This window comes from Bradyrhizobium betae (genome assembly GCF_008932115.1).
GTDB classification, from domain to species: domain Bacteria; phylum Pseudomonadota; class Alphaproteobacteria; order Rhizobiales; family Xanthobacteraceae; genus Bradyrhizobium; species Bradyrhizobium betae.
Window position 1 is genome coordinate 392112 of the sequence record NZ_CP044543.1, and the last position, 110630, is coordinate 502741.

A 110630-nucleotide genomic window follows, 5' to 3' on the forward strand; every position below is an offset into this window, starting at 1 on the left:
CGATCCAGAGCGCGGGCAAATCCCTGCTGTCCGCATTCGCCGCCAGCTCGGCGTCGAACCAGTCGAGCGCCCAGTTGAAGGGGACCGGATCTGGCCAGCGGAAATCCCTAACCGCTGTCTCGTAGTCCGTGCGATGTTGCAGAAGAAACGCGCGAGCGTCCTGAAATGTGGTCATCCGGCTTCACCAAATTCACTGCCGTCATCCTGAGGAGCCGCGAAGCGGCGTCTCGAAGGATGGCCACAGGCACCGTTTTTTCATCCTTCGAGGCTCGCTCGGCTCGCACCTCAGGATGACGACGATCGAGCCAGCCCCCTAACGTGCTCGATAATTCCGGAAAAATCCACCCCACCCTGGCCCGCCTTGTCGAAGGCCTGGTAAATCTCCTGCGCATGCTGGCCGAGCGGCGTCGCCGCGCCCGCAGCCTTCGCGGCGTCCTGCGCCAGGGTCAGATCCTTCACCATCAGCGCCGAGGCGAAGCCCGGCTTGTAGTCGTTGTTGGCGGGCGAGGTCGGGACCGGACCCGGCACCGGACAATAGGTCGTCAGCGACCAGCACTGGCCGGACGATGTCGAGGCGACGTCGAACAGCGCCTGATGCGAGAGCCCGAGCTTTTCGCCCAGCGCAAAGGCCTCACTCACCGCGATCATGGAAATGCCGAGGATCATGTTGTTGCAGATCTTGGCCGCCTGCCCTGCGCCGGCACCGCCGCAATGCACGATCTTCTTGCCCATCTTCTCCAGCACGGGCTTGGCCGCAGCAAATGCGCCCTCCTCTCCGCCGCACATGAAGGTGAGCGTCGCACCCTTGGCGCCGCCGGTGCCGCCGGAAACTGGCGCATCGACCGAGAGCACGCCGTTCTTGGCCGCAAGCGCGTGCGCCTGACGCGCGCTTTCGACGTCGATGGTCGAGCTATCGATGATCAACGCGCCCTTGGTCATGACAGGGACGACCTCGTTCCAGACACCGAGCACGTGCTTGCCGGCCGGCAGCATGGTGACGACGACATCGGCGCCCTTGACCGCGCCCGCCGCGCTGTCGGCGATGGCGGCACCGTCAGCCTTGGCTTGCGCGCGCGAGGCCTCGACGAGGTCGAACGCCACCACCTTGTGTCCGGCCTTGACCAGATTGGCCGCCATCGGGCCGCCCATGTTGCCGAGACCGATGAATGCGATCGTGGCCATCTCGATATCCTCCGCTGTGACGTTTCGTTGATTAGTTGAACTTCAGCTCGTCGGCGCCGATCTCGGCGAGATATGACGCAAGCATGTCCGGTGTCACGTCCTCGATCCGCGGCGGCGACCAGGTCGGGTTGCGGTCCTTGTCGATCACGGCGGCACGCACGCCTTCGCGGAAATCGTCGCTGCGGAAGACTTCCAGCGCGGCGCGATATTCGCGCACGAGACATTCTTCCAGCGTTGAAGTCTTGCGAGCGAGGCGCAGCAGCTTCAGCGTCACCACCATGCCGCGCGGTGACTTCTCACCAAGTGTCTTTAACGTCGCCAATGCGAACTCGGAGCCGTCGCGCGTCAGCGCGGCAAAGATGTCCTCCATGCGGTCGAAGCCGAACAGCGCATCGATCATCGCCTGCTTTGCCGCGACCGGACCGGCCGCATCGCCCGTCGCGAAGCTGTTGATGAGCTTGCTGACTTCGGCCGGGCTCGCTGCTGGGCCAACCCGCGTCAGTGCCTCGCGCAGCTCCGGCCATTTGGCCGCGGGCACCACGGCATCGGCGAACTTCGCGTGGATCGCATCGGGGCCGTTCATGGTCTGGCCGGTGAGGCCGAAATAGGTGCCGATCTCGCCGGGCGAACGCGACAGCAGCCAGGTGCCGCCGACGTCCGGGAAGAAGCCGAGGCCGACCTCGGGCATCGCAAGTTTCGTCCGGTCGGTGACGATACGATGGCTGGCATGGCCGGAAAGACCAACGCCGCCGCCCATCACGAGGCCGTCCATGAACGCGACATACGGTTTCGGATACTTCGCGATCCGCGCATTCATGATGTATTCCTGGCGCCAGAATCGCGCGCCGAGGTCGCCGCCTTCGCGCGAGCTCTCCCAGAGCCCGCGGATGTCACCGCCGGCGCAGAGGCCGCGCTCGCCGGCGCCTTCCAGGATGATCACAGCCACCTCAGGATCAGCCTCGAAGCGATCGAGCGCCGCGTCGATGCCCTCAGACATCTCCAGCGTCATGGCGTTGATCGCCTTGGGCCGGTTGAGGCGGATCACGCCCGCTGCGCCTTCGCGGCGAACGATGAGGTCGCCCTCTTCCACTGCGTTCATCGCGCGCCCTCGATCAGCTTGCGCGCCACGATGAGCCGCATGATTTCATTGGTGCCTTCGAGAATCTGGTGCACGCGCAGATCGCGCACGATCTTCTCGATGCCGTATTCGCTGAGGTAGCCGTAGCCGCCGTGAAGCTGCAGCGCCTGGTTGGCGACCTCGAAGCCGGCATCGGTGCCGAACCGCTTGGCCATCGCGCACAGCATGGTCGCATCGGGATCCTTGCGGTCGAGCGCAGCGGCGGCGCGCCACAGGAAGGTGCGCGCGGCCTCGAGCTCGATCGCCATGTCGGCGAGGCGGAACTGCAGCGCCTGGAATTCGTCGAGGCGTTTTCCAAACGCCTTGCGCTCCTTCATGTAGGCGCGCGCCTTGTCGAGCGCGGTCTGGGCGCCGCCGAGCGAGCACGCCGTGATGTTGAGGCGGCCGCCGTCGAGGCCGGCCATCGCGATCTTGAAGCCGGCGCCCTCCTCGCTCAACCGGTTGGCAACAGGCACGCGGGCGTTCTCGAACATCACCGCGCGGGTCGGTTGCGCGTTCCAGCCCATCTTGCGCTCGTTGGCGCCGAAGGAGACGCCCGGCGTCTTGCCGTCGATGACGAGGGTCGAGATACCGCCGGGGCCATCGCCGCCGGTGCGAACCATTGCGACCAGCAGATCGGTGCCGCCGGCCCCCGAGATGAACTGCTTCTGGCCGTTCAGCACATAATGGTCGCCGTCGCGCACCGCGCGGGTGCGCAAGCTCGCCGCATCCGAGCCGGCGCCCGGCTCGGTCAGGCAATAGCTCGCGATCAGCTCCATCGAGCAGAGCTTCGGCAGCCATGTGTGGCGCTGGGCGTCGTTGCCGTAGGCATCGATCATCCAGGACGCCATGTTGTGGATGGAAATGAACGCCGAGGTGGTCGGGCAGCCCGTCGCCAGCGCCTCGAAGATCAGCGCCGCGTCGAATCGCGTCATGGCGGAGCCACCGACATCCTCGCGGATGTAGATGCCGCCCATGCCGAGGGTTGCCGCCTCGCGCATCACGTCGACGGGAAAATGCTTCTCCTCGTCCCAGCGCAGCGCGTGCGGCGCGATCTTTTCCGCCGCAAACGCCAACGCCATGTAGCGAACCGCGACCTGATCCTCGTTCAGAGCGAACTGCATGCTGCCGCCTACCCTTTCACTCCATCGTCATTGCGGGCGCAGCGAAGCAATCCAGCATCCCTCCGCGGAGACGGTCTGGATTGCTTCGTCGCAAGAGCTCCTCGCAATGACGGCGGAAGGATCACTTCATCAGCGGGATCGAGAACTCCGCACCTTCCTTGACGCCGGACGGCCAGCGCGAGGTCACCGTCTTGGTCTTGGTGTAGAAGCGGACCGAGTCCGGGCCGTGCTGGTTGAGATCGCCGAAGCCGGACTTCTTCCAGCCGCCGAAGGTGTAATAGGCGATCGGAACCGGGATCGGCACGTTGATGCCGACCATGCCGACATTGACCTTGGCCGCGAAGTCGCGCGCGGCGTCGCCGTCGCGGGTGAAGATGGCGACGCCGTTGCCGTAATCATGCTCGGACGGCAGCGCCAGCGCTTCCTTGTAGTCGTGCGCGCGCACGACCGAGAGCACCGGGCCGAAGATCTCTTCCTTGTAGATCCGCATGTCCTTGGTGACGTTGTCGAACAGCGAACCGCCGAGATAGAAGCCGTTCTCGTAGCCCTGCATCTTGAAGCCGCGGCCGTCGACGGCGAGCGTTGCGCCTTCCTTGATGCCGATGTCGATGTAGCCCTTGACCTTCTCGACCGCCTCGCGCGTCACCAGCGGACCGAAATCGGCTGACGGATCGATCGAGGTGCCGATCTTCAGAGACTCGACGCGCGGGATCAGCTTTTCCATGAGACGGTCGGCGGTGGACTTGCCGACAGGGACGGCAACCGAGACCGCCATGCAGCGTTCGCCGGCCGAGCCGTAGCCGGCACCGATCAGCGCGTCGACAGCCTGGTCCATGTCCGCGTCCGGCATGATGATGGCGTGATTCTTCGCGCCGCCAAAGCACTGGCAGCGCTTGCCGGTCTGGGCGGCACGCTCGTAGATGTACTGCGCGATCGGCGTGGAGCCGACGAAGCCGACGGCCTTGATATCGGGATCGTCGAGGATGGCGTCGACCGCCTCCTTGTCGCCATTGACGACGTTGAGGATGCCGGCCGGCAGGCCCGCTTCGATCATCAGTTGGGCGAGCATCATCGGCACGCCGGGATCGCGCTCCGACGGCTTCAGGATGAAGGCATTGCCGCAGGCGATCGCGGGCGCGAACTTCCACATCGGGATCATCGCCGGGAAATTGAACGGCGTGATGCCGGCAACGACGCCGAGCGCCTGGCGCATGGAATAGATGTCGATGCCGGGGCCGGCGCCTTCGGTGTACTCGCCCTTCATCAGATGCGGAATGCCGCAGGCAAATTCCGCGACCTCGAGGCCGCGCTGGATGTCGCCCTTGGCATCCGGCACGGTCTTGCCGTGCTCGCGCGCCAGCATCTCGGCGAGCTTGTCGTAGTCGCGCTGCACCAGCTCGACGAATTTCATCATCACGCGGGCGCGGCGCTGCGGGTTGGTCGCAGCCCATGCCGGCTGCGCGGCGCGGGCGTTCTCGACAGCGGCGCGGACTTCGGCCTTGGACGCCAGCGCCACCTTGGCCTGGACGTCACCGGTCATCGGCTCGAAAACGTCGGCGGTGCGGCCCGAGGTGCCCTTGACCTCCTTGCCACCGATGAAATGTCCGACTGCGCGCATGGAATGAACTCCTTAGGTCCCGGTCTGATCGCTTTGACAAATCCTATCGACCTGCATTTTATAGGATTCAAGTCTGAGATAATGCACCATAGATGTGCGGAAATGCTGGATCAAGGTCAACTCGACTGGGACGACTTCCGCTTCGTGCTGGCCATCGTGCGGGGTGGCTCGGTTTCGGCTGCGGCCAAGCAGCTCGGCGTCGACCATGCCACGGTGATCCGCCGCGTCGACCGGCTGGAAAAGCACCTCTCGGCCAAGCTGTTTGACCGGCGCAAGACCGGCTATCTGCTCACCGAGGCTGGCCAGCGCGTCGCCGACAGCGCGGAAGCCATGGAATCAACCATCGTCGCCAACCAGGAGCAGGTCGGCGGCTCCGTCGCGCGGTTGACCGGCACGGTGCGGATCGGCGCGCCCGACGGATTCGGTACGGCCTTCCTGGCGCCGCGGCTGGCCCCGTTCGCGGACCGCTACCCCGACCTCGATTTGCAACTTGTAGCTACCGCCCGCCTGTTCAGCCTCTCCAAGCGCGAGGCCGACATCGCCATCAGCCTCACCATGCCGAAGGAAGGCCGCATCGTCGGCCGCAAGCTGCTCGACTACCGCCTCGGGCTTTACGCGGCGCCCGCCTATCTCGACCGCTTCCCTAAAATCACCTCCCGCGAAATGCTGCCGCAGCACCGCTTCGTCGGCTACATCGAGGAGCTGCTGTTCACGCCGGAACTCGACTATCTGCCGCAGGTGTCGCCGCGGATTTCCGCGCGTTTCCGCAGCGCCAATCTGATCGCGCAGCTCAATGCCACGCTCTCGGGCTTCGGCATCGCCGTGCTGCCGCACTTCATGGCGAGCGACTATCCGCAACTCGTGGCGGTGCTGCCGGAGGAGATCTCGATCACCCGCACGTTCTGGATGCTGATGCACGCCGACAGCAAGGATCTGGCGCGGATCCGGGCGGTGGCGGATTACATCGGCGAGATCGTGGAACGGGACCGGGCGTTGTTCGGGGGGCGGTGAAGCCTAACCCTGCTTCGGCTTCTTCGCCGCCGCCGCCTTCGGCTCGCGCTTCGCACCCTCGAGCGCGCTGTCCTTGCCGGCCTTCAGCACCTCGTCCGACAGCTCGCTCGAGCCGGCAATCCGCGCCAGCAGCATGGTGCCGGCCATGGTCGCCAGCGTCGCGATCGCCTGCTTGCGGGCGGCCTTGCGCGGCAGGTTCGGAATGAAGTCGGTCATCATCTCGACCATCTCGTCGAGCTTGCCGGCAAAGGCCTTGCGGGTCTTCGGGCTCTCGCGGGCGATCTCCGCGCCCAGCGCGGGAATCGAGCAGCCATGGCCGGGATTGTCGCGGTGGAGGGTCGACAGATAGGTCTCGACGATCTGGGTCAGTTGCTTCTCGGGCGCGACCTGATCGGACTGCTTGCGCCAGTGCTCCATCGAGCGGTCCATGGCGTAGGCAAAGGCCTCGATCACCAGCGCCTCGCGCGAGTCGAAATGCGCGTAGAAGCCGCCATGGGTCAGGCCCGCCTCCTTCATCAGGTCGGCGACGCCGATGCCGTGGGCGCCCTTCTCCCGCAGCCGCACCGAGGCCTTCTTCACGATGCGGTCGTGGGTTTCCTGCTTGTGTTCCCGGGAATAGCGCATGCACGTCTCATTGAATGTCGGAGATCATTTCATAACACAGGAACGGCCCGGCGTGTGCATTAATTCATATCAAGTTGTTGCGCCGATCATGGAAAAGGTTGTAGTTGCATGGACTGCGAGCGCGCCCTTGCCGTCGCGCACGAAGCCCTCGGTGTAGCTGGTCTGGCGGCCCAGCTTCATCACTTTACCTTCGGCCGAGATCAGCCCCGACCGGACCGACAGCGGTCGCAGGAAGGTCATTTTCAGGTCGAGCGTCACGGACGACTGCCCGGCCTCCAGCCGAGTCGAAATCGCGCAGCCCATGGCGGTATCGATCAGCGCCGCCGCGGTCGCGCCGTGCAACAGACCGATGGTATTTTCGAGGTCCTCGCGTGGCTCCAGCTCCATCACGATCCGGCCCGGCTCGACCACGGCCATTGTAAAGCCGATCAGCCTGGCGAAGGGCGGCGGTGGCAAACGGCCGTCGCGAATGCCCAGCATCGCGTCCATGCCTGACAGGCCCATGGCCACTTTGGCGACCGGCGCGGGAACCTGCCAGTCCACCATGCGCTCGCGCCGCTGCGCCGGCGAAAACAGCTCGAGTTGATCGTCACTGGTCATGGCGGCCTCTTTGTATGATATCTGTCATACTATGCCACGGATTTCGCACTGGCAACTCCGTCCCCTGTCCGCTTGACAAGACCGGCGTTTCGGCCCGGAAGTGATCCGGACCGGTGCGCCTTGCGCCTGTCCACGAAACTTTCGAGACCCACGATGGAAATGCTCAATCAGCACTGCGGCGTGACGCGCGACGCGCGCGGCGTCGTTCATGTCGCGATCTGCAACGCCGGCTCGCTCAACATCCTAGGCTCGCCCGTGACCGACGCGGTCCGCCAGGGCCTGCAGCAGCTCAGCTCAGACCGCAGCATCCGCGTCGTGGTGCTGCGCGGCCAGAGCGAGAAGAGCATGATCGGCGGCGCCGACATCAAGGAGATGGCGAATCTCGACCAGACATCGGCCGAAGCTTTCATCAGCCGCCTGCGCGATCTCTGCGAAGCCGTGCGGCAATTCCCGGCCCCCGTGATCGCACGAATGCCCGGCTGGTGCCTCGGCGGCGGGCTGGAGGTCGCGGCGGCCTGCGACTTCCGGATTGCGGCGCACGATGCGCATTTCGGCATGCCCGAGGTGCGCGTCGGCATCCCCTCGGTGATCCACGCCGCGCTGTTGCCGCGCCTGATCGGCTGGGCCCGCGCGCGCTGGCTGGTGATGACGGCGGAGAACATCGACGCACCGACGGCGCTGGCCTGGGGCCTGGTCGACAAGGTCGCGCCGGAGGGCGGACTGGACGCGGAGGTCGAGCACCTCATCAACGCGCTGCTCGAATGCGGCCCCGAAGCACTGCGCTCGCAGAAGGCGCTGCTGCGGCAATGGGAGGAACTGCCGCTGACGGAGTCGGTGAACCTCAGCGTCAAGGTGTTCGGCGAATCGTTCCTGACCGACGAGCCGACCCGGCTGATGCAGGCGTTTGTGAACCGGAAGCGGTAGGCACAGGCTTCGGTGCCCCGGACGCAGCGCAGCGCCGTTTTGGCGGTGCGCTGCCGAGCCGGTGCCCATGCATCAACGAGGTCGGCGCGGCTCTGGGTCCCGGCTCTGCGTCCCGACGTTGCACGTCGCGACGCGTCCGGGACACGGATGAAGAAACAGCGCCGCAACAAACCTCACCCCCGTATCACGACATTTTCTCATCCCTGCCACAGTTGCATTTTTTGCGCCGCATCATATGATGACCATAATCTTACCCGCCATCGCAGGGAGTTTCGTCATGGCCGAAGCCGCCGATCCCGTCGTCATCGTCTCCGCCGCCCGCACCCCGCTCGGCCGCTTCATGGGCGAATTGTCGCCATTCGCCGCGCACAAACTCGGCTCGCATGTGATCGCGGCCGCGCTGGAGCGCGCAACACTCGCGCCCGAGAAGGTCGACGAGGTCTTCATGGGCTGCGTCCTTCCTGCCGGCCAGGGACAGGCGCCGGCGCGGCAGGCCGCGCGGGCCGCGGGACTTCCCGATGCCACCGGCGCCACCACCGTCAACAAGGTCTGCGGCTCCGGCATGAAGGCGACCATGCTGGCGCACGACATCATCCGCGCGGGCTCGGCCGAGATCGTCGTCTCCGGCGGCATGGAGAGCATGAGCAACGCGCCGTATCTGCTGGCGAAAGCGCGCGGCGGCTACCGCGTCGGCCATGACCGCATCATCGACCACATGATGATGGACGGCCTCGAAGACGCCTACGAGACCGGCCGTTCCATGGGCGATTTCGGCGAGGCGACCGCGGAGGCCTATCAGTTCACCCGCAAGGACCAGGACGCCTATGCGATGGAGACGCTCGGCCGGGCGCGCAAGGCGGTCGAGGGCGGTGCGTTCAAGGCCGAGATCGCGCCGATCACGCTGACCGAGAAGGCCGGCCCGCGCGAGATCGCCAATGACGAGCATCCGCTGAAGGTCGACCCCGCCAAGATCCCCGGCCTGAAGCCGGCCTTCCGCGCCAACGGCACCATCACGCCGGCCGCCTCTTCCGCCAACGCCGACGGCGCCGCGGCGCTGGTGCTGACGAAGCGTTCGCTCGCCGATCGAGAGGGTCTGCCGGCGCTGGCCGTGATCAAGGGCCACGCCACTCACAGCCAGGAGCCGCAATGGTTCACCACCGCGCCGATCCCGGCGATCCGCAAGCTGCTCGACAAGGTCGGCTGGAGCGCGGGTGACGTCGACCTGTTCGAGATCAACGAGGCCTTCGCCGTGGTGGCGATGGCGGCGCAGCGCGATCTCGGCATTCCCCGCGACAAGCTGAACATCAACGGCGGCGCCTGCGCGCTCGGCCACCCCATCGGCGCCACCGGCGCGCGATTGATCGTGACGCTGCTGCACGCACTCGAGGCCAACAACCTCAAGCGCGGCGTCGCGGCGCTCTGCATCGGCGGCGGCGAAGCCACGGCGATCGCGGTGGAGCGTCTCACGCACTGACGCGCATGCGTCCGAAAATGAGGGAACTCTGTCATTTCCGACAGACAGCGCCCGTGCCATTCTGGAAACTCGCGCAGGTGTTTCGAAACCTGCCCATCAAACGTTGAGGCCCAATGATCTCGAACTGGCTCGCGGCAGCGCTTTCCCGCCGCAACATCCACTACGGCTGGGTGATGGTCGGCGTGACCTTCCTCACCGCGCTGATCAGCGCGGGCACGGTCGGCGCGCCCGGCGTGTTCATCGTTCCCCTGCAGAAGGAGTTCGGCTGGAGCACGGCGCAAATTTCCTCCGCGCTCTCGATCCGCTTCATCCTGTTCGGGCTGATGGCGCCGTTCGCGGCCGCCCTGCTCAACCGCTACGGCCTGCGCAATGTCACGCTGACGGCGCAGCTCATCGTGGTCTCGGCGCTGGTCCTCTCGCTCGGCATGACCGAGGTCTGGCAGCTCGTCGCGCTGTGGGGCGTGGTGATCGGCATCGGCACCGGCATGACCGCGCTGGTGCTGGGCGCGACCATCGCGACGCGCTGGTTCGCGGCGCGGCGCGGCCTCGTCGTCGGTATCCTGACCGCGAGCGTCGCCACCGGACAGCTCGTGTTCCTGCCGCTGCTCGCGAGCCTCACCGAACGCTACGGCTGGCGGTTGGCGCTCGGCTTCGTCTGCATCGCGCTCGGCGTGTCCGCCCTCGCAGTCCTGCTCGCGATGCGCGACCGGCCGAGCGATGTGGGACTGCGTCCGTTCGGTGACGAAGGCACCGAGCCCCTGCCCACCCCGCCGGTCAACCACGGCTCGATCACGGGCGTGGCGCTCGGCACGCTGCGCGATGCCTCGAAGTCGCGCGCGTTCTGGATCCTGTTCGCCACCTTCTTCGTCTGCGGCGCGTCCACCAACGGCCTCGTCCAGGTACATTTGATCCCGATGTGCCTGGATTTCGGCATCCCGCAGGTGCAGGCCGCGAGCCTGCTCGCCGCGATGGGCATCTTCGACTTCTTCGGCACCATCATGTCGGGCTGGCTGTCGGACCGCTACGACAATCGCTATCTGTTGTTCTGGTACTACGGCCTGCGCGGGCTCTCGCTGCTATTCCTGCCCTTCAGCGATTTCTCGTTCTACGGCCTGTCGCTGTTCGCGATGTTCTACGGGCTCGACTGGATCGCGACGGTGCCGCCGACGGTGCGCCTCACCGCGCAGAAGTTCGGACCCGAGCGCGCCAATCTGGTGTTCGGCTGGATTTTCGCCGGCCATCAGCTCGGCGCGGGCACCGCCGCTTTCGGCGCCGGTTTCTCGCGGACGGTCTATCAGAGCTATCTGCCCGCCTTCTTCATCGCCGGCGCGCTCTGCGTGTTCGCCGCTCTGATCGTGCTGGCGCTGGCGCGGCAACCGAAGCCGCAACCAGCGCCGGCTTAGTACCTGACGGTGGCGGTGACGCAAAAGACTGCGGCGTCACCGATGCGCGAAAGGCCGGCCGGATCGTTGGGACCTTGATGATCGAAGCCCGTCGGGTGGCCGCCGCTATCGCAGCGCCACGCCGGGCAGGTTCGGGACGATCACTTCGGCTCCTTGTTCAACTCGATCGCGACCTCCGACATCCAGGAGCCCGGGGCTTCCATCAGGAAGGACTGATGACCGGCCTTGGTCTGGATCGTCACCAGCGCAGCCACGGTGTTTCCCTCAATTCGCGCCTCGATCAGGCCATCTTTGTTCGTGCCGTAGACCTTGCCACCCTGCCGGTATTCGCTCTCGAACCAATTGCCGGAAAGCTCCGTCCCGCTCTGCTCGATGTTCGCGGACAGAACCATCTTGTAGGCATCGCTCGCGCAGCGCAGGTCGAGCGTCAACGAGCGTCCGGGCCTGGTGACGTTGTAGGCCACCTTGCAGCGAACTTTTTCGCGCGGGCTGTCCGAAGGCTTCATGGTGCCGGTGCCAGACCATGCGCCGGCCAAACCGTCGAACACCGGCTCTGCGCGCAACGGGCCGATGCCGACGAGCGCAAAGCATGCAGCACCGATGCTCACGCGCACCACGGAACATTTCAAAAGCATTCCACCAATCCTGATCCGTAAAATCCGAGCACGTCCTATGCCCGAACAACCGCGGGATATTGACGAAGATGTTTGGGAATGTTGCTGGGATTGCCTGAACATTGCCGGGATCGATGCCTGGATGGCGCGTCAATCGGTGATGAAGCCGATATCGCCGCGACGGGCTCCGGTCGATCCCGTTCGGCCATAAAGCCGATTGACGTTGCCGATGAGATTGGCTTGCGGATCGCTCGGGGCGACGAAGCCGTCATCCGGCCGCGATAGCTCTCTCGGGCTCACGGCACGAACGAGGTACGGCGTAACGAGAACGACGAGCTCGGTCTGGTTATTGACGAAGTCCTGACTCCGGAAGAGCGCGCCCAGCAGCGGTACCTGCATGAGGCCGGGCAAGCCATTCACAGCTCGCTTTGTCTGGTCCCGAATCAGGCCGGCGATGGCCATGGACCCGCCCGAGGGGATTTCGAGCGTGCTCTCGGCCCGGCGCGTCTTGATCGACGGAATGGTCAGAGAGTTGGTCGTGCTGTCGCTCACCGCCTGAGACAAGGTGATCGAATTCTCGTTCGAGAGATCCGACACCTCGGTCATCAAATGCAGGCTGATGCGACCTTCCGCCAGCACGACCGGCGTGAAGTTCAACGACATTCCGAACTTCTTGTAGCTGATCTGCGTCGTGCACACATGGGTCGTCGGGTCGCAGGAATACCCCGCGGGAACGGGAAACTCACCGCCTGAGATGAAAGTGGCGGCCTCTCCCGATATCGCCGTCAGCGTGGGTTCCGCCAACGTGCGTACGACGCCCGCCTTCTCCATCGCCCTCAGCGTGGCCGTCTTTCCGCCGGCCGACAGGGTCACGCTGTTGCCGTCGACAAGGTTCTTGCCGTAGGCCGTGAAGGGGTTTGAATTGCTCAGGCTGACGACCGACGTGCCCGAGGAGAGACTGGTGCTGAGATCGACACCGAGCTGCTTCACGATCTCGCGTGAAATCTCGGCGACCGTCACCTTCAACATCACCTGGTCGCGTCCCCGAACCGTGATCGAGTTGACAACTTTGTCGGCCGCGCCGGTGAGACGCGCGGCAATATCGTTGGCCTGCTGGGCTTCGATGGGCGTCGCGACGGAGCCGCTCAGGATGACCCCATCGCCGACGCCGTCAATCTGGACATTGGCCGCGGGAAGCGCCTGCTTCAGTGCGGCACGAACTCCGTTGAGGTCACGCTTGACGGCGATGTCGTAGGCGACGATCGACTGGCCGGCGGTATCGAAGAACACCACGTTGGTTTGCCCGACCGCCGCGCCGATGATGTAGGCGCGCTGCGCCGATCGAAGCACAACGTTGGCGATCTTGGGGTCGGCGACCAGCACGTCCTTCGCATCGCGCGGAAGATCGACCACGAACGACTTGCCTATGCCGAGTGACGCAAACCTCGTATCGGACTGGCTGACCGCGTCTCCCTGTCGCGGGGTTCGCAGGTCCCCAGCTCCCGAGGACGACGATGGTCCGGCGCAAACAGCAGCCAGAACGAGCAGCGCTGAAAGCCGGCGCCTGCGGGCACGCGGGGATGGCCCGATGCCACGATAGATAAGACTGATCCTCAACGTCTTGTCCCTCAGATGACGCCGAGGGTCCCTCGCAGGCTGCGAGAAGCCACATGGCAGTCAACGCGGCTTGAACGTTGCAGGCCAGACGTTCGGGCGCCGCCAGCGCGAGTGAAACAAAATTGAGGGCGGCGACACACACCGGACAAAGATGCCTAAATCCGGCCGAAATGATCGATGCGCGCGGGGCAACCGACTCAACGGCGGAGGTGCTGCCCGACCGGAAGGACGACCTCGGAGCACAGCGTCAAACGCGTGCTCGTTGCTCAGAATGGTGTTGCGATGGATCAATGCTGCCCGGCGACGGGGCAAACGCGAGCTACGGCCTGATCGTCATGTTCTCTGGCGGACCCGGCTTGCGCAGCGGCTCGGCGAGTCTTGCAAACTCGCACAGCAGCGACCGCGTCTTCCTGGGATCGATGATCTCCTCGACCCAGAACTTCTCGGCCGAGCGGAACGGCGAGCGCAGCTTGTTGAGGCGGTCCTCGATCTCCTTCAGCTTGGCCGGCTTGTCCTCGGCCGCGTCGATGTCGGCGCGGTAGGCGGCTTCGATGCCGCCTTCGAGCGGAAGCGAGCCCCAATAGGCCGACGGCCAGGCGTAGCGGATCGAGAAGCGGTCGGCCGGCTGATGCACCACGCCGGCAACGCCGAAGGCGTTGCGCAGGATCACGGTGCACCACGGCACCGTGGTCTGGTTGACCGCGGTCATGGCGCGGACGCCGTGGCGGATCGTGCCAGCCTTCTCGGCATCGAGGCCGATCATGAAGCCGGGGCAATCCATGAGATAGACGATCGGCAAATGGAAGGTCTCGGCGAAGTCGACCCAGCGTATCGCCTTCTGACAGGCATCCGCGGTCCAGGAGCCGCCATAGTGAAAACTGTCGCTGGCAAGCACCATCACCGCCCTGCCCTCGAGTCGCGCCAGACCCACGACAAGCGGCTTGCCGAAGTTCTTTGCGACTTCGAAGAACGAGCCCTTGTCCACGACCTGCTCGATGATCGGCCGGATCTTGTAGACCTGCTTGCGGTTGCGCGGCACCGCGCTCATCAGCGCCTCTTCGCTGCGCTCGGGATTGTCGGCGCAGGGCAAAGTCGGCGGCAGCTCGTAGACCGATGATGGCAGGTAAGAGAGGAAACGCCGCGCGCAAGCGAACGCCTCTTCTTCCGTGTCGACGGCATGATCGACCGCGCCGGCCCGGGTCTGGATGTCGGCGCCGCCCAGTTCCTCCTTCGTGAGGTCCTGCCCCAGCGCCTTCACCACCGGCGGCCCCGCGACGAACATCGCGGACTTCCTTGTCATGATAGAATAGTGGCTTGCCGCGAGGCGCGCGGCACCAAGGCCCGCGACCGAGCCGAGGCCAAGCGCTACCACGGGCACGCGCGACAGGTTTTCCGTCGTGAAGCGATACCAGCGCGTGCCGCCGATGCCGCCCGGCAAATTCGCAGCGCCCTTGGTCTCGATGGTCTTGACCGAGCCGCCGCCGCCGGAGCCTTCGATGATCCGGATGATGGGCAGGCGGAAATCGTGCGCCATCTCCTCCGCCATCAGCGGCTTGGCCGAGATCGACGCATCCGCCGAGCCGCCACGCACGGTGAAGTCGTCGCCGACCACAACCACCGTGCGGCCGTCGATGCGCCCGCGGCCGAACACGCAGTTCGCCGGCGTGAGTTTCTGCAGCTCGCCGCTGGAATCGTATTCACCGGTGCCGGAGACGGCACCGATCTCGTGAAAGCTGCCTCTGTCGGTCAGCTTGTCGATACGCTCCCGAACAGTCAGTCGGCCCTGGTCATGCTGACGCTTGACCTTGTCAACGCCGCCCATCTCCCGCGCGAAGGCTTCGCGCCGGGCGAGCTCGTCGAGTTCCGGCTTCCAGTTCATTCACTCCCTCCGAATTGATCGGCTTGTTATTGTTATGCACGGCCATTGCGACCGGTTTGCGCGGGATACGCGCATTGAAGGCGTCGCCTTCGGCGCCTTCCATCAGGCTGCCCAGCGAGCGTGCGAGGCCAAGCATCGGCGGGGCGACCTCGTCATGCAGGCGCTGCTCGTCGTACATCGCCGAGAGCAGACCGATCGTGATCACGACGAAGGTCTGGTACTGCGGCGACCAGATCGGCACCGCCAGACCGTTGATGTGGGGGCTCCACAGGCCGCAGGCCACGACATAGCCGCGCTCGCGCAGCGACTGCCGGTTGGCCTCGATACGCGGCTTGAGGATTTTTGCAGCCTCGGGAGCTTCCCGCTCGATGTCGGCGATGAAGGCGTCCCCGACCTCGGGCGCCAGTGCCGCAGTGTAGGCCGCGCCCGCGGCGGTCGATGCCATCGAGATGCGGCTGCCGGTGGCCTCGTGCAGGCCGAGCGCCGTCGCCGAGCGCGCGAACTGGAGATAGACCAGATGGAAACGATCGGGGACGACGAAGCCGACCGTGCCGGGCAGCTGCTCGGCCACTTCCTGGAGCCGCTGCCGGATCATGCTGCGCAGCTGCGCGCCCTTCATCATCGAGGCGCTCATCGCTACCGCGCTCGGGCCAATGCGATATTTCTGATCGCGCGGCAGATAGACGAGCTGTCCCATCCGCGTCAGCGTGTGCGTGAGCCGCGACACCGTCGAGCGCGGCAGACCGCACCGATTTGAAATCTCGAGATTGCCGAGTCGAGCCTCGTGGCCCTCGAAGCATCGCAACACGTCGAACGCGCGCGACACCACCTGGATGACATCCCCCTCGCCGGCGTCGCCAGCGAGTGCACCTTGTCTACTCAACCGCTCCGAACGTCGTCCCATGTTCCCTACCAATTGTTCCGCTGTGCGGAATTAAATTCCACTTGCAGACGACGCTACCTCAGGCATTTTGCAACGACAACAAAAAGGCGATCGCATGCCAGAAATTAAGATCATCACGGAGGTCGCGGGTCGCATCTGCGCAACTCTCGTGCAAGTTGGAGGAACTGTTGCGGATGGCGATGAAATTGTAGTCGTCGAAGCGATGAAGATGGAGATCCCTGTGCCGTCGCCCGCGAGCGGCACGATCACATCGCTTCTCGTCAAGCTCGACGACGTCGTTGCCGAAGGACAGGCGATCGCGATGATCGCGAATTGACTGCATTCTCCATCGCTTCCGCGACAATCTGTCTGCTTCATTGCTGCGTTCGCGGTACGTCGTTGCCATCGCTCGAGCGCGGTGACATGATCGCCTCCAAATAAAAAACCGTTTCAAACAAAGAACGAAAATCTTCGCGGCAAAAGCGGAGATCGTGGAGGGAAACATGCTTCGCGGGCTTATCATGCTTGCGCCTGCCTTGATTGCAGGCGCTTCTTTTGTGTCTACACGCTATGCATTCGCCGATGACATCAAGCTGCCGGCGACATTGACGTTCACCGCCTATGACACCGGCACCGCCGGCTTCAACATCGCGGTCGGCGTCGGCAAGATGATGAAGGACAAATACAGCACCGACGTTCGCGTGCTCCCCGCAGGCAACGACGTCGCCCGTCTCGCGCCGCTGCGCGCCAAGCGCGCCGCGGCATCGGCGATGGGATCGGGCACCTATTTCGCGCAGGAAGGCGTGTTCGAATTCGGCTCCAGGGAATGGGGTCCGCAGCCGCTCCAGATTCTGCTCTCGTCCGTCGACTGCAATTGCGGCACGCTCGGCGTTGCCGCGGATGCCGGCGTGAAGGAGCTGAAGGACCTGAAAGGCAAGCGCGTTGGCTTCGTCGTCGGCTCGCCCGCGCTGAACCAGAATTCGCTGGCGGTGCTCGCCTTCGCGGGGCTGACGCAGAAGGACGTCAAGGTCGTCGAATTCGCCAGCTACGGCGCGATGTGGAAAGGCCTGATCAACAACGACACCGATGCGGCCTTCGGCACCACCATCACCGGCCCGGCCAAGGAAGCCGAGACCTCGCCGCGCGGACTGGTCTGGCCGCCGCTCCCCGCCAAGGACAAGGAAGGCTGGGCGCGGATGCAGAAGGTCGGCTCGTTCTTCTTCCCGCAGACGGCCACCTGCGGCGCCGGCATCTCGCCGGAGAAGCCGATTGAGCTCGGCAACTATCCCTACCCGATCTTCGTCGCCTATGCTTCGCAGCCGGCCGACCAGGTCTATGCGATGACCAAGGCGATGATCGTCAACTACGACGCCTACAAGGACTCCGCACCCGGCGCCGGTGGCCTTGGCGCCGACCGGCAGACCAAGAACTGGGTGGTGCCGGTGCATCCCGGCGCGGTGAAGGCTTTGAAGGAAGCCGGTCAATGGAGCGACGCGCAGGAGGCGCATAACAACAAGCTGTTCAAGCGCCAAGACGTGCTCGGCGCGGCGTGGACCGATTACGGCAAATCCAATCCGCCGGCGGATGACAAGGCGTTCCTCGAAGGCTGGATGAAGGCGCGCGCCGCGGCGCTTGCCAAGGCCGACATGCCGAACGGGTTCGAGGACTAGTCCACAGCGGTTCATAGCCCACGCGCGGGGTCGATCATGTCGTCTGCTTCAATCTCCACCGGCCCGCAGGACGAGGCCAAGCGGGTCGTGTTCGACGATCCGCATGGCGCCGCCGGCAACATGCAGGAAGCCGAGGTCACGCGCGTCCGCACGCTTCGCGGTGCATGGCGCTGGACGCTGGTGGCTGCGACCGCGGCGACGATCCTGCTCTGCATCAACCAGCAATTCTCGCTGCGCTTCTTCATCGGCTATACCCAGCTCAACACCGAATATTTCTATCTGCTGATCGCGCTGATGCTGCCGTTCACGTTCCTCATCTTTCCGGGCACGGAGCGCGCGCCACTCGACCGCATTCCCTGGTACGACCTTGTCTTCTTCGTCGTGACGTTTGCTGCCGCCCTGCTTCTGATGTCGAACGTGCGCAAGGCGGCGGAGGCCGGCTGGGAGTTCGGCGGGGCGCCGAACTCCGTGGTCGCGGCAGGCCTCGTGATGTGGGCGATGCTGATGGAGGCGCTGCGCCGCACCGGCGGCTGGAGCCTGCTGCTCAGCGTCTTCCCCTTTACCGTCTATCCGCTGTTTGCGGAGGCCGGCTGGCTCGGGCCGTTCCGCGGTACGCAGTCGACGCTGGAGCAGGCCACCGCCTACCACGTGCTGTCAGGCGAGAGCCTGCTCGGCATTCCGATCCAGGCCTTTGCCGACACCGTGATCGGCTTCCTGGTGTTCGGCACCGCGCTGATGATGACGGGCGCCGGCAAGTTCTTCATCAACCTCGCCTTCGCGATGTGCGGCACGTTCCGCGGCGGCGCGGCGAAAGTCTGCATCTTCGCCAGCGGCCTGCTCGGCATGATGTCGGGCTCGATCATCTCCAACGTGCTCACCGCCGGGACCATGACCATTCCGGTGATGAAGAAAAGCGGCTTTCGCGCATCCTATGCCGGGGCAATTGAGGCCTGCGCCTCAACAGGCGCGGTGCTGGCGCCCCCGGTGATGGGCGCCACCGCCTTCGTGATCGCCCAGTTCCTCAATGTCAGCTATGCCGACGTCGCGATCGCCGCGATCATTCCGGCGGCGCTCTACTATATCGGCCTGTTCATGCAGGTCGATTCCTATGCTGCGCGCCACGGACTGAAGGGAATTCCACGCGCGGAGCTGCCGCGGATCATGGATACGATCAAGGACGGCTGGTATTACGTGTTCGTCATCGCGCTGCTGGTCGTGATGCTGCTCTACTTCAAGCGCGAGAGCCATGCGCCGTTCTACGCCACCGCGCTGCTGCTCGTGCTCAACCAGCTGTTCTCCAAGGACACGCGCTGGACGCTGGCGACGATAGGCAAATTCCTCGAAGTCAACGGGCGCACATTCGTCGAGCTGGTCGGCATCCTCGCCGGCTGCGGCCTGCTGATCGGCGCCTTCTCGATGACCGGCGTTGTGTCGAGCCTTGCCAACGACCTGCTGCACATCGCGGGCGACAATCCTTTCCTGCTGCTCGGCATGTGCGCCCTCACAAGCCTCATTCTCGGCCTGGGGCTGACGACGACCGCCTGCTACATCTTCCTCGCCATCCTGGTCGCGCCCGCGCTGGAGAAACTCGGGCTCAACAAGATGGCGGTGCACATGTTCATCTTCTATTGGGGCATGCTGTCGTCGATCACGCCGCCGGTCGCGATCGCCTCCTTCGCGGCCGCCGGCATCGCCGGCTCGCCCGCGATGAAGACCGGCTGGGAATCGATGTGGGTCGGCAGCATCATCTACTTCATCCCGTTCTTCTTCGTGCTCAATCCGGCGCTGGTGCTGCAAGGACCGAGCCCCTATCTCGCCGGCCTCGGCCTGATGGCGCTCGCCGCGTTCGGGACGCTGTTCATCTGCGGCGGCATCCAGGGCTATCAGCCGTTCGTCGGCGACCTCCGCGGCGCTGGCCTGATGGAGTGGCCCCTGCGCGTGCTGCTGGTGATCGGCGGCTTCGTGGTGGCAACCCCGGGCGGCGGGATCATGCCGCTGTCGCAGATGCAGGTGACGCTGCTCGGCCTCGGCATCCTCATGCCCACGGTCCTGGTCGCGCTCCTCCTGGTCAGGCGGCAAAACCCGATTCCGGACGGGTTGCGCGTGCCCTGATTGCGTTGCACAAGGGAGGCGATGACATCGCCGCCCGCCTCCGCCTGGACCCGCTCGAAGCCGCCATTGCTGCGGTTTCTCGACACCTGCCTCAACGAATTCTCGGCCGAAACCTCGGGCCACGTCGCCGACTACATTCCCGAACTGAGCAAGGCCGACCCTGCCTATTTTGGCATCAGCCTCGCCACGCTCGACGGCCATGTCTACGAGGTCGGCGACTCCAGGGTGCCCTTCACCATCCAGTCGATGTCGAAACCGTTCGTGTTCGCGCTGGCGCTGGATCTCCTCGGCGCCGGCCGGGTCGAGAGCGCGATCGGCGTCGAGCCCTCGGGCGATCCGTTCAACTCGATCCGGCTCAATGCCGACAACCATCCGTTCAACCCGATGGTCAATGCCGGCGCGATCGCCTGCACCGGGCTGATCTACGACAGCAAGGGCGCGGACGCCTTCGAGCAGATCCGCCTCGCGCTCAGCCGTTTTGCGGGGCGTGACCTCGCCGTTGACGAGGCCGTCTACGCGTCCGAAAGCCAGACCGGCGACCGCAACCGCGCCATCGGCTATCTCCTCAAGACCAATGCGGTGATCTCGGACAACGTCGTCGGCGTTCTCGACGTCTATTTCCGGCAATGCGCGGTCCTGGTCACCGCGCGCGACATCGCCGTGATGGCAGCGACCCTCGCCAACCGCGGCATCAATCCGGTCACCGGCGAGCAGGTGCTGAGCGCTTACGCGATCTCACGCACGCTGTCGGTGATGACGTCATCAGGCATGTACGACTATGCCGGCGAATGGATCTACCGGATCGGCATCCCCGCCAAGAGCGGCGTCGGCGGCGGCATCCTCGCCGCGCTGCCCGCCCGCCTCGGCCTCGGCAGCTATTCGCCCAAGCTCGACAAGCACGGCAACAGCGTGCGCGGCATCAAGGTCTGCGAGGCGCTGTCCTCGCATTACGACCTGCACATGCTCAACCGCAGCGACGACGCGCGCAACGCCGTCATTGCCGACTACGACATCGGCAAGAGCCCGTCCCGCCGCGTCCGCCGTCCACAGGAGCGCGAGATCCTGGCCGCGCATGAGCAGGAGGTGCGGATCATCGAGCTGGTCGGGACGCTGTCGCTGTCGGCGGTCGACTACGTCTCCCGCCGGCTCGCTGGAAGGCCCCGGCCGCAATTCGTGATCTTCGATCTGCACCGCGTCACCTCGACCACGCGCGCCGGCGCGCGGCTCGTGGCCGAGGCGTTCGAGGAGCTCGCCGCACTGAACGTGACGGTGGTGCTGTCAGGCGTCAGGCGTGCCTCCAAGGAATGGGACACATTGCGGGAATGGACGGCGGAGCTGAAGAACGTCCGCGACTTCTATCTGCTCGACACCGCGATCGAATGGGCCGAAGACCAGATCGTCTACCGCTACGGCGGCTCGATCGACTTCCACGAGACCACCGAGCTGGCCGAGCAGCCGCTGCTCGAAGGCCTCAGCAAGGAAGAGCTGACCGACCTCGCCTCGATCTGCAGCATCCGGACCTATCAATCCGGCGCGAAGATCCTCACCACCGGCGATCCCGCCGATTCCCTGTTCTTCCTGCGCAGCGGCGCCGTGCATGTCACCCTGCCCGACGGCGTGCGGCTGGCGACGCTCACCGCCGGCATGGCGTTCGGTGAGATGGCGCTGATCGAGACCACCCGTTCCGCCGACGTGTTCGCGGACATGGCGGCGACCGCGTTCGAGGTCCCCCTGAAGGATTTCGAACGCTTCCGCAGGCAGCACCCGCGCGCCAGCGAGCGTGTCATGCGCAACCTGGCACTGCTCCTCGCCGACCGCCTGATCGTCGCCAACGCCAAGGTTGATATCCTGACGTCGACGTGAGTTTGGCGGGACACCGCTGCCTCCCCCGTCATTGCGAGTCCCGTCATCCTGAGGTGCGAGGCATGCGATGCGAACGCATTGCAAGCGGAGCCTCGAAGGACGACGGTGATAGACCGGCATTTTCCCGTCGCACTGACGGAGTGCGTGGAACGAGCCGGCGCTTCAGCCCACCACTTCCGTGACCGGCTGGAGGTCGATCTCGAACGTCTCCAGGAATTTCGAGGTCATGATGTAGAAGCCGACCGAGAGCTGCAGCTCGACCAGCGCGGCCGGCGTCAGCTTTGCCGCGATCGCCTTGAAGGTCGCATCCGTCGGCTTCCTCAGCTTGACGATCTCGTCGGTGAAGGCGAGCGCGGCGCGCTGCAATTCATTGAAGCAGGTTGCGGCCTGCCAGTTCTCGAGCGCCTCGTTCTGCTCGTCGCTGACGCCGACATTCTTGCCGATGCGCTTGTGCGCGACGATTTCGTACGGCGCCTCGCACAGAATGCCGGTGCGCGTGATCGCGAGCTCGCGCACGACCGGATCGAGTTCGCCCTTGTGGCGGATGGCGCCGCCGAGGCGGCAGTACTGCTCGAAATAACTCGGCGAATGCGACATCATCCGGAAGATGTTGGCATTGCGGTTCTTGTCGAGGATTTCGCGGGTGCGGTCGGATGCCTTGGTCGGATCGTTGTAGTTGATGCGGGCCATCAGTCACCTTGGGTCTTGGTCTTGTTGTCGTTTCTGGCAGTCCCCAAGAGTATGCTCGCACCGGCTCGAGAGCAACATCGTCGCGTGAGAGTGCCCGTCATGTAGAGGCTTTCGGCGGCGGGAATGGCTCCGGATCGGCAAAACGCTTGACGATGTTGGTCACCAGCAGAGCCGCGACGTTGTCGTAGCCGTCCACCGGCAACGCGCCGATGAAATTCATCGAGCCGACGGAGAACACCGCGCCGCCATTCGTCGTCTCGAAGAAGGTCAGGTCGGATCGGATGATGTCCTCGCGCGACGCCGGCCAGGTGTGGTCATAGCGCTCCTCGTTGACGGGCTGATAGGTCGGATCGGTCAGGACGGCACGACCGATGATGATCGCATGATGCGGCGTGCCGAGGCGCGTGTCCGCCCGGTCCAGCTCGTGGCCGGCGGCGCCACCGCCCATGAAGCCACGCTCGCCGAGCTTGGCGCCGGGTCTTGCCAGATCCTCGATACCCTCGCGCATAAAGGCGACGCGGGGATCCAGGACGCCATCGAGGAAAGTATAGGGGAAGCCCATATATTCCCCCTGCGTGCTGAAGCCAACGCCGACCAGCGCCTGCGGCGGGCGGCCGAGCCGTCGCCAGAGGCCGCCATAGGATCCGTCAAAGGCGTGATAGCTCTCTCCGGGCAGCGTTTCCCAGAGGCGGATGCCGCCCTCGGCGCGTCGTAATTCGAAAGCCCAGGTGCCAGTCGCATGCGGCACCACCTTCCAGTAGAAGCCGTTGCCGCCGAGATACATGAAGCGGCCGCCATTGCCGAGGGCAATGCGTATGCAGGAAGCCGTCGAGCGGGAGGCCGAACTCGCGATGCATGCGCGGCAGGCCGCACATCGAAGCAGCAACGATCGTCGAGCCATGGAAGCCGCGATCGCGGGCGATGATCTTGCGCTTGCCGGGCTTGCCATGGACCGCGTGATACACCCAGGCGAGCTTCACCATCGTCTCGGTGGCTTCCGAGCCTGACGTCGCGAAATAGGCCTGCGCATCCGGGATCCGCGATATCTCGACCAGCTTCTCGGCGAGGTCGATCGTGTTGTCGGGCGTCTTGTGATTGAAGCTGTGATAGAAGCCGAACTTGTCATAGGCCGCGGCGGCCGCCGCCTTGAGCCGCGTCTCGGAAAAGCCGAGCGAGGTGCACCACAGCCCCGCCATCGCTTCCAGATAGCGCTTGCCGCATGACGCTGCGGATTGGTCTGCGAGTGCAGATGGAACGCGATATCGCGCGCCTCGGCTGAATTGGGCTTGCTGTCGAACACGCGCGCAGCCTCCATCGACCCGCCGAATTCCCAACCCCGGTCGCGCAAAACTGGTCAGTCCAAATTGGTCTGACCAGCTTGGCTTTCGTGCGCCGGCTTGTCAAAGTCAAAGAAACAGCTGACGAGCACGAAGATGTTGCACGATCCCCCGTCCAAGCCCGAACGCAGCTTCGAGATCGTCGCCAGGCGCATTGCTGCGATGATCCAGGCGAGTTACCGGATCGGCCAGCGCCTGCCGGCCGAGCGCGATCTTGCGAAGACCTTTGGCGTATCGCGGCCGACGGTGCGCGAGGCCATACTGTCGCTGGCGATGGCCGGCATGCTGAAGGTGCGCAGCAACAGCGGCGTCTACGTGATCAGCCGTCAGGAAGCACCTGACGTGCATGTGCTCGAAGGCTTCGGGCCTTTCGAGAATCTGGAAGCGCGCCAGCTGATCGAGCCGCAGATCGCGGCGATCGCGGCACAGCGCGGCACCGAGGCCATTTTCGCGCAGCTTGCCGAAGCGCTCGCCATGATGCGCTGGGAACATGCGCAGGGACGCGAGGCCGACACGTCGGACCACCGCTTCCACATGGTGCTGGCCGAAGCGACGGGAAACGGCGCACTGGTATCGATCTGCGACTCGCTATGGCGCGCACAGACCGAGTCCGGCATCTGGCAGGAGATTCACAAACACATGCAGATGGAGGACTATCGTCCGATGTGGCGGAGGGATCACGAGGCCATCTTCGAAGCCGTCCAAGCGAGGAATCCGCGCAAGGCGAGTACTGCAATGACGCGTCATCTCAACAACATCAGGGATGCGCTGATGAAGGCGTCGAAAGCCAAATCGATGGCAATGACGAAGCCTGCGAACTCCCGCGGGAAAGTCCGATGATTTGTCGCGATTGAGGAAAGTGCTCGCAAACCCTTTGCTGCACAACCTCAAGAGCAACATCATCGAGTCAAAATGCCGCCGCAATGCTGATCGACCTTGGCACAGTCGATATTCGCTGCGTGGGGACAAATCGCGGTGAATACTCGCAAGGGGTGTTCCGAGTAAAAACAATTGGCCGCGGGGTGTGCGAGTAGCGCACAACGATGAGTCACGCCCAAGTCTAGGGAGAAAAAGGCATGAAGGAAGCCACCAAGGGGGCGGCCTCGGGATCGCTCGCGCATATGCTGGCGGTGACGGCGATGCTGGTCATCGCCAGCATCTTGTTCTACGGGCGTTAGGTAGAGTTGCGTTAGCAAGAGTTTTCGTCATTCCGGGGTGGCCCTCGCACAGGCCAGGCCCAGAACTCCCGTTCCAGGCTCGGTCCCTCGGACCGCCCCGAATGACGAATCCCGCTATTTCCGCTTCGTGAAGAACGGCACCAGCTTTCCGGCAAACGGCCTGAAGCTCGCATCGACCTCGTCGCCGATCGCGAGGTCATGTTCACCGTGCGCCATCATGCGAAACCCCTCGGCGCAATCGACCAGCAGGATGTTGTAGGGCACGTGCGCGCGCGTCTCGGGCGTGGCGGCGCGGCAGACCAGCGAGGTCGCATAGACCCTGCCCTTGCCGCCGGCGCGCGCCTCCCGCGGATCGGAGGCCCCGCACACCGCGCAGAACGCGCGGTTAAAATACTGCACATGGCCGCATGCGGTGCAGGTCTGAAAAGTGATGACCTCTCCGCCCTTGGTCCAGTCGGCGATTCGTTCGCTCATCGCACCCGCTCCAGGAACATGCTGACGTGGGACGACAGCACGCCGCCATCGCCGTGCAGCAGCGCGATCGAGGCGTCGCGCACCTGCCGATTTGCAGCCCGCCCCGTCATCTGCACATGCGCCTCGACCAGATGCGCCATCGCGCCGCCGACGCCGCAATGGCCGTAGCTGAGCAGGCCGCCATGGGTGTTGAGCGGCATGGCGCCGTCGCGGCTGAAATGGCCTGATCGCACGCGGGCCGCCGCCTCGCCGCGGCCGGCAAGGCCGAGGTCTTCAAGCAGCAACGCCAGAGTGATGGTAAAGCTGTCGTAGATCGCGGCGTAGCGCACGTCAGAAATCGCAAGGCCGGTGGCTTCCTTGGCGCGGGCAATCGAGATTTCTGCACCGAGCTCACTCAATGCCGGTGCCGCCGTGACATGCTGATGGGTATGCGCCTGCGCGCAGCCGCGGATGCGGACGCCGGCTTCCCCGGTCCGCTCGCGGCTGATCACGAACGCCGCGCCGCCATCGGACACCGGGCAGCAGTCGAGCAGCTTGAGCGGCATCGCCACCGGCTTCGAAGCCATGACGTCGGCAACCGTGATCGGATCGTGGAATTGCGCGCCGGGATGGGTGCAGGCGTGGCTGCGCATCAGCACCGCGAACTCGGCGAGGTCCGCTTCGGTGACGCCGTATTCGTGCATGTAGCGGGTGGCGACGAGGCCGTAATAGGCGGGAATGGTCGGACCGAGCGGCACCTCGTAGTCGGGATGGCCGACCTGCGCCAGCGCCTGGATCGAGGCGTCGCGGCTCTGCCCGGTGAGCCGATTCTCGCCGGCGACCACCAGCACGTTGCGCGCAACGCCCGCCTCGACGAGATGATGCGCGAGCATCGTCATCGCCAGCCCCGTCGCGCCGCCGACCTGCACGGCATGGGCGTAGGACGGGCGGATGCCGAAGTGCTCGGCAAACACGGTCGCCAGCATGATGTGCGGAGAGACCGTGGAGTAGCCGCAGAGGATTCCGTCGATGTCCGTACGCTTGAGCCCGGCATCGTCGAGCGCAAGTTGAGCGGCCTTGCTCATCAGATCGAGCGAGGACGAGCCCTCGTGCTTGCCATAGGGCGTGAGGCCGACGCCGGTGATGAAGCTCATGGCAGTCCCCTACGTCTCGTCCGGCGGCGAACGCGTCACGCCGTCGCGGACCATGGCCGCGATCTCATCCGCGGAGTAGCCGATCTCTCGCAAAATCTCGGCGCCGTGCTCGTTGAGCCGCGGCGCCAGCCGCACCGGCTCGGCCTCGGTCTCCGACCAGGTCGCCGTCACCTTCATGCTCCGGATCGGCCCCTCGGTCGGGTGGTTCACGACCGGGAAGAACTTCGTCGCCTCCAGATGCTCGTCGTGCAGCACGCCCTGCAAATCGTGCATCGGCATGACAGGCACGTCGGCCTCGGTCAGCAGGTCGATCCATTCCGCCGTGGTGCGCGTCTCGAAAATGCGCGCGAGCTCGGCGTAGACGACGTCGATGTTGGCGGCGCGGCCGGCGAAGGTCGCGAACATCGGATCGGCGCGCAGATCGTCGCGCCCCGTCGCCTTGAAGAAATTCTCCCACTGCTTGTCGTTATAGACGATGACGCTGAGATAGCCGTCCGAGGTCTTGTAGGGCCTGCGGTCGCGCGAGAGGTGGCGGGCATAGCCGCCCTTGTCGAGCGGCGGCTCATAGGTGAGGCCGCCCATGTGGTCGCCCATGACGAAGCCCGCCATGGTCTCGAACATCGGGATGTCGACGCGCTGGCCGCGGCCGGTGCGGTCGCGATGCACGAGGCTGGCGCAGATCGCGCCGACAGCGGTGAGGCCGACGATGCGGTCGACCAGCGCGTTCGGCACGTAGCGCGGCACGCCGTCGCCGGTCTGCGCCATCAGCGCGGGAAGCGCCGTGGCGCCCTGGATCAGATCGTCATAGGCGGGCTTTGCGGCATAAGGCCCGTCCTGGCCGAAGCCGAATACGCCGGCATAGACCAGGCGCGGATTGATTTTCGAGACGATGTCATAGCCGAGCTGAAGCCGCGCCATCGCCTGCGGGCGAACATTGTAGACGAGAACGTCGGCGTCCTTCAGCAGCCGCAGCACGGCATCGCGCCCCGGAGGCTTCTTCAGGTCGAGGCAGATCGAGCGCTTGCTGCGATTGGTGTTGAGGAACACCGGGCCCATGCCGGTGTGCCGCATCGGGCCGATCAGGCGGGTGACGTCGCCGTCGAGCGATTCGACCTTGATCACGTCGGCGCCGTAGTCGCCGAGCATCTGGGTCGCATAGGGCCCCATCAGCACGGTGGTCATGTCGACGACCTTGATGCCCTTCAGCGGCCCCATTCGTTTGCTCCCGATTGCGCAAGGCCAGATCAGCCCCGCGATTTCGGTCAGCTAACGGCAGCGACGCCGCGCGCGCAAGGGCGGCCGGGGTATGGCCGCATGCGCCGCGCGGCGATATCGGCCGGCTATTTCTTCTGGCGGGATTCGCGGATCTTGAGGAGCCGGTCGAGCTCCTCATTCTGCTGGTTGAGGCGGTCGGCAATGCGGGACTCGCTCTGCTCGCCCGAGGCAGCCGCAGCCTGCTCGATCAGCTGCCTGATATTGTCCTCGAGGATCGCAATGCGATCGTTGAGTGCGTCCATCGATAGCGAGTCTTCGTAGTCATTGCTCATGATGTATTCCCTGCAAATCAACCAAGAGCTTTAAGGGGCCCCGGCGGGCCCACCATGATCTAGCGCAAGAAAGAAGGTGGGCACGGAGCTTTCGCACCTTTGCCCACCCAACGGAAGCGACAAGACCTACTTCAGCGGCTCCAGCACGGAGACGTAGTTGGCGACCGCGGCGCCGCCCATGTTGAAGATGCCGCCGAGTTTTGGATTCTTGAGCTGCATCCCCTCGGGCGCCTGGCCTGCGAGCTGCATCGCTGTCATCACGTGCATGGACACGCCGGTGGCGCCGATCGGATGGCCCTTGGCCTTCAGGCCGCCGGACGGATTGACCGGCAGCTTGCCGTCCTTGAGCGTCCAGCCTTCCTTGATGGCGCGGGCGCCCTGCCCCTCGGCGTCAGGCCCATCGCTTCGTATTCGATCAGCTCGGCGACGGTGAAGCAGTCATGGGTCTCGACAAAGGAGAGATCGGAGAGCGTCACGCCCGCCTGCTCCAGCGCGCGCTGCCAGGCGACGGTGCAGCCCTCGAACTGGAGGATGTCGCGCTTGGACATCGGCAGGAAGTCCTGGGCATGAGCGGTGGCGCGGAAGCCGATCGACTTGCTCATGCTCTTGGCAGTCTCGGCATCGGCCAGGATCAGCGCCGCGGCGCCGTCGGAGACCAGCGAGCAGTCGGTGCGCTTCAGCGGGCCGGCAACGTAGGGGTTCTTCTCGCTCTCGGCGCGGCAGAAGTCGAAGCCGAAATCCTTGCGCATCTGGGCGAAGGGATTGGCGACGCCGTTCTTGTGGTTCTTGGCCGCGATCAGCGCCAACGCGTCGGACTGGTCGCCGTATTTCTGAAAATAGGAGCTGGCGATCTTGCCGAACACCCCGGCGAAGCCGCCGACGGTTTCACCGTCCTCCGGCAGATATGAGGCCTTGAGCAGGTTCTTGCCGATCTCCGGGCCTGGCGTGCGCGTCATCTGCTCGACGCCGACGACGAGGACGATCTTGGCCGCGCCGGCGGCGATCGCGCGCAGGCCCTGGTGCACGGCAGCAGAGCCCGTGGCGCAGGCGTTCTCGACGCGGGTCGCGGGCTTGAAACGCAGCTTCGGGTCGGCCTGGAGCACCAGCGACGCCGTGAAATCCTGCGGCGAGAAGCCGGCGTTAAAATGGCCGAGCACGATCTCGTCGACGTCGCCGGCCGAAATGCCGGCATCCGCCAGCGCCTCGTTGGCAACCTTCACCACGAGGCTTTCCACAGTCTCGGTGTCAAACTTGCCGAACGGCGTATGGGCCCATCCGACGATGCTGGCGGTCATGGTATCTCTCCCTGGGGACATCTGATCTAGGTCTTGGCTGAGCTAAGTCTTAGCGCAGGGTTGGCAAGACTTCACGCGGCTTTCAGGGCCTGGAGGCTGCGCTGGCAGATGGCAGTTATGCCGGCCCAGTTCCCGGCCTTGATCTCCGCCGCCGGGCACAGCCAGGAGCCGCCGACCGCGACCACGTTGGGCTCGGCGAGCCAGGTCGCCGCATTGGCCTCGCCGACGCCACCTGTGGGGCAGAACCGCACATTCGGGAACGGGCCGCCGAGGGCGCGCAGGCCCTTGATGCCGCCGGCCTGCTCGGCCGGGAAGAACTTTGCGACGTCGAAGCCGTAGGACAGCGCCATCATCAGCTCGGACGCGGTGGCAATGCCGGGCGCAAACGGCAAGGAGCTGTCGGTGGCGGCCTTCAGGAGATCGGGGGTCAGGCCCGGGCTGATGCCGAACGCGACGCCGAGTTTCTCGACGCGGGTAAAGTCGGCCGGATTGAGAATCGTGCCGATGCCGACGACCGCCTCGGGCACCTCGGCCATCATCGCCCGCGCCGCCTCGATCGCAACAGGGGTGCGCATGGTCACCTCCAGCGTGCGGATGCCGCCGGCGACCAGTGCACGCGCCAGCGGCACGGCGTCCTGGATACGCTCGATGGTGAGGACGGGAATGACGGTCGCGGCCTTGAACAGCGCGACGAGGTGGTTCTGCTGGGCGCTCGTGGTCATCTTGGCTTTCGTTTCACTTGGTCGCGAGTCACTTGGTCGCTTGACGCGTGGTCGGCGGCCGGTGCCGCTTCTTCGGCGGCATGGCATAGCCCGGAATGATGGCTCCAGCATAGCAGATCACCAGGCTGGCGAGGCGATGCCCGGCCTGGGCCGCCTCAACCGGATCGGAACCGGCCAGCCGCGCCGCGATATAGGCCGCCGCGAAGCTGTCGCCGGCGGCGGTGGTGTCGACCACCGGCTTGGTCATGGGCTCGGCGCGGACCTCGCTGGTCCCGCCGGGGAAACGCAACAGGCTGACAGGCTCGGCGAGCCGGAACACCAGCTCCGGGCTCGGGATCCGTGCCATCAGTTGCTCCTGGCTCTCGCCGGGATAGAGCGCGAGCAGATCCTCGGTCGAGGTCAGCACGATGTCGGCGGCCGCGAAGGCCGCGGCGAAGACCTCGCGGGCGACATCGCGATCGGGCCAGCCGCGCGCACGAAAATTGGTGTCGAACACGAAGCGGGTGCCGAGCAGCCGCGCCCGCGTGATCGCCGCGAACAGGCGATCGCGCCCGGCCGCGTCGTAGATCGAGAGCGTGATCGCGGAGAGATAGACGATGTCGTAGCTCATCAGCGAGTTGAGCAGCTCGTCCGTCTCCGGCAGGTTCATCAACTGCCGCGCCGCCGCGCTGTCGCGCCAGTGGAAGAACTGGCGCTCGCCGTTCGCATCGGTCTGGATCATGTAGAGGCCGGGCAGCTTGCCCGGCAACCGCACGACGCGCCTGGTGCCGATGCTCTCGGCGGTCCAGGCCGCGATCATCTCATCGCTCAAGGCGTCATCGCCGAGCGCGGTGAGATAGTCGACCTTGACCTCGAGCCGCGCCAGATACACCGCGGTGTTGAGGGTGTCCCCGCCGAAGCCGCGCGAGTACAGGCCACCGCCCTGCCCGGCATGCTGCCCGGAGGAATGCCCCCCATGAGCCTGCCGGAGCTCGACCATGCACTCGCCGATGCAAGCAACGCTCGCCATCGTCATATCCAAGCTGTTCATCGGTTGGATCAGGCGACGAAGTTGCCGCCGAGCTCGTCTTCGATGTGAATGCGGATGATGTCGTCGAAGGTCTTCTCTTCGGTGGTGAAGCCGAGCTCGCGCGCCCGCTTTGCCTCGAAATTGCGCGGCCAGCCGCCGACGATGCCGACGATGAACGGATCGGGCTGGTGCTTGATGCGCGCGGCGACCTTGTCGCCGGCGACACGCCTGAGCGCGGCGATCTGTTCGCCGACCGTGGCCGAGAAGCCCGGCATGGTCAGGTTGCGGCGCGGACCGACCTTGGCGAGGTCCATGGTGCCGGCATGGAGCAGGAAGCCGACCGCCGAGCGCGGCGTGGCGTGCCAGTGGCGGACGTCCTCGGACACCGGGAGGATCGCTTCCTTGCCGGCCAGCGGCTCGCGCAGAATGTTGGAGAAGAAGCCCGATGCCGCCTTGTTGGGCAGGCCGGGCCGGATGCAGATGGTCGGCAGGCGGATGCCGATGCCGTCGAGGAAGCCGCGGCGCGAATAGTCGGCGAGCAGGAGTTCGCCGATCGCCTTCTGGGTGCCGTAGCTGAGCAGCGGGGTGTGGAAGAACTCGTCGCCGATCGCGTCCGGGAACGGGGCACCGAACACCGCGATCGAGGACGTGAACACCACGCGCGGCTTGTAGCCGCCGCCGACGAGGCGGACGGCATCGAGCAGCATCCGCGTGCCGTCGAGATTGATACGGTAGCCCTTGTCGAAATCGAGCTCGGCCTCGCCCGAGACGATCGCGGCGAGATGGAAGATCACGTCCGGGCGGCCGGCGATCAGCTTTTCGGCTGCGCCCGGCACGGCGAAATCGCCCGACACGGTCTCGACTGGGAAACCGGCCTTTTCCGGCTGCTTGGGCTCGACAACGTCATGCATGGTCAGCTTGGTGATGTCGCTCTTGCCGAGCCGGCCGTCGCGCAACAGCCGTTCACACAATTTGCGGCCGACCATGCCGGCGGCGCCCAGAACCAGAATGTGCAAGAGCCTACTCCTTCTTGTTGTCGGAGCGCATCAGGCGAGAGGCGCTCTCATGGCGGCCCCGAGATCATTCCTTCACGGCGCCGGTCATCGCCGACACATAGTACTCCACGAAGAAGGAATAAAGGATAACTACGGGGACCGAGCCGGTCAGGGCCGCCGCCATCAGCGCGCCCCAATGGTAGACGTCGCCGTTGACGAGTTCGGTGATGGCGCCGACCGGTATGGTCTTGTTTTCCGACGAGGAGATGAAGGTCAGCGCGTAGATGAACTCGTTCCAGGACAACGTGAAGGCGAAGATGCCCGCCGAAATCACCCCCGGGAGCGACAACGGCAGCGTGATCTTCATCAGGATCTGGAGCCGCGTGGCCCCGTCGATCAGCGCGCACTCCTCCAGCTCATAGGGGATGGTGCGGAAATAGCCCATCAGCAGCCAGGTGCAGAACGGGATCAGGAAGGTCGGGTAGGTCAGGATCAGCGCCAGATTGCCGTCGAACAGGCCGAGCTGGAACACGATCGCCGCCAGCGGAATGAACAGGATCGAGGGCGGCACGAGATAGCCGAGGAAGATCGCAAGACCGACATAGCGCGAGCCCTTGTAGCGGAGACGCTCTATCGCGTAGGCGGCGCAGACGCTGGCAAACAGCGAGATGAAGGTGGAGGACACCGAGACGATCACCGTGTTCCACATCCACAGCGGATAGTCGGTGTCGAAGAACAGCTTCTTGATGTGCTCCAGCGTCGGATGGACGATCCAGAACGGATTGTACTTCTCGTAATCGTACATCTCCGCGTCCGGCTTGAACGTCGCGATCGCCATCCAGTAGAACGGGAACAGCAGGAAGAAGATGATCAGGCCGAGCGGCAGGTAGACGCGCAAGAACTTCCGCGGGAAGCTCTCGAGGTAGTCCATACCGACGCTTTGGTCGTCCGCGGTGCTCATGGTCAGTCCCTTCCGCCCTGCTGCCAGCGGGAGCGCTGAAGTCCGAAGAAGCTCAACAGAATTGCCGCGACCAGGAACGGGATCATCGCATTCGAGATCGCCGCGCCCTCGCCGAGATTGCCGCCGGTAATGGCGCGCTGGAACGACAGAGTGGCCATCAGATGCGTGGAATTGATCGGCCCGCCCCGCGTGATGGTGTAGATCAGCTGGAAGTCGGTGAAGGTCATCAGCACCGAGAACGTCATCACGACCGCGATGATCGGTGACAGCATCGGCAGCGTGATGTGGCGGAAGCGCTGCATGTTGGTGGCGCCGTCGAGATTGGCGGCCTCGTAGAGCGATGGCGAGATGGTCTGCAAGCCCGCCAGCAGCGTGATCGCCACGAATGGCACCCCGCGCCAGATATTGGCGGCGACGACCGACCAGCGCGCATTCCAGGGATCGCCGAGGAAGTCGATGTAGCGCGTGATCAGGCCGGCCTTGATCAGCACCCAGGAAATGATCGAGAACTGGCTGTCGTAAATCCACCAGAACGCGATCGCCGAGAGCACTGTCGGCACCACGAACGGCAGCAGAACGATGGCGCGGACCATCGACTTGAAAGGCAGCCGCTCGTTGAGCAGTAGCGCCAGGTAAAGCCCGATGGCGAATTTCACGGCGCTCGCGGCGACCGTATAGAAGATGGTGTTGAACACCGATAGCCAGAACACCGAGTCCTTCGACAGCGAGACGAAGTTCTGGAAGCCGATGTAGCGTCCGGCCCCGCCGATCTTGGTGTCGGTCATGCCGAGCCAGAAGCCCAGCGCCAGCGGGTAAGCCAGAAACAGGATGAGAATCGCGATAGCCGGCACCATGAACATCGCGCCGAGAAAATGCCTGCTCTCGAATGCTCTGCTCCACAGGCTGCTGCGCCTTGCAGGCGCGACAACGGGCTCGGCCATGACTGCCATGTCGGATTCCTCTCGACGAATAGTCACGGCGTCCGGCGAACCGGACGCCGTGCGGATTGGACCTGATCAGACCTGATAGTAGCGCTTGGCCCGCTCGGCGGCGCGCGCGGCCGCCTGCTTCGGCGTCGCCGAGCCGGAGGCTGCTTCCGCGAACATGTCGACGACGACGAAGTCGCCCATCACGGCAGCGGAGGCGTAACCGAGGTCGCCGGCAAAACCGTTGTCGCGGCTGCGCTTAAGGCAATCGCGGAACGGGGTGATCTTCGGATCCGACGTCCAGACCGGGTTTTCGTTGTAGGCGGGCAGCGGCGGCGAAACGTAGCCGTTCGAGGAAACCTCCCAGGCGTCGTAGTTCTCCTTGTCCATCATGAACTTGATGTATTCCTTGACCGCCTTCGGATACTTCGAGTGCTTGTAACCGTAGTAGACCAGCACGTTCTGCTGCTCGGTCGGCACACCGACAGGGCCAATCGGCATCGCCGCGTGGTTCATGTCCTTGGCGATCTCCTGCTGCTTCGGATCCGTGGAGTTCTTGCCGACGGTCCAGATCGAGATGCCGTTCAGGGTCAGGCTGAGCTCGCCGTTGAGGAATGCCTTGTTGTTGTTCGAGTCGTTCCACGACAGCACGCCGGGGATGAAGGTTTCGTACAGCTGCTTGACGTATTCGAGCGCGGCGATCGTCTCGGGCGAGTCGATCACGACCTCGTTCTTGTCGTTGACGACCTTGCCGCCGAACGCCCACAGCGCCCACTGGCACCAGCCATTGGCATCGCCGGTGGCGTGGCCCAGAGCGAAGCCGGCGGGCGTGTTGTTCTTCTTCAAGGCCTGGCAGAGCTTGAGGAAGCCGGCGGTGTCCTTGGGGAATTCCTCGAAGCCCGCGGCCTTCACGTGGCTGATGCGGTAGTTCAGGCAGCCGCCGGTCGCGCCCTGCGGGATGGCGATCCAGCTGTTGCCCTTCTTGCCGTAGCGTTCGGCGACCGGATACCAGCCGCCATACTGCTTGCCGAGATAGTCGGCGATGTCAGTCATGTCGATCAGCTTTTCCGGGAATTTGTGGGGATCATCGAGCGTGCCGATGATCAGGTCGGGACCGGCGCCGACATTGGCGGCGACCGCAGCCTTGGGACGGATGTCTTCCCAGCTCTCGGCTTCAAGCTTGACCTTGACGCCGGTCTTTTCGGAAAACTTCTTGGTCTGCTCGGCGAACTTGTCGAATTCCGCCTGGATGAACTGCTTCCAGCGCAGCACGCGGATGGAGGCGTTCGCCTCCGGCACATTGGTCCACTCGGCCGCGCGGACCGGGACGATACCCGGGCCGGCCAGCAACGCTGCGCCGCCCAGGCCGGCTTTAAGCACACTTCGCCTGTCGAAATTGCTCATCGTTCACTCCCTGAATTTTATATTTATATTTTGGTAGTTCTTCGTCAGTCCTTCGACGTCGCTACAGGCGTTTGCCCGTCGCATCGTCGAACAAATGCACCAGCGACGGATCGGGCTTCAGCTTGACCTTGTCACCCGGATTGAACTGGTGGCGCTCGCGGAACACCGCGACGACCTGCTCGCCACCGACCTTGGCGAACACCTGCGTCTCCGAGCCGGTCGGCTCGACCACGATGATCTCGGCATCGGCGCCGTCGTCGGCGATGGTGAAATGCTCGGGCCGCACACCATAGACGGCCGGACGACCGTCGGACGCGGCCGGCGCGTTCTTGAGCGGCAGCTTGACGCCGTTCGGCCCTTCGAAGGTCGCAACGCCATTCACGCGCACATGCCCCTTGAGGAAGTTCATGGCGGGCGAGCCGATGAAGCCGGCGACGAACTGGTTTTCCGGCTTGTCGTAGAGCTCGAGCGGCGTGCCCATCTGCTCGACGATGCCGTCATGCATGACGACGATCTTGTCGGCCATGGTCATGGCCTCGATCTGGTCGTGGGTGACGTAGACGGTCGTGGTCTTCAGCCGCTGATGCAGTTCCTTGATCTCGGTGCGCATGGCGACGCGCAGCTTGGCGTCGAGGTTCGACAAGGGCTCGTCGAACAGGAAGACCTGGGGATCGCGCACGATGGCGCGGCCCATGGCGACGCGCTGGCGCTGGCCGCCGGAAAGCTGGCGCGGATAGCGCTCGAGCAGCGGCCCCAGCGCGAGAATTTCGGCGGCGCGCTTGACTCGCTTGTTGATCTCGTCGGAGCCCGCATTCCGCAGCTTCAGCGAGAAGCCCATGTTCTCGGCCACGGTCATGTGCGGATAGAGCGCGTAGTTCTGGAACACCATCGCAATGTCCCGCTCCTTGGGCTGGACATTGTTGACGACGCGGTCGCCGATCGAGATCGTGCCGGAGGTGATGTTCTCGAGGCCTGCGAGCATGCGCAGAAGCGTCGACTTGCCGCAGCCGGAGGGACCAACCAGGACGACGAACTGGCCATCCTCGATCGGAATCGAGACGCCGTGCAGGACTTCAAAATTGCCGAACGATTTCCGCACGTCGCGGATTTGCACAGACGACATCTAGCTCCCTCCTCGAAAGTCCACGACGCTTCGAGCGCCGCGACCGTCTTGTTTTTTCAGACTTCACCGACCGAAGCCCGATCTTAGCGAGCGACATTGTCGGCAGTTTGTGCGGTTTTGGCAATTTGTCTTTGGTTAGTCGCTGCTGGTAGCGCTGTCAACGTTCCTTTGTTTGCGGGAGTGACTGTGTTAAGAGCAGCAAATGGGTCGAAAACGCACCAAGTCAGGCAAAATCCGGCTGGCGGAAGTCGCCGAGCTTGCCGGCGTCAGCCCGATCACGGCGTCGCGCTTCTTCCGTAATCCGGAGGCGCTGTCGGTCGCCAAGCGGACGCGGGTCGAGAGCGCCGCCAGGGAGCTCGGCTACGTGCCGAACCTCGCAGCGCGCGCGCTGGCCTCGCAACGCACCGAAGTGATCGGCGTCTTGATTCCGTCGCTGACCAACAACGTATTCTCGGACGTGCTGCGCGGCATCTATGACGCCTCCGAAGGCAGCCGGTACTCGATCCAGTTGTCCAACACACGCTATAGTATTCTCCAGGAAGAGAAGCTACTCCGCCTGTTTCTGGCGCAGAAGCCGGCCGGACTGATCGTCACCGGCATCGACCAGACCGAGGAATCGCGCGCGATGCTGGAGGCCGCCGACTGCCCGATCGTGCAGATCATGGAGGTCGGGCCGAATCCGGTCGACATGATGATCGGCTTTTCGCACTATGATGCAGCGCGCGCGGCGGTTGCGCACCTGTTCGCGCAAGGCCACCGCAAGATCGGCTTCGTCGGCGCGCGCATGGACCCGCGGGTGCAGCGGCGGCTGGACGGATATGTCTCGGCCATGAAGGAGGCAGGCCTGTTCGAACAGCGCCTCGTCGTCACCACGGCGACGCCGACCTCGGTGACGCTCGGCGGCACCCTCTTCGCCGATCTGCTCGGACGCGAGCCCGGCATCGATGCGGTGTTCTGCGCCAACGACGACCTCGCGCTCGGCGTCCTCTTCGAATGCCGGCGCCGCGAGATCGCGATCCCCGAACAGATCGCAATCGTCGGCTTCAACGACCTCGAATTCATGGCCTCCGCGGTCCCCACCCTCACCAGCGTGCGCACCAACCGCTACGAGATGGGCAACACCGCCGCGACCATGCTCATCGAGGCGATTGAAGGACGGCGCCCGGAGCGTCCGGTGCTCGATCTCGGCTTCAAGGTGATCGAACGGCAAAGCTCGGCATCGCGGCGTTCGGACAGCAAGCCAGCTGTATCCGGCGCAGGCACGGCGAACAAAATGATAGCGTTACCAAGTAGCCATGAGTAGTATCGCCCTCGTGAGGAAATGACCCGCAAACGGGCCTTTGAACCATCGACCGCGCCGTTGGGCATCGCACCAGCCGAAGCTGAGCCCCCGACGCCAGTGCGTTTGCATTGCAGGAGAAACCAATGACAAAAAACCCAACCAATGGGCATGCGCCCGCCAGCAACGGCGCTCGCCGCCACCTCCGCTCCCAGGAATGGTTCAACAACCCGCATAATCCGGGCATGACCGCGCTTTATATGGAGCGCTACCTGAATTACGGCCTCACCCGCGCCGAGCTGCAGTCCGGCAAGCCGATCATCGGCATTGCCCAGACCGGCAACGACCTCTCCCCGTGCAACCGCCACCATATCGAGCTGGCGCACCGCGTCCGCGAAGGCATCCGCGAGGCCGGCGGCATCGCGATGGAATTCCCGACCCATCCGATCCAGGAGACCGGCAAGCGCCCGACCGCGGCGCTCGACCGCAACCTCGCCTATCTCGGCCTGGTCGAGATCCTCTACGGCTATCCGCTCGACGGCGTGGTGCTGACCACCGGCTGCGACAAGACCACGCCCGCCTGCATGATGGCGGCCGCGACCGTGAACCTGCCCGCGATCGTGCTGTCGGGCGGCCCGATGCTGAACGGCTGGCATGCCGGCGAGCGCACCGGCTCCGGCACCATCGTCTGGAAGTCGCGCGAGCGGCTCGCCGCCGGCGAGATCGACTACGAGGAGTTCATGGAGATCGTGGCGTCCTCGGCGCCCTCGGTCGGCCATTGCAACACCATGGGCACGGCGTCGACCATGAACGGCCTCGCCGAAGCGCTCGGCTTCTCGCTGCCGGGCTGTGCCGCGATCCCCGCGCCCTATCGCGAGCGCGGCCAGATCGCATACGAGACGGGGAAACGCGCCGTCGAGATGGTCTGGGCAGACCTCAAGCCCTCGGACATCCTGACCCGCAAGGCGTTCGAGAACTGCATCGTCATCAACTCGGCGATCGGCGGCTCGACCAACGCGCCGATCCACATCAACGCGCTGGCCCGCCACATCGGCGTCGAGCTGTCGATCGAGGATTGGCAGAAGGTCGGCCACGACGTGCCGCTGCTGGTCAACATGCAGCCGGCCGGCTTCTATCTCGGCGAGGAATTCCACCGCGCAGGCGGCGTGCCGGCCGTGGTGCGCGAATTGATGAAGCACAAGCGCATCCACGAGGACGCGGTCACGGTGAATGGCCGCGGCATCGGCGAGAACTGCAAGGATGCGCCCAAGCCCGACAACGACGTGATCTGGGCCTATGACAAGCCGCTGGTGAAGGACGCCGGCTTCCTGGTGCTGAAGGGCAATCTGTTCGATTCCGCGATCATGAAGACCAGCGTGATCTCCAAGGAATTCCGCGACCGCTATCTCAGCAACCCGAAGGACCTGAATGCCTTCGAGGGCCGCGCCATCGTGTTCGAGGGACCGGAGGACTACCACGCGCGGATCGACGACGCCTCGCTCGACATCGACGAGAATTGCATGCTGTTCGTCCGCGGCACCGGACCGATCGGCTATCCCGGCGGCGCCGAGGTCGTGAACATGCAGCCGCCGGCGGCGCTGATCAAACGCGGCATCCTCGCGCTGCCCTGCATCGGTGACGGCCGCCAGTCCGGCACCTCGGGCTCGCCCTCGATCCTGAACGCCTCGCCGGAAGCGGCCGCCAATGGCGGGCTTGCGATCCTCAAGACCGGCGACAAGGTCCGCATCGACCTCAACAAGGGCAGCGCCAACATCCTGATCTCGGACGAGGAGCTGAAGAAGCGCCACGCCGAGCTGATGGCCAATGGCGGCTTCAAGCATCCGGCGAACCAGACGCCGTGGCAGGAGATCTATCGCAACACCGTCGGCCAGCAATCGACCGGCGCCTGCATGGAGCTCGCCACGCGCTACCAGAACGTCGCCGGCACGTTCGGTGTGGCGCGGGATAATCACTAGAACGACTGTCATTCCGGGGCGCGACGAAGTCGCGAGCCCGGGATCCATCATGCCATAGACCCCGTCGCGAAATAGATTCCGGGCTCGCGCCAAGAGGCGCGCCCCGGAATGGCGACAGACAATTCAAAGGAGAAAACAATGGCAGACCGCCTCAAGGGAAAACGCGCCGTCGTCACGGCAGCGGCAGCAGGCATCGGGCGCGCGTGCGCCATCGCATTCGCGCGTGAAGGCGCGACCGTGATCGCCACCGACATCAACGAAGCCGGCATCGCGGGCCTCACCAAGGACGGCATCGCCGAGGTCGCCAAGCTCGACGTCCGCAACACCGCCGACGTCAACGCCTTCGCCAAGCGCATCGGCAAGGTCGACATCCTGCTCAACGCGGCCGGCTTCGTGCATCACGGCACCATCCTGGAGTGCTCGGAGGAGGATTTCGACTTCTCGTTCGACCTCAACGTCAAGTCGATGCACCGGACCATCAGGGCGTTCCTGCCCGACATGCTGGCGGGCGGCGGCGGCAGCATCGTCAACATCTCGTCCTGCGCCGCGCTGCGGCCGCCGGCCAACCGCTACGTCTACAGCGCGTCGAAGGCCGCGGTGTCGCTGCTGACCCGCGCCGTCGCGCTCGACTTCATCACCAAGGGCATCCGCTGCAACTCGATCTGCCCCGGCACCGTCGAGACCCCCTCGATGCTCGATCGCGCCGCCGCGCAAGGGCCGCAGGGCAAGGACATGTTCATCTCCCGCCAGAAGATGGGCCGGCTCGGCACCGCCGAGGAGATCGCCTCCATGGCGGTCTATCTCGGCAGCGACGAGAGCGCCTTCACCACCGGCGTCGACCTCGTCGTCGACGGCGGCTACATGCTCTGACGCCAGAGGCCGCCAGCATGAACAAGATCGATCTCAACGGCCGCGTCGCCATCGTCACCGGCGGCGCCCAGGGCTTTGGCCGCGCCATCACCGAGCGCTTCGTCGCCTCCGGCGCCAGGGTCGCGATCTGGGACTTCGACTCGGCGCTCGCCGAGAAGACGGCCAAGGACGTCGGCGGCGACACCAAGGTCTTCAAGGTCGACGTCACCGACACCGCGGCCGTCGAGCAGGCCCGCGATGCCACGCTCAAGGCCTTCGGCAAGGTCGACATCCTCGTCAACAATGCCGGCATCGCCGGCGTCAACAAGCCGGTCTGGGAGACCGATCTGGAGGAATGGCGCAAGGTGCTGCGTATCAACCTCGACGGCCCCTTCATCGTCTGCAAGGCGATCGTGCCCGCGATGCTCGCGCAGAAATACGGGCGGATCGTGAACATCGCCTCGATCGCCGGCAAGGAAGGCAATCCCAACGCCGCGCACTACTCGGCCTCCAAGGCCGGCCTGATCGCGCTGACGAAGTCGCTCGGCAAGGAGCTTGCGGCACACGACATTCTCGTCAACGCCGTGACGCCGGCGGCGGCGAAGACCGCGATCTTCGACCAGATGACGCAGCAGCATATCGACTTCATGCTGTCGAAGATCCCGAAGGGCCGCTTCGTGCTGGTGGAAGAGCTAGCGGCGATGGTGGCGTGGCTCTCATCCCAGGATTGTGCCTTCTCCACCGGCGCGGTGTTTGATATCTCCGGGGGACGGGCGACCTACTGAAGACCTTGGCCGCCCGAGGAGGCGGACCATGCAGCCTGGACGTCGGGATATCGTTAAGCTCGCAGCCGGCGCGTGCGCATTGCCGCTGCTCTGGCACCGTGCGCTGGCGCAGCCCGCGCCCAACCCGCCGAGCATCCGCGCGCCCTCGCCGGCCGAGCGCAATGCGATGGGTCGGCTGGCGCAGGCCTTCATGGACAAATACGAGGTGCCGGCGCTCTCCGTCGCGATTGGCTATGCGGGTGCAATCGTCCATCAGGCCGCCTTCGGCATTGCCGATCGCGAGCAGAACGAAGCGGCGACGCCGCAGCATCTGTTTCGCATCGCCAGTGTCAGCAAGATGATCACCTCGGTGACGCTGTTCCGGCTGATCGAGGAGAATCGCGTCAAGCTCACCGACCGCGTGTTCGGCCCCGGCGCGCTGCTCGGTACCGATTATGGCGCGCCACCCTACTCGCCCGGCATCGAGCAGATCACGCTCGAAAATCTCCTGACGCATACCGGCGGCGGCTGGAGCAACGACAACCGCGATCCCATGTTCACGCACCCGCACATGGATCACGCGCAACTCATCACCTGGACGCTGGCCAACCGGCCGCTGGACCGTCCACCGGGGCAGCACTACGCCTATTCCAATTTCGGCTATTGCGTGCTGGGCCGCGTCATCGAAAAGCTCACCGGCCGACACTATGCCGAGCACGTCCGCACCGAGGTGCTCGGCCGTTGTGGCGTCACCGATATGACGATCGCGGCAACACCCGCGATCAGCGTCAGGCTGGCGAAGTGGTCTATTACAGCCGGGGCGAAGGCCCCTACGACATGAATGTCAGGCGAATGGATTCCCATGGCGGCTGGATCGCGACGCCGACCGACCTCGTACAGTTCCTGATGCATGTGGACGGCTATGCGCGTCCGGCGAACATCCTGCGGCCGCGTACCATCGAGACGATGACCACCGCGCCGAGCTACAGCCCGGACTACGCCAAGGGATTTTGCGTCAACAAGTCAGACAATTGGTGGCACAATGGCAGCCTGCCGGGCACCAGCACCATTGCGGTCCGAACCCATGGCGGCTTCTGCTGGGCCGCCTTCACCAACACCAGGCGCGAGAATACCAACATGGATAGCGATCTCGACCAGCTCAACTGGAACATGGCGCGCCAGGTCGGCGAATGGCGGGTGGCCTGAGCCATGACCCGGGAAGGTGGATGCCTCTGCGGCGCGGTGCGGTTCAAGGCGGAGGGCGAGCCGCTCAACGTCCGCATCTGCCATTGCCGCATGTGCCAGAAGGCGATGGGCTCGCCCTACTTCGCCCGAGCCCAGTTCGACCAGCGCGCCCTCACGGTCGAGGGCGAGACCGCGCGCTATGCCTCGTCCGAGGCCATCGACCGCGTGTTCTGCAAGCGCTGCGGCACCCGGCTGTTCTCGTGGCGCCGCAACGGCACGCTGGCGGGCGTGGCGCTCACAACGTTCGACGATCGCAACGCCTTTGCGCCGACCGAGCACATCTGGGTGTCGGAGAAGCTCGCGTGGCTGAAGCTCGACGACGGCCTGACGCAATATCAGGGTACGATCCCGGCATAGAGCGTGGCATTTCGGCACCGGCCACCCTATGTTGAGCTGAAGCGTTGCTGCACCGCCGGTTCGGCCGGGTCGTCTGCAAGGCCGCAGACACAACCGGGACGGACCAGCCGTGAACATCAATGTCTATGACCTCTCGGTGTGGGTGCTGCCGCTCGTGCTCGCGATCACCTTCCACGAGGCCGCGCACGCCTTCGTCGCGCACCGGCTCGGCGACAACACGGCCTGGCAGCTCGGCCGCGTCAGCTTCAACCCGCTCCGCCACATCGATCCGTTCGGCACCGTAATCCTGCCGGCGATGCTGCTGTTTGCGCATTCGCCGTTCCTGTTCGGCTACGCCAAGCCGGTGCCGGTGAATTATCGCAACCTCAACAACCCCAGGGTCGACATGGTCTGGGTGGCGCTGGCCGGGCCCGGCACCAACATACTGCTGGCGCTCGCAGCGGGTCTTGCAGCTCACGCCCTGCCCTGGATCCCCGCCGGTTCGGCGCAGTGGATAGAAGACAACCTCAAGAACGCGATCCTCATCAACGCGGTCCTGGCGGTTTTCAACATGATGCCGATACCGCCGCTCGACGGCGGGCGCGTCGCGGTCGGGCTGTTGCCCCGCCCGCTCGCCCTGCCGCTGGCGCGCCTCGAGCCGTTCGGGATGATGATCCTGATCGCCCTCCTGATCCTGCTGCCTTTGGCCGGCTCGCAGTTCGGTCTAAATCTTGATGTTATTTCAGCAATACTGCGAACGTTGACCGGTTATGTGATTCAGGCTGTTCTCTTTCTGACCGGCAATGCGTAGTTGAACAGCGACATCCGAACACACAAGCCGAAGGGCCAGAGGCCGACTTGGTCAAAGCTGCCGATATGCTGATCGCGCGACGCGCCGACACCCGTGCCCGCGCCGATTTCGCCACCTGGAAGATGATGGCCAAGCTCAACGGGTCGTCCGCTCTGCCTCCGGAGGCGCAGGAGTTCCTCGCGAGCTACAAGAACCTGCTGGCGCAGATGAGCGAGGGCGAGGCCGGTGAGGCCACCATTGGCGCGATCTACAAGGCCTACTATGCCGAGATGGGCGGTGCGGGAACCGCGCCCGACATCCAGACGCGCGCGGCCGAGCCAGCGGCGGACAATGTTACCGCTTTCCGGCGCCCCGCGCCCAAGCCGAAGAAAACGGCAGCCTCCTTCGTGTCGGCCACGTTCGGCGGGACCCAGAAACGGCCGCTCCCGGTGGCGCTGATCTTCGCCTGCCTGGTCGTGGTCTACGTCGCGATCCGGCTCTACTGGCGCTGAGTCGAGGGCCGCGCTGCGGCCTCGGCCTTGGCGCCCTTCTCGTTCTTCCTGAACAGCACCGGCAACACGAAGGTCAGCCCTTCGTCGGCAACGAGCGCCGGCGGGGTCGGGACGGGGTCGGAGCGCCTGACCATTCCGATGGCGGCCTCGTCGAACGCCGCATCGCCCGAGCCTTTTTCGATGGCAACCTCGACCACGTGGCCGAGCCGGTCGAGCGTCAGCCGAACCGAGAGCTCGGCCGCCTTGAACAGGCCCTTTGGATAGCGCTTGTGCCGGTCGAGATGCGCGACCAGGTCCTTTTCCCAGCCCTGGCGAATGCGCACCGAGCGGTCGCTCTTCTTCTCCGCATCGGAGGTCGGCATCGCCGTCGCTTCGGCGGCGGGCGAGGCCACCGAGGCGGCCGTGGGAACGACCGATTCCTTGGTCTCCTCCTCGACCGGCTTCTTGGTCTCGTTCAGCGTCACGGCCCGATCGGCCTCCTCGACCTCCATCGGGACGTCCTTGGGCAGGCTGCTCTCCTTGAGCTCGGCCTTCTGCTGGGTCAGCTCGGGCGAGGCCACCGACTCGTTCGAGTCAGGCCCAGGCGGCAATTCGCTGGGTTCGCCATTGGGCGACATTGACTCGAGTCCAACCTCGATGCCCTGCGGATCCGCGATGAAATCCGGTTCTTCGTTGCGCAGATAGGCCAGCGCCAGGGCGGCGCCGCCCAGATGCAGCGCGAGCGCTCCCACGGCGGCGAACAGCCACAGCTTGCGAGACGGTTTCAGTTCGTATTCGGACATCGGCGTCGGGCCTTCGTCACGGCTTCGGTGCTTCCGCCGGCGCGCCCTGCGGCGCTGCCCCCGGGACACCTTCCAGCGTCACCAGCTTGACCTTGGAATAGCCTCCCTTGTTCAGGAACTCCAGCACGGCCATCAGTTCGCCGTACGGCACGGCACGATCGGCGCGCAGGAAGATGTACTTGTCCCTGCTCATGTCCGGCGTGTTGTCGAGCGCACTGACGAGGTCGACGCGCTTGACGAAATTCTCCCCGATCGCCACCGAAAGATCCGGCTTGATGCTGACATAGGTCGGCTTGTCGGGCTTCTTCTGCGGCGTCGATGTCGACGTCGGCAGATCGATCGGCAGGTCGACCGTCGACAACGGAGCCGCGACCATGAAGATGATCAGCAGCACCAGCATGACGTCGATGAACGGCGTGACGTTGATGTCATGCGTTTCGTTGAAATCGTCGTCGTCATCGTTGTCCGTGATCGATACGGCCATGGCTCACTCCGCCGCGCGCGTATGCACGCTGCCGTGGCTGCGGTCGAGATCGCGCGACAGCAGCCGCGCCGCCGCGCCCGAGGCGCGGCTGACGAGCTCGAGATAGCCCTTCGTCACGCGCGAGAAGTGGTTGTAGATGATGACGGCGGGGATCGCGGCGACGAGGCCGATCGCGGTGGCGAGCAGCGCCTCGGCGATACCAGGCGCGACCACGGCGAGGTTGGTGGTCTGCGACTTCGAGATGCCGATGAAGCTGTTCATGATGCCCCAGACCGTGCCGAACAGGCCGACGAAGGGCGACGTGGAGCCGATGGTCGCCAGCACGCCCATGCCGATCCGGATGCGCCGACCCTCGGCGCGCACGATCTCGGAGAAGCTCGAGGCGGCGCGCTCCTTGATGCCGGCATCGCTGGAGATACCTGCCGACATCCGCGCCTCACGCAGCGCTGACGCGAGGAAGGCCGGCAACACCCCCTGCTTGGCGCCGAGCGCCATCTGCGCCTCCGCCAGCGAGCGCGCTTCCGAAACCTTCTTCAATGCCGAACGAAGCTTGGCGGAAGCAACCGACAGCTCGATCGATTTGGCGATGAGGACGGCCCATGTCGTCAGCGACGCGAAGGCGAGCCCGATCATCACCGCCTTCACGATGATGTCGGCCGACATGAACATCACCCAGGGCGACAATTCCTTCATGACCGGCGCGGCCGGCTTCAGCGAACGGCCGCCCGGCTCGCCCGGCGTCCCGTCCGCCGGTGCGGAGGCAGCGGAAGGCGTTCCAGGCGCCGTCGGGGCGGCAACCGCAGGTGCCGTGGTCGAAGGCGCAGCCGCCTGACCGGCCGCCGCCGGCGTCGATGACGGCGCTGCCGCGGACGGGGCTGGTTGCTGGGCAGAAACAGGGAATGCGAGCCAGGCGGCCGCCAGCATGACGGCTGCGGCAAGGCTTGCTCGGAAGGACATGATCTTCATACTTCGGCCCAGTGGCGAATGAGGTTGTGATAGATACCCGTCAATTTGACCGTTTCGGGATCGTCTCGCCCGAGCCGTTCCACCAGCGCCTGAATCGCGGTGTCGAGGTCAAAGATCATGCTCCGGGCTTGATCGTCCCGTATCATGCTCTGAAGCCAGAAGAAAGACGCAACCCGCGCCCCCCTCGTCACCGGCGTCACGAGATGCAGGCTGGTCGAGGGATAGAGCACGCAGTCGCCCGCTGGCAACTTGACTTCGTGCGAGCCGTAGGTGTCCTCGATCACAAGTTCGCCACCGTCGTATTCCTCCGGCTCGGCGAGGAACAGCGTGACCGAGAGGTCTGTGCGGATGCGAAGGCCGGTCAGGCGGTCGCCGCGGATCGCATTGTCGACATGCAGGCCGAAATGGTGGCCGCCGCTCGCAGCGTAGCGGTTGAACAGCGGCGGGAAGATCTGCAGCGGTATCGCTGCCGCGATGAAGCGCGGGTTCGACGTCAGCGCCGAGATGATGCGGTTGCCGAGCTTGCGCGCGACCTCGCCATCCGGCGGCAATTGCTCGTTGCGTTTGACCATGGCCGACTGCGCCCCCGCAGTCGAGCGGCCGTCTTCCCAATCGCTGGCGTCCATGATGCGGCGGAAATCCGCCACATCATCTTTGCTCAGAACGCCAGGCAGGCACGTCAACATGATCAGAACTTCGCCGACGTTACGATGTAGAACGCCCGTCCCGGCGCGACCGCCACGAACGGCGTCGCACTGCGATAGAGCGTGTCATAGTAGAGCTTGTTGGTGAGGTTCTGCGCGTAGAACTTCATGGTCCAGTTCTTGTCGATCTTCTTCTCGACGAACGCGTCGAAGCGCCAGTAGCTCGGGATCAGCGTGCCGGTGTTGGCGCCGAAGGTTCCGCCGTAGACCTTGGAGCGGAACACCGCCTGCCCGCCGACCTCCCAATCGCCGTCGAACTTGTACTTCGTGAGCAAGCTGAACGACTGATGCGCGACGTTGGCGAGCTGCAGGCCGACATTGCTGGCGATGTTGCTCTTGGTGACCTTCGAGTCCATCAGCACGATACCGCCGAAGATGCTCCAGCGATCGGTCAGCTTGCCACTGGCCTCGATATCGATACCCTGGATCCGGTAGGCCGCGCCCGAGGTCAGCGTCGTGCCGACGGTCTCGCGGGCGTTGTCCTTGGTGGTGTGGAACAATGCGCCGCTCACCAGCAGGTGACGGTCCAGCAGCTCCCATTTGGTGCCGACTTCCGCGGCCTTGTTCTGCTCGGGCCCCAGGATCGTCGTGCCGGTCGGCGGAGACGAGCCGTAATCCGTACCGGTCGCGTCAAGCTCGGAACCGAACGGATTGGTCGAGGTCGCATAGGCCGCATAGAGGCTGCCGATCGGAACAGGCTTGTAGACGATGCCGGCGTTGTAGTTGACGAAGGCCGAGTCGACGCTGCTCGACGCAGCCGCAATCGACGATTTCAGCTTGTAGCTGTCCCAGCGCACGCCGCCGTTGACGATGATGGTGTCTTCCCAATTCGCAGTGTCCATCGCGTAGACGGCGCCGCTGTCGACGTTGTAGCGGGTCGGATCGCCGGTCAGCACGGGGTTGAACGGGCCGGGAGTGTAGGTGTAGCCCGGCGAGTACATGTTCTGCAGCGTCAAGGCACCATTGCTGGTAAAGCCGCTTCCGTTCACTTCGGACGCAAGCCCGTTGTAGCGGCCGATTCCGATACGCTCGTTCGAGACCTCGAGCCCGGTCACCGCCGTGTGCTTGACCGGCCCCGTGTCGAACTTGAACGTGGCGTCTTCCTGGTTGGCGATCACGTCGACCCACTGGTTGCGGCTCTGCGCGCTCGCGGTAACGGTCCACTTCGTCGGATCAGGATTGGTCGTGATGGGCGACTGCGGCAGGGTGCCGATATATTCCAGCGTCGACTGCTCCATGCGAGTCCGGCTGGTCAGGGTGATGTTGTTGGTCGGCTTGTACTCGGCCGTGAGCGTGCCGAAATCCTGCCGCGCAGTCTGGAAGTCGCGATTGAGAAGGCCGTACCAGGTCCCGCGCGGAATGCCCGCTTCGGTGGCCGGCACGTTGCCCTGCTTGTAATAGGGCACGCCGAAGTCCGGGTAGCCGCTGAGGTCGGTGTGGACGTAGTTCGTGGTGATCTTGAAGTCTTTGGTTGGGGCGTATTTGGTCGAGATGAAAGTGCCCCAGCGATTGTCGGTCACGAAGTTGCGGCCGGCAACGTTGGCGTCCTGGAACAGGCCGCCGGCACGCACCGAGAAGGTGGGGTCGATGACCTGGTTGACGTCGATCGTGACGCGCTTGGTCATGTCGGTGCCGAACGTCGTCTCGGCGTTCTGGAAGTTGCGATCGGTCGCCTGCTTGGTGACGATGTTGATGGCGCCGCCCGCGGTGCCGCGGCCGGCATAGGACGAGGCCGGGCCACGCAGGATCTCGAGCTGCTCGGTGAAGAAGTTCTCGCGGATGGACACCGCGGGATCGCGGATGCCGTCGATGAAGACGTCGTTGCGCGCGTCGAATCCGCGGATGAAGAAGCGGTCGCCGAACGCGTTGCCGCCTTCGCCCGAGCCGAGAGTCACGCCGGCGGTCGAACGACCGACTTCCCTCAGCGAGGTGGCATTCTTGTCCTCGAGCACTTCCTTGCTGAGCACGGTGATGGACTTCGGCGTGTTCAGCAGAGGCTCGGGAAACTTGCCCGAGGCCTGGACGCGGTCGACCTTGTAGGGCGCGGCCGGATCCGCATAGGGATTGCGGTCTGCGGCTCCGACGGCACCCGGCGTGACGGCTGCGGCCTGCTGAGCCTGCTGGCGCTGTGCGGCGCGGCGCAGCGCATTGCGCGCGCGAACCTGATCCGCGGTCGGCTTCGAGGCTGCCGGGCGCGGACGCTCAACGGGAGCATCGACCGTCACCGGCGGCAGGTTCGATTGCTGCGCCTGTGCGCCGGTCGACACCGACGCCACCGCGATCAAGCTCGCGACCGCCGACACCGTTTTGCCGGAACCTGCCGACGACTTTTCATCCATCAAGTCGAACGCTGCGACCGAACGCAACGACCTCGGTGCCAACACCTGCCCCATTTCAACACGCCCCATATTCCAGTTCGTTCGTTCACTTCGACGAACGATGAAGCTGTTGGTATCGGCGGCAAAATAGCGGGTCAATGCGAGCAAGCCGCGAGAACCCTTGAATAAGTCCAGATCAAAACGATTCTAAACTTCAGTTTGAAACGGTTCTAAATCGAGATTGGAGTCGTTCTAAATCGAACGCGAAAAACGCAGCGAAAACCGGCGTCGTGCGCGCGACGTCAATCGCTGCTCGGCGGCTTCATCAGCGAGAACAATTCGTCGACGGTCTTCTGCGCAACCGCGCGCACGCGATCGGAATTGTCCATGCCGGCGATGTTGACGCCGCCGACGACCGCTTTGATCTCGTCGCGGAAGTCGGTGAGGAAGCGCAAGGGATCGCGCTGCTCGTTGGCGACGCGCGCGATCAGACCCGTGATCAGAATCTGACACGCGATCAGCTTGCCGTTCAGCTCGTCCATCCTGCGCTCCCGTTGTGGCGGGCCGATATGACCGATGCAGATTTTCCTGACAACCGAAACGCCGCGTTGGCGGTTTAGAACCGTTCTCACGCCAGCCGTCGCGTTCACCGCCGGAGCAGGCTTTGCCGACGACGCGATATGCCCCCGCCCACACCGGTTCCGAGCATTGCACGAGCTTTGCTCGCTGATCGTTCGTCACGGGAAAATGCAGCACTGCACACTGCTTCGCCAAAGGGCTGCCTAGGCAGTGCAAAGCTTTCGAATTGTTTAGGATTCTCAGCCGATAGTGCTGTTTACACTCGAACTTGGCGTGTATTATAGAAGCGCGCTGGAACCTTATGATTGGCCCATAATTCGTAACTTTGGGCATGCGAGCCGATATGAAGACATCACGGCCGATCCTCTGGATTCTGATCATCGCGGCCGTGGCCTCCGCGGGCTACTATGGTTGGCAGAAATACGGCTCGCCCGAGAGCGGAAAAGCCCAGACCGCCCAGAAAGGGCCGCCGCGCCCGTCCGCCGTCCCCGTCAGCGTTTCACCGGTCCAGAAGGTCGATTTCCCGGTCTACCTGACCGGCCTCGGCACGGTTGCCGGCTTCAACACCGTACAAGTCCGGACTCGCGTCGACGGGCAGATCGACAAGATCGCCTTCACCGAAGGCCAGATCGCCAAAGAAGGCGAGCTTCTGGCCTCGATCGATCCCCGCCCCTATCAAGCCACGCTCGACCAGGCCAAGGCCAAGAAGTCGCAGGACGAAGCGAATCTGGCCAACGCCAATCTCGAGCTGCAGCGCGCCATGAAGCTCGGCGAATTCGCCACCGCGCAGCGGGTCGATACCCAGCGCTCCACCGTCGCCCAGCTCACCGCGCAGATCGCCGCCGACGAAGCTGCCATCTCCAACGCCCAGACCCAGCTCGACTACACCCAGATCAAGGCGCCGATCACCGGCGTCGCCGGCCTGCGTCTGGTCGACGTCGGCAACATCGTCAACGCATCGACACAGACCGGCATCGTCACGATCTCGCAGGTCGAACCGATCTCGGTGATCTTCACAGCGCCGGAAGACCAGCTGCCCTACATCAGCGAGGGCCAGAAGGCCGGCGTGCTGAGGGTGATCGCCTTCACGACCGACGGGAAAAAGACGCTGGCCGAAGGCAAGCTTGCGGTCATCAACAACCAGGTCGACACGACCAGCGGGACTATTCGGCTCAAGGCGGTGTTCGACAACAAGGACCACGCGCTGTGGCCCGGTCAGTCGGTTTCGACGCGCCTTCTGGTGCGCACCCTGAAGGACGCGACCGTGGTCCCGGACGATGCGGTTCAGCATTCGACCAACGGCCTCTACGCCTACACGGTCAATCAGGACAACAAGGCTGAAGTGCACAAGATCAAGGTCAGCTACGCCATCGACGGTCGTTCGGTCGTCGATGAAGGGCTGACCCCGGGGCAGCAGGTGATCACCGGCGGCCAGTTCAAGGTGCAGCCCGGGAGCCTCGTCTCGACGGCCGTGGCGAGCTCGGATCCAAGCCAGAACAAGGTACGACAGGAATGAACGCGGGCGGGATTTCGGCACCTTTCATCCGTTATCCCATCGGCACCTCGCTGCTGATGGCCGGCATTCTCTTCGTCGGTCTCGTCGCCTATCCCCTGCTGCCGGTCGCGCCGCTGCCGCAGGTGGACTTCCCGACCATCCAGATCACCGCCAATCTGCCGGGCGGCAGCCCCGAGACGATGGCCTCGTCGGTGGCGCAGCCGCTGGAGCGGCAATTCGCCCAGATCCCCGGCATCGCCCAGATGACGTCGACGAGCTATCTGGGTACCGCGTCGATCACCATCCAGTTCGACCTCAACCGCAGCATCGACGGCGCCGCGAACGACGTGCAGGGCGCCATCAACGCCGCCAGCGGCCAGCTGCCGAAGAACCTGCCCTCGCCGCCGACCTACCGCAAGGTCAACCCGGCCGACGCGCCGATCCTGCTGCTGTCGGCAACCTCGGAGACGATGCCGCTGACCAGCGTCAGCGACGCGGTCGACGCCCAGCTCGCCCAGCAGATCAGCCAGCTCTCCGGCGTCGCGCAGGTCTTCATCGGCGGCCAGCAGAAACCCTCGATCCGCATTCAGATCGACCCGGCCAAGCTCGTCGCCAAGGGCCTGTCGCTCGAGGACGTGCGCAGCCAGATCGCGATCACCACGGTCGACAGCCCGAAGGGTAACATCGACGGGCCGAAGCGCGCCTACACGATCTACGCCAACGACCAGCTGACCCAGTCCAAGGACTGGAACGACGTCATCATCGCCTATCGCAACGGCGGTCCGTTGCGGATTCGCGACATCGGCCAGGCGGTCAGCGGCCCCGAGGACGCCAAGCAGGCGGCCTGGGCCAACGGCAAGCGCGGCGTGTTCCTGGTCGTGTTCAAGCAGCCGGGCGCCAACGTCATCGAGACCGTCGACCGGATCAAGGCGACGCTGCCCCGCCTCGTCGCCGCGATCCCGCCCGCGATCAAGATCGAGGTGATCAGCGACCGCACCACGACCATCCGCGCCGCGGTCGAGGACGTCCAGTTCACGCTGCTGCTGACCATCGCCCTCGTGGTCATGGTGATCTTCATCTTCCTGCGCAGCTTCTGGGCGACGGTGATTCCCACCATCACGGTGCCATTGGCGCTGCTCGGCGCGTGCGCCCTGATGTGGGTCTGGGGCTATTCGCTCGACAATCTGTCGCTGATGGCGCTCACGATCGCGGTCGGCTTCGTCGTCGACGACGCCATCGTGATGCTGGAAAACATCACGCGCTACATCGAGGAAGGCGAAACGCCGATGGCCGCGGCCTTCCGGGGCTCGAAGGAAATCGGCTTCACCATCGTCTCGATCAGCATCTCGCTGGTCGCGGTGCTGATCCCGTTGCTGCTGATGGGCGGCATCATCGGCCGGCTGTTCCGCGAATTCGCCGTGGTGCTGGCGATGACGATCTTCGTCTCGATGTTCGTGTCGCTGACGCTGACGCCGATGATGGCCTCGCGCTTCCTGCGCTCGCATGGCGAAGTGACCCACGGCAAGTTCTACCAGTGGAGCGAACGCGGCTTCGACGCGATGCTGCGCGGCTACGAATGGGGCCTGGACCATGCGCTGGCCTGGCGCCGCACCACGCTTGTCATCTTCTTCGCGACCCTGGCCCTGTCGGTCTATCTGTTCGTGCTGATCCCGAAGGGCTTCTTCCCGCAGCAGGACGTCGGCCTGATCACCGCGACCTCGGAAGCCTCGCAGGACATCTCGTTCGCCGAGATGCAGCGCCGCCAGGTCGAGCTCGGCAAGATCGTGCTCGCCGATCCCGACGTCGCGTCGGTGGCGATGAACATCGGCGGCAGCGGCCGTGCCGGCAACAACGGCAACATGTTCATCACGCTGAAGCCGCGTGACCACCGCGATGCGTCCGCGCAGCAGATCATCGCGCGGCTGCGTCCACAGCTCGAGAAGGTATCCGGTGCCCGCCTCTACATGCAGGCGGCGCAGGACGTCCGGCTCGGCGGCCGGCCGACGCGTACGCAATTCGAGTTCACCCTGCAGGACGCCGATCTCACCGAGCTCAACGACTGGGCGCCGAAGATCCTCGCCAAGATGGCGACGCTGCCGCAACTGCGCGACGTCGCCACCGACCAGCAGACCCAGGGCACCACGGTCCAGCTCAAGATCAACCGCGACACCGCGGCGCGCTACGGCATCCAGCCGCAGCTGATCGACGACACGCTCTACGACGCCTTCGGACAGCGCCAGGTCACGCAGTATTTCACCCAGCTCAACACCTACAAGGTGATCCTGGAAATCCTGCCGGAGATGCAGGGCAATCTCGAGAGCCTGAACAAGCTCTATCTGCGCTCGCCGCTGACCGGCGACCAGGTGCCGCTGTCGACGTTCGCGACCTGGAGCACCGATCCGGTCCGGCCGCTCTCGATCAGCCACCAGGGCCAGTTCCCGGCGATCACGATCAGCTTCAACCTCGCGCAGGGCATCGCGCTCGGCCAGGCTACGGAGGCCGTGCAGAAGGCGATGGCCGATCTCGGCGCCCCGCCGACGCTCAATTCGAGCTTCCAGGGCACCGCGCAGGCGTTCCAGCAATCGCTCGGCACCGTGCCGCTGCTGATCCTCGCCGCGCTGGTCGTGGTCTATCTGATCCTCGGCATTCTCTACGAGAGCTACATCCACCCGATCACGATTCTGTCGACCCTGCCCTCGGCCGGCGTCGGCGCGCTCGCGATCCTGATGGCGGCCGGCTTCGAGTTCAGCCTCATTGCCTTGATCGGCGTCATCCTGCTGATCGGCATCGTGAAGAAGAACGGCATCATGATGGTCGACTTCGCCATCGCCGCCGAACGCGACGAGCACAAGACGCCGGAGCAATCGATCCGCCAGGCCGCGCTGCTGCGCTTCCGCCCCATCATGATGACGACGATGGCAGCCCTGCTCGGCGGCGTGCCGCTGATGCTCGGTCACGGCACCGGCGCCGAGATCCGCCAGCCGCTCGGCTACGCCATGGTCGGCGGCCTGATCGTCAGCCAGGCGCTGACGCTGTTCACGACGCCAGTCGTCTATCTCTATCTCGACCAGCTCAACAACTGGTTCTCGGGCTGGGGCCGTTCGGGCGACGGCGAAGGCCACGAGACGCCCGAGCACGGCAGCGTCAAGGAAGCCGCCGAGTAGGCTTGCACCTCGGCGGCCACGACGCTACAGCGAGGCCCCCGGTTCACGCCAACGCGGTTTCGCCATGCCCATGCAATTCCGACTTGTCGCCCTTGCCGCTGCACTGCTGTTGTCGACAGGTGCGGCCCATGCCCAGCAGGGCGCCAGGAAGAATGCTGCGCCCGCCGCACAGCCCGCACCTGCCCCGACGCAGCCGCAGGCTGACGGTGCACCCGCGCAGCAGGCCGGTTGGGTCGCGCGTTGCACCAGCCCCAGCCGCGACGCGCCGCTCGAATGCGCGATCGAGCAGAACGCGGTGCTGACCAAGACCGGCCAGACCATCGTCCTGATCAACATCCGTATCGCGCCCGACACCCGCACGCCGGTGGCGCTGCTGCAATTGCCGCTCGGCCTCAACCTGCCCGTCGGCGCCAAGCTGCAGGTCGACGAGGGCAAGACGGTCGATCTCCAGATCCAGACCTGCGAGAACCGCGGCTGCTACGCCTCGACCCCGATCGCAGCCGACCTGCTCGCGAGCCTGAAGTCAGGCAAGCAGCTGAAGGTCTCTTTCCAGAACATGGCCAAGGAGACCATCGCGATCCCGATGCCGCTGGGCGATTTCGCGGCCGCCTACGACAAGATCAAGTAACGGATACTGTCATCGCCCGCGAAGCGGGCGATCCAGTATTCCACCAGCGCCGGTGATTGGACCGATGGGCCGCGGCGTTCTGGATGCCCCGCCTTCGCGGGGCATGACACCGGTTTACTCCTACTGCCGCGCCATCTGCGCATTGCCGACGGCGTCGCCGTCGAGCTTCTGGTCGTTGTGCATGGTGACCGTGACGCGCAGCAGCCGTCCGGCGAATTCGAACGGCGCCTCGTAATGCGACACCGGGCTGCCGCGGTCTCGGCCGATGTCGAGGCCGGACCACGAGATCAGCGTGTGGAAGCCGAGCTGGGTCTGCAGCGATCCGGCCGGCTCGCCGTCGATCAGCAGCGTGTATTCGGTAATGCCCGTGCGCGAGCCCTGCGCCGGCGGCTCCTTGCGCACCAGACGCTCGACATGCACGCCGAGCCGCCGCGCACCTGACGGCACCTTGCGCTCCGAGCGCACGATCTGATGGCTGCCGCCGATGTTCAGATCGTGCACGAGCTGACCGTCCTTGACGTAGAGGCTGTAGCCCGATGTCGCATCGCCATGCGAGATCAGTACGCCGTCCGCACCTTGCTCGCCGATCTCGACATGCGCCTCGATCGTGTAGCTGCGGCTGCGCACGTCGGGGGCGACGTCGGTCGGCACGTGGCCCATGCCGGCGTGGAAGACGAAATGATGCCGCGCACCGTGGAAGCGCGCGGCGTTTTCGGCAAAGCGCGGCCCGAACCGGTCGTCGAGCGGCAGCACGTTGCGCGTCTCGGCCTCCGCCCACCATGTCGCGATCATCGCGGCCAGACGCTCCGGCTCCTTGGCCGCGAGGTCGTTGGTTTCGGAAAAGTCCTCGTCGAGATGGAACAGCTCCCATTTGTCGCTCTCGAACGGCGTGCCCGACGGATGGAACGTGACTGCCTTCCACCCGTCCTGCCAGAGGCCGCGATGGCCGAACATCTCGAAATATTGCGGTGAGCTCTTCGACGGCGCCGCGGCATTCGCGATCGAGCGCGCAAAGCTCTCGCCCTCCAGCGGCATCTGCGCACAGCCCGCGATCTCGGCGGGCGCCGCGATGCCGATCAGTTCGAGCAAAGTCGGCGCAAGGTCGCAGGCGTGGACGAACTGGTGCCGCAACTCGCCCTGGCCTGCGATCTTCTTCGGCCAGTTGATGACGAAGGGATCGCGGATGCCGCCGCCATGGGTGTTCTGCTTGTAGCGCCGCAGCGGCGTGTTCGAGGCCATCGCCCAGCCATGCGGAAAATTGCTGTGCGTGTCGGGCCCGCCGATCTCGTCGATGCGGGCAAGCTTCTCCGCGATCGGCTCCGGCTTGAAGTTGAACGGCCCCATCGCATTGACGAAGCCGAGCGGCCCGCCCTCCTGGCTCGCGCCATTGTCGGACATCACGATGATCACCGTGTTGTCGCGGATGCCGGCGGTTTCCAGGAACGCGACCAGCCGGGCCAGATGCCGGTCGGAATGATCGAGCATGCCGGCGAAGGCCGCCTGCAGGCGCGTGAAGACGCGCCGCTCGTCGGCCGAATGCTCCTCCCAGGCCTTCACGCCGTCGTTGCGCGGCGGCATCCGCGTATCCGGCGGCACCAGCCCCAGCACCTTCTGGCGCGCCAGCCGCTGCTCGCGCTCGACGTCCCAGCCGTGCGCGAAGGAGGCATCGTAGCTGCGGATGATATCCATCGGCGCCTGGTGCGGCGCGTGGCAGGCCCCGAGCGCGACCCAGGTCAGCCAGGGCACGTCGGGGCGATCGGCGACATGATCGCCGATGAAGCGGATCGACTGGTCGATCAGGTCCTCGGTCAGATGATAGCCGTCGGCGTAGCTGCCCGGAGGATTGATATGCGTGTTGTCCGAGACGAGCTCCGGCGCATATTGGTCGGTCTCGGCGTCGAGGAAGCCGTAGAACCGATCGAAGCCGCGCCCGAGCGGCCAGCCGTCGAACGGACCGGTGGCTCCGCTCTCGGTCAGCGGCGTGACGTGCCATTTCCCGATCATGTAGTTGCGATAGCCGTGCACGCGCAGCATCTCCGCGAGCGTCCCCGCCTCGCGCGCGATCTTGCCGCGGTAGCCGGGATAACCGGAATCGAAATTGGCGAGACACCCGACCCCGACCGAATGATGATTGCGTCCGGTGAGCAGCGCCGCGCGCGTCGTCGAGCACATCGCCGTGGTGTGGAAACCGCTGTAGCGCAGGCCTTCCGCGGCGAGCCTGTCGATAGACGGCGTCCTGATCGCCGAGCCGTAGCAGCCGAAATCGGAGAAGCCGACATCGTCGAACAGCACGACCAGAATGTTCGGCGCGCCCTCCGGCGGCCTCGCCGCCTCCGGCCACCAGGGCTTCGACTCCGCAACCGTCCTGCCGACGGTGCCGCGAAACGGCGTGCCGCTGCCTGCGCTCATCTGCTCCTCCCTGTTTGCCGCGTGAACCGCACGGTTGACCCGCGGCCCGTTCGCGCTTAAATTATAATCAGAATTATGATTATGATTTAACACGGATGCAAGCGCTGATGCGGTCCTCGCCGGACGATGCCGGGTTTCGCGATTTCGAGCTGCCGGGCGTCGCCCCGTCGCGGCAGAAGCGCAGCCGGGAGACGACACTGGCACTGCTGCGCGCCGGCGCCGACATGCTGCGAACGCGGAGCCTTGCCGAACTGTCGATCGAGGTGCTCTGCACCGAGGTCGGCGCCACCGTCGGCGCTTTCTACAGCCGGTTCGAGAGCAAAGAGGCCTATTTCAACGCGCTGATGGCGCTGGCTGCGCGCGACGGCGAGCAACGGCTCGGCGAGATCAGGTCACCGTCACCGGATACAAGCCTCGACAAGCTCTGCACCATCATCGTCAGCGGCATCATCGCCTGGATGCGCAACCACGAGGGCGTGCTGCGCGCCGCGCTCCAGCACGACGACACCCGCCCGGACACATGGTCGCCGTTCAAGGCGCTGGCAAAAGCGTCCACGATGCGCGCCACTCCGTTCCTGCTGCCGGCCATGGGCAAGGGCCGCAAGGCCGCCAAGACCCGCACCATCGCGTTCGGCTTTCAGGTTGTGCTGGGCACGCTGGTGAACGCGATCCTCAACGATCCCGGCCCGCTGTCGCTCTCGTCGAAAGAGATGGAGACGCGGCTCGCCGGCTGTCTTTTATCGCTGCTCCGAGCGGAAGCCGATCAGTCCACCCCGAGATAAGCCTTCTGCACCTGCGGGTCATCCGCCAGCGCCGCAGCCGTGCCGGACAGCACGCTCTTGCCGACCTGGAGCACGGTGGCGAAATCCGACACCTCCAGCGCCAGCTCGATCGACTGCTCGGCGAGCAGGATGGTCAGGCCCTCGCGATGCAGGCGGCCGAAGGTCTCGTACATGGACTCGACCACCGCCGGCGCAAGGCCGAGCGACGGCTCGTCGAGCATCAGGAGCTTCGGATCGCTCATCAGCGCGCGGCCGACCGCCAGCATCTGCCGCTCGCCGCCGGACATGGTGCCGGCACGCTGGTTGCGACGCTCCTTCAGGCGCGGGAAGAACTCGTAGACGCGCTCGAGCAGCGTGGACTGGCGCGACTTGTCATGCAGCGGCGTGGCGCCGAGCATGAGGTTGTTCTCGACGCTCTGCTGCACGAACAGCCGCCAGCCCTCCGGCGACAGCGCCAGACCCTTGCGCACGATGGAAAAGGCCTTCTGGCCCGCAATGTCCTCGCCGCGAAAGCTGATCGAGCCGGAATGCACGGGAATGAGACCGGCGATCGCGTTCAGCGTCGTGGTCTTGCCGCCGCCATTGGAGCCGAGCAGCGCGACGACGCTGCCCTCCGGCACCTCCAGCGAGACGTCGGAGACACCGATGAGGTCGCCGTAGCGCACTTCGAGGTGCTCGATTCTGAGAAGCGCTCCGCTCATAGGTCCGGCCCGCCCATCAGCTCGACCGGCGTATGGCCGGCGGCCGCCTTGGCCGCGCGCTTGCCGAGATAAGCCTCGATCACCGCGGGGTTGGAGGTGACGTCGCGCGGCGAGCCGCGGGCGATCTCTTTGCCCTGGTGGAACACCATCACGCGGCTCGCCAGCGACATGATCACTTCCATGATGTGCTCGACGATGACCAGCGTGATGCCCGAGCGGTGAATGTCACGCACGAGATCGATCGCGAGCTTCACCTCATGCGCGTTGAGTCCGGCCATGGCTTCGTCGAGCAGCAGCACCTTCGGCTCGGTCGCGAGCGCGCGCGCGATCTCCAGCCGCTTTCGGCCGGGCGTGCCGAGCGAGCGCGCCGGCGCATCCGCAAGCCTGATCATGCCGACACGTTCCAGCACGGCGCGTGCTTTTGTCTCAGCCTCCTTGCGATGCGAGGTGCGGAGGAACGCGCCGATCATGACGTTTTCCAGCACCGTCATGCCCTCGAAGGTCTGCGGCACCTGGAAGGTGCGGGCGAGCCCGAGGCCCGCGCGCTGCTCCGGCGTAAAGTCGGTGATATCGCTCCCTTCGAACAGCACGCGTCCCGACGTCGTCTTGAGGTCGCCGGTGAGACAATTGAAGAAGGTGGATTTTCCGGCGCCGTTCGGCCCGATCAGGCCGAGGATGTCGCCCTGCTCCAGCGTCGCGGAGGCATCGTCCACCGCCTTGAAGCTGCCGAATGCCTTGGTGATCCCGCGCGCCTCAAGGAGCATGGCCGGCTCCCGTGTCGGTGTTCGGCTTGCTGCGGCGCGTGAACAGTGCCAGCAGGCCGCCCGGCTGGAAGCGCGCGATCAGCACGATGATCGCGCCATAGAGCACGAAGGTGAGCCCGGCGCCCTTGCCGCCGAGCCAGCTGTTGGAGATCTCCTCCAGTGGCACGAGGATCGCGGCTCCCACCAGCGGCCCGAACAGCAGCCCTGCCCCGCCGAGCGCCGCCATGATCAGGATTTTCACCGAAATCAGGATGCCGAGCCCGGACTCGGGATCGACGAAGCCGAACATCATCGCATAGAGCGCGCCGGCCACGCTCGTGAGCGCTGCACTCAGCATGTAGGCGTAGAGTTTCGTGCGTGCGGCCGGAGCACCCAGCGAACGCGCGGCACGCTCGGAATCCTTGATCGCCCGCAGATAAAATCCCATCCGGCTGTTGGTCATCCACCACGTAACGAGCAGTGTGATCACGAGCACCGCGAGGAACAGATAGTAGTACGGCAGCGACGACAGGAACGAGAGATCGAAGACGTTGCGTGGCACGGTCGGTCCGGAAAGGCCGACCGCCGCGCCAAGCCATTCGGTGTTGGTCACGATCAGCCGGACCGTCTCGGCGACCGCGATGGTCGCCATGCTGAAATAATGGCCTGACAGCCGCAGCGTCGGAACGCCGATGATCGCGGCGAGCCCCACCGCCAGCGCGATGCCGCCGGGAATGCCGAACAGCGGCGACAGGCCGAATTTGGCGTAGGAGGCCATCGCGGCATAGGCGCCGCAGCCGAAGAACACGACATGGCCGACCGACACCTGCCCGGCATAGCCGCCGACGATGTTCCAGGCGGACGCAGCGATGGCATAGAGCAGCACCAGCGCGCCGAGCCGCTGCTGGAACGGCGAGGACAGCAGCAGCGGATAGGCGATCGCCAGCGCTGCGACCACCGAGAGCCAGATCAGGCGCCGCATCACATCTTCCTCATCAGGTCTTGCCCATCAAGCCCTGCGGCCGGAACCAGAGGAAGAGCAGGAACAGCACATAGACGACGATGTCCTTGTAGACCGCGCCGATCAAATAGCCTGACAGCGACTCGATCACACCAATCAACAGGCCTGCGACGAGCGCTCCCGGCACGCTGCCGAAGCCGCCGAGCGACACCGTGACGAAGGCGACGATGCCGAGCGTCTCGCCGACCGTCGGCACGATGTAGAAGAAGTTCGCGATCAGCGCGCCGGCAAGGCCGGTGGCGCCCGCCGCGATGCCCCACGCGATCGCCTGCATGGTGTCTGGCCTTATGCCCATGAGCTGCGCGGCGGTCTGATCCTCCGCCACCGCCAGCATCTTCGAGCCGAGCGAGGTGCGCGTCAGGAGCAGATGCAGGCCCAGCGTCACCAGCAGCGCGACCACGCCGGCCAGCAGTCGCGAGGCCTCGATGCGCAGGCCGGCAAACGCATAGGTGCCGCCGACGATGTTCGGCGGCATCGACAGGAAATTGGCGCCGAACCACCAGAACACGGAATAGCGCAGCAGCAGCGCGAGCCCGAAGGTGCCGAGGATCTGCGCCAGCATCGGCCCCTTCATGATGTCGCGGATCAGGGCGAAATAGACCACGACGCCGACGGTCGCGAGCACCAGCGTCGCCAGCGGCGCACCGAGGAGCGGCCCTCCCCCCATCAGCGTGTAGACGACATAAGCGACGTACATGCCGAGCATGACGAAATCGCCATGGGCGAAATTGACGATGTTCATCATGCCCCACACCAGTGTGAGGCCCGAGGAAAACAGGGCGTAGACGGCGCCAAGCAGAAGCCCGCCGACGATCACCTGCACGAGGACAAAGGACATGAGCTGCGTTGCTCTGATCAAATCACCCACGGAAAGGCGGGACGCGCGGTCCCGCCCTCAAGCAACCTTACCAGCCCTTGTAGGGCAGCATCGGCGCCTTTTCGGCGTTGGTCTTCGGCCACACCGAGACGTAGTTCTCGCCGTCCTGGAGCTGGATGATGGCGCCTGAGGCGAGGACGTTCTGGCCCTTGTCATCGAACTTCACGCCCTTGTAGCCGATCATCAATTGTTCGGGCTTCAGGTCTGTCGCCTTCAGCGCGGCCTGGATCTTGGCGGGTTCGATCGAGCCGGCGCGGTCGATGGCTTCGGCCAGCACGAAGAAGCCCTGCATCTGCCGGGCGACCGTGTCGTCCATTTCCTCGCCGCTCTTCTTCTTGTACATGTCGGCGATAACAGCGGATGCCGAACCCGACGGGCCCACGACCCAGGAGGAGCGGTTGAAGACGCCCTGCGAGATCTTGCCGACCGCCTTGGTGAAGGAGGGATCGGAGTAGCCGGCATCGTCGGCCAGCAGCACGGCCGGCTTGTAGTCGAGCGACTGCATGGTCTTGGCGAACAGTATCGCGTCCGACGTGTAGCTGATCATGATGACGACGTCGGGCTTCTTGTCCTTGAGCTGGAGCACCTGGCCCTGCACGTCGGTCGCGTTGACGGGATAAGCGACGTCGAGCGCGATCGGCTGGCCCTTGTCCTTGAAAGCGCCCGCAATCGTGTTGGCGACCGAGCTGCCGTATTCGGTGTTGTCGTGAACCAGCGCGACGCTGTCGGTCTTGGCACCCTGCGCCTTGATGTCGGCGAGGAAGTCGACATAGATCCTGGCGAAGTCGGTGGCGATCGGCGTGGTGCGGAAGAACCATTTGAAGCCGCGCTCGGTGAGATTGGCGGCGACCGATTCGGAGTTCAGGAAGGGAACGCCGTATTTCTCGGCGATCGCGCTCGTGGTCAGCGTGACTCCGGACTGATAGGAGCCGAACAATGCGGCCACCTTATCTTCCGTGATCAGGCGCAGCGCCTGGTTCTGGCCGGTCGCCGGGTTGCCCTGGTTGTCGGCGATCACCACCTCGACCTTGGCGCCGCCGAGGCCGGCAAGCCCTGCGTTCTTCGCCAGCGTGAAATTGCCGAGTTCCGGATGCGCGTTGTTGATGATGTCGGTGGCGACCTCGATCGCCGCCTTGGCATGCGCGCCGATCGAGGCGGTGCCGCCGGACATCGGCAGGATCACGCCGATCTTGACGACCTTGTCCTGGGCGTGCGCGTTCGGGCCGAGCGCAAGGGACATAGCGGCCGCGCAAAGCAGCCCGGTGACGTGCTTCAAATTCATGAAATCAGACCTCCCAAAGGGTTTCCCCGACCAAGGTTTTTCGGAAGCTGTGACTGGCGCCCGCTTCCGCTTGTTTATGCCTGGCTGACCCTAGGATGGCATGCCATCTGGATACCGGCAAGGTGAAACGGACTTGCACAATGCCGCACAAGGATGCAGTGACCGCCGCGGCATGCGCGGCGTTCTATCTGGCGTCGCTTGGCGCGAGAAGGACAACTGCTGCGGCTACGAGATCTTGTGTTGCCCGTCGGGCAAAACACCCAAGCGATCGGTCAACCCGCGCTGCCAAAAATATTCGCCTTTACAGAATTTCGGAATAGGCGGATATTGCGCGCACTCCGGCCCAAGGAAGAGGGGCGTATCGCGATCGTCACGAACGCGGGCAGGACGGCGGTGGACGTGGGCCACATCGGTGCGACGGTGATCGCAGGGCGGGAAACCGTGAGCGAGGCACATCGCACGCACGACCGGTGTGATCTGCGTACGGCAAAATCGTGTGGTCCTGGCGCCCGCAGGCTGGCGTCAAGCGTTGCGGTGATGTGGCGGCCCGACCGGGCGCGCGCATCGTCAGTCGCAAGGCGACGGGGGCAAGAGTGCATCGCTCCCCGGGGAGAGCGCGACATAAGCCGTCAAGCCACTGCGCAGGGAAGGCCGGATGTTTTGGCTACACCTGTATGCCGCTGTGCAAATTCTTGTTGCCACCTTTCGCACAGTGGACCGTGGGTGCCAGCCGGCACCCGGTCTTCCCTGCGCCCTCTTTCATTTTGGGGCAAGGCGATGAAGCAAAGCTCGGGCAAAACAAGCCGCGAGGCTGCGAAGGCGTGTCTAACGCTTCAGAAGTCGAATGCTGCGACGAGCACTTGCCCATCACCGTCACCCCCGCGCAACGGCGTAGCCGTTGTCGCTGGAGGTGCTCGCCTCTTCGGCGAGCCTCGAAGGGCGACGGCCCGGCTGCATCTCGGCCGTTCATCCTTCGAGGCTCCCGGCGCGATGCTTGGCATCGCGCCACTCGCACCTCAGGATGACGGAATGGGCATTGTCGCCGCGGCGAGATTCTGGCTGCGCTCGCAAGGCCGATGTGGAAACAGTTGCGCCCGATACCGCAGTCTCGTGCCCCGGACGCTGCGCAGCGCTACTTCAGCGGTGCGCTGCAGAGCCGGGGCCCATCCATCAGCGCGTTGCGCCGCCTCCTGGGTCCCGACTCGACGCAGCGCTCGTTGCGATCATGAGGTACGGTCCGCGCCGGCTCGATCCGTACATGGTGTTTGGGGGCACTCCTGACCCGTCTCTTTTGGATACCGAGGACGACGGGGTGCTTGCGACGGCGTTCGCGGCGCGCCGACGTGCAGGTCACGGACAACCTGTCCGACTTCGCGGCTGCGGATTGCGAAACGTTTGCAACGTCGGTTGTCAGGCGACCAGACGGAACGAAGCGTCAGCTGTCGTGCCAGATCCACACTCGACCCGACGGACAAACGCTCATGGTCGTCCATCCCGCCGATTTCGCGCACTGGATCGAGCGTCGTTTTGAGATATCTCCCGCCTCCCTCAAGACGACGTTCGATCGAGGCGCGCCCGAGCCGAAGAAGCGCGGCTGATCGTCTCTGCTGCTCTGCTGCGCGTAAAGTTGCAGCATCACGACGTGGCGAGAGTCTCCGTAATGCTGCGTCAGCGAAGTGGTGATGGCGGCCTATCGACGCCTAAGCGAGCCTGTCGTTCGCCTCGCCAGTTCATGCGCTCTCGCTTCGCGACAAGACCGGGCGCGGTGACGGCCGGACCGGACTCGAAATTCGCCGTGTCGTTTCGCGTTCGATCTGAGTCGTTTGCGTTCGATCCGAGTCTGGACCGCAGCTTTGCGTGCTGGCGGGCCGCGCGCCGAGCTGAGCATACTGCGTCGTGCGGCCGCAGCTCATTCGCCGAGGACTTTGCTCCAGCGCAAGCTCCTGGCTGTCGCCGTCCTCCTATCTACGAGCAAAGAAACTCTTCGGAGAAAGTCCAGTGATCTTTCCGACCAAGTCGCTCATTCCCGCCGTCGTCGCACTCGGGTTTGTCATGGGCCTCCCTGCCCTCGCTGCTGGACCGCACGCGCATGACGGACCCGCCGCGACAATCCAGCTCCAGCTAAACCACGGCAAGAAGTGGCCGACGGATGACGCCCTGCGCCGCGGCATGGGCGAAATCCGTGTCGCTATGGCGCAATCGCTGACGCCCATTCACGACAATGCGTTCACGCCTGCGCAATATGAGGCCCTGGCGACGCGTGTCCAGGCGCAGATCGACTATGTGGTCGGAAACTGCAAGCTGCCCGAACAGGCCGACCAGCAACTTCATCTTGTCCTCGAGCAGATCATCGACGGCGCGGCCGATATGAAGACAGGGGCCGGTCGCAATCAAGGGGCCATGAAAGTTGTGCGGGCGCTCGCTCAGTACGGCAAGTATTTCGACCATGCCGGTTGGCAACCGCTGGAACATTAAACTTTCGATAGCCGATGGCTTGCGGCGGACGCGGCGCCCGCCGCCGCCAATTGTCACGAAGGTGATGCACGAGCTGACGCTGTCAATCGGCCTGCTGGACGCCGATCCCCCGGCTTAGGGGGTCAATATTGCAGGCCGAATGACAGTCTCCGGAAACGTCTTGAAGACGTTCAGAAGCGTCGCGTCGTTCGACAGTGAAGGAAGATGGACCATAAGTCGTTCCCGTGGCCGGCTGATGCGACGAGCTTATCGCTGAATTGAATGCCGAACTATTCGGCTGCGAAATGGGCGCGGTTGGCCACCCAGGAGAACATCCGGCTGCCGAAGAGGCTGCCGAGGCCGACGAACATGACCCCGGTACCAATGTTGAACATGAGGATCATCAGGGTCGCGTCGCCGGTATGGAAGAGAGACAGGGCCGTTGCTGTGATCGCCGCCACCGAAAGGCTTCCCATCAACGTCACGGCTGTCGGGCGGAGCGGCGCCGCGTAGCGCAGCATGACCAGCAGGGCAAGCGACAGCGGCAAGCTGGTCAGCACCAGCGTCGCGAAGCAGCGTACCGCTTCACCCATGCCGACGCCGTTCGGGCCGAACGACACCCATTCTCCCAGACACTGATAGCCAATGTTGGATAGCCACATCAGCACGGCCGGCACGGGAAGCAGGAGCCAAAGCCGCGAGCGATCCGGCAAACTGACTAGAAATGCGGCGACTGCTGCGAGCACGCCCGTGAGGATCGAGCCTACCATTCCGGCCGCGAAGGTCGGCTGCTGGAGCCGCTGAACAAGGTCGGGACGGATACCCTGACTGACGGCAAGAAGCGTCACGACCAGGGCCGCCAGCAGCAGCCAGCCGAGCGCCCGGATCACGGGTGGCCGCAGGCGCCGCACCGGCTTCATGTTCGCCGAGAGCGATTCGATGAGATCGGGTGTCGCGATCATGACTAGCTCCGATCGCCCAACATCTTCCGCAAACTCTTTACGGCTCGATGGACGTTGACCTTAAGGGACGCAATTGACATTCCACTTACTATTGAGGCCTCCTTCAACGACATCTCCTTCAGCTTTAGAAGCTGGATTGCCTGTCGTTGCATGGGCGGTAGATCGTCGATCGCCCTCTCCAACTCTTTCCGGTCCGGCCCCTCATCGAAGTTCGCTCGATGGTCCGAAAAGGTTTCATGCTCCGGCGTAAGAGGCGTTTCGCGATTGCGTCTCCGCCCTTGGCTGCGCAGTCTATCGATGAAGCGGCGGTTCGCGATGGTCACCAGCCACGGACCGAACGGTCGCGTCGGATCGTAGGTGCGCCGGATGGCGTGAACGGTCAACAATATGTCCTGCACAGCGTCTTCAATGTCCTGGGGGGCGCGGTGCCTGCGCGTAGCAAGGGCTCGAAGATACGGTGCAATTTCCTCCAGGAGCCGACGATAGGCCGCCCTGTCCCCGTCTTGGGCCCTGGCCATCAGGATCGCCCAGTCCGGATCGCGCATTGCGGGCTGCTGGATGCCCGTACCTGTGGTACCGCCCTTTTCGACGAGCCTCAAGGGAGGGCGCATGCCCGGATCGCCCGTCATTCGCAAGCTCCGCGATGGCCCCGATCAGGTCCGTCAATGCCGCATTCGACCGGCAACCTCATCAATCGCCTCCGTACATAAGCCGGGAACCGCGCAACGACCACAGTAATCTGTCCATCGACAGAGCACCCGGACCCACCGCCATGAGGCCGATCGCCAACGCCGCCCAGGGAAGATGGAAGTTCGCCCAGCCTTCGGGCACGGTAAGCTGAATGATGCCCGTCATGACCAGGAGCGCGAGCGCACTGAAACGCGTCGCAAATCCCAAGATCAACAAGACGGGCAACACGATCTCGGCCACGCCGTCGAAGTACGCGAACAGGGTCGGGAAAGGGAAGTCGTAAGCCTGGCCGAACAGGTGCAGCTTAAACTCCTCCTCGAACAGGAAGGCCGCGGCCGGCGAGAGGGAGAGGAAGCCATCCCACTTGGTCAGTCCTGACCTGAAGAACGGCAGAGCCAAGGCGATCCGGAGCACCAGAGGCGCGACGATGAGGGCGATGTGGCCAAGCCATTCGCTTAGTTGCGTCACCCCATCGACGAGGATCGCGGTGCTGGCGTGGCGGTTCATATCAGTTTTGGTGTTGGTCATGAGGCAAGCCTGTAGCCGATCAGCGCACCCACCCGGATCAGGTCCGACAGATTCGCCGAGAGATCGAAGGCGGGGTCGCAATCCACCGCCGTTTTGAGCGCCGCGAGCACTGATTGTCCGTCGCCGAGCGCCTGGATGAAATCGACGCTTCCGTGGGGGACAAATCTCACCTCGACATCGATCGTCGGCCGAAGGACGAGCACGTCCTCGCCGCCCGCTTCGAGGTCTACCGGCGCGGGTACGCCACCGTCGATATTCATGCGCCAGATCGACAACGCCGGGAACCGAGAGCGTATGGTACGCACCGACGGATGGAGAGCCAGGCTCATCGAAGGTAGCTGGTCGGGGCGAACCTCCGAAAGTGCATCGGCGTCGATCGGCGAAACGTCGGCGGCGTGATAGGCTTCGGACCAAGCACGCTCGATGCGGGCTACGTCGGCCAGATAGGGTAGGACGGCAGCCGGTTCGAACCGCCCGATGAAATCGGGAAAGCCCGCCCCGTAGTCAAACATCATCGGAGAACGGGGAGGCTCGATCGCAACGTAGGCGCGCGCCATGGCCTGGAAAAAATCGGACCCGACGATCCGCTGCACCGCCGGAAAAGCGTCCTTCAAGGTCCCCACAAGCCCGAGCACCACGTTGTTGCGGTAGACGGAAAACCGCCTCACGCTTTCCTCGCGATCCGGTCCGACCACCCCTGCGGGAACGGGCAGACCGGCATCCATGATCGCCGCGGCGAAGACCCGCTGTTTCTCAGCAAGCGATGGCATGGCGCGTCACCTCATGGCTTGAAGACATCACGACCTCGGCACGAAGCGCCTCCCCTTGGAGGACCGCCCAAGGCGGCACGTCGGCATCCCACTCGATAAGGGTCGGCACCGGACCGATACGTCGCACGGCGAGCGCGTAGAGCTTCCACACCATTTGATCGACGAGCCGATCGTGCGTGTCGATGAGGAGCGGCCGCTTCTTCTCATCCAACTCGCGTTTGTGACCAGCCAGATGAATTTCACGGACGTGAGCGAGCGGATAGGATTCAATGTACCCGACGGGGTCCCACTGCTGATTGGTCGACGCGACGTAGACGTTGTTGACGTCGAGCAGCAGTCCGCACCCGGTGCGTCGGACGACCTCGGCGATGAAGTCAATTTCGGAATAGGTGCTCTCGAGGAAAGCCACGTAGGTCGACGGATTTTCCAACAGCATCTGGCACCCCAAGACGCCTTGCACCCGATCGATGTGCTCGATGACGCGCGCGAGCGTCTCGGCGGTGTAGGGGACCGGCAAGAGGTCGTTCAGGAACCCGGTGTCGTGCGACGACCAGGCGAGATGCTCGGAAAAAAGGCCCGGTCTGTAGCGTCTAACAAGCTCCTTAAGCCGGCTCAAGTGTCCTTCGTCGAGCGGACGATCCGCTCCGATCGAGAGACCTACGCCGTGCAGCGACAGCGGATAACGCTCGCGGACGGCCGATAGGTAGTGATGAGGTGGACCGCCCGCCCCCATGTAGTTTTCTGCATGAACCTCGAAGAAGCCGACGTCCGGAGTCGTCTCGATGATCGTGCGGTAGTGCTCTGCCTTGAGACCGACTCCCCCGCGAGGTGGAATCGGGTCTTGTTGCGACAAATACGACACGGGCGTCTCCCGAAAAGGATTGTGGCGGGCCGTCGCGCGGCCCGCCCGCGATGAGCGCGATCAGGCCTTCGGCGTGAGGCTGCCCGCTCCCTTCGGCGTGTTCATGGTCGTGCAGGTGCCCTTGGGTTCGAGCTTGAACGCGTTGCCCTGATAGTCCACGTTGCTGGTTCCGGCGCAGGTCGTGCCGGCACCTGCGTAACAGTCGTTCTGCCCCTTCAGCGCGACGCCGTAGCACTTCTCCATCTTGCCGCCTTCCATGGCCTTCATGACCTTGGCTTGCTGCTCCTTCATCATCTTTTCCTTGTCCGCCATGCTTTGCGCGTGGGCGGATGTGGCGAGTGAGCCGATGACCACGGCAAAAGCGCCGGCGACCATTGCATTGAGCGTGCGATTGGACATCTATCGTTCTCCGTGTTCGTGATGACACTGCGAAATACGCAGTCGCCTCCTGGGAGGGCCGATCGCCCGCCCTGACAGAAGTTCGTCGCACGGGCTGAAAGGTTACCTTCTTCGCGAAGTCCCAACCCATACTCCGTTCCCTTGCCGTCGCTCGACCGGTACGCCATCGCCGTCTGCGGCTACTTCCTGAGCGTGGCGGACTCGGCGATTTTCCCGAAGATTTCGTCCAGCTCGGCGGCGATTCCTTTGAGCTCGCTTGGTTGCTGTTCGTAAGGCGCGAACACGGTGGTGGCCTTCTTGTAGGACAAAGTTGCGGTCCCGTCGGCATTTTCCGTCACGTAGAAGCGGATCGGAGCCTCGATGCCGGCGGCGACGTTCGCGGCCAGCATCCGTCGGGCGAAATCGTTGCGGAAGACGCCGTAAACCTTGTTGCCGGGAATCTGAAATCCCGCGGCCTTCGCGCCGTCGGACGCGCTGGCCGAAGTGACCAGGCCCATACCTTGGTCCTTCACGGCCGTCTCGAGCCGACCCGTCAGCTCCGAAAACGAATAGGTCGTATCGATCACGACCCATCCTTCTCGGGCGCCGACCGTACCGCCCATGACGGAGGACATCGCGGAAAGGGAGACGAAGAGGACTGCAAGGACGTAGCGCATATTCGAACTGCTCCTATTGCGAAATCCGTAAAGGTCGTCGGCCGGTTTCGCCGCTTGCTAAGCTTGAAAGCCCATTAGATCTGGCCGTCGAGCCACTCGATGTGACGTTCGAGCGATATGTCGATCGACGATGTGATCTCGAGGCGCCGATCCTCGAATACGTCGATGCCGGGATGCAACGAACGCCAGCGTTCGACGGTGGTATCGCGTTCGTGAAGGAGCCGCTCGATATGGGGCCTGAACAGGACCATCATCGCCGTGATCCAACGGTTGAGCGTCTGAGAGCCCGCGGCCGCGTCCAGGGAGAACGCGTTCAGCATCGCGACAACGTCCGGGGCCGCGTACCAAGTCTCCGCAGTCACCCACCTGTTTGTCGTGAACAGTCGCTCGGGCATTGCCCTCGGCGTGAGCGAGATGGCGACAACATGAGACATCTTGCCGCCATCTCCCGCGTCGGGCGCGCCGCCATGCAACTTTGCGGGCCGAACGCCTACCGGCATTCCGGCGGCGCCCATGAAAATGTGAAAATGTGCGAAGTCTGGCGCATCCCGGCCGTCGGGAGCGTGGGCATGAAGGAAGTACTGCGCGTGCGTCTCCGGATCTCGCACGTCGTCAGGCGGATAGTGTTCCCACTCGACGAACCCTTCGCTGCCGTGCAGCGCCTCCATGACGAGATTGCTCCTGGCCTCGTGGAGTTCGCGCATGCAATCGACCACGGTCTCAGCGGCGGCCGCCATGCGCGACAGCGCCTCCCGCGGGAGACCGGACGGGTCGGAAGCGAGCATGTCAGTCGCAGCGAGACGAGCCATCTTGGTTACCTACCCAGTCCATCCACAGTGAACAACGGCCGGAGACGGCGTCATGCGAGATGCCCGCCGTCTCCTCCATCGGTGCCCGGTCTCAGCGCAGGGCTACTTCTTCATTGCGCAAGGATTCTTCGCTGCACAGGGGTTCGCCTTGGGCGCACAGGGATTTGCCTTGCACGGGTTCGCAGCCCGTTTGGCCGACTTGTGCTTGGGCGCGCAGGGGTTAGAACCGGCCGCTGCGGGGACCGGCGTTGCAGCGACCATGCCGGTGACGGCGGCAATTGTACCGAGGGTTTGCAGCGACTTTTTGAGCGTAGACATCCCGTATCTCCTTGGGTTGAAATTTCGACGGCTTCACAAGCGCGTCGTCACGTTCACCAGCCAGTCGGGCATGGCGGCCGTCAGGGAGGCTTCGACAATCTTGTCGAGGCCCGTAAGCACGAAGAGTCCGATGCCGAAGAAGGCAGCTCCCATCAGCGGCTTTCCGATGCGCGATGCGCGCGCCATCCAGTCCCTCCGCGCCAAGATCGCCTGGCGAGAGCCGTAGGCGAGCAGGAGGATCGGCGTCGCCGCCCCCAGCGCGAAAGCCGACATGGTGGCGGCAGCCTTGCCGAGATCGTCGCCCTGAGCCGCCAGACCGATGGCCGCGCCGAGCGTCGGCCCAGAGCACGGCGACCAGATCACGCCGAGTACGGCGCCTAGAGCGAACTGCCCTAGGATGCCGGACGGTTGAAGCCGATCGAGCAAGACCTGGCCTTTGCCGGCCACCGGAGAAGCCATGGAAGCCACCCTGCCCTGCAGCGCGGGCACCAGCAGAACGACGCCAGCCGCACCCATGAGAGCCGCGATGGCGAGCCGTAGCGTCCCGGGGTCTATGCCGACGCTGAAGCCGAACGCAGCAATCACGATTCCGACCCCGGCGAAGGACGCCGCCAAGCCCGCGGCGAGTGCCACCGGACCCCAGAGATGCCGTTCGAGCGCGCCAAACAGCACGATCGGGAGGATCGGAAGCACGCATGGCGACAATGTCGACAGCGCGCCGGCGGCATAGCCGAGCGCGAGATTTGCAGACATCTCAGAACGCCTTCGCCACCAGCGCGCGCAGCGGCGCGGGATCGGTCTCGCCGGTCGACCGCGCGACTTCCTTCGATCCCTTGAACACGATCAGGGTGCTCTGATACTGCACGCGGAACTGCTTCAGGACGTCCTTGGCCGTATCGAAGTCGACTTCGTAGACGACGAGGTCGGGACGCTCTTTCTCGATCGCCTGAACGATGGGCCGCTGCTGCTTGCAGGTCGGGCACCACGGCGCGGAGACGTCGACGAGAATGGACTTGCCTGCCGCCTGAGAAGCCTGAAAGGCCTTGGCGTCGTAAGGCTGGCCCGCCCACGCAACGGATGCCAACGAAAGGAGCCCCGTGGCCAGTGCCGCCCTGAAGATGTTCGCGAACATGATTGTCTTCCCCATGTTGGAAGTTGCTGTTCCGTCCCGCCGTTCAGGTTCGTCCCTGCGAGCGAAAGGTTACGTCGCGATAAAAAAAGATCGTTCGTGCTCTCCCAAGCGTCTCGAACTAGTGGTGGGCGAGGGCAGCACTCGAAAGGACAAAGAATGACTGATCTCGTTCCTCTCTTTCCCCGCCAACCGGCTCCGCCGTTGCGTGTCGATCTCGCAGGCGGCAACCAGTTCGATCTTGCGTCAGAGAAGCCGACGAACTTCACCCTCATCGTCTTCTACCGCGGCCTCCACTGTCCGATCTGCAAGGGTCAACTCAAGGACCTCGAATCCAAGCTCGACGACTTCGAGAAGCGTGGCGTCTCGGTGGTGGCAATATCGACGGACACGAAGGAGCGTGCCGAGCAGACCATGCAGACCTGGGGGCTGTCGCGGCTTCGCCTCGGCTACGGTCTGGGTCTTGCCGCGGCCCGCCACTGGGGGCTCTACGTTTCCTCGGGACACGGAAAGACGTCCGCTGGCGTCGAGGAGCCGGCGTTGTTTTCTGAGCCTGCGCTCTACCTGTTGCGTCGGGACGGCACCCTGTATTTCGGCAGCGTGCAGACGATGCCGTTCGCGCGCCCGCACCTTGGAGATATCCTGACGGCCATCGACTTCGTGGTGAAGAGCGGCTACCCGGCGCGCGGTGAGATTACGGAGTTGTCACAGGATGATGAGCGCCAACGGCAGCAGGTATCTTAAGCGGCAGGACACGGGCGCTTTCCGTGAGATCGAGTTAGCGCCCGTTCGCGCGATCGTCAACGCAGAGTGACCTACTGACAATCGAGCGCATTGTTGACCACCGCGTTCTCGGATACGGCGCAGACGACGACCGTCAGCTCTTGCTCAGATACCCGATCAGATCGTCCGCTGCGGGAGACGACCAATCGGCATCACCAGGCATGTAGCCGACGACCGATCCCGAACTTGAGATCGCGTACGTTATCGGCATTCCGTAAAGCGAGAACGGCGCGTTCTTAGCGTTGTCGCGGTTCGAGTGCGCTACGTAGCCGTTGGGATCAAGAAAGATCGGAAGCGCCTTCAGATCAAGCAGCTTGACGAAGCGGACGACCGCGTCGCGGGGCCCTTATCTTCCGAAACGGCCGCAACATGAACCGTGTCCCGCCAGCGGCCGCGATACAGTCTGTCGAGCGCGGGTAACTCCATCCGGCAGGCCGCGCACCACGAAGCCCAGAAATTCAAAAGGATCGGCTTGCCTCGCAGCGAGGCGAGATCGGTCGTTCCCCCTTCGAGACGGAAGAGCCGGAGAGGCGCCAACGCCTCCCGCGGGCGCAGGATCGTGAATTGGTAGCGTCCGGATTCGAAGTTTGGAACATCGTCGTCCGCAGCGGCGCCCGCCAACGGCGAGACCACCGCAGCCGCTGTACCAACGAGAGCCTGCAGTACGATGTCACGGCGCGAAGCGAGCTTCGCCCGGTCCGGACGTCCGTCAGCGTCCATCGTCAAGCGATCTCCTCGACCAAGAGCGCCGGCGACGAACGAGGAACCGCGGGCCGAAAGGCGATGAACGGCAACAGTGGATTGGGCAACCAGTACATCCATCCGATGAAGGGCTCTCCCCTATCATCGGGAAGTCGCAGGTCGAGCCAAACGTACAGGAACTTGTAGATGCAAAGACCCGGAACCCAGTTCGGCTTGAGCCGCGAAGTCTTCACATATTTTCGGCGGATGTAGAGATTGCCCTCGAAGGGAGTTATGCCGAGAAACCCAATCGGCCCTTCGGCGATCACCTCTCCGCTCGACCGGTGCGTGATCCGGACGGACGTCTGCTTCTTGGATGGCATGGCCGCTCTCCTTGTTCCGCAGTTCGTTGCATACCTTGAAAGGTTACGGAACTTGCGACCGACAAGAACGGCCGAAACGCGAGGCCGCGCGCCTACCCGCGAAAAAGTGTTTCGATCAGCGGACAATCCGACCGCGTATCGTCCGCGCACTGCGCCACTACGTCCCTCAGAACCCGCTCCATCCGCCTTAGATCGGCGATCTTCGCTCGCACGTCATTGAGGTGAGCGACGGCAACTGCGCTCGCTTCGGCACATGGCCGATCGCGCTCGTCTACGAGGCGAAGGAGTTCTCGGATTTCATCGAGCGGAAATCCGAGTTGGCGCGCCCGCAGCACGAAACGGAGGCGACGTTCGTGCGTCGCATCGTAGGTGCGATAGCCGCCTGCCGTCCGTGGCGGTGCTGGCAACAGTCCGACCTTCTCATAATAACGTACGGTCTCCAGGTTGGAGCCCGTTCGTCGTGCAAGCTCGGCCCGCTGGAGACCCTTCACCACAGCGTGACTGCGCACCATTCCAACTTCCCTTGACCCTGTAGCCGCTACAGACCGCACATTACGCCGTGCTTCGGATTTGGACAAGGAGGCGAAGCGGAGATGGACGCATCACGATCAGGGACGGCAAGCGTTGCGCCGACGACGGCAGAGAACGAAGGCGGTGGGCAGAAACGGCAGCGCTTGGTCGCCGCGGGCAGCATCCTCGGGGCGCTTCACATTCGCGTCGACAACATGTACTGCGCCGCGTGCCCTCATATCGTGAAGTCGTCCATGGCGGCCGTGCCCGGCGTCTCGACTGTAACCGTTTCCTTTACGGCCAAGACTGCAACGGTGACTTTCGACGACGCGAAGGCAACGACGGATACCATCGCGGCCGCGAGCATGAACGCAGGCTACCCGGCGCAGGCGAAGCAATAAGGCGGTTGAAGCCAACGTTTCGCTCTGACGCGCTTCGGCACGACCAGCGCTCACCTGCCGAGCCACCGCGAGTCTCCGCACCACAACGGTCGCTGACCGATTGCTAAACACGACGAGGGCGTGAAGCCATGAACGATTGCTGCGGCTCTTCCATTCCGGTCGGCGAATTTGGACCGCCCGCGTCTGCGAGCGGCGCACTAGCCGCAAACCGGCCGGTGAAACGCGACCTTCGCAATTCAGGCTACGACCTCGTCGTGATCGGAGCTGGCTCGGCCGGATACTCGGCTTCCATCACCGCCGCCGAACAGGGTGCCCGCGTGGCGCTCATCGGCAGCGGCACCATCGGCGGTACCTGCGTCAACATCGGATGCGTCCCTTCGAAGACTCTGATCCGCGCGGCAGAGACTCTGCACAGCGCTCAGTCGGCATCGCGCTTCGCCGGCATCGCTGCCGAGGCGCGCATCATCGATTGGCGCCGAACAGTGCGCCAGAAGGACGCGCTGGTTTCCATGCTGCGTCAGGCCAAGTATGTCGACCTGCTCCCGGCCTACGACGGCATCGCCTATCGCGATGGGCCGGCACGCCTCGTCGACGGCGGCGTCGAGGTAAACGGCACGCGGATCCCCAGCGACAGGGTCATCATCGCCACAGGTGCCCGACCGGCCGTGCCCGCCATCCCAGGCATCGAGGCCGTGCCTTATCTTACAAGCACCACGGCGCTCGAGATGGAGGAACTGCCGGCGTCGCTCGTCGTCATCGGCGGGGGTTACATCGGCGCAGAACTCGCCCAGATGTTCGCCCGCTGCGGCGTCAAGGTGACGCTCGTCTGCCGGTCCCGCCTCGTTCCCGAGGCCGAGCCCGAAGTCGGCTCGGCACTTACGCGATATCTCCACGACGAAGGGGTCACCATAGAGAGCGGGGTCGTCTATCGCTCCATCCGCAAGACCGACGACCGCGTGTCGCTCGTCGTCACCCGCGGGGGTCGAGACTTCGCGATCGGCGCCGATCAAGTGCTGGTCTGCACTGGCCGTAGCCCGAACATCGAAGGCCTTGGGCTCCCCCAGCACGGCATCGCCGTGTCACCGAAGGGTGGTATCGTGGTCGACGATCATTTGCAGACGACCAAAGCCGGCGTTTATGCGGCCGGTGACGTGATCGGGCGCGACCAGTTCGTCTACATGGCCGCCTACGGCGCCAAGCTCGCCGCCAAGAACGCGCTCAATGGCGACAGCTTGCGCTACGACAACAGCGCCATGCCGGCCGTCGTGTTCACCGACCCACAAGTCGCGAGCGTCGGCCTTACCGAGGCCGCAGCGAGGGCCGCTGGACATCTGGTTCGCGTCTCGACGATCGGTCTCGACAAGGTGCCGCGCGCCCTCGCCGCGCGCGACATTCGCGGCCTCATCAAGCTTGTGGCCGACTCCGGTAGCGGTCGGCTGCTCGGCGCCCACATCCTCGCTCCGGAAGGTGCTGACAGCATTCAGACCGCGGCGCTCGCGATCCGGCATGGCCTTACGGTCGACGATCTCGCGGACACGATCTTTCCGTACCTCACGACGGTCGAGGGACTGAAGCTTGCTGCGCTGGCTTTCGGGAAGGACGTCGCCAAGCTTTCCTGCTGCGCTGGTTGATCCCCGAAGCACAGCCTCTGTCGTCGGCAAAGACGACCGAGACAGGGTTCGTCCTGAGGACGCAATTTCTGTCGGGGTCTAAGTACGATCGTCCTAAGACACGTCTATACCGACATGACGGTAGGAGTGCCGGCCGTACCCCGCGCGGTCGTGGTATCTGAGTAAGGAATTTGTCTGTGGTTGGTAACCTTGCCGCCCGTCGGAACGAACTGCCGTTCGGAGCCTAGCGCTCTCACCACCAACTCAACGGGCAAATAATTCAATGAAACAAGAATTCAATCGACGTATCGTCGTCCTGGCGGCCGCCGGCGGATTGCTCCTCACCTCCTTCGAGACCGGATTCGCGGCCTCACCGATAAAGCCAGCATTCGTCACGCACGCCGCCTTCTTCTCGGCGGAGACGAAACAGCCGAAGACGCTCGATCCGCAGGTCTTCGTCGAGGATGCCTCCGCTCCGGAAGCCACTGGTCCGCAAGGCATCAAGCACGTCGCCGGCGTACGGCCGCCGTTCATCGACCAGGATCCCAAGACGTCGAAATTATTCAACGCGGAGCACAAGCCCCTCGGCTTCGATCTTCAGTCATGGCTGGCAGCCACCGGCACCGTCACCATCACGGAGAAGGACGGCAAGGCGACTCTGGAGGCGACCTTTAAGAACCTGCAGCCAAACGCGAGCTATAGCCTCTTTGAGAACCACTTCGACACGAAACCGATCAGCTTCACGCCGATGGACGGCGCCGGGAAGACGAACAGCTTCACCGCGAAGGCCGACGGTACCGCCAGCATCGTTGTGACGTTGCCTAGCATTCCGACCCACGACAACGCAGTACTCGTCATCTACAACAGCGGCGGACAACCGCACGGAATGGAGCGCGGCCGCATCGGGGTCGATGCTCATCATCAGATCATAGCCCGGCCCGAGTGAAACTTGGGTTCGCGAGGTCGCAGCGCAAGGGTTAGGGGACCAACTTTGCCCCGATTAACGGACCAACTTATAGGGGACCAACTTTACCCGTGGCTGCAACGGGTGCCGTCGGCCCTCGCTCCAGTGCGGCTTTACCCGGATCACGACTGGCTGTTTTTCATTTTGGACGTTTTGAATGTGCAGCCGCTCGCTGTCGCAGCGCCGCTCGAACGCTGCGATCGTCTCGATCAGGCGCGTATTGGAGACTTCAAACGGCGGATGGTGCGTGCCGTCGCAGGACGACGTCTGCCAGCCTCGGCGGACTGATCGTCCAGATCCGCCTGAACAGAAGCTCGCTCGGGATGAAATCGATGCCGCGAGACGTCAACTCAAGATCCACCTCGAAAAGCTCATCGCAATCGTGAGGGAGCGATACATCGAAGTCGACATCGACAAGACGAATCTCGTCTTCGCGAAAGCTTATGCTTCTATTTTGGAGTCGGTTCGGAAAGACGAATAGGCGCGAGCGAACCCGAATCTAGCGTCTTTTTTGCCTATTGAGCGCGAATCCGAACGACAATACAGCGATCATGACGATCTGAGCGGCGACGGTCTGCACTGTCGGAAAGAAACCGACAAGCGAAAGGCGCGGCACCGCGTGCAGCGGGGAGATGCCGACGATGCCCGCTTCCTGCAGCGCGGAGATTCCCTTTCCTGCCAGCACGACGGTGAGGACCGCCATGAGCCAAGAGCTGTAGATGAAGAACTTGCCGATCGGCAGCCGACTGCTGTAGCGCAGCATCGCCCATGCCATGACCGTCAGTGCGATGCAGGCACTGAGCGCGCCGGCGAGAATCGCGCCGCCGTTCCCTTGATGCCAGAGCGCGGCGTAGAACAAGATGGTCTCGAACACCTCCCGATAGACGACGACGAATGCGAGGGCGAACAGAAACCAGGCCGACCCGCCGGACAGCGCCCTGGACATCCTCTCGCGGATATACCGTTGCCACTGATCCGCCTGCGCCTTGCCGTGCATCCAGATGCCGACCGACAGTAGCACCACCGCGGCGAAGACCGATCCGAACCCTTCGGTCAGTTCGCGGCTGGCTCCGCTGATGCCGATCATCCAGGTCGCGACGACCCATGTCAGGAAGCCCGCGAGGAGAGCGCCGATCCAGCCGGCGTGAACGTAAGGCATGACCTCCATTCGCTCGGCCTTGCAAAGAAAGGCGATCATCGCGACCACGATAAGGAGCGCTTCGAGACCCTCGCGCAACAGGATCGTCGCTGCCCCAAGGAATGTCGAAAGTGCACTCGTCGCATCCGGAGATAGCGCAGCTTGCGCGTCGTCGAGCATACCGTCCAGAACCTGAACCCGCTTCGACAGCGCGTCGGCGGTCTCGCCCTGGACAGCCGCGCGATACTCGCCCATCAGCCCTTCGATCCGCTCCATCAGGGTGCGGTCGCTCGCGATCAGCGCGGGTTCGATCGGCTCAAAGCCGTCCAAGTAGGCGGACAACGCCAGTTCGCCGGCGCGTTTGCGGTCGCCTGCCCGGACAGCGTCGATGCTCTCGGTCAAGCGTGCGCGGACCAGCGACAGCGACCCATCCTGCTGCGCGACGGCCTCCGGATGGCGGCGCAGGTACGCCATGACAGCATCAGCCTTGCCTTGTCCAATCCTGGCGGCGAGCGCGGCGGGCGTCGTCCTGACCAGTGCCTTCAGATCGGGAAGAAAACGGTGAAGCGATATGTCCTGCTTCCAAAGGCGTTCGCCTTCTGCTGCGTCGGCCTCCGGAAAGGCAAACTGTCCGGCGTAGAAGGCCAGTGCCCAGCGCTCATCGGCCGGCAGCCCCCGAAGGTTGCCATCGCCGTTCCGTCCAGTCCCTGCGTAATGACCTGATAGAGCCCGAAGATGCTGCGCTGACGAGCACGATCGGCAGCCGTGAAGGCGATGGGAGGTGTATCCAGCTTGGCCGCCTCCGGGCCGTGGCCGTCCCCCGCTTGTCCGTGGCAGGTCGCACAGTTCTGGCCGAAGGACGCGGAGCCGCGCGCGAGGTCGGGAGCTTTCGCCGGCGCGAGCGGCACGGGATAGGCCGCCAGGAGGGCGGCCGCCAAGCGGTGCGCGATCTCCGCAACCTGTTCCGGCTCGGCCTTGTCGGCGATCGCGCGCTTCAGCCTGTCAGCCTCCCCCAGGATCACCCCCTTCTCGGGCTTCGCCGGAAGCCCACGCAGCTTTTCGGCGACCGTGGCGGCGAACTCGTTCTGTTCGGCGTATTCCGAGGGGCTCGACACATGTCCGTGCGCGACCGCACCCGCGTAGTCGACTGCGATGTAGTCGAGGAGGCGCCAAGTGGTCTCGACATCGCCAGTTTCGGCCTTGGCCGGCCCCTGGAGCACAACAGCGAACACGACAAACAATACGAAGCGCAGCGGTCTGGCTCTCACGACGGTGCCTGCTGAAATGACGGGACTGAAGTTCGTAGCGCCTGGGCCAGGGTGAGCTCAATTGGAGCCGCTCTAATCTGGGCAGGGATCACCTCTTGTTGAAAATCTCGGCTTCGGCTCTCGAGGCGCTCGCCGCGGCGGCGACCACCGCGAGCGTCGCCGCCACGACGTCCGCCTCGCCCTTTTCGAAGTCGCCCTCGGTCTGCGCCATGGAATTCGTCTCGTGCGCAAAGCAGACGATGGGATTGCCGCTCGTCGTACCAAAGGCATAGAGAGCTGCAGCTTCCATTTCCACGTCAAGCGTCCCCATTTCGCGTGCACGCGCGATCGCCGCCTCGGTCTCGCGATAGGGTGCGTCCGTGCTCCACGTGGAGCCCCGATGCACCTTCTCGGGGAGCGAACGCCCGGCAATCTGAAGAAGTTCGGGAGGAAATCCGCCGAAGCCGTGAATCATCCATCCGTTCGAGTCACGACCCTGCGTCCAAATCCAGCCCGAGATCAGTGTCCCATTCCAGGCATAACCTCGCCGTTGAATATTTCAGGGTTCTTCGGGCCCTCTACGTGCAGCACACCGAGCAGGCCCCGCTCCATGCGGGCAAGGGCGTGATCGACGAGAGTGTAGTTGCCGGGCACGTCCAGCTTGAATTCGGTGATGACAGCGCCGCCCGCCGGAACCATAACCGTCTGGATGCCTTCGAGAGGAGGCGACGTGATGCCACCCAAATTATAGACCTTGTCGAATATCTCGCCGATGACATGAAACGACGAGGTGTAGTTGGGGCCCCCGACGCCAAAGAATATCCGCACGGTATCGCCGACCTTGGCCTCGAGCGGATGCAGCTTGGTGAGGGCGCCGACGGAGCCGTTGAACACGAAGTATTCGGGGCGCTCGTTGAGGAGCTTGTCCACGCTGAACTCGGCGCTACCGTGCTGGCCAAAGGCAATGTCGGAATAGATCTCGCCCTGCATGACGTAGAACTCGTGATCGACGGGCGGAAGCCCGCCTTCGGGCTCGACGAGAATGAGGCCGTACATACCATTGGCGATATGCTCGGCGACCATCGGCGTCGCGCAGTGATAGACGAAGAGGCCCGGCACCAGCGCCTTCCACGTCATTGACTTCTCGCCGCCCGGATCGACCTGCAGCGCGGCCGCGCCGCCGCCGGGACCGGTCGCCGCATGGAAGTCGACGGAATGGATCATGGCGCTGTCTGCGGAATTTTTCAGGTGGATGTCGACGGTGTCCCCGACGCGGACGCGAATGAACGGGCCCGGCACCTTGCCGTTGAAAGTCCAGTATCCGAACGTGGTGCCTTCGGCGAGCCTGCCCTCGACCTCGACGCTCAAGAGATCGACGCGAACGGTCTGCGGGTCGCGCTTGCCGATAGGAGGCGACAGATCGCCGGGCTCGCGCGAGATGTCGGCCTCGACGACTGTCTGCGGGGAAGGTCTCGGCGTGACGATGAACTGGCCTTCCATGCCCGCCAGTCGATGTCCAGGGACGCTGCAGTAGTAGGTGAAGTCCCCGGACTTGCCGGCTCTGAACGCTATGGTGGTACTCGCGCCCTTGCCGGTGACGCGCGGGGACTTGGTGTCCTGGTCGGGAAAGACGATGTCGTGCTCGGCGCCTTCGCCGTTAATCAGCGTGAGCTGGACCACCTGACCCTCGGAAGCGGTCAGCACCGGGTTGACCTTGCCCTCGATCGCGCCGCCGACTCCGATATAGACCATACGTCCTTCGGCGATGCCAGACCGCAGCGTGTATCTCGCATCGGCAACGTAGCCGATGTCGGCGCCGGTCGCGCTCTGTGGCCGGCTGGGGGGCGGCGCGCCTGCCGGCGTTGGCTGCGCCTGAGCGATGGGCGTCCCCGCGGCGCTCTGGCCCGCGGCTGCCGCGGTCGCCAGATAGGCGATGACGTCGGCCCGGTCGTGATCCGTCTTCAAACCCGGGAACGGCATCTTGTTACCGGGCACGACCTTCGCGGGATCGCCGAGATACCTGTCGAGCGTCTGGGGATCCCAGACTAGGTCCGCCTGCTTCATGGCAGGCGAATAATTGTAGCCGGGCTCGGTACCCGACTTGCGACCGATCACACCTGCGAGCGAAGGCCCCAGCATGTTCTTGCCAGCATCAAGCGAGTGGCAGGCCTGGCATTTGCGGAAGACCAGACGTCCGGCGGCAGCATCGCCGGCGCCTGCCGCAGGTGCCGCTCCGGCCACCGATGTCGCTGACTGGGCGACTGGCGCAGCTTGGCCGCTCGGCGTCGGAGCCGGCACAGACGCCATCTGTGCCATGTGGTCATGCGGCTCGTCAGCTCGTTTTTGTTCCACGGCCCGCGGAGACGCCGCCGTCTCCGACGAGGAAGGCGGCGTCTGCTGGCGAGCCGGTGGAGTCGACGCCTGCGCGCGCTGTGGCTCGGCTGTCGTCTTTCGAGTTGATTGATCAGGCGGTGTGACGTGCGCCATCTGGTGACTGGTGTCGCCAGATGGCTTCTCGGAGGACGCCATCTCGTTCTGCAGCCCGGCGCTCTCCGTCGAGTAGAACAATTGGCCGAGCCAGAGCCCTCCGACAATCAGCACCAAGCCAATCAATAGTATCGACCAGCGGCGCAGCGCCTCGGTGGCAGTGTCCCACATCGAGCTCCTCCCCTAGGATGGCGTCCCCTCTTCCTGGTCCGTTCGAACCAGTCAGTAACCTCTACGATGTCGGGCTGCTGCGACGCGTAGTCAAGTTGGCCATTCGGAGGCCTTCGGGACGGACACGCGCTGCTTTCGTGGCGAAAGAGGTAATTCACCTATCGAGAGACGATATTATGGCCGAAAGCCGCATCGGCTCGAACTCAGTTCCTTGGCGGCGCAGCGTGCGCGGCGACGCCTGCTTGAACACAAAAAAGTGGTCCATTGTCGGGCTTTCCGTCATCTTGACACATCGAGCACAGTGAGCGTCCGGATCTGATGACCCGGAGTCTGAAATTCGATGCTTTGCCCGACAGTCAAGCCGATGAGGGCAGCTCCGACCGGCGTCAGAACCGAGATCCGGTCCAGCTTGATGTCCGCTTCGTGAGGATAGACGAGCATCACCTCACGGGTCTCACCCGTCCTGTCATCCCGATAGCTCACGCGTGAGCTCATCCTGACGACTCCATGCATGTCCATGTCGTCGGTGACGACGGTCGCACGCTCCATTTCCCTTGCGAGGAAATGAGACACACGGGGAAAGAGCTCGACGCTCAAATTGGCCAGCGCGTTGAGACGACGCATTTCTTCCTCGATCACCTTGATGGGTGGCAGGGGCATTGCTTCCTGCCGGCGGTGGCGGTTGGTATTGGTCATGCTCACTCCAATTGTAAATCTCGCCATGTCTAGGCGGCGGTTGGCCGGGTCATCGTCAACCGGTTTGGTCTTTGCGGACCCCGGTGCGCGGAACAGGGGGCGACATTCGTTCGGACCGCTTCACGCTGTGGATCGTGACGACGGTCGGGCAGCCGGGATGCGCCAGTTCGTCCAGTAGGTCCCTCAAGATCCGACTTTCGCGAACGGCTCGACGTCATCCGCCTCGTCGCGCACGATCTCGGCGCGGTTGATCTCGCCCCTCAGCGAGGCCGCGTCGACATCCCCCTGGTGGGCTGCAGCGCGCGAACTGCTCGAGACGTGGATAGTCAACCGGTCAATGTGATCTTCGGAAGAGGCAGCACCAGAGGCTCCTTCTGTTCGAGTCGAAGCGGCCTCCCAGGCGGAAGCCACGACAAAAGGATGGAAAATCCGGACGGCGCGTGCGGCCGTCCGGCTAAATGCCTGCTTGCAGGCGACCGCCGTGAAGATGAAGTCGCGCGAGACGCGGGTCGATATCGACGGAATAGGTCATAATGTAGTGAACATAGCCCACCGTTACGCTGTGACCATTGTGACGAAAACGCGCATGGCGAACTAGGACCGCGATTCGCGTCGCGGTTTTGATTCATGGTAGCGAGACTGTGCGGCAGGCCGCGCCAGCTATCTCCACCAATTGTTTGCGGCGGCAACCGTTTGGAAGTGCACGGCAATGACATGGGAAGCGTTGATCAACTGCGAGGAATCCTGCTCGTAAGCCGCGCGCAAATGCGACCTTACCTGATCGGAGGGCTGTGTGAGCTTCACGCCCATGCGCGAGAGCTTGACGGCGAGCTCAAAGCCAGCCTGTGGAGTGTCGGTCTTCAGCGACGGCAGCCAGACATCGGCCATTTGGGAGTCCTCCAAATTCTACTTTGCAATTCAAGCCTACTCCTATAAATATGTATTTTGAATACCTATTTATGGAGCCTGTCACGACTCGGGAGAGGTCCGCGAGCCTCGGACTGGCATCGCGAGTGTCAACGGCATCACACCCGATCTCGGCAAAGGGTTCAGGAGTCAACAGGAAGGAACCATGAATGAGATATCGATACCGTCTCGTGACCGACGAAGCGTCACCTGATCCCTATTCCGGCAGCAGCCTGGTGCCGATGCTGGTCGCCGGCCTTGTCTTGACCTTCGTTGGGATGATCGCCGCGGTCATGTTAGCCTAATGCGGATGCGATCCACGGGCGACGTAGAACTATCGCGGTACGCAACGATCGTTAGATGAAACACGTCACGAGAGCGAGAGGAGTTTCACGGTAGCGATGGGCCAATGGCCGTGGATCTGCGACCCGCCTGGTCAGCCGAGGCGATGCTGCGCAAGCCGTCGAGGGCCCTGTTGATCAGTTCATCGTCGCCTTGCGCTGAACAGACAGCATAGACCGGATAAAAGAAACTGGGGGCACCCGCAACGAGATGCAACTTTCCGCTCGCGATGTAAGGTGCAACGACGCGCTGTCGAAAGTAGCCTGACCCGCCCGCTTCAAGAATGTAGGTCAGCGCCAGCGGCCCGAGACCGACGAAGAGACCCGGATTGTTATCTTCAGGGAAGCTCAATTCGTGATGGTGAGCAAAGTCGGCGCCCCAGTCGACATAGACATAGCTGTCCAGCTCGACCGCCTCGGTATTCGCCTTAGTCGTGACGAGAACCAGCTTTTCCTCCAGAAGCAATTCAACACGCGCACCCGGCCGATGCTGCGGCGCATACATCACCGCGATGTCCAACGCGCCCGCCGACACTTGACTGGTCAGACTGTCGGGCACGTCGACCTGGACGCGAAGCGCTACGTCGGGCGCGGAACGACGCATCCAGTGAAGCCATTCGATGAGCCATGGATGCCACAGGCTCAACTCACCGCCGATGGTCAGGACGGCCCGCCGCCCAGGAGGCACCGCGACCTGATGTCGGGCTCTCTGCCACAACTGGACGAACATTGGCGCGTAACGCAGAAACTGCTCGCCGGCTGACGTCAGCGCTGCGCCATTCTTGTTGCGGACGAAGAGCGGACGACCGAGTTGCTGCTCGAGCGTCCGGATGCGGGCACTGACGGCCGTCTGGCTAACGTTGAGCTGCTCGGCGGCGCGCACGAAACTGCGCGCTCTGACGATTTCCAGAAAGGTCCGCGCAAGCTCGACGTCCATGGCACCGATCTCCCTCACGGCAATCTAGCAATTTTTATGCTACAATGAAGCGATTAAATTCGTTTGCTTGTTATAAAAAGCCGACCGAGGATCGTCTGGAGCAGAACGTTGTATTTGGCCGCGGGCGATCCTTCCCGCCGGACCGTGGGAGCGCATGGCGATGCCAGGGCTTGCTGCGACGGCACCAACCAAGCGAAACATTGATTTCGTCGGGAGCGACCTCGCGATCGTGAGGCCCGATTGTGGGTGGCAAGAGAGCCCTTCGCGCGGAGCATCGCAGGACGTTGCTTCCGGAAACATCACGGGCCATCTCACGTCGCCCGACGCCATGGGCGATCGGGGAGCGGTTCCAGCCGTGCAGACGGTCGCCTCCTGCGGAGCATCCGGTCCCGCTCATTGGCGACATGCGACGGGAAAGGCGCTTCCCATTCCCGCAACATACTCGCTTTGGACGAGCGGCCGAGGGCGGCCCCCTGCTGCAAGCGACAAACACCTTGGAGGTCATGATGCCTGAAGACGGCGGCGGTTCGGGGCTCGTCTCCCTTTTCTGGGGATTGTGGATGTACTGGTTCTTCTCCTCCTGGTGCGAACATTTCTTATCCGCCTCCAACGCGAGAGACGCTCGCCAGTCCCGGCGAGCCACTTCGCCCGCGGCGGCTTCCGCACGGCGCATCGCGGCGGAATGCGCAGGAGTTGAGACGACCGTGCTGCGGATCCTCGAACGCTGCGGCGGCATCGCGGTCGACGACTTCCTCGCTGGAAGACTCCCCGTCTACGAGGCGATCGTAGCTGCATTCGACGCCGGAGATCGAACGACACTCCAGACCTACGTCTCCGCCGAGGTTTACGACGACTTTTCCGAGGCCATTGCGGCGCGAGAAGCCCGCCAGCAGACGACGGAAACGCGGTTCGTGCGCATCGAGCCACCTGAGATCGTCGCCGCTCACTTCGATGAGGCCCGTGCGGAGATCTCCATCCGCTTCGTCACGGACTCCTACAAGCTGATGCGAAACGCTTCCGGACAATCGATCGAGAGCATGCATGCCGAGCGGCACAGCCTCGACGTCTGGACGTTCGGCTCCATGCCCTCGACCAACGACTGGCGGCTGATTGCAACCGGGGCTTCGTGATGATCCAGAACCGCGGGTGCTTCGACCGGTCCGAGGACGAGACCGACGCCGAATATGCGTCGTCCCCCTGCTACATGCACGGAGTCGATCTCTCCTACTTCGGACTGAAGCCATCGACGTGCCTCGTCTCGGATCCCGATCTGAACACCTTGGATATCTCCGCAAGCACCTCGCGATACGTTCACTCCCAGAGAGACGCTGTCGTCGTGTGGATCGGACTGCGAACGCTCCTGAGAGCGCTGTCTCAAACCATCGGACGAGAAGCGGCCGCGCAAATCGAAGGAATGGAGGCGCGTCGCAAAATTCGAGCGCTGGCCCGTTTGCGTGCCCGCACCACGTCAAAACGCTGAGGTTAGCCACCCCAGTGATCTCGTGAAAGGAAGACGGACAAATGTCGTTTTCTCAAGACGTCACTTCCCATCCGCATGCACACGAGCAACCAACCGGCTGGCGTCGATACGTCTATTCGACCAATCATAAGGACATCGGCACGATGTACCTGGTGTTTGCGATGTCCGCAGGATTGATCGGCGCCATACTTTCGGTCGCGATCCGAGCCGAATTGCAGGAGCCGGGCGTGCAGATCTTCGGCGATCCGCACACGTACAACGTCTTCGTGACTGGACACGGCCTTATCATGATCTTCTTCACGCTCATGCCAGCGATGATGGGGGGCTTCGGCAATTGGCTGGTGCCTCTGATGATCGGGGCACCGGACATGGCCTTCCCGCGCATGAACAACATTTCCTTCTGGCTGCTCCCTGCCTCGTTCACGCTGCTGGTCATCTCCATGTTCGTCGAAGGTGAGCCCGGCACGTCCGGAGCCGGTACCGGCTGGACGCTCTACGCGCCCCTCTCCACGGCCGGACATCCCGGCCCGTCGGTCGATTTCGTCATCCTGTCGCTGCATCTGGCCGGTGCATCGTCCATCCTGGGCGCGATCAACTTCATTACCACGATCTTCAACATGCGCGCTCCCGGCATGACCATGCACAAGATGCCTCTGTTCGTCTGGTCGGTGCTGGTGACGGCATTCCTGCTGCTGCTGTCGCTGCCCGTGCTCGCCGGCGGCATCACCATGCTGCTCACCGACCGCAATTTCGAAACGACCTTCTTCGCGCCGGAAGGCGGTGGGGATCCGGTGCTGTTCCAGCACCTCTTCTGGTTCTTCGGCCACCCCGAAGTCTACATCATGATCCTCCCGGGCTTCGGGATCGTCAGCCAGGTGGTCTCGACCTTCAGTCGCAAACCCGTGTTCGGCTATCTCGGAATGGCCTATGCGATGATTGCCATCGGGTTCATCGGTTTCGTCGTCTGGGCTCATCATATGTACACCGTCGGCATGTCCAGCAGCGCCCAGGCCTACTTTGCCGTCGCCAGCATGGTCATCGCGGTGCCGACCGGAGTGAAGATCTTCTCCTGGATCGCCACCATGTGGGGCGGTTCGTTGAAGTTCGAAACGCCGATGCTCTGGGCGATCGGGTTTATCTTCGTGTTCACGATCGGCGGCGTGACCGGGGTGGTGCTGGCCAATCCGGGGGTCGACCGGTCGCTCCAGGACACCTATTACGTGGTGGCGCACTTCCACTACGTGCTGTCGCTGGGCGCCGTCTTCTCGATCTTCGCCGGCTGGTATTACTGGTTCCCGAAATTCACGGGATACATGTATTCGGAGACGTTGGGCAAGCTGCACTTCTGGTTGACCTTCGTCGGCGTCAATCTCGCATTCTTCCCGATGCATTTCCTCGGCCTGTCCGGAATGCCGCGCCGCATCGTCGACTATCCGGACGCGTTCGCAGGGCTCAACCTGATTTCGTCGGTCGGCGCCTATGTTTCCGGCGCCGGCCTCATCGTGTTCTTTGCCGGCCTGGTCTACGCCCTCCTCCGCAAGTCGAGGGCTGCCGGCAACCCCTGGGGCGAAGGTGCGACCACGCTCGAATGGACCTTGCCTTCGCCGCCACGGTTTCATGAATTCGAGGTTCTCCCGCGAATTCGATGACCGTGCCCTGATGCTTGATTGCGCTCAGGAGGCTGACTTGGGGGAAAGCAAATGAGAAGGAGAGCCCCATGACGAGACGGTTGCTCGATCCCAAGGCCAAGAAGGTTCTGGATGTTCAGCTGGATACAGAGCTTCAGGAAACATTTCCCGCCAGTGATCCATTGAAAATCACGCGCTTCGCCGGCCCGCTCTACGAAGCGAATGCAAGGACCGAGATGTCGATGTTTCCCCGCCGTCGCTCGGTACGAGTTCGCTCCACCAGCAAGGGAAGTCCAAAAACCATGAGCACAAAGAGCGCAGACCACATCAAGATCAAGCGAGCCTACGAGCCGCCCGCCTCCGAAGACGGCACCCGAGTCCTCATAGACCGGCTGTGGCCACGCGGAGTGAAGAAGGCCGATGCCGCGATAGATGAATGGATGAAGACGATCGCGCCGAGCACGGAATTGCGTAAATGGTTCGGACATGCCCCCGAGCGCTGGCCGGAGTTTCAGCGGCGCTACCGGTCGGAACTCCAACGACAGGGCGCCGAGCTCGGGCGATTGCGCGAGCTCGCGCAGGACGGGCCGGTCACGCTCGTCTACGCCGCGCATGATGCTGCACACAATGACGCCGTGGTACTCAGAAAGCTCCTCCTCAGCGGAGATTGAATGGACATGTTCATCTCTGGAGCGCGTCGCAGATTTGGAGGTGAGCCGTGATCACTCGCCGTTCCGACGAAGTACCCCATTTTACGCTCCTGAAGCGCTTTCCGGTGCCCAGAAACTTCGGCGTACCCGCCGAGTCCCGCATCGGAAAGGGACGAACGTGGCCGGCTCCGACGGATGCAGTCCGGATCAAACGATTTGACGTCTATCGCTACGATCCGGATTCTGACGCACGCCCACGCATCGATACCTTCCAGGTCGATCTCGACGATTGCGGTCCGATGCTGCTCGACGCTCTCATCTGGATCAAAAACAAGGTCGACCCGAGCCTCACCTTCCGCCGCTCATGCCGTGAGGGTGTCTGCGGCTCTTGCGCGATGAACATCGACGGTACGAATTGGCTGGCCTGCACGAGGTTCATTTCCGATCTGGGCGCGCCGGCAACGATCTATCCCCTGGCGAATATGAGGATCATCAAGGATCTGGTTCCCGATCTCACTCACCTGTTTGCACAACACAGGCTGATCGAGCCATGGCTTCGCTCCAAAACGCCTGATCCCGAACGCGAGCGGCGTCAATCGCCGGCGGAGCGGCACCGGCTCGACGGCCTGTACGAATGCATTCTGTGCTTCTGTTGTACCTCGGGCTGTCCGAGCCACTGGTGGAACGGCGATCGCTTTCTGGGTCCTGCGGTACTTCTTCAGGCCAAACGTTGGCTGGCGGACAGCCGCGACGAGGCGACGGGCGAGCGGCTCGACGAACTCCAAGATCCATTCCGGCTCTATCGCTGCCATACGATCCTGAACTGCACCCGGACTTGTCCCAAGGGACTGAACCCTGGACAGGCGATCGCCGACATCAAGACCATGCTGATCGAACGCCGAGACTGAAGGAGAGAGGATCGATCCATGCCAAGTGCTCCAACAGATCGCCAAAGGCCAACTTCGCCAAACATTCAGATCTACAGGCCTCAGCTCACCTCGGTCCTGTCAATCGCGAACAGAATGACTGGCATGGCGTTGAGTGCTTATGCGGTCGCGCTGGTCGTCTGGCTGGTTGCAGTGGCGGCCGGGCCGGTCAGCTACGCTACGGTCCAGTCGTTCATCGGATCGTGGCTCGGTCAGATCCTGCTGCTAGGGTGCACATTCTCCTTTCTTCTGCACCTTTGCGGCGGAATTCGGCACCTCGCCTGGGATCTGGGATACGGCTTCAGTCTCGGCGCAATCTACGCCTCCGGATGGGCGGTGGTCGCGACAAGCGTAACGCTGACAGCTCTCACGTGGGGCCTCGGAATCAGTTTGGCGGGACACGGCAGATGAGCAGGACCGGGATGCGTTCCCCGCTCGGCAAGGCACTTGGGCTAGGCTCTGCTCGGAATGGGACGGAAGATTGGTTGCTTGAACGCATCTCGGCGGTCGCCCTCGTCCCGCTCACCTTGTGGTTTACGGTCTCAATCGTGATGCACGGAGGCGACGACTACGCGACGATGGTGACCTGGCTCAAGATGCCCGTCACGACGATCCTGATGACCCTGCTTCTGATCGCGCTGTTCCATCATACCGCGCTCGGACTCCAGGTGGTGATCGAAGATTATGTTCACTCGCGCATCAAGCTTCCGGCGCTGGTCGGCATGCGGCTGGGCTGCCTCGCGATGGCGGTCACGGGACTCGTGACAATGCTGAAGGTCGCATTTGGAGATTGAGCCGAGCCGAATCGAACATTTCCGTCAGACATCAGCGAGCGCTCCGGCGCAACTGCGGATCACGACGCAAATATCCATCATGGGAGTATCAGCCTTCAATGATCGTCGAAGCAATCCTGCCCGCCGCACGCGAACGGCTCATCATCCTCAGCGACGAGGCTCCGCTCATCGATGCCGCAAGACTCCTGCGAGACTTCGAAGCGGACCTCGTTGTCGTACACAACTCCGACCGACGGCTGGCTGGAGTCATCACCAAGACGGACGTTGTCCGCCAAATCAGCCATTGTCAGGGTACTTCCTGCATTGCGGCAGCTTCGACCATCATGACCAAGCCAGTCGTCTATTGCCATCGCGATGACTTGTTGAGCGATGTCTGGTCCGTGATGAAGGAGCAGCATCTGAAGAACGTTCCGATTCTGGATCCGGATTCCCGTCCGATCGGCGTGCTCAACGCAAGGGATGCACTCGAAGCCCTCCTCGAGGAACTAGAATATGAGGAAGTTCTGCTGCGAGAATACGTGATGTGCGTTGGCTATCACTAACGGCGGTGATCGCGCGCCGGCCGCGAGGAAACGACTGGATCCGCTTTCGCGGAGAACAAGGAGTGTTGAAATGAGCGATACGCTGTACCCGACGTCGTCGCGCGAGCTTGCCGAGAAGCGTCGGCTCCTCGCCCCGGAGACTGAAAAGGCGTTCCAGGCTTTCAGCCGCCAGGTGTTTGCCGATGGCGCACTACCGGCGAAGACCAAGCAACTGATTGCGGTTGCAGTGGCCCATGTGACGCAGTGCCCCTACTGCATCAAGGGCCACACCAAGGCCGCGCTCCGCCACGGCGCCACGCGCCAGGAACTGATCGAAGCAATCTGGGTCGCGGCCGAGATGCGGGCCGGCGGAGCCTATGCCCATAGCGCCCTCGCGTTGACGACCATGGACGAGGTCGAGGGTCCGTCCAAGGGCTGAAAACGGGCACGCGCTTCCCAGGGGATCATCGTGGCCGACGGCAGCCATCGCGAGCCCGGTCACAGCGAGTGCGACCAGAATGAGGAGGGCAGATTGGCGTTCGCTGCGTGTGAGCTGTCCGATCATCCCGCCTCCCCCGGTCGTTTCCGGCGCACCGCGACGACACGTCCGGCTGGCCGGAGCCGCTGCACGTCGTCGCCGTCTCCATCCCTCAAAGAGACATTTTAAATATATCTTAATGAAGCGGCAGCTGCAATTGATTTTTGGTCGCGAGCGCAGCCTCGGAACCCACTATGGATCTTTTTCCGCGACGACGTAGATGGCGCTCAAGTTCGACCGATAACGCTCGAACACCCACCGCATGGCCATCACGCGGCGTCGCGCCGCGTCGTCCTTCAGGAGATTTCCCGCGAGTCTCAATGCTCCGAGGATGCCTTCGTCCTCGACCAGCCGGAGCGGCCGAAGCAAGTGCATCGGCGCATGGCCGATGGCAACGACGCGGAATCCAACGCCCTGCAGAAGGTCTTTCCATTCCCGGCTGCGCAGCGGCCGGGCGCCGACGTGAATGACCGACGAAAGCGCGCGATCGATCTCCTGCTGACGGTCGGACGGCATGTCGTCGGGGACGATCGCGAGCTCGTGAATGCCGTAGCGGCCGCCGGGACGCAGCAGCCGGTACGCCTCGGCCGCGATCATGCGCTTGTGCTCCGCGGTCTGCATGCTCAACATCGCCTCACCGACAACCGCCGAGGCGGATCCGGCGGGCAGCAGCGTCCGGTCGGCCCGACCGACGACAACGGAAATGGAAGGAGCGGACGGCAGCTGCCGAGCGGTCCATTGCGCTGCCTGAGCATCGCGCTCGATTGCCGTGTAGCGCAGCGGCTCACGTTGCAGGATCAGACGGGCAGTGCCCCCGAGACCCGGCGCGAACTCCACCACTTCGTCCGCCGGGCCGATGGCGAGATCGGCGAGCAGAGTTCGCGTCAGCTTGAGACCTCCTGGACGCAAGACCCGCTTGCCGAGCCTGGCGAGCAGCCAATGTCCCGGCATCTTCGCGATGTCGAGTCCACTGCCCGGCAATTCCGCGCCGTGGATGGAATGAATATCCGTCATCTTTCGTCTCCTTCGGTTCGCAACGCCATCGGTGTTAGCCGGCCGCCCGCTGCAAGGCGCCCGGCATCGCGTGGTCGCCGAAATCGATCGCCGATCTGCGGATCAGGCGGCCCGCCGAGTCCGTGATCAGCCGCGCGCGCCGGTTCCGATGGAAAAAGGTCAGCCGAAACTCTCCCTCGTCCTCCCCGGTTCCACGCTCGCAGACGCTCGTGATTTTGCCCTTGCGCATCAGCATCGGCACGCTGGTCGCCGGCAGGTGCAGAAGCTCGCCGATCAGCGCGGCATCAACGACGAACGTGTCGTCGCTGAACTCGATGACGCCACCGGCCGGTGCTTGGGATTCGGGTTTCTGGAGGCTCTTGATCATCAAAGATTCTCCTTGTCGCGGGACATTAAAAGATATACTTGATATATATCTTTTATGAGAAAGTGTCAAGCGATGACCCTCCCAGCAACATTGGACGACCAGCCGGCCACGCGGCCGGCGCGTAGCGCAGACCGACGACGCTGGCCCGAGCTGTTGAGCCACGCGGCGCCAGACAGCGCACGACGCCCAGAACTTTCGACGGCCGAGCTCGCGTTTCGCATCTACGCCGCCTTTCGCGCTCACCCGCATGTCTGCAACGTGCTGACGCACATTTCGCGCGCCAGGTGGATCGATGTGGAGCAGTCGATCAACTCGATTCTCGATCCGGCGACCTCTCGCGACGATCTTTCGCCGCTTGGACAGAACATCGTCGAGTTGATGGTCGCCGAGCGGGGGATCAGCGGAAAGATCCTGAAGCCATATTTCCAAGTCGTGTTGCAGAGGCTTCTCGGTCCGCTCCAATCGGAACGGCTGATGCGCCGGATCGATGCGATGTATCTCGATCTCGAGCGGAAGATCCAGCATCCGGTGCAGTCGCCTGCGCCGAGCATATCCCCAAAGGAATCCGACCATGCCAGATCCAAATTGCAGTGAACGCGTCGTCAACGTTGCGGATATCAATCCGCAATATCGTCATGCGATACTCTTCCGGCTGGTCGAGCACCTGGCGCCGGATACCTCGCTGCAGATCGTGGTCGATCACGATCCGAGGCGGTTGCGCCTGCAGCTCGAGGCATGTCATGGCTCGCGTTGCGGCTGGTCATATCTGGAAGCAGGGCCGGATGTCTGGCGCGTTCGCCTGCGCCTGCTCGATCGCGGGACCGAAGGTCATGGCTGATCTGCTCGCTCCCCGGCGAGGCGCCCTGTTCAGCTACGCGCGGCGGGCGGCCAATCGACGCGATGAGCGCGGCGACTCCAGTGAAGATCCGACGATGGAGAAACCAGAATGTTGAGCAATTCCCATCATCACGTGAATCCGGCAAACGAAGCGGAACGAACCTTCCTCGAATCGCTCATTCGGAAGGATTTCGAGCGCTGTCACCCCGGGGAAACGCTCGATGACGTCAAACGTCGTGCATCGTTCTCGAAAGAGGACAAGGGAATTTTGCGCGATTGGATGGCGGTGGCAGCGACGCAGGCTGCCACCGATCGAATGACCATGCCACCGGCGCTTGCCGCCTGACCGACGCTTTCGTCGGTCAGGCGGCCGGCCGCACGCCGAAATCCCTGGGCCTGAGCATCAGGTCGGCGAGCGTGTATTTGTCGAGCACCGCATTGAACGCATCGAGCCCTTCGTGGAAGATACCGCGCAGCCGGCAGCTGCGCGTGATGATGCACTGGTTGCCCGTCGCAAAGCATTCGACCAGCGCGAAGTCGGGCTCGGTCGCGCGAACGACGTCACCCAGGCTGATCTTGCGCGGCGGACGGGCCAGGGTCAGACCGCCGGAGCGCCCGCGCACGGCCTTCAAGAAGCCGGCGCGCGTCAACGTGTTGGTGATCTTCATCAGGTGCGCGCGCGAGATCTTGTACATCCCGGACACCTCCTCGATGGTGATCAGCCGATCTTCATGGGCGGCTGCGTACATCAGCAGCCTGAGCGCATAGTCGGTGAAATTCGTTAGCCGCATGCTGATCCCGAATTGACAAATCGATGACGTGAAGGGGCGCTAAAGATACACGCAGCCTCTATGTTTTGCAAACCCAAGGCGTCTTTCCCGCCTTGGACCGCACGAACTGGTGGCGTTCCTGCGCCTGATCACAGCCTGCGTACCAAGCGATGCAACAGGGCGTTGAAGCGTCGCTCGTCCTTCGGCGCGGTGCTGCGAAGAATCTTGCAGGCCTTGCCGGCGATGCGGCAGGCGGCATCCGGCTCCCCCGCGTCGGCAAGCTGCTGCAGCGTCTCGAGCAACAGCAGGTTGATCTGCTCCTGGACCGAAGTGATGGGAGACAGCGCCGAGTAGTCGAGGCCGGAGCCGGCGGAGGACTGCGTCATCAAGCTACTCCGAGATAGTTCTTCGCCGCCGGGCTCATCATCTCCGGCGTCCAGGGGGATCATAGGTGAGCTGGACATCGGCCCAATGGACCCCGGCGACGGACTGCGCCGCTTCGCCGGCACCGTCCCTGAGATAGTTGGTCGCGGGGCAACCCTTTGTCGTCGTTGTCATCGAGATGCGGGCGACACCGTCCTCCTCGATGGCGACATCGTAGACGAGGCCAATATCCACGATATTGAAGCCGATCTCCGGATCGATCACCTCGCGAAGCGCCGCGCGCACGCGCTCGACCAGACCGCTGGCGTCAGTCATTCGGCCGCCTCCCTCTGGGCTGCCTTTCGCACCAGAAGCTTGTAAGTCGTCCCATCGGCCTCGAATCCGCCCAGCCATTCGAATCCTCGCTTGCCGAGCTCCGGCAACAGGAACACCGGCTCGCGGCACAGAAGAGCGCACAAGACCTCGCCCGGCTGCAATTCCTCGACGGCGGCAAGCGTGCGCACCATCGGCTCCGGCGGATCGAGATCCCGGTTGTCAAGCTGACTCACGGGCTCGGGCCATCTCGAGGCCGCTGCGCCACCAGGCGTCGGCGGACCGGCAAGCACTCCGACCTTTGGCGTGAACAGGACCTCCCAGTCGCCACCGCCAATCTCACGCGCGGCGTGATCGAATCCCTTCTTGCCCAGCACTCCGTACAGCGGCACCGGCTCGAACGTCGCCAGCAGCCGGAGCGCCTGCCCGGCACTCAGGCCGCTGACGGCCTGCATGATCGCCGAGAAGGGCTCTCCGCCAGAGCGTAGAATGGGACGTACGTCGAGCTCATGGGAAGCTTGCGCCATTTGTCGTTCCTCCGTTTGTGAACGCTATAGAATCGGCAGATGCAGCCGCAGCCTGACGCGATGGCCGTTGGGCAACATCGCCTCCGGCACCGCGGCCAGGTTGCGGGTCAGAACGAGTTCGAAGCATATTTTCGCCGTGGCGATGAGCATCGCGAACGCGGCGCACCGGAACACCAGATGCGCGCCCAGGAACGCAGCCAGGGATGCGACGCCAACGCCCGCAAAATAGAGCGAGAACCAAGGCATCGCGCGCGGCTCGTTGACGAGGTCCTGCACGCGGGGCGTCGGACGTTTGCCCAATAGCCCACCGTAACACTCGAGCCAGGTTAGAAAGGCGACGATCTTGTAGAGTTTCGCGAGGCCGAGTCCAGTGAGCCAGCCGAAGACGAAGAGGAACACCACTCCTCCGATGTCGCGATCGGTCGGCCCGAGGGCCGTCACTGCCAACAACAGAAGAGCGGCGAGCCCGAGAGCGCCGAGCGCCCAGGCAACCACGCGCGCGTTGAGTTCGATCCTCGGCCGTTTGCGGGTCCGGTAGAGCCGCACGATGTCGTGCCCATAGAGAGCGATACTGACAAGCGCGAGCGCGAACGCTGCGAGCAGTGGATGGATCACCCCCTGACCAAAGATCAGGAGACAGACGGGACCGCCGATCAGGACGACGAGGATAGCCACGGCGCCGGCCGCGAACGCGATGCGGCTGGTACGGTGTTCGGCTTCGGGGGCAAGCATGAACATTGCGAGCAATCGATAGCTCACGCCCATCGCGGTGAATGTGAGCCAGCCGCCGAGCCCCAGCGCGGCGTGAAGCGGAATAGCCTCCGATGTGAGGCGCAGGAAGGCCGCATTAGTCATCCACCCGCCGAGCGTCAGCGAGAAAATGGTTCCCAGAGTGACAACGCCGACGAGGCTCAACAGACCGGCGGCGACGAAACGGGCCGGCAGCGCGATCGGGCGCGCCGACCAGAGGGTGCGGCCGAGGTTCCAGAGATTGAGCGCGAAGCCGCTCGCGAGACCGATGGCGCCGAGCGGCAACCAGGGCATCGCGCTGACGGAAAACCCGGCCATGCCGAGAAAGCCGAGAAGCAGACTTCCAAGTCCCGCCGTCAGAAGCGCAAGAGCGACCGCAGGCAACTCGGGATGCGCCAACGGCTTCGTGACGAGGACCGGAACGAATTGAATGAGCGCTCCGGATATCAGGAGGCTGAGCCAGCCGATCGCAACGAGATGCACGAGAACCAGGGTCTGAGGCGCGGTCACCGGTTGACTGGGAAAGCCGACACCGGCGACCATCAGCACCTCTGCACCGAGCAGGGCTGCGAGCGCGGCCGCAAAATAGCTCATCGTCCATCTGGACAGCGATGCGCCGAACATGGCGTTCCCTCGAAGTTGGACGGAAGCGAAGCGACGGCGCCTCGCTCCCGTTCGCCCGGTCGTTCAGGCTGCCTTGGCGCGCTTTCCGATCTCGACGCGCCATACCGTGGGACCGCTCTCGACATAGGTCCAGGAGAACTGCTTGGGATACTCCGCCTCCAATTGGTAGTAGAGCGGCTTCGGGTCGTGATCGTTCACGAGGATGAACGAGCCGCCGACCGCGAGTTCGTTGACGAGCTCGAAGATCTTCTGGTGGCGCTGAGCCGGCGGGAGCTCGCGCACGTCGATCGTCGAAGCGCTGGCACTGGACATTTTTAAAGGTCTCCTTTGGTCGCTCCAAGATTTGGTCGATTGCCGCCGGCGACCTCGGCGGCGGTTCGAGGATCGGTCGTCTCACCGGGCGCCCCGGCACCCTCCTCCGGGTTCGAGCTGAAATGCTCGGAGAATTTGTTGGTGACGCCGTTCCAGACGTCGGCGTCCGGCGGCGGCGTGCCCTTCGCGACGATGTTCGGCCAGAGCCCGGCATACTTGCGATTGAGACCGAGCCAATGCGAGTCGGGCGGGATGTCGCCGTCCGGGAAGATCGCCTCGGCCGGGCATTCCGGAACGCAAACGCCGCAGTCGATACACTCATCGGGGTGGATGACGAGCATGTTCTCGCCGACATAGAAGCAGTCGACGGGACACACCTCGACGCAATCCATGTACTTGCACTTGATGCAGTTATCCGTGACGACGTGCGTCATCATTCAGCCCTTCAGCCGAGTTCGCGTGGCCGCATCACGCCATAAGATATATTTGGCATATATCTAATAATGCTTGCGTCAATAAAAGCAATACGAAACATGTATCTTTTTGGTTGCGACCTCGCGTGCCCGCATCGCCCGGATCAAATCCGCCGGGCCCCTCCGCTGCCACGTGGTTGATTGAAGCAGTCTCGAGTGGCAAAATGCAGCAACGACCCTTTACTGCTATGTCGTTCGTTCAAGCTGATCTTCAGCCGCCTTGTCCGCTTCCAGTCGGCCATCACGCAGGTTGAAGATCCGATCGAAGCGATCGAAAATCTTCTCGTCATGCGTGACCGCAATGATCGCAGCGTCCTGCTCGATCGCCACCTTCCGCAGGAGGTCCATGACGATCCCCGCGCGTTTGGAATCGAGGGCGGCCGTCGGTTCGTCGGCAAGGATAATCCGCGGCCGGTTGGCCAGGGCGCGGGCAATGGCGACGCGCTGTGCCTCACCGCCTGAGAGCTTGGCCGGCATGGCGCTGCCACGGTTACCCACTTCGAGATAGTCAAGGAGTTCGACCGCGCGGGTGCGGGCCGCTGCCGCCTCCACCCCCGCCAATTGGAGCACCAGAGCTACGTTGTCGGTCGCGTTGAGAAACGGAATCAGGTTGTGGAACTGGAAGACAAAACCGATCTTGTCGAGCCTGAGTCGGCGAAGGTTGGGTTTCAACCATTGGCCGCCTTCGAGCACCACCTCACCGTCGAGCTCCATGGAACCCGACGACGGATCGAGGATGCAGCCGATGATGTTGAGAAGCGTCGACTTGCCCGAGCCTGATGGACCGAGCAGCGCGACGACCTGACCTGGATAAACATCGAGTGAAACGTCGCGCAGTGCGTCGACCCGGGTCTCGCCTTCGCCGAAGTGCTTGGAGAGGTGTTCGAGCCGCACCAGCGGACGATCCGTTCCCGCGGGCGCCATGTCAGCCTCCGAGTGCCGTCGCGGGATCGACCCGAAGCGCGGCGCGAACGCCGAGGCCGCTTGCCAGAAGGCAGACGGCAAACACGATCAGGCCGAGGATGGCGACGTTATCCGGTTCGAGGACGACGCGCCGCGGAAAGTGGTCCTTGACGTTCGCGATCAGGGTGGCGCCGATTGCGAAGCCGATGAGGCCGAGCGCCAGCGCCTGCTGCACGATCATGCCGATGATGGTTCGGTCCGGAGCGCCGATCAGCTTCAGTGTGGCGATCTGCTTCAGCTTCTCCATGGTCATCGTGTAGATGATCAGGGCGATGATCACCGCAGAGACCACGAGCAGGAGCGATGTGAAGAGTCCGATCTGGCGCCTTGCGCGGTCGACCAGCGAGCGCGTCAGGATCAGCTCCTGCTCCCCCTGCGTGATTGCGGCCAGGTGCTTCCAACGGTGCACCGCTTGGGCCACGGCGTCCGGAGACGCGTTGGCGTCCAACCGGGCAATCACGGCGTTGACGGTGTCCCGGTTGAGGCCGCTCGTGCCGCGCGCAAGTTGCACGCGAGCGGCCGGCGGCGCCAGGTCGAACTGCAGTTTCTGGGCGTCGAGCAGAGTTACGTAAACGACGGGATCGCCGCCGGAGTTGACCTGTTGTCGGGTTAGTCCGACGACGGTGAACACGTTTCGGCCAAGACGAATGCGATCTCCGAGGGCGAGTCCCGTGCTTCGGTCCGCGACAATCTCGTAGTGAGCGCGTCCGATCTCGCGCCCTTCCACGACTTCCGGCGGGCCTCCCGGACGCGTCGGCTCGTAGCCAATGACGTAAAGCCTGAGCTTACCGCCCATATGCTCCGCCTCGACGGTCTGATAGGTGACGCTGCCGGCTGCCGCCACGCCGGCAATGCGCGCAACGGCCTCGCGAAGATCGCCGGGGATGCGCGATGCCTCGGCGAAAGGACCGCGCGTGTTGGCTTCTACAACCCAGAGGTCGACGGCCGGTGCGCGCGGGACGGTCAGGGCTTCGACGACCAGCCCGCGATAGATGCCGATCATCGCCAGCACGACGCCGAGCAGAAGTCCCAGCCCGACGCAGGTCAGGAGGAAACGGCCAAGGCCATGCCTGATGTCGCGGTAAGCGAGGTTCACGGCTTCCCACCCTCGCTGATCCAGGCCGCGCGGTCCTCGCGGAAACCGGTCTCGACGCGGGTTGCCACGTGCGCGCCTTCCGGCAGACCCCCGACGATCTCGAGGCGCGAGTCCTCGGTGCGATGACGGAACCGGACGAGCCGCCGGTGCAGCCGGCCGTCCTCGACGGTCCAGACGGTGCCCTCGCGTCCGTTGTAGCCATGGACCGCGGCCTCCGGCACCAGCAGCGCCTTGTCGAGATTTGCAACCGTGATCAGGAATTCCACCTGCTCGCCCAGGAATACACGCGGCGGCGGATTATCGCCCTTGATGAACACGCGCCGTTCCTCGGTCACGCGGTCACTCTCCAACCCGATTCGCACGACCTTGCCGGTGAAGGCATCCTGGGGACGCGATCGGAGGCGGGCGTCGACCCGCTGTCCCTCCGCGATGTAGCCGGCGCGCGCCTCGTCGACGTAAGCAAGCCCCCAGTAAGAACCGGCGGCAACGAGCGTGAAAATCGGATCTCCGGCCTTCACGACGGTACCGAGCTCCTTGAATCGCTCGATGACGATCGCATCGTAGGGTGCCACGAGCGTCCTGTGTCCCAGCAAGGTCTCCTCGAACTGAAGTTGCGCGCGTGCGTCGGTCAGCTGCGCCGCGGCGCTCGCGATCTCCGCCTCCGCGACGATCACATCCGCTCTCGCCACCGCCTCGTCGCGCGCCGTCTCCTCCGCGACCTGCTGGGAGACGACATCGCGCCCTGCCAGCGTCTGCTTGCGGCGGTTGGCTTCCTGCTTCTGGGCCAGCACCGCCCGCGCCTTCTCTAGGTTCGCATCCGCCCGCTTGATGCCGGCCTCGGCGACCTCGAGCGCAGCCTTTGCCCTGGCGACCTTGGCCTCCTGCTCGCCGAGACTGAGCCGGGCCAGCACCTGTCCCTTGACGGCACGGTCACCGTGATCGGCGTTCAGCTCGGCGAGGGTCGCGCCGACCTCGAAACCGATCTTTGACATCACGCGCGCTTCGACCGTGCCAAGTCCGAACACGCGGACGGCGACGTCGTGTTCGACCGATGCCGCCTCGACCCGGACAGGGCGCTGATTGACGACGGCGATGATCGCCAGAATTGTGGCGAGGGCTCCGGCCCCGATCAAGGCGTAGCGGACGAAAGGTCGACGGAGAGCCGTCATGGCGCGCGCCTTCGCCGACGTTGCCTCGCCGTTGGCCGCGGTCCCGGCGGCGCTGGATGATGCCGATGATGTACTCATGGTCGATCAGGCCCCTTGCGTCGGGAAAATCGCGCCACCGATCCGGTCGCCCCGGCCGGCTCCCAATCCCCGCAAATAGATTCCGAGAACTCCCGGCGCGTTGGATCTTGCCGCCTGCAGATCGCCGGACAGCAACGATTGCATGACCAGTCCCTGGATCGTCCCGATGAACAGGATGGCTGCGGCTTGGGTATCGGTGTCGCTCTCCACCTCTCCTGCGGCCTTGGCCCGTTCGAGTTGTCCGGTAAGCCGCTGCGCGTAGCCCTGGAGCAGGCTCCGCACGACCTTCTTGGCCAGCGTCGCCTCCGCGCGCTGCAACTCGCCAAACAGCATTCGGGGTACGCCGGGGTGGGCGATGACGAAGTCGACGTGGCTCATGAACATAGCCCGCAGAGCCTCGACCGGTGACGCCGCTCGGTCCGCCGCCTGATCGATACGACCGAGGAGCTGAACGGTCACCCAATCCATGACCGCCTGCCAGATCGCGTCCTTGCTCGGAAAATGGCGAAACAGGGCGCCTTGGGTCACATGCATTCGCTTGGCGATCACCGCGGTCGTGATCTCGCTCGGATTCTGCACCCCTGCGAGGGCGACGACCGTTTCAACCGTCAACTGACGGCGCTCCTCGGCGGAAAGATATCTGCTGTCCATCGCGAGTCCAAAAGATAGTAATTAATTACTATCTTTAGAACTCGAAGTCAACGCCACTGCCCACAATTTGGAAGTTGATATCCCGGCGGACCTCTCGCCCTCCGCCGCTCTCAATGGGACGAGGGACCGGCTCGGCCGGTGCTGGGGGCCCGGAGTATCCGTCCGCCCCACCATCGGCAACACGCAGTAGGTCGCGGCCCCAGCCGCCGCCACCTACTCCCGGGAGGGACAGCCTCCGAACCCGCCAAGTCAAACGACTCCGATGGAACCAGAATAGACTCTAAAGGAGCCAACATCTGTAGGCTGAAACTATTGGTTTTTTCTCACTTCGAGACTCAGATCGAACGAGAAACGACAGCGTGTTGTGCGCGGCGCCCGAACCAACCGCTCCCGGCGACACTGTTGTGCAGCGCACGAAGCGAGAAATTACGGGAGACGATACGCCTCATTTCGGGACGAGCCGTGCGGATGACGACGGCCCAGAGTGGCGTGCCCATCACGCTCTCTCCGCTTGAGCATCGGCTCGTCTCCCATCTCCTCCGCAATCGGGGAAGGGTGCAACAGCGTGACGCGGTACAGCTTCCATGATGGATTTCCTGAATCGCAACTTGAACCCTGAGGTCATCGGCGTCGTCGTTGCACTCTGCATCGGGCTCCTTATCTGCCTCGAGCGGGAGCGCCGCAAGGGCGAGGGTCCAGGCCGCTCGCCGGCCGGATTGCGCACCTTCGCGGCCGCATCACTCGCCGGCGCCATCAGCGTCATGATCGGTGGCAAGGGTCTGCTTGCGGTCGTGACCGCCGGGATCATGGTCCTAGTTGGGATCGCCTATCTGCGGTCCAGGAGCGACGACCCCGGTTTGACTTCGGAGACTGCACTCATCCTGACGGTTCTGCTCGGCGGACTGGCCACGCAACGTCCCGTCTTGGCCGCAGGCGTTGCCGTTATCCTAGCCATTCTTCTCGCGGCACGTGCGGCATTGCACGACTTTGTTCACACAGTGCTCAGCGACAACGAGATCAAGGACGGTCTGATCTTTGCCGCCGCTACGCTCGTTGTCTTACCCTTGCTTCCGGATCAGCCTGTCGGCCCGTTCGGCGCGCTCAATCCGCGTGCAATCTGGATCATCGTCATTTTGGTGATGGCCATCGGCGCCGCCGGACACATTTCAATACGCCTGCTCGGCGCAAAAGGAGGCCTCGCGATCTCAGGCTTCGCCTCGGGCTTCGTCTCCAGTACAGCTACCATCGGAGCGATGGGGGCCCGCGCTCGCAAGGCCCCGGAGTTGCTGGGAGCCGCTACCGCCGGCGCAACGCTTTCGACCGTCGCAACGATCGTGCAGCTTTTCGCGGTTCTCGCAGCAACGAGTCTATCCACGCTGCAAAGCCTGCTCGTTCCGCTCCTTTGCGCCGGTGCGGCGGCAACGCTCTATGGCGTCATCTTCACGGTCAAGGGCATAAGGGAGACCGGGACAGCCGAAACTCGAGCACGGACGAGCTTTCAGCCTGCCTTCCGCCTTGTTGCTGGCTTTGACGCTCTCCGGAGTGCTCCTGCTCTCCGCCAGCCTGCGGGAGACCTTTGGTGAAATCGGCCTAGTGGTCAGCGCGGCTATAGCTGGGTTCGCCGATACGCATTCGCCAGCCGTGGCGGCGGCCACCCTCGCCGCCTCAGGCAAGATCAACTCGACGGACGCTGTCACTCCGATTCTGGCGGCGCTGTCGACCAATACCCTCAGTAAGATCGTCGCAGGCTGGGTCAGCGGCGGACGCTCTTTCGCGCTACGGCTGATCCCTGGCCTGGTCTTGGTCATCGCTGCCGCATGGGGCGGCGCCTGTTTGGTCTCGATCTTCTGGTGGCTTAGCGCTGCTACTGTCACGACCGACCCAGACATTCGGTCCGCTGTTGGACGAGCCTCGGGGAAATCCGCTCTTACACCTGCCGTTCGATCCCGCCGGGGAGATTCATACCTGCGCTTACTGCTGCGGGACCACGCTCTTGGTTCCTCGGATGAACGCCATCATCTCCGCTGGCGTGAGCTTTCCATCCTTATTGCTGTCCACTGCCTTGAAAATACGTTCGTGGGCGACCTGAAACTCCGGCAATGAGACGGTCCCGTCGCCATCGGCATCCATCAGCGCGAAGATCATCCGGAACATGGGCGGTGGACCCATCGCCTCGCCCATCATGGTATGCCCTTTCATCCCGCGCCCCATCATTTCCATCATATCTCCCCCACGCATCGTGCCCTGCCGCTCCGCGCCTTGGTTTGCGGGAGCATTCGTCTGCGGGGATGCGGTTGTCTGGTCCTGGCCAGGATGATGGGCCTCGTGGTCGGCTGCCGATTGAGCGAAAGCAGGATGGCTCAAACTGGCGAGTAGCAGGCCTGCAGCAATGGTTCGGCTTCGCATGACATTTCTCCGGCTTTGGTGTGCCGTAACAACCTGTCGAACGCCTCCGAGTTTGCGTTGAGCCAAGTCAAAACGCGGCTTTGGGGAAAGAAGCTCCTACCTGCAATCAGTTCCGCGCTGACGCGATTAGGCGGGGAAGGTCAATTCCGACCTTGTGCCGCTGCGGCCCTCCCGATTGGAGATCGTGACCTGAGCGCCGATCTTCGCCACCGCGAGCTTGACGATGGCCAGGCCGAGCCCGCTTCCGATCGGACTTCTCAGCCTGCCGCGGAAGAAGCGGTTGCCGAGCTTATCGAGTTCATCGGAGGGGATGCCAGGCCCCTCGTCCTCGACCGAGATCGTGCTCGGCCCAGCCGACCAAAGGATGCGTCCGTCGCGGGTGTGTTGGACTGCGTTTTCATGCAGGTTGCGCAATGCGAGCTGAAGGCATTCGGCGTTTGTGTTGAGCACCAAGCCCCGGACACTGTCGTCCATCGTGACACTCGTCCCCTGGTGTTTTGGGGTACCGGCGACGATCTCCTCCAGGAGAGGCCCGACCGCGACACGCTCGAGCGGCGCGTCGACGGCATCGGCATCCAGCCTTGCGATCGTCAACAACTGACGCACCAGGCGCGTGCTCCTGTCGACGGCAGCCACAATCTGCTCGAGCGCGCCGCGCACCACCTTCGGATCGTCGGCCGCCAGGGCCACCTGGGCCTGCGTCTTCAGCCCCGCCAGGGGCGTGCGTAGTTCATGTGCGGCAAACGCCGTCACTTCCCGTTCGTGCCGCCGGGCCGCCTCGACCTTGGTGAGGAGCCCGTTGAGGGCGATGGCCAAAGGCCTCACCTCGGTCGGCGCCTGGTCGGCTTCGACGTGTCGCATGTCATCCGGCTCCCGCGCGCCCAGGTCCTGGGCCATCCGCCGCAGCGGCCTCAAGCCCTGCCCGACGCTCGCCCAGATCGCCGCGCCGAGCAGCGGCGCGATCAGGAGTGCGGGCAGCATCAGTCCCTTGATGAGATCGGTCACCAGGCGCTCGCGTAATCCGACCCGATCTCCCACCATGACGCGCAAATTGTGGCCGGCGTCCTCAACCGTGAAGACACGCCACGGCTCGCCGTCGATCGTCCGATCGGAGAAACCTGATGAAGCGGTCGATAGCTGCTGGTCGGGAGCGCCGCTCGACTTGGCGACCATCCTCCCATCGAGCGACCATATCTGGCACGACAGTTGGCGTTCGTAGCTTCCGAGCAGCGGAACAGTGGTCAATGCTGCGTTACCCCCCGGAAGACTGTCGAAGCCGGAGGCAAGCGAAGCGACCATGCGTGCCGCTTCCTGCAGGCGGGTATCCAGGACATGCTCCACCTCGTCGCGGCTTCCGACATAGATCCAGACCACCGCGGCCAACCAGACGATGCCGGTTGCCGCGATGAGCGTCGCGAACAGTCTCAATCTCAGAGATCTCATCGTATGGCTCCCATGCGGTATCCGATGCCGCGCAGCGTCTGGATCGCATCCTTACCGATCTTGTTGCGGAGATTGTGGATGTGCACCTCGACCGCATTGCTTTCGACGTCCTCCTGCCAACCGTAGAGACGCTCCTCCAGTTCGGAGCGAGAGCGCACTTGCTCCGGATGCTCCATTAGCGCTGATAGAATAGCGAACTCGCGCCGCGACAGATTGATCGGCTCGCCGGCGACGGTTACCGAGAGGTCCGCTGGCGAGAGCACGATGGCGCCGTATGTCAGCGTCGGTGCCGCGCGACCTCCTTCCCTTCGGACGATGGCGCGGAGCCGGGCGGCGAGCTCGCCGAGATCGAATGGCTTGGCCAGATAGTCGTCGGCTCCGGAATCCAATCCCGACACCTTGTCGCTGATGCTGTCGCGCGCCGTAAGAAGAAGAACGGGGGTAGCATCGCCGCGGCCCCGCAGCTTCCGCAGCAGGTCCAGGCCGCTCCCGTCGGGCAGCATGATGTCGAGCACCACCGCCGAGTACCGCGACGTCGCGAGCGCGGCTTCGGCATCTTCGCAGGTCTCGACAGCATCGACGGTAGCACCCGTCAGCGACAGGCCCGCCCGCAGACCGTCGGACAGGATCGGATCGTCTTCGATCACGAGTATGCGCATTTTACCTCCGAGCCCTCCTTTGCTCGCCTGCCTTAAGGCTGGCTTAAGGTAGCCCATCCAAGTCGCGGCAACCGCTCACAAGACGCAAGGTCGCCGCAGAAGATGCCGGGCTTTCAACGACTTTCCATCATCACGCTCATTCTCCTGTCCTCCCTCGCGACGGCTGGGGCAGGAACGCCGCCGCCGGCCGATCAGGCCTTCCAACTGAAGGTTTCGCGCGACGACGCCGAGCTGTCGCTGCTTTGGACCATTGCGCCCGGAAGCTACCTCTACCGGGCGATGATCGGCGCCAAGAGCGCCACGCCGCCCGGCGCGCTGCTCGCGGTTCGCACGACCCAGGGAGAATCCAAAGACGATCCGGACTTCGGTCCGCAGGAGGTCTACCGCGGCTCGGCGAAGGCCGAGATCGCATCGGCCGACCTGCAAGGGATACGCGAGATCTCAGTGACCTACCAAGGTTGCGCTGAGACTTATCAGATCTGCTATCCGCCCGTCTCGAAGGTAATCGACCTGCAGACGCTGGCGGTCAAGGACCGTGACGCCGCGAGCTCCGCTTCGCCTTCGTTCTCCTTCGTGGACCCTCCGCAAGACGCCGCGGGCGGAACAGGCGGCGGCAAACCGATGACGCCCCCGCAAGGGTCCAACATGGACATCTCCTCCTGGGTGACGCTCGGCGGCATGTTGGCGTCGTTCTTTGGATTCGGACTCCTGCTGTCGTTCTCGCCGTGCACCTTCCCCCTGGTGCCGATCTTCTTCGGCCTGATGGCACGATCTCAGGAGCCTCTCTCGTTCGGCCGCGGTCTCGCTCTCGCGGCGATATTCGTGGGCGCCTCGGCGTTGGCCTACGCGATGCTCGGCGCTTTCGCCGCATGGTCCGGATCTGGAGAAAATCTGCAGATCCTGCTGCAGACGCCGATCGCGCTGGGCATGATGAGCGCCGTCCTCGTTTTGCTCTCGCTCTCGATGTTCGGTCTGTTCCAGATCCAGTTGCCGGCAGCATTGGTCGACAGGATTTCGGGTGCCGCCTCTGGAAGTCGTCGCGGGCCGCTGGCGGCCGCCGCCGTGCTCGGCTTCGGATCGGCGCTCATCGCCGGCCCGTGCGTCACGCCACCGCTTGCGACCGCCCTGCTCTACGTCGCGCGCACCGGCGAGGTCGCGCGCGGTATGGCCGCGCTCTTCCTGTTCGGCATCGGTATGGGCGTCCCGCTTCTCGTCTTCGGTGCGCTCGGGCCCCGTTTCCTGCCGAAGCCCGGGCGCTGGCTGGTCCGCGTCCGGCACGCCTTCGGATTCATCCTCCTGGGCGTTGCGATCAGCATCTTCTCGCGCGTGCTGTCGCAGCAGACCACGCTGCAGCTCTGGGGGGCACTCGCGACAGCCCTCTCGGTCTACTTCGGAACGGAGTTCCTGATGGCGCATACCGCTTGGAGGTTCGCGTCGATGGGCTTGGCGAGCTCTGCTTTGCTGATCGGCGCGGTTCTTCTGGTCGGCTCGGCGGGCGACGATAATCTCGGCGCGACTCGCATTCTCGACCAGTTTGTGACGCTGGAGCCCGGATCCGGAACTCCGGTTCGAACGATCCGATCTGTCACTGCTCTGGAGCACGAACTTGCAGCGGCACGGACTGAGGGTAAGCCGGTCGTGGTCGACTTCTCCGCCGAATGGTGCGTCGAATGCCGGGCGATGGACGCGATGCTGCGCCGGCCTGACGTGCGCGAGCGGCTGCAGGACTTCCGGATGGTGCGCGCCGACGTGACCACGGTGGACGACGCGAGCCGCGACTTGATGCAGCGCTTCGAGATCGTCGGACCCCCAACGATCCTCCTGTTCGCCGCGGAGAACGCCGATCCCATGACCAAAATCGTTGGTGCGATCGATGCCAACGCCCTGCTTGCGAAACTGTCGGCCGTCCCATCGGTCGACTGATCCCTCACCAATCATCGAAGAAGGAATTCGATCATGTCGCCGAATATTTCCCGACGCACGCTCGCCCAGATCATCGCAGCCGCAGGCGTCGGCTATCTCGTCGGCCCCGCGCGGGCCGATGACCGCCCCACTGAAGCTGACGTGTCGCGCGAAGCCATACTCTTCGACCCCGCGACGCCCACCGCCGGAAACCCGAAAGGCGATCTGACGATCGTGGTGTTCTTCGACTACAACTGTCCCTACTGCAAGCAATCCGAGCCGGAACTGACGCGGCTGGTCAAGACAGACGGCAAGATACGCCTCGTCTACAAGGACTGGCCGATCCTCACGCCGGACTCGATCAAGGGCGCGCAGTGGGCGCTGGCCGCAAAGTATCAGGGCCGCTACGACGACGCGCACCTTGCGATGATGGCCATTCCGGGGACGAAGATTCCCGCGGCACGGATGCGCGAGGCAATCGCCAAATCGGGCGTCGACATGGACCGTCTCGATGCCGATCTGCAGACCAGCGGCGACGACATCACCAAGCTTCTGAGGCGAAACCTCGCGCAAGCGGACTCGCTCGGACTGCAGGGCACCCCAGCCTATATCGTCGGCGACTACCGGGTGACACAGGCACTGAACTACGAAGGCTTCAAGCGCGTCGCCGCTGACGCGCGCGCACGCGCGGCCAAGAAGTAGCTGTCGCGGTCGGCGCCTTAAGCGTGGCTTAAGCTGAACATCAAGACTGTGCGAGGTCGGGCGCATCGGGACGGTCCGCCCCGACGTGGCTTCATTTCGGAGGGCGGAAGGCATGGAGCGAAGGATCTTTCTCACATTGACTGCCGGCTTGCCGCAACACGCTCGACTACGGCGGCTTCCGCGGCCCCGTCGAGCACGCAAGCCGACAAACCGCCCGGGGGCATCATGACAGCCAACAAGCGACGCGCTGCGCTCGTCGCCCCCCTGATTCTGACGATATTACTCGGAGGATGCGTATCCGACTCCGGCATCATGCCGATCGCTGCGGCCGCGTCGCATCCACCTGCCGTGGATGCCCGCTACAGCGCAGTTTCGGACGGCGCCTACGTCGTGCCGGCCGTCCCCGCCGGCGACCTCAAACAGCGCTACATGCGCCAGCTCGTTGATGACCCAACTGGTCAACCGCCCGGCACCGTCGTTGTCGATCCGAGGAACCGCTTCCTCTACTTTGTCCGAGAAGGCGGCAAGGCGCTGCGCTACGGCGTCGGCGTAGGCAAAGCCGGCATGGCCTGGTCCGGCACGGCCGACGTACAGATGAAACGCGAATGGCCGCACTGGACCCCGACG

The 110630-nt window shown here is 64.0% G+C and carries 117 protein-coding genes and 5 pseudogenes (2 of these 122 cut by a window edge); 47 read left to right on the forward strand and 75 right to left on the reverse strand.

Features of this window, described 5'->3' with window-relative positions; genetic code table 11:
* The 5 genes and pseudogenes from F8237_RS02065 to F8237_RS02085 form a co-directional block, all read right to left on the reverse strand.
* Positions 1 to 175 carry the 5' end (the start) of an AMP-binding protein gene (locus F8237_RS02065; protein WP_151642175.1) on the reverse strand. 1553 nt of this gene lie to the left of the window's left edge, so the window shows 175 of its 1728 coding nt (coding positions 1–175); it begins with the start codon at positions 173 to 175; its stop codon lies beyond the left edge, outside the window.
* 110 nt (positions 176 to 285) lie between these two features.
* Positions 286 to 1200, reverse strand: a pseudogene (mmsB, locus tag F8237_RS02070) (3-hydroxyisobutyrate dehydrogenase); the annotation flags it as partial.
* 13 nt (positions 1201 to 1213) lie between these two features.
* Positions 1214 to 2281, reverse strand: a complete 1068-nt coding sequence (locus F8237_RS02075; protein WP_151642177.1) for an enoyl-CoA hydratase/isomerase family protein — start codon at positions 2279 to 2281, stop codon at positions 1214 to 1216.
* Positions 2278 to 3423 (reverse strand): isobutyryl-CoA dehydrogenase, encoded by a 1146-nt coding sequence (locus F8237_RS02080; protein ID WP_151642178.1) that lies wholly within the window; start codon positions 3421 to 3423, stop codon positions 2278 to 2280. The genes F8237_RS02075 and F8237_RS02080 overlap by 4 nt, the downstream gene beginning before the upstream one ends.
* A 121-nt stretch (positions 3424 to 3544) precedes the next feature.
* Positions 3545 to 5041: a CoA-acylating methylmalonate-semialdehyde dehydrogenase gene (locus F8237_RS02085; protein WP_151642179.1), complete on the reverse strand. Its 1497-nt coding sequence runs from the start codon at positions 5039 to 5041 to the stop codon at positions 3545 to 3547.
* 102 nt (positions 5042 to 5143) lie between these two features.
* Here F8237_RS02085 and F8237_RS02090 point away from each other — a divergent pair, with 102 nt between their 5' ends.
* Positions 5144 to 6052, forward strand: a complete 909-nt coding sequence (locus F8237_RS02090) for a LysR family transcriptional regulator (protein WP_151642180.1) — start codon at positions 5144 to 5146, stop codon at positions 6050 to 6052.
* A gap of 3 nt (positions 6053 to 6055) precedes the next feature.
* On the opposite strand, the gene F8237_RS02095 is transcribed toward F8237_RS02090, so the two are convergent.
* On the reverse strand, positions 6056 to 6676 hold the full coding sequence (locus F8237_RS02095) for a TetR/AcrR family transcriptional regulator (protein ID WP_151642181.1): 621 nt from the start codon (positions 6674 to 6676) through the stop codon (positions 6056 to 6058).
* Between the two features lie 69 nt (positions 6677 to 6745).
* Positions 6746 to 7276 (reverse strand): PaaI family thioesterase, encoded by a 531-nt coding sequence (locus F8237_RS02100; RefSeq protein WP_162005835.1) that lies wholly within the window; start codon positions 7274 to 7276, stop codon positions 6746 to 6748.
* Between the two features lie 153 nt (positions 7277 to 7429).
* Here F8237_RS02100 and F8237_RS02105 point away from each other — a divergent pair, with 153 nt between their 5' ends.
* The 3 genes from F8237_RS02105 (at position 7430) to F8237_RS02115 (ending at position 11077) form a co-directional block, all read left to right on the forward strand.
* On the forward strand, positions 7430 to 8200 hold the full coding sequence (locus F8237_RS02105; protein WP_151642183.1) for an enoyl-CoA hydratase: 771 nt from the start codon (positions 7430 to 7432) through the stop codon (positions 8198 to 8200).
* A 277-nt stretch (positions 8201 to 8477) separates the two neighbouring features.
* A complete protein-coding gene (locus F8237_RS02110; protein WP_151642184.1) occupies positions 8478 to 9674 on the forward strand; it encodes an acetyl-CoA C-acyltransferase in 1197 nt (398 codons plus the stop codon).
* A gap of 113 nt (positions 9675 to 9787) precedes the next feature.
* Positions 9788 to 11077, forward strand: coding sequence for an MFS transporter (locus tag F8237_RS02115; RefSeq protein WP_151642185.1), 1290 nt, complete (start codon positions 9788 to 9790; stop codon positions 11075 to 11077).
* 140 nt (positions 11078 to 11217) lie between these two features.
* On the opposite strand, the gene F8237_RS02120 is transcribed toward F8237_RS02115, so the two are convergent.
* The 4 genes from F8237_RS02120 to F8237_RS02135 form a co-directional block, all read right to left on the reverse strand.
* Positions 11218 to 11712, reverse strand: a complete 495-nt coding sequence (locus F8237_RS02120) for a hypothetical protein (protein ID WP_151642186.1) — start codon at positions 11710 to 11712, stop codon at positions 11218 to 11220.
* Between the two features lie 129 nt (positions 11713 to 11841).
* Positions 11842 to 13182: a type II and III secretion system protein family protein gene (locus F8237_RS02125; RefSeq protein ID WP_151650430.1), complete on the reverse strand. Its 1341-nt coding sequence runs from the start codon at positions 13180 to 13182 to the stop codon at positions 11842 to 11844.
* A 445-nt stretch (positions 13183 to 13627) separates the two neighbouring features.
* Positions 13628 to 15187, reverse strand: coding sequence for an acyl-CoA carboxylase subunit beta (locus F8237_RS02130; protein ID WP_151642187.1), 1560 nt, complete (start codon positions 15185 to 15187; stop codon positions 13628 to 13630).
* The gene (locus tag F8237_RS02135) at positions 15117 to 16091 is read right to left on the reverse strand and encodes an IclR family transcriptional regulator (RefSeq protein WP_162005836.1); all 975 of its coding nucleotides are present in this window, start codon (positions 16089 to 16091) and stop codon (positions 15117 to 15119) included. Before F8237_RS02135 ends, F8237_RS02130 begins: the two co-directional genes overlap by 71 nt.
* 94 nt (positions 16092 to 16185) lie before the next feature.
* Between F8237_RS02135 and F8237_RS02140 the strand changes: the two genes are divergently transcribed.
* From F8237_RS02140 to glsA, 4 genes are all read left to right on the forward strand, one after another.
* Positions 16186 to 16407, forward strand: coding sequence for an acyl-CoA carboxylase biotin carboxyl carrier protein subunit (locus F8237_RS02140; protein ID WP_151642189.1), 222 nt, complete (start codon positions 16186 to 16188; stop codon positions 16405 to 16407).
* A gap of 166 nt (positions 16408 to 16573) precedes the next feature.
* Positions 16574 to 17740 (forward strand): TAXI family TRAP transporter solute-binding subunit, encoded by a 1167-nt coding sequence (locus F8237_RS02145; RefSeq protein ID WP_151642190.1) that lies wholly within the window; start codon positions 16574 to 16576, stop codon positions 17738 to 17740.
* A gap of 36 nt (positions 17741 to 17776) precedes the next feature.
* Positions 17777 to 19852, forward strand: coding sequence for a TRAP transporter permease (locus F8237_RS02150; RefSeq protein ID WP_151642191.1), 2076 nt, complete (start codon positions 17777 to 17779; stop codon positions 19850 to 19852).
* A 21-nt stretch (positions 19853 to 19873) separates the two neighbouring features.
* A complete protein-coding gene (gene glsA, locus F8237_RS02155; protein WP_151642192.1) occupies positions 19874 to 21715 on the forward strand; it encodes a glutaminase A in 1842 nt (613 codons plus the stop codon).
* Between the two features lie 162 nt (positions 21716 to 21877).
* On the opposite strand, the gene F8237_RS02160 is transcribed toward glsA, so the two are convergent.
* From F8237_RS02160 to F8237_RS37335, 3 genes and pseudogenes are all read right to left on the reverse strand, one after another.
* On the reverse strand, positions 21878 to 22405 hold the full coding sequence (locus tag F8237_RS02160) for a carboxymuconolactone decarboxylase family protein (RefSeq protein WP_151642193.1): 528 nt from the start codon (positions 22403 to 22405) through the stop codon (positions 21878 to 21880).
* Between the two features lie 97 nt (positions 22406 to 22502).
* Positions 22503 to 23189: a N,N-dimethylformamidase beta subunit family domain-containing protein gene (locus tag F8237_RS37330; protein ID WP_201280174.1), complete on the reverse strand. Its 687-nt coding sequence runs from the start codon at positions 23187 to 23189 to the stop codon at positions 22503 to 22505.
* A 79-nt stretch (positions 23190 to 23268) separates the two neighbouring features.
* Positions 23269 to 23601 (reverse strand): annotated as a pseudogene (locus F8237_RS37335) (aminotransferase class III-fold pyridoxal phosphate-dependent enzyme); the annotation flags it as partial.
* A 237-nt stretch (positions 23602 to 23838) separates the two neighbouring features.
* Between F8237_RS37335 and F8237_RS02175 the strand changes: the two are divergent.
* Positions 23839 to 24582 (forward strand): FadR/GntR family transcriptional regulator, encoded by a 744-nt coding sequence (locus tag F8237_RS02175; RefSeq protein WP_151642194.1) that lies wholly within the window; start codon positions 23839 to 23841, stop codon positions 24580 to 24582.
* A 452-nt stretch (positions 24583 to 25034) separates the two neighbouring features.
* Here F8237_RS02175 and F8237_RS02180 read toward each other — a convergent pair whose 3' ends face one another.
* From F8237_RS02180 to F8237_RS02235, 12 genes and pseudogenes are all read right to left on the reverse strand, one after another.
* A complete protein-coding gene (locus F8237_RS02180; RefSeq protein ID WP_151642195.1) occupies positions 25035 to 25394 on the reverse strand; it encodes a Zn-ribbon domain-containing OB-fold protein in 360 nt (119 codons plus the stop codon).
* Positions 25391 to 26527, reverse strand: coding sequence for a thiolase family protein (locus F8237_RS02185; protein WP_151642196.1), 1137 nt, complete (start codon positions 26525 to 26527; stop codon positions 25391 to 25393). Before F8237_RS02185 ends, F8237_RS02180 begins: the two co-directional genes overlap by 4 nt.
* 9 nt (positions 26528 to 26536) lie before the next feature.
* On the reverse strand, positions 26537 to 27742 hold the full coding sequence (locus tag F8237_RS02190) for a CaiB/BaiF CoA transferase family protein (protein WP_151642197.1): 1206 nt from the start codon (positions 27740 to 27742) through the stop codon (positions 26537 to 26539).
* Positions 27743 to 27867: 125 nt separating this feature from the next.
* Positions 27868 to 28074 carry a hypothetical protein gene (locus F8237_RS02195; RefSeq protein WP_151642198.1) on the reverse strand — a complete coding sequence of 69 codons (207 nt, stop codon included), beginning with the start codon at positions 28072 to 28074 and terminating at the stop codon, positions 27868 to 27870.
* Between the two features lie 126 nt (positions 28075 to 28200).
* Positions 28201 to 29390 (reverse strand): annotated as a pseudogene (locus F8237_RS02200) (acetyl-CoA acetyltransferase).
* Between the two features lie 50 nt (positions 29391 to 29440).
* Positions 29441 to 30091, reverse strand: coding sequence for a bifunctional 4-hydroxy-2-oxoglutarate aldolase/2-dehydro-3-deoxy-phosphogluconate aldolase (eda, locus tag F8237_RS02205; protein WP_162005837.1), 651 nt, complete (start codon positions 30089 to 30091; stop codon positions 29441 to 29443).
* Between the two features lie 28 nt (positions 30092 to 30119).
* The gene (locus tag F8237_RS02210) at positions 30120 to 31100 is read right to left on the reverse strand and encodes a sugar kinase (protein ID WP_162005838.1); all 981 of its coding nucleotides are present in this window, start codon (positions 31098 to 31100) and stop codon (positions 30120 to 30122) included.
* A 29-nt stretch (positions 31101 to 31129) separates the two neighbouring features.
* Positions 31130 to 32116: a D-erythronate dehydrogenase gene (gene denD / locus F8237_RS02215; RefSeq protein ID WP_151642201.1), complete on the reverse strand. Its 987-nt coding sequence runs from the start codon at positions 32114 to 32116 to the stop codon at positions 31130 to 31132.
* A 64-nt stretch (positions 32117 to 32180) separates the two neighbouring features.
* On the reverse strand, positions 32181 to 33056 hold the full coding sequence (locus F8237_RS02220; protein ID WP_151642202.1) for a carbohydrate ABC transporter permease: 876 nt from the start codon (positions 33054 to 33056) through the stop codon (positions 32181 to 32183).
* Between the two features lie 2 nt (positions 33057 to 33058).
* Positions 33059 to 34006 (reverse strand): carbohydrate ABC transporter permease, encoded by a 948-nt coding sequence (locus F8237_RS02225; protein WP_151642203.1) that lies wholly within the window; start codon positions 34004 to 34006, stop codon positions 33059 to 33061.
* Positions 34007 to 34072: 66 nt separating this feature from the next.
* Positions 34073 to 35386, reverse strand: a complete 1314-nt coding sequence (locus F8237_RS02230; protein ID WP_151642204.1) for an ABC transporter substrate-binding protein — start codon at positions 35384 to 35386, stop codon at positions 34073 to 34075.
* A gap of 61 nt (positions 35387 to 35447) precedes the next feature.
* On the reverse strand, positions 35448 to 36509 hold the full coding sequence (locus F8237_RS02235; protein ID WP_151642205.1) for an ABC transporter ATP-binding protein: 1062 nt from the start codon (positions 36507 to 36509) through the stop codon (positions 35448 to 35450).
* A gap of 202 nt (positions 36510 to 36711) precedes the next feature.
* Between F8237_RS02235 and gntR the strand changes: the two genes are divergently transcribed.
* The 9 genes from gntR (at position 36712) to F8237_RS02275 (ending at position 44260) form a co-directional block, all read left to right on the forward strand.
* Entirely contained in the window at positions 36712 to 37812 is a 1101-nt protein-coding gene (gene gntR, locus F8237_RS02240) for an HTH-type transcriptional regulator GntR (RefSeq protein WP_151642206.1), read from the forward strand.
* A 122-nt stretch (positions 37813 to 37934) separates the two neighbouring features.
* Complete coding sequence (locus tag F8237_RS02245) at positions 37935 to 39764, forward strand: IlvD/Edd family dehydratase (protein WP_151642207.1); 1830 nt, start codon at positions 37935 to 37937, stop codon at positions 39762 to 39764.
* A 138-nt stretch (positions 39765 to 39902) separates the two neighbouring features.
* The gene (locus tag F8237_RS02250; protein WP_151642208.1) at positions 39903 to 40634 is read left to right on the forward strand and encodes an SDR family oxidoreductase; all 732 of its coding nucleotides are present in this window, start codon (positions 39903 to 39905) and stop codon (positions 40632 to 40634) included.
* Positions 40635 to 40651: 17 nt separating this feature from the next.
* Positions 40652 to 41398 (forward strand): SDR family NAD(P)-dependent oxidoreductase, encoded by a 747-nt coding sequence (locus F8237_RS02255; RefSeq protein ID WP_151642209.1) that lies wholly within the window; start codon positions 40652 to 40654, stop codon positions 41396 to 41398.
* A gap of 28 nt (positions 41399 to 41426) precedes the next feature.
* Positions 41427 to 42218 (forward strand): serine hydrolase domain-containing protein, encoded by a 792-nt coding sequence (locus F8237_RS02260; protein ID WP_244626062.1) that lies wholly within the window; start codon positions 41427 to 41429, stop codon positions 42216 to 42218.
* The gene (locus tag F8237_RS36780; protein WP_244626063.1) at positions 42215 to 42583 is read left to right on the forward strand and encodes a serine hydrolase; all 369 of its coding nucleotides are present in this window, start codon (positions 42215 to 42217) and stop codon (positions 42581 to 42583) included. The genes F8237_RS02260 and F8237_RS36780 overlap by 4 nt, the downstream gene beginning before the upstream one ends.
* Positions 42584 to 42586: 3 nt before the next feature.
* Complete coding sequence (locus F8237_RS02265; RefSeq protein ID WP_151642210.1) at positions 42587 to 42979, forward strand: GFA family protein; 393 nt, start codon at positions 42587 to 42589, stop codon at positions 42977 to 42979.
* 109 nt (positions 42980 to 43088) lie between these two features.
* Complete coding sequence (locus tag F8237_RS02270) at positions 43089 to 43769, forward strand: site-2 protease family protein (protein ID WP_151642211.1); 681 nt, start codon at positions 43089 to 43091, stop codon at positions 43767 to 43769.
* A 65-nt stretch (positions 43770 to 43834) separates the two neighbouring features.
* Complete coding sequence (locus F8237_RS02275; RefSeq protein WP_151650431.1) at positions 43835 to 44260, forward strand: hypothetical protein; 426 nt, start codon at positions 43835 to 43837, stop codon at positions 44258 to 44260.
* On the opposite strand, the gene F8237_RS02280 is transcribed toward F8237_RS02275, so the two are convergent.
* The 6 genes from F8237_RS02280 to F8237_RS02305 form a co-directional block, all read right to left on the reverse strand.
* On the reverse strand, positions 44248 to 45042 hold the full coding sequence (locus tag F8237_RS02280; RefSeq protein WP_151642212.1) for a TonB family protein: 795 nt from the start codon (positions 45040 to 45042) through the stop codon (positions 44248 to 44250). The two genes, F8237_RS02275 and F8237_RS02280, sit on opposite strands and share 13 nt — an antisense overlap.
* Positions 45043 to 45058: 16 nt before the next feature.
* Positions 45059 to 45526 (reverse strand): TonB system transport protein ExbD, encoded by a 468-nt coding sequence (exbD, locus tag F8237_RS02285; protein ID WP_151642213.1) that lies wholly within the window; start codon positions 45524 to 45526, stop codon positions 45059 to 45061.
* 3 nt (positions 45527 to 45529) lie between these two features.
* Positions 45530 to 46492, reverse strand: coding sequence for a tonB-system energizer ExbB (gene exbB, locus F8237_RS02290; protein ID WP_151642214.1), 963 nt, complete (start codon positions 46490 to 46492; stop codon positions 45530 to 45532).
* Positions 46489 to 47178, reverse strand: coding sequence for a Fe2+-dependent dioxygenase (locus F8237_RS02295; RefSeq protein WP_015686806.1), 690 nt, complete (start codon positions 47176 to 47178; stop codon positions 46489 to 46491). Before F8237_RS02295 ends, exbB begins: the two co-directional genes overlap by 4 nt.
* A 2-nt stretch (positions 47179 to 47180) precedes the next feature.
* A complete protein-coding gene (locus F8237_RS02300; protein ID WP_445432969.1) occupies positions 47181 to 49589 on the reverse strand; it encodes a TonB-dependent receptor in 2409 nt (802 codons plus the stop codon).
* 227 nt (positions 49590 to 49816) lie between these two features.
* Complete coding sequence (locus F8237_RS02305; protein WP_063983861.1) at positions 49817 to 50056, reverse strand: hypothetical protein; 240 nt, start codon at positions 50054 to 50056, stop codon at positions 49817 to 49819.
* A gap of 380 nt (positions 50057 to 50436) precedes the next feature.
* Between F8237_RS02305 and F8237_RS02310 the strand changes: the two genes are divergently transcribed.
* The 3 genes from F8237_RS02310 (at position 50437) to F8237_RS02320 (ending at position 55380) form a co-directional block, all read left to right on the forward strand.
* On the forward strand, positions 50437 to 51609 hold the full coding sequence (locus tag F8237_RS02310) for an efflux RND transporter periplasmic adaptor subunit (RefSeq protein WP_151642216.1): 1173 nt from the start codon (positions 50437 to 50439) through the stop codon (positions 51607 to 51609).
* Positions 51606 to 54752: an efflux RND transporter permease subunit gene (locus tag F8237_RS02315; protein ID WP_151642217.1), complete on the forward strand. Its 3147-nt coding sequence runs from the start codon at positions 51606 to 51608 to the stop codon at positions 54750 to 54752. Before F8237_RS02310 ends, F8237_RS02315 begins: the two co-directional genes overlap by 4 nt.
* 64 nt (positions 54753 to 54816) lie before the next feature.
* The gene (locus tag F8237_RS02320; protein WP_162005840.1) at positions 54817 to 55380 is read left to right on the forward strand and encodes an invasion associated locus B family protein; all 564 of its coding nucleotides are present in this window, start codon (positions 54817 to 54819) and stop codon (positions 55378 to 55380) included.
* A gap of 120 nt (positions 55381 to 55500) precedes the next feature.
* Here the strand turns inward: F8237_RS02320 and F8237_RS02325 are convergent, their stop codons facing one another.
* A complete protein-coding gene (locus F8237_RS02325) occupies positions 55501 to 57789 on the reverse strand; it encodes an arylsulfatase (RefSeq protein ID WP_151642219.1) in 2289 nt (762 codons plus the stop codon).
* Between the two features lie 107 nt (positions 57790 to 57896).
* Between F8237_RS02325 and F8237_RS02330 the strand changes: the two genes are divergently transcribed.
* The gene (locus tag F8237_RS02330; RefSeq protein ID WP_162005841.1) at positions 57897 to 58571 is read left to right on the forward strand and encodes a TetR/AcrR family transcriptional regulator; all 675 of its coding nucleotides are present in this window, start codon (positions 57897 to 57899) and stop codon (positions 58569 to 58571) included.
* Here the strand turns inward: F8237_RS02330 and F8237_RS02335 are convergent.
* The 5 genes from F8237_RS02335 to F8237_RS02355 form a co-directional block, all read right to left on the reverse strand.
* Positions 58553 to 59272: an ABC transporter ATP-binding protein gene (locus F8237_RS02335; RefSeq protein WP_151642221.1), complete on the reverse strand. Its 720-nt coding sequence runs from the start codon at positions 59270 to 59272 to the stop codon at positions 58553 to 58555. The two genes, F8237_RS02330 and F8237_RS02335, sit on opposite strands and share 19 nt — an antisense overlap.
* On the reverse strand, positions 59269 to 60036 hold the full coding sequence (locus F8237_RS02340; protein WP_151642222.1) for an ABC transporter ATP-binding protein: 768 nt from the start codon (positions 60034 to 60036) through the stop codon (positions 59269 to 59271). Before F8237_RS02340 ends, F8237_RS02335 begins: the two co-directional genes overlap by 4 nt.
* The gene (locus F8237_RS02345; protein WP_151642223.1) at positions 60026 to 60997 is read right to left on the reverse strand and encodes a branched-chain amino acid ABC transporter permease; all 972 of its coding nucleotides are present in this window, start codon (positions 60995 to 60997) and stop codon (positions 60026 to 60028) included. Before F8237_RS02345 ends, F8237_RS02340 begins: the two co-directional genes overlap by 11 nt.
* A 13-nt stretch (positions 60998 to 61010) precedes the next feature.
* Entirely contained in the window at positions 61011 to 61874 is an 864-nt protein-coding gene (locus F8237_RS02350; protein WP_015686818.1) for a branched-chain amino acid ABC transporter permease, read from the reverse strand.
* Between the two features lie 67 nt (positions 61875 to 61941).
* Positions 61942 to 63195, reverse strand: coding sequence for an ABC transporter substrate-binding protein (locus F8237_RS02355; RefSeq protein ID WP_151642224.1), 1254 nt, complete (start codon positions 63193 to 63195; stop codon positions 61942 to 61944).
* A 1343-nt stretch (positions 63196 to 64538) separates the two neighbouring features.
* Here F8237_RS02355 and F8237_RS02365 point away from each other — a divergent pair.
* Positions 64539 to 64793, forward strand: coding sequence for a hypothetical protein (locus F8237_RS02365; RefSeq protein ID WP_151642225.1), 255 nt, complete (start codon positions 64539 to 64541; stop codon positions 64791 to 64793).
* 400 nt (positions 64794 to 65193) lie between these two features.
* Positions 65194 to 65670, forward strand: a complete 477-nt coding sequence (locus F8237_RS02370; protein WP_244626064.1) for a hypothetical protein — start codon at positions 65194 to 65196, stop codon at positions 65668 to 65670.
* 269 nt (positions 65671 to 65939) lie between these two features.
* Here F8237_RS02370 and F8237_RS02375 read toward each other — a convergent pair whose 3' ends face one another.
* The 10 genes from F8237_RS02375 to F8237_RS02425 form a co-directional block, all read right to left on the reverse strand.
* Positions 65940 to 66611, reverse strand: a complete 672-nt coding sequence (locus tag F8237_RS02375) for an NrsF family protein (RefSeq protein WP_151642226.1) — start codon at positions 66609 to 66611, stop codon at positions 65940 to 65942.
* A gap of 2 nt (positions 66612 to 66613) precedes the next feature.
* The gene (locus F8237_RS02380) at positions 66614 to 67240 is read right to left on the reverse strand and encodes a sigma-70 family RNA polymerase sigma factor (RefSeq protein ID WP_151642227.1); all 627 of its coding nucleotides are present in this window, start codon (positions 67238 to 67240) and stop codon (positions 66614 to 66616) included.
* 61 nt (positions 67241 to 67301) lie between these two features.
* On the reverse strand, positions 67302 to 67808 hold the full coding sequence (locus F8237_RS02385) for a DoxX family protein (RefSeq protein WP_151650433.1): 507 nt from the start codon (positions 67806 to 67808) through the stop codon (positions 67302 to 67304).
* A 17-nt stretch (positions 67809 to 67825) separates the two neighbouring features.
* Positions 67826 to 68599: an HvfC/BufC N-terminal domain-containing protein gene (locus tag F8237_RS02390; RefSeq protein WP_151642228.1), complete on the reverse strand. Its 774-nt coding sequence runs from the start codon at positions 68597 to 68599 to the stop codon at positions 67826 to 67828.
* The gene (bufB, locus tag F8237_RS02395) at positions 68583 to 69461 is read right to left on the reverse strand and encodes an MNIO family bufferin maturase (RefSeq protein ID WP_151642229.1); all 879 of its coding nucleotides are present in this window, start codon (positions 69459 to 69461) and stop codon (positions 68583 to 68585) included. The genes F8237_RS02390 and bufB overlap by 17 nt, the downstream gene beginning before the upstream one ends.
* A gap of 60 nt (positions 69462 to 69521) precedes the next feature.
* Positions 69522 to 69860 (reverse strand): BufA1 family periplasmic bufferin-type metallophore, encoded by a 339-nt coding sequence (locus tag F8237_RS02400; protein WP_151642230.1) that lies wholly within the window; start codon positions 69858 to 69860, stop codon positions 69522 to 69524.
* Positions 69861 to 70039: 179 nt separating this feature from the next.
* Complete coding sequence (locus tag F8237_RS02405; protein ID WP_244626065.1) at positions 70040 to 70462, reverse strand: DUF302 domain-containing protein; 423 nt, start codon at positions 70460 to 70462, stop codon at positions 70040 to 70042.
* A gap of 128 nt (positions 70463 to 70590) precedes the next feature.
* The gene (locus tag F8237_RS02410; protein ID WP_151642232.1) at positions 70591 to 71301 is read right to left on the reverse strand and encodes a DUF6969 family protein; all 711 of its coding nucleotides are present in this window, start codon (positions 71299 to 71301) and stop codon (positions 70591 to 70593) included.
* A gap of 375 nt (positions 71302 to 71676) precedes the next feature.
* Positions 71677 to 72396: a cytochrome c biogenesis CcdA family protein gene (locus F8237_RS02420; RefSeq protein ID WP_151642234.1), complete on the reverse strand. Its 720-nt coding sequence runs from the start codon at positions 72394 to 72396 to the stop codon at positions 71677 to 71679.
* A gap of 1 nt (position 72397) precedes the next feature.
* On the reverse strand, positions 72398 to 72775 hold the full coding sequence (locus tag F8237_RS02425) for a thioredoxin family protein (RefSeq protein WP_201280176.1): 378 nt from the start codon (positions 72773 to 72775) through the stop codon (positions 72398 to 72400).
* A gap of 156 nt (positions 72776 to 72931) precedes the next feature.
* Between F8237_RS02425 and F8237_RS02430 the strand changes: the two genes are divergently transcribed.
* The gene (locus tag F8237_RS02430; protein ID WP_151642236.1) at positions 72932 to 73516 is read left to right on the forward strand and encodes a peroxiredoxin-like family protein; all 585 of its coding nucleotides are present in this window, start codon (positions 72932 to 72934) and stop codon (positions 73514 to 73516) included.
* A 339-nt stretch (positions 73517 to 73855) separates the two neighbouring features.
* Here F8237_RS02430 and F8237_RS02435 read toward each other — a convergent pair whose 3' ends face one another.
* The 3 genes from F8237_RS02435 to F8237_RS02445 all read right to left on the reverse strand — a co-directional run bounded on the left by F8237_RS02435 (position 73856) and on the right by F8237_RS02445 (position 75128).
* Positions 73856 to 74275: a TlpA disulfide reductase family protein gene (locus F8237_RS02435; protein ID WP_244626170.1), complete on the reverse strand. Its 420-nt coding sequence runs from the start codon at positions 74273 to 74275 to the stop codon at positions 73856 to 73858.
* Positions 74276 to 74277: 2 nt separating this feature from the next.
* Positions 74278 to 74619, reverse strand: a complete 342-nt coding sequence (locus F8237_RS02440; RefSeq protein ID WP_151642238.1) for a hypothetical protein — start codon at positions 74617 to 74619, stop codon at positions 74278 to 74280.
* Positions 74620 to 74711: 92 nt separating this feature from the next.
* A complete protein-coding gene (locus F8237_RS02445) occupies positions 74712 to 75128 on the reverse strand; it encodes a MerR family transcriptional regulator (RefSeq protein ID WP_151650434.1) in 417 nt (138 codons plus the stop codon).
* A gap of 84 nt (positions 75129 to 75212) precedes the next feature.
* Here F8237_RS02445 and F8237_RS02450 point away from each other — a divergent pair, with 84 nt between their 5' ends.
* The 4 genes from F8237_RS02450 to F8237_RS02465 all read left to right on the forward strand — a co-directional run bounded on the left by F8237_RS02450 (position 75213) and on the right by F8237_RS02465 (position 78585).
* A complete protein-coding gene (locus tag F8237_RS02450; RefSeq protein ID WP_151642239.1) occupies positions 75213 to 75530 on the forward strand; it encodes a heavy-metal-associated domain-containing protein in 318 nt (105 codons plus the stop codon).
* A 128-nt stretch (positions 75531 to 75658) separates the two neighbouring features.
* Positions 75659 to 77161, forward strand: a complete 1503-nt coding sequence (gene merA / locus F8237_RS02455) for a mercury(II) reductase (RefSeq protein ID WP_151642240.1) — start codon at positions 75659 to 75661, stop codon at positions 77159 to 77161.
* Positions 77162 to 77423: 262 nt separating this feature from the next.
* Positions 77424 to 78086, forward strand: coding sequence for a hypothetical protein (locus F8237_RS02460; RefSeq protein ID WP_201280177.1), 663 nt, complete (start codon positions 77424 to 77426; stop codon positions 78084 to 78086).
* Positions 78087 to 78261: 175 nt separating this feature from the next.
* Complete coding sequence (locus F8237_RS02465) at positions 78262 to 78585, forward strand: hypothetical protein (protein WP_151642241.1); 324 nt, start codon at positions 78262 to 78264, stop codon at positions 78583 to 78585.
* An 18-nt stretch (positions 78586 to 78603) separates the two neighbouring features.
* Here F8237_RS02465 and F8237_RS36785 read toward each other — a convergent pair whose 3' ends face one another.
* The 7 genes from F8237_RS36785 to F8237_RS02490 form a co-directional block, all read right to left on the reverse strand.
* Positions 78604 to 79716 (reverse strand): FTR1 family iron permease, encoded by a 1113-nt coding sequence (locus F8237_RS36785; protein WP_201280178.1) that lies wholly within the window; start codon positions 79714 to 79716, stop codon positions 78604 to 78606.
* Between the two features lie 68 nt (positions 79717 to 79784).
* The gene (locus F8237_RS36790; RefSeq protein ID WP_244626171.1) at positions 79785 to 80474 is read right to left on the reverse strand and encodes a c-type cytochrome; all 690 of its coding nucleotides are present in this window, start codon (positions 80472 to 80474) and stop codon (positions 79785 to 79787) included.
* A gap of 124 nt (positions 80475 to 80598) precedes the next feature.
* Positions 80599 to 80964, reverse strand: a complete 366-nt coding sequence (locus F8237_RS02475) for a phosphorylase family protein (protein WP_151642242.1) — start codon at positions 80962 to 80964, stop codon at positions 80599 to 80601.
* Positions 80965 to 81008: 44 nt separating this feature from the next.
* Positions 81009 to 83147: a copper-containing nitrite reductase gene (nirK, locus tag F8237_RS02480; RefSeq protein WP_151642243.1), complete on the reverse strand. Its 2139-nt coding sequence runs from the start codon at positions 83145 to 83147 to the stop codon at positions 81009 to 81011.
* 279 nt (positions 83148 to 83426) lie between these two features.
* On the reverse strand, positions 83427 to 83843 hold the full coding sequence (rnk, locus tag F8237_RS02485; protein ID WP_244626066.1) for a nucleoside diphosphate kinase regulator: 417 nt from the start codon (positions 83841 to 83843) through the stop codon (positions 83427 to 83429).
* Positions 83844 to 84026: 183 nt separating this feature from the next.
* The gene (locus F8237_RS35870) at positions 84027 to 84173 is read right to left on the reverse strand and encodes a hypothetical protein (protein ID WP_154696350.1); all 147 of its coding nucleotides are present in this window, start codon (positions 84171 to 84173) and stop codon (positions 84027 to 84029) included.
* 330 nt (positions 84174 to 84503) lie between these two features.
* Positions 84504 to 84731, reverse strand: a complete 228-nt coding sequence (locus F8237_RS02490) for a hexameric tyrosine-coordinated heme protein (RefSeq protein ID WP_151642244.1) — start codon at positions 84729 to 84731, stop codon at positions 84504 to 84506.
* A 188-nt stretch (positions 84732 to 84919) separates the two neighbouring features.
* Here F8237_RS02490 and F8237_RS37180 point away from each other — a divergent pair, with 188 nt between their 5' ends.
* Positions 84920 to 85054 (forward strand): hypothetical protein, encoded by a 135-nt coding sequence (locus F8237_RS37180; protein ID WP_259172044.1) that lies wholly within the window; start codon positions 84920 to 84922, stop codon positions 85052 to 85054.
* 85 nt (positions 85055 to 85139) lie between these two features.
* Here F8237_RS37180 and F8237_RS02495 read toward each other — a convergent pair whose 3' ends face one another.
* Entirely contained in the window at positions 85140 to 86027 is an 888-nt protein-coding gene (locus tag F8237_RS02495; RefSeq protein WP_151642245.1) for a LysR family transcriptional regulator, read from the reverse strand.
* Positions 86028 to 86587: 560 nt separating this feature from the next.
* On the opposite strand from F8237_RS02495, the gene F8237_RS02500 reads away from it, so the two are divergent.
* The 9 genes from F8237_RS02500 (at position 86588) to F8237_RS02540 (ending at position 92465) form a co-directional block, all read left to right on the forward strand.
* Positions 86588 to 87157: a Tim44/TimA family putative adaptor protein gene (locus F8237_RS02500; RefSeq protein WP_244626172.1), complete on the forward strand. Its 570-nt coding sequence runs from the start codon at positions 86588 to 86590 to the stop codon at positions 87155 to 87157.
* Positions 87157 to 87507, forward strand: coding sequence for a hypothetical protein (locus F8237_RS02505; RefSeq protein WP_151642247.1), 351 nt, complete (start codon positions 87157 to 87159; stop codon positions 87505 to 87507). Before F8237_RS02500 ends, F8237_RS02505 begins: the two co-directional genes overlap by 1 nt.
* Positions 87508 to 87548: 41 nt before the next feature.
* Complete coding sequence (ctaD, locus tag F8237_RS02510) at positions 87549 to 89156, forward strand: cytochrome c oxidase subunit I (RefSeq protein ID WP_151642248.1); 1608 nt, start codon at positions 87549 to 87551, stop codon at positions 89154 to 89156.
* 68 nt (positions 89157 to 89224) lie between these two features.
* The gene (locus F8237_RS37340) at positions 89225 to 89806 is read left to right on the forward strand and encodes a DUF488 domain-containing protein (protein WP_310472466.1); all 582 of its coding nucleotides are present in this window, start codon (positions 89225 to 89227) and stop codon (positions 89804 to 89806) included.
* 104 nt (positions 89807 to 89910) lie between these two features.
* Positions 89911 to 90693 carry a succinate dehydrogenase iron-sulfur subunit gene (locus tag F8237_RS02520; RefSeq protein ID WP_162006341.1) on the forward strand — a complete coding sequence of 261 codons (783 nt, stop codon included), beginning with the start codon at positions 89911 to 89913 and terminating at the stop codon, positions 90691 to 90693.
* 18 nt (positions 90694 to 90711) lie between these two features.
* Positions 90712 to 91122, forward strand: a complete 411-nt coding sequence (sdhC, locus tag F8237_RS02525; protein WP_151642249.1) for a succinate dehydrogenase, cytochrome b556 subunit — start codon at positions 90712 to 90714, stop codon at positions 91120 to 91122.
* 11 nt (positions 91123 to 91133) lie between these two features.
* Positions 91134 to 91505, forward strand: a complete 372-nt coding sequence (gene sdhD / locus F8237_RS02530; RefSeq protein WP_151650439.1) for a succinate dehydrogenase, hydrophobic membrane anchor protein — start codon at positions 91134 to 91136, stop codon at positions 91503 to 91505.
* Between the two features lie 98 nt (positions 91506 to 91603).
* Positions 91604 to 92047 (forward strand): CBS domain-containing protein, encoded by a 444-nt coding sequence (locus F8237_RS02535; protein WP_151642250.1) that lies wholly within the window; start codon positions 91604 to 91606, stop codon positions 92045 to 92047.
* 70 nt (positions 92048 to 92117) lie between these two features.
* Positions 92118 to 92465: a carboxymuconolactone decarboxylase family protein gene (locus F8237_RS02540; protein ID WP_151642251.1), complete on the forward strand. Its 348-nt coding sequence runs from the start codon at positions 92118 to 92120 to the stop codon at positions 92463 to 92465.
* Between the two features lie 291 nt (positions 92466 to 92756).
* On the opposite strand, the gene F8237_RS02545 is transcribed toward F8237_RS02540, so the two are convergent.
* Together F8237_RS02545 and F8237_RS02550 are read right to left on the reverse strand one after the other, a co-directional pair.
* Positions 92757 to 93578 (reverse strand): class I SAM-dependent methyltransferase, encoded by an 822-nt coding sequence (locus F8237_RS02545; RefSeq protein WP_151642252.1) that lies wholly within the window; start codon positions 93576 to 93578, stop codon positions 92757 to 92759.
* A gap of 34 nt (positions 93579 to 93612) precedes the next feature.
* On the reverse strand, positions 93613 to 93945 hold the full coding sequence (locus tag F8237_RS02550; protein WP_151642253.1) for a DUF6522 family protein: 333 nt from the start codon (positions 93943 to 93945) through the stop codon (positions 93613 to 93615).
* A 90-nt stretch (positions 93946 to 94035) separates the two neighbouring features.
* Between F8237_RS02550 and F8237_RS02555 the strand changes: the two genes are divergently transcribed.
* From F8237_RS02555 to F8237_RS02565, 3 genes are all read left to right on the forward strand, one after another.
* Positions 94036 to 94539, forward strand: a complete 504-nt coding sequence (locus tag F8237_RS02555) for a hypothetical protein (RefSeq protein WP_151642254.1) — start codon at positions 94036 to 94038, stop codon at positions 94537 to 94539.
* The gene (locus F8237_RS02560) at positions 94517 to 94783 is read left to right on the forward strand and encodes a DUF2249 domain-containing protein (protein ID WP_151642255.1); all 267 of its coding nucleotides are present in this window, start codon (positions 94517 to 94519) and stop codon (positions 94781 to 94783) included. The genes F8237_RS02555 and F8237_RS02560 overlap by 23 nt, the downstream gene beginning before the upstream one ends.
* A gap of 108 nt (positions 94784 to 94891) precedes the next feature.
* Positions 94892 to 95128 (forward strand): hypothetical protein, encoded by a 237-nt coding sequence (locus tag F8237_RS02565; RefSeq protein ID WP_151642256.1) that lies wholly within the window; start codon positions 94892 to 94894, stop codon positions 95126 to 95128.
* Between the two features lie 16 nt (positions 95129 to 95144).
* Here F8237_RS02565 and F8237_RS02570 read toward each other — a convergent pair whose 3' ends face one another.
* The 11 genes and pseudogenes from F8237_RS02570 to F8237_RS02620 all read right to left on the reverse strand — a co-directional run bounded on the left by F8237_RS02570 (position 95145) and on the right by F8237_RS02620 (position 102891).
* Positions 95145 to 95573: an RrF2 family transcriptional regulator gene (locus tag F8237_RS02570; RefSeq protein ID WP_151642257.1), complete on the reverse strand. Its 429-nt coding sequence runs from the start codon at positions 95571 to 95573 to the stop codon at positions 95145 to 95147.
* Between the two features lie 128 nt (positions 95574 to 95701).
* Positions 95702 to 95938 carry a hypothetical protein gene (locus F8237_RS02575; RefSeq protein WP_151642258.1) on the reverse strand — a complete coding sequence of 79 codons (237 nt, stop codon included), beginning with the start codon at positions 95936 to 95938 and terminating at the stop codon, positions 95702 to 95704.
* Between the two features lie 37 nt (positions 95939 to 95975).
* A complete protein-coding gene (locus tag F8237_RS02580) occupies positions 95976 to 96251 on the reverse strand; it encodes a metal-sulfur cluster assembly factor (RefSeq protein ID WP_338025193.1) in 276 nt (91 codons plus the stop codon).
* Positions 96248 to 96775, reverse strand: a complete 528-nt coding sequence (locus tag F8237_RS02585) for a DUF2249 domain-containing protein (protein ID WP_151642259.1) — start codon at positions 96773 to 96775, stop codon at positions 96248 to 96250. The genes F8237_RS02580 and F8237_RS02585 overlap by 4 nt, the downstream gene beginning before the upstream one ends.
* 24 nt (positions 96776 to 96799) lie before the next feature.
* On the reverse strand, positions 96800 to 98149 hold the full coding sequence (locus F8237_RS02590; RefSeq protein WP_151642260.1) for a hypothetical protein: 1350 nt from the start codon (positions 98147 to 98149) through the stop codon (positions 96800 to 96802).
* A gap of 63 nt (positions 98150 to 98212) precedes the next feature.
* A complete protein-coding gene (locus F8237_RS02595; protein WP_151642261.1) occupies positions 98213 to 98461 on the reverse strand; it encodes a DUF2249 domain-containing protein in 249 nt (82 codons plus the stop codon).
* Positions 98462 to 98559: 98 nt separating this feature from the next.
* Positions 98560 to 98895: pseudogene (fdxA, locus tag F8237_RS02600) on the reverse strand (ferredoxin FdxA); the annotation flags it as partial.
* Positions 98896 to 99120: 225 nt separating this feature from the next.
* Entirely contained in the window at positions 99121 to 99858 is a 738-nt protein-coding gene (locus F8237_RS02605; RefSeq protein ID WP_151642262.1) for an ABC transporter ATP-binding protein, read from the reverse strand.
* 1 nt (position 99859) lies between these two features.
* Positions 99860 to 100993: an ABC transporter permease gene (locus F8237_RS02610; protein WP_151642263.1), complete on the reverse strand. Its 1134-nt coding sequence runs from the start codon at positions 100991 to 100993 to the stop codon at positions 99860 to 99862.
* Entirely contained in the window at positions 100990 to 102162 is a 1173-nt protein-coding gene (locus F8237_RS02615) for an efflux RND transporter periplasmic adaptor subunit (RefSeq protein ID WP_151642264.1), read from the reverse strand. Before F8237_RS02615 ends, F8237_RS02610 begins: the two co-directional genes overlap by 4 nt.
* Positions 102163 to 102246: 84 nt before the next feature.
* Positions 102247 to 102891 (reverse strand): TetR/AcrR family transcriptional regulator, encoded by a 645-nt coding sequence (locus F8237_RS02620; protein ID WP_151642265.1) that lies wholly within the window; start codon positions 102889 to 102891, stop codon positions 102247 to 102249.
* Positions 102892 to 103475: 584 nt separating this feature from the next.
* Between F8237_RS02620 and F8237_RS02630 the strand changes: the two genes are divergently transcribed.
* The gene (locus F8237_RS02630; protein WP_259172035.1) at positions 103476 to 104474 is read left to right on the forward strand and encodes an MgtC/SapB family protein; all 999 of its coding nucleotides are present in this window, start codon (positions 103476 to 103478) and stop codon (positions 104472 to 104474) included.
* Positions 104419 to 104592, forward strand: a pseudogene (locus F8237_RS37185) (DUF4010 domain-containing protein); the annotation flags it as partial. The gene F8237_RS02630 and the pseudogene F8237_RS37185, both read left to right, overlap by 56 nt.
* 270 nt (positions 104593 to 104862) lie before the next feature.
* Here the strand turns inward: F8237_RS37185 and F8237_RS02635 are convergent.
* The 3 genes from F8237_RS02635 to F8237_RS02645 all read right to left on the reverse strand — a co-directional run bounded on the left by F8237_RS02635 (position 104863) and on the right by F8237_RS02645 (position 107399).
* The gene (locus tag F8237_RS02635) at positions 104863 to 105297 is read right to left on the reverse strand and encodes an EF-hand domain-containing protein (protein WP_151642266.1); all 435 of its coding nucleotides are present in this window, start codon (positions 105295 to 105297) and stop codon (positions 104863 to 104865) included.
* Between the two features lie 126 nt (positions 105298 to 105423).
* Positions 105424 to 106740, reverse strand: coding sequence for an ATP-binding protein (locus tag F8237_RS02640; protein WP_151642267.1), 1317 nt, complete (start codon positions 106738 to 106740; stop codon positions 105424 to 105426).
* Complete coding sequence (locus F8237_RS02645; protein ID WP_151650441.1) at positions 106737 to 107399, reverse strand: response regulator; 663 nt, start codon at positions 107397 to 107399, stop codon at positions 106737 to 106739. Before F8237_RS02645 ends, F8237_RS02640 begins: the two co-directional genes overlap by 4 nt.
* Positions 107400 to 107501: 102 nt before the next feature.
* On the opposite strand from F8237_RS02645, the gene dsbD reads away from it, so the two are divergent.
* The 3 genes from dsbD to F8237_RS02660 all read left to right on the forward strand — a co-directional run.
* On the forward strand, positions 107502 to 109322 hold the full coding sequence (gene dsbD / locus F8237_RS02650; protein WP_151642268.1) for a protein-disulfide reductase DsbD: 1821 nt from the start codon (positions 107502 to 107504) through the stop codon (positions 109320 to 109322).
* 45 nt (positions 109323 to 109367) lie between these two features.
* A complete protein-coding gene (locus F8237_RS02655; protein ID WP_374761586.1) occupies positions 109368 to 110003 on the forward strand; it encodes a DsbA family protein in 636 nt (211 codons plus the stop codon).
* A gap of 225 nt (positions 110004 to 110228) precedes the next feature.
* Positions 110229 to 110630, forward strand: the 5' portion of a protein-coding gene (locus tag F8237_RS02660) for a L,D-transpeptidase (RefSeq protein WP_151642270.1). 297 nt of this gene lie beyond the right edge of the window; 402 of the gene's 699 nt are visible here — the first part of the coding sequence; its start codon is at positions 110229 to 110231; the stop codon falls past the right edge of the window.

Bases quoted from the DNA above. Each gene is read 5' to 3' on its own strand.
- F8237_RS02075 (WP_151642177.1), bottom strand. From the start codon at position 2,281: ATGAACGCAGTGGAAGAGGGCGACCTCATCGTTCGCCGCGAAGGCGCA.
- F8237_RS02080 (WP_151642178.1), bottom strand. From the start codon at position 3,423: ATGCAGTTCGCTCTGAACGAGGATCAGGTCGCGGTTCGCTACATGGCG.
- F8237_RS02085 (WP_151642179.1), bottom strand. From the start codon at position 5,041: ATGCGCGCAGTCGGACATTTCATCGGTGGCAAGGAGGTCAAGGGCACC.
- F8237_RS02090 (WP_151642180.1), top strand. From the start codon at position 5,144: ATGCTGGATCAAGGTCAACTCGACTGGGACGACTTCCGCTTCGTGCTG.
- F8237_RS02095 (WP_151642181.1), bottom strand. From the start codon at position 6,676: ATGCGCTATTCCCGGGAACACAAGCAGGAAACCCACGACCGCATCGTG.
- F8237_RS02100 (WP_162005835.1), bottom strand. From the start codon at position 7,276: ATGACCAGTGACGATCAACTCGAGCTGTTTTCGCCGGCGCAGCGGCGC.
- F8237_RS02105 (WP_151642183.1), top strand. From the start codon at position 7,430: ATGGAAATGCTCAATCAGCACTGCGGCGTGACGCGCGACGCGCGCGGC.
- F8237_RS02110 (WP_151642184.1), top strand. From the start codon at position 8,478: ATGGCCGAAGCCGCCGATCCCGTCGTCATCGTCTCCGCCGCCCGCACC.
- F8237_RS02115 (WP_151642185.1), top strand. From the start codon at position 9,788: ATGATCTCGAACTGGCTCGCGGCAGCGCTTTCCCGCCGCAACATCCAC.
- F8237_RS02120 (WP_151642186.1), bottom strand. From the start codon at position 11,712: ATGCTTTTGAAATGTTCCGTGGTGCGCGTGAGCATCGGTGCTGCATGC.
- F8237_RS02130 (WP_151642187.1), bottom strand. From the start codon at position 15,187: ATGAACTGGAAGCCGGAACTCGACGAGCTCGCCCGGCGCGAAGCCTTC.
- F8237_RS02135 (WP_162005836.1), bottom strand. From the start codon at position 16,091: ATGGGACGACGTTCGGAGCGGTTGAGTAGACAAGGTGCACTCGCTGGC.
- F8237_RS02140 (WP_151642189.1), top strand. From the start codon at position 16,186: ATGCCAGAAATTAAGATCATCACGGAGGTCGCGGGTCGCATCTGCGCA.
- F8237_RS02145 (WP_151642190.1), top strand. From the start codon at position 16,574: ATGCTTCGCGGGCTTATCATGCTTGCGCCTGCCTTGATTGCAGGCGCT.
- F8237_RS02150 (WP_151642191.1), top strand. From the start codon at position 17,777: ATGTCGTCTGCTTCAATCTCCACCGGCCCGCAGGACGAGGCCAAGCGG.
- glsA (WP_151642192.1), top strand. From the start codon at position 19,874: ATGACATCGCCGCCCGCCTCCGCCTGGACCCGCTCGAAGCCGCCATTG.
- F8237_RS02160 (WP_151642193.1), bottom strand. From the start codon at position 22,405: ATGGCCCGCATCAACTACAACGATCCGACCAAGGCATCCGACCGCACC.
- F8237_RS37330 (WP_201280174.1), bottom strand. From the start codon at position 23,189: ATGTATCTCGGCGGCAACGGCTTCTACTGGAAGGTGGTGCCGCATGCG.
- F8237_RS02175 (WP_151642194.1), top strand. From the start codon at position 23,839: ATGTTGCACGATCCCCCGTCCAAGCCCGAACGCAGCTTCGAGATCGTC.
- F8237_RS02180 (WP_151642195.1), bottom strand. From the start codon at position 25,394: ATGAGCGAACGAATCGCCGACTGGACCAAGGGCGGAGAGGTCATCACT.
- F8237_RS02185 (WP_151642196.1), bottom strand. From the start codon at position 26,527: ATGAGCTTCATCACCGGCGTCGGCCTCACGCCCTATGGCAAGCACGAG.
- F8237_RS02190 (WP_151642197.1), bottom strand. From the start codon at position 27,742: ATGGGGCCGCTGAAGGGCATCAAGGTCGTCGACATGACCACCGTGCTG.
- F8237_RS02195 (WP_151642198.1), bottom strand. From the start codon at position 28,074: ATGAGCAATGACTACGAAGACTCGCTATCGATGGACGCACTCAACGAT.
- eda (WP_162005837.1), bottom strand. From the start codon at position 30,091: ATGACCACGAGCGCCCAGCAGAACCACCTCGTCGCGCTGTTCAAGGCC.
- F8237_RS02210 (WP_162005838.1), bottom strand. From the start codon at position 31,100: ATGGCGAGCGTTGCTTGCATCGGCGAGTGCATGGTCGAGCTCCGGCAG.
- F8237_RS02220 (WP_151642202.1), bottom strand. From the start codon at position 33,056: ATGAGCACCGCGGACGACCAAAGCGTCGGTATGGACTACCTCGAGAGC.
- F8237_RS02225 (WP_151642203.1), bottom strand. From the start codon at position 34,006: ATGGCAGTCATGGCCGAGCCCGTTGTCGCGCCTGCAAGGCGCAGCAGC.
- F8237_RS02230 (WP_151642204.1), bottom strand. From the start codon at position 35,386: ATGAGCAATTTCGACAGGCGAAGTGTGCTTAAAGCCGGCCTGGGCGGC.
- F8237_RS02235 (WP_151642205.1), bottom strand. From the start codon at position 36,509: ATGTCGTCTGTGCAAATCCGCGACGTGCGGAAATCGTTCGGCAATTTT.
- gntR (WP_151642206.1), top strand. From the start codon at position 36,712: ATGGGTCGAAAACGCACCAAGTCAGGCAAAATCCGGCTGGCGGAAGTC.
- F8237_RS02245 (WP_151642207.1), top strand. From the start codon at position 37,935: ATGACAAAAAACCCAACCAATGGGCATGCGCCCGCCAGCAACGGCGCT.
- F8237_RS02250 (WP_151642208.1), top strand. From the start codon at position 39,903: ATGGCAGACCGCCTCAAGGGAAAACGCGCCGTCGTCACGGCAGCGGCA.
- F8237_RS02255 (WP_151642209.1), top strand. From the start codon at position 40,652: ATGAACAAGATCGATCTCAACGGCCGCGTCGCCATCGTCACCGGCGGC.
- F8237_RS02260 (WP_244626062.1), top strand. From the start codon at position 41,427: ATGCAGCCTGGACGTCGGGATATCGTTAAGCTCGCAGCCGGCGCGTGC.
- F8237_RS36780 (WP_244626063.1), top strand. From the start codon at position 42,215: ATGAATGTCAGGCGAATGGATTCCCATGGCGGCTGGATCGCGACGCCG.
- F8237_RS02265 (WP_151642210.1), top strand. From the start codon at position 42,587: ATGACCCGGGAAGGTGGATGCCTCTGCGGCGCGGTGCGGTTCAAGGCG.
- F8237_RS02275 (WP_151650431.1), top strand. From the start codon at position 43,835: ATGCTGATCGCGCGACGCGCCGACACCCGTGCCCGCGCCGATTTCGCC.
- F8237_RS02280 (WP_151642212.1), bottom strand. From the start codon at position 45,042: ATGTCCGAATACGAACTGAAACCGTCTCGCAAGCTGTGGCTGTTCGCC.
- exbD (WP_151642213.1), bottom strand. From the start codon at position 45,526: ATGGCCGTATCGATCACGGACAACGATGACGACGACGATTTCAACGAA.
- exbB (WP_151642214.1), bottom strand. From the start codon at position 46,492: ATGAAGATCATGTCCTTCCGAGCAAGCCTTGCCGCAGCCGTCATGCTG.
- F8237_RS02295 (WP_015686806.1), bottom strand. From the start codon at position 47,178: ATGTTGACGTGCCTGCCTGGCGTTCTGAGCAAAGATGATGTGGCGGAT.
- F8237_RS02300 (WP_445432969.1), bottom strand. From the start codon at position 49,589: ATGGGGCAGGTGTTGGCACCGAGGTCGTTGCGTTCGGTCGCAGCGTTC.
- F8237_RS02305 (WP_063983861.1), bottom strand. From the start codon at position 50,056: ATGGACGAGCTGAACGGCAAGCTGATCGCGTGTCAGATTCTGATCACG.
- F8237_RS02310 (WP_151642216.1), top strand. From the start codon at position 50,437: ATGAAGACATCACGGCCGATCCTCTGGATTCTGATCATCGCGGCCGTG.
- F8237_RS02315 (WP_151642217.1), top strand. From the start codon at position 51,606: ATGAACGCGGGCGGGATTTCGGCACCTTTCATCCGTTATCCCATCGGC.
- F8237_RS02320 (WP_162005840.1), top strand. From the start codon at position 54,817: ATGCCCATGCAATTCCGACTTGTCGCCCTTGCCGCTGCACTGCTGTTG.
- F8237_RS02325 (WP_151642219.1), bottom strand. From the start codon at position 57,789: ATGAGCGCAGGCAGCGGCACGCCGTTTCGCGGCACCGTCGGCAGGACG.
- F8237_RS02330 (WP_162005841.1), top strand. From the start codon at position 57,897: ATGCGGTCCTCGCCGGACGATGCCGGGTTTCGCGATTTCGAGCTGCCG.
- F8237_RS02335 (WP_151642221.1), bottom strand. From the start codon at position 59,272: ATGAGCGGAGCGCTTCTCAGAATCGAGCACCTCGAAGTGCGCTACGGC.
- F8237_RS02340 (WP_151642222.1), bottom strand. From the start codon at position 60,036: ATGCTCCTTGAGGCGCGCGGGATCACCAAGGCATTCGGCAGCTTCAAG.
- F8237_RS02345 (WP_151642223.1), bottom strand. From the start codon at position 60,997: ATGCGGCGCCTGATCTGGCTCTCGGTGGTCGCAGCGCTGGCGATCGCC.
- F8237_RS02350 (WP_015686818.1), bottom strand. From the start codon at position 61,874: ATGTCCTTTGTCCTCGTGCAGGTGATCGTCGGCGGGCTTCTGCTTGGC.
- F8237_RS02355 (WP_151642224.1), bottom strand. From the start codon at position 63,195: ATGAATTTGAAGCACGTCACCGGGCTGCTTTGCGCGGCCGCTATGTCC.
- F8237_RS02375 (WP_151642226.1), bottom strand. From the start codon at position 66,611: ATGATCGCGACACCCGATCTCATCGAATCGCTCTCGGCGAACATGAAG.
- F8237_RS02380 (WP_151642227.1), bottom strand. From the start codon at position 67,240: ATGACGGGCGATCCGGGCATGCGCCCTCCCTTGAGGCTCGTCGAAAAG.
- F8237_RS02385 (WP_151650433.1), bottom strand. From the start codon at position 67,808: ATGAACCGCCACGCCAGCACCGCGATCCTCGTCGATGGGGTGACGCAA.
- F8237_RS02390 (WP_151642228.1), bottom strand. From the start codon at position 68,599: ATGCCATCGCTTGCTGAGAAACAGCGGGTCTTCGCCGCGGCGATCATG.
- F8237_RS02400 (WP_151642230.1), bottom strand. From the start codon at position 69,860: ATGTCCAATCGCACGCTCAATGCAATGGTCGCCGGCGCTTTTGCCGTG.
- F8237_RS02405 (WP_244626065.1), bottom strand. From the start codon at position 70,462: ATGGGCGGTACGGTCGGCGCCCGAGAAGGATGGGTCGTGATCGATACG.
- F8237_RS02410 (WP_151642232.1), bottom strand. From the start codon at position 71,301: ATGCTCGCTTCCGACCCGTCCGGTCTCCCGCGGGAGGCGCTGTCGCGC.
- F8237_RS02420 (WP_151642234.1), bottom strand. From the start codon at position 72,396: ATGTCTGCAAATCTCGCGCTCGGCTATGCCGCCGGCGCGCTGTCGACA.
- F8237_RS02425 (WP_201280176.1), bottom strand. From the start codon at position 72,775: ATGTTCGCGAACATCTTCAGGGCGGCACTGGCCACGGGGCTCCTTTCG.
- F8237_RS02430 (WP_151642236.1), top strand. From the start codon at position 72,932: ATGACTGATCTCGTTCCTCTCTTTCCCCGCCAACCGGCTCCGCCGTTG.
- F8237_RS02435 (WP_244626170.1), bottom strand. From the start codon at position 74,275: ATGGACGCTGACGGACGTCCGGACCGGGCGAAGCTCGCTTCGCGCCGT.
- F8237_RS02440 (WP_151642238.1), bottom strand. From the start codon at position 74,619: ATGCCATCCAAGAAGCAGACGTCCGTCCGGATCACGCACCGGTCGAGC.
- F8237_RS02450 (WP_151642239.1), top strand. From the start codon at position 75,213: ATGGACGCATCACGATCAGGGACGGCAAGCGTTGCGCCGACGACGGCA.
- merA (WP_151642240.1), top strand. From the start codon at position 75,659: ATGAACGATTGCTGCGGCTCTTCCATTCCGGTCGGCGAATTTGGACCG.
- F8237_RS02460 (WP_201280177.1), top strand. From the start codon at position 77,424: ATGAAACAAGAATTCAATCGACGTATCGTCGTCCTGGCGGCCGCCGGC.
- F8237_RS02465 (WP_151642241.1), top strand. From the start codon at position 78,262: ATGTGCAGCCGCTCGCTGTCGCAGCGCCGCTCGAACGCTGCGATCGTC.
- F8237_RS36785 (WP_201280178.1), bottom strand. From the start codon at position 79,716: ATGGCGTACCTGCGCCGCCATCCGGAGGCCGTCGCGCAGCAGGATGGG.
- F8237_RS02475 (WP_151642242.1), bottom strand. From the start codon at position 80,964: ATGATTCACGGCTTCGGCGGATTTCCTCCCGAACTTCTTCAGATTGCC.
- nirK (WP_151642243.1), bottom strand. From the start codon at position 83,147: ATGTGGGACACTGCCACCGAGGCGCTGCGCCGCTGGTCGATACTATTG.
- rnk (WP_244626066.1), bottom strand. From the start codon at position 83,843: ATGACCAATACCAACCGCCACCGCCGGCAGGAAGCAATGCCCCTGCCA.
- F8237_RS02490 (WP_151642244.1), bottom strand. From the start codon at position 84,731: ATGGCCGATGTCTGGCTGCCGTCGCTGAAGACCGACACTCCACAGGCT.
- F8237_RS37180 (WP_259172044.1), top strand. From the start codon at position 84,920: ATGAGATATCGATACCGTCTCGTGACCGACGAAGCGTCACCTGATCCC.
- F8237_RS02495 (WP_151642245.1), bottom strand. From the start codon at position 86,027: ATGGACGTCGAGCTTGCGCGGACCTTTCTGGAAATCGTCAGAGCGCGC.
- F8237_RS02500 (WP_244626172.1), top strand. From the start codon at position 86,588: ATGTACTGGTTCTTCTCCTCCTGGTGCGAACATTTCTTATCCGCCTCC.
- F8237_RS02505 (WP_151642247.1), top strand. From the start codon at position 87,157: ATGATCCAGAACCGCGGGTGCTTCGACCGGTCCGAGGACGAGACCGAC.
- ctaD (WP_151642248.1), top strand. From the start codon at position 87,549: ATGTCGTTTTCTCAAGACGTCACTTCCCATCCGCATGCACACGAGCAA.
- F8237_RS37340 (WP_310472466.1), top strand. From the start codon at position 89,225: ATGACGAGACGGTTGCTCGATCCCAAGGCCAAGAAGGTTCTGGATGTT.
- sdhC (WP_151642249.1), top strand. From the start codon at position 90,712: ATGCCAAGTGCTCCAACAGATCGCCAAAGGCCAACTTCGCCAAACATT.
- sdhD (WP_151650439.1), top strand. From the start codon at position 91,134: ATGCGTTCCCCGCTCGGCAAGGCACTTGGGCTAGGCTCTGCTCGGAAT.
- F8237_RS02535 (WP_151642250.1), top strand. From the start codon at position 91,604: ATGATCGTCGAAGCAATCCTGCCCGCCGCACGCGAACGGCTCATCATC.
- F8237_RS02540 (WP_151642251.1), top strand. From the start codon at position 92,118: ATGAGCGATACGCTGTACCCGACGTCGTCGCGCGAGCTTGCCGAGAAG.
- F8237_RS02545 (WP_151642252.1), bottom strand. From the start codon at position 93,578: ATGACGGATATTCATTCCATCCACGGCGCGGAATTGCCGGGCAGTGGA.
- F8237_RS02550 (WP_151642253.1), bottom strand. From the start codon at position 93,945: ATGATCAAGAGCCTCCAGAAACCCGAATCCCAAGCACCGGCCGGTGGC.
- F8237_RS02560 (WP_151642255.1), top strand. From the start codon at position 94,517: ATGCCAGATCCAAATTGCAGTGAACGCGTCGTCAACGTTGCGGATATC.
- F8237_RS02565 (WP_151642256.1), top strand. From the start codon at position 94,892: ATGTTGAGCAATTCCCATCATCACGTGAATCCGGCAAACGAAGCGGAA.
- F8237_RS02570 (WP_151642257.1), bottom strand. From the start codon at position 95,573: ATGCGGCTAACGAATTTCACCGACTATGCGCTCAGGCTGCTGATGTAC.
- F8237_RS02575 (WP_151642258.1), bottom strand. From the start codon at position 95,938: ATGACGCAGTCCTCCGCCGGCTCCGGCCTCGACTACTCGGCGCTGTCT.
- F8237_RS02580 (WP_338025193.1), bottom strand. From the start codon at position 96,251: ATGACTGACGCCAGCGGTCTGGTCGAGCGCGTGCGCGCGGCGCTTCGC.
- F8237_RS02585 (WP_151642259.1), bottom strand. From the start codon at position 96,775: ATGGCGCAAGCTTCCCATGAGCTCGACGTACGTCCCATTCTACGCTCT.
- F8237_RS02590 (WP_151642260.1), bottom strand. From the start codon at position 98,149: ATGTTCGGCGCATCGCTGTCCAGATGGACGATGAGCTATTTTGCGGCC.
- F8237_RS02595 (WP_151642261.1), bottom strand. From the start codon at position 98,461: ATGTCCAGTGCCAGCGCTTCGACGATCGACGTGCGCGAGCTCCCGCCG.
- F8237_RS02605 (WP_151642262.1), bottom strand. From the start codon at position 99,858: ATGGCGCCCGCGGGAACGGATCGTCCGCTGGTGCGGCTCGAACACCTC.
- F8237_RS02615 (WP_151642264.1), bottom strand. From the start codon at position 102,162: ATGACGGCTCTCCGTCGACCTTTCGTCCGCTACGCCTTGATCGGGGCC.
- F8237_RS02620 (WP_151642265.1), bottom strand. From the start codon at position 102,891: ATGGACAGCAGATATCTTTCCGCCGAGGAGCGCCGTCAGTTGACGGTT.
- F8237_RS02630 (WP_259172035.1), top strand. From the start codon at position 103,476: ATGATGGATTTCCTGAATCGCAACTTGAACCCTGAGGTCATCGGCGTC.
- F8237_RS02635 (WP_151642266.1), bottom strand. From the start codon at position 105,297: ATGCGAAGCCGAACCATTGCTGCAGGCCTGCTACTCGCCAGTTTGAGC.
- F8237_RS02640 (WP_151642267.1), bottom strand. From the start codon at position 106,740: ATGAGATCTCTGAGATTGAGACTGTTCGCGACGCTCATCGCGGCAACC.
- F8237_RS02645 (WP_151650441.1), bottom strand. From the start codon at position 107,399: ATGCGCATACTCGTGATCGAAGACGATCCGATCCTGTCCGACGGTCTG.
- dsbD (WP_151642268.1), top strand. From the start codon at position 107,502: ATGCCGGGCTTTCAACGACTTTCCATCATCACGCTCATTCTCCTGTCC.